The organism is Leifsonia sp. C5G2, assembly GCF_013359685.1.
Taxonomy (GTDB): Bacteria; Actinomycetota; Actinomycetes; order Actinomycetales; family Microbacteriaceae; genus Leifsonia.
In genome coordinates, this window is record NZ_JABFMV010000014.1 from 1 (window position 1) to 105,249 (window position 105,249).

107 protein-coding genes and 1 tRNA gene are annotated in these 105,249 nt (G+C 70.8%); 68 read left to right on the forward strand and 40 right to left on the reverse strand.

Annotated features, from left to right (window positions below; translation table 11 throughout):
• Window positions 1-366 precede the first annotated feature (366 nt).
• From HNO83_RS16335 to HNO83_RS16375, 9 genes are all read left to right on the forward strand, one after another.
• Entirely contained in the window at window positions 367-1,401 is a 1,035-nt protein-coding gene (locus HNO83_RS16335; protein WP_175338593.1) for a LacI family DNA-binding transcriptional regulator, read from the forward strand.
• Window positions 1,402-1,666: 265 nt separating this feature from the next.
• Window positions 1,667-2,695, forward strand: a complete 1,029-nt coding sequence (locus HNO83_RS16340; RefSeq protein WP_175338594.1) for a BadF/BadG/BcrA/BcrD ATPase family protein — start codon at window positions 1,667-1,669, stop codon at window positions 2,693-2,695.
• 26 nt (window positions 2,696-2,721) lie between these two features.
• Window positions 2,722-3,993 (forward strand): 6-phospho-beta-glucosidase, encoded by a 1,272-nt coding sequence (locus HNO83_RS16345; RefSeq protein ID WP_175338595.1) that lies wholly within the window; start codon window positions 2,722-2,724, stop codon window positions 3,991-3,993.
• Window positions 3,990-5,612, forward strand: coding sequence for an FAD-dependent oxidoreductase (locus HNO83_RS16350; protein WP_175338596.1), 1,623 nt, complete (start codon window positions 3,990-3,992; stop codon window positions 5,610-5,612). The genes HNO83_RS16345 and HNO83_RS16350 overlap by 4 nt, the downstream gene beginning before the upstream one ends.
• A gap of 4 nt (window positions 5,613-5,616) precedes the next feature.
• Window positions 5,617-5,931, forward strand: coding sequence for a DUF7882 family protein (locus HNO83_RS16355; RefSeq protein WP_175338597.1), 315 nt, complete (start codon window positions 5,617-5,619; stop codon window positions 5,929-5,931).
• A gap of 85 nt (window positions 5,932-6,016) precedes the next feature.
• Window positions 6,017-6,508 (forward strand): hypothetical protein, encoded by a 492-nt coding sequence (locus HNO83_RS16360; RefSeq protein WP_249776802.1) that lies wholly within the window; start codon window positions 6,017-6,019, stop codon window positions 6,506-6,508.
• Window positions 6,489-6,938 carry a DUF6098 family protein gene (locus HNO83_RS16365; protein WP_175338598.1) on the forward strand — a complete coding sequence of 150 codons (450 nt, stop codon included), beginning with the start codon at window positions 6,489-6,491 and terminating at the stop codon, window positions 6,936-6,938. Before HNO83_RS16360 ends, HNO83_RS16365 begins: the two co-directional genes overlap by 20 nt.
• Window positions 6,931-7,587, forward strand: a complete 657-nt coding sequence (locus tag HNO83_RS16370) for a hypothetical protein (RefSeq protein ID WP_175338599.1) — start codon at window positions 6,931-6,933, stop codon at window positions 7,585-7,587. Before HNO83_RS16365 ends, HNO83_RS16370 begins: the two co-directional genes overlap by 8 nt.
• Window positions 7,584-8,549, forward strand: coding sequence for a glycosyltransferase (locus HNO83_RS16375; protein ID WP_175338600.1), 966 nt, complete (start codon window positions 7,584-7,586; stop codon window positions 8,547-8,549). Before HNO83_RS16370 ends, HNO83_RS16375 begins: the two co-directional genes overlap by 4 nt.
• A gap of 78 nt (window positions 8,550-8,627) precedes the next feature.
• Here the strand turns inward: HNO83_RS16375 and HNO83_RS16380 are convergent, their stop codons facing one another.
• From HNO83_RS16380 to HNO83_RS16405, 6 genes are all read right to left on the reverse strand, one after another.
• The gene (locus HNO83_RS16380; RefSeq protein ID WP_175338601.1) at window positions 8,628-9,488 is read right to left on the reverse strand and encodes a hypothetical protein; all 861 of its coding nucleotides are present in this window, start codon (window positions 9,486-9,488) and stop codon (window positions 8,628-8,630) included.
• Between the two features lie 31 nt (window positions 9,489-9,519).
• Window positions 9,520-9,783, reverse strand: a complete 264-nt coding sequence (locus tag HNO83_RS16385) for a DUF7218 family protein (RefSeq protein WP_175338602.1) — start codon at window positions 9,781-9,783, stop codon at window positions 9,520-9,522.
• A gap of 63 nt (window positions 9,784-9,846) precedes the next feature.
• Window positions 9,847-10,512 carry a hypothetical protein gene (locus HNO83_RS20470; RefSeq protein WP_249776803.1) on the reverse strand — a complete coding sequence of 222 codons (666 nt, stop codon included), beginning with the start codon at window positions 10,510-10,512 and terminating at the stop codon, window positions 9,847-9,849.
• Window positions 10,513-10,545: 33 nt separating this feature from the next.
• Window positions 10,546-12,081 carry an FAD-dependent oxidoreductase gene (locus HNO83_RS16395; RefSeq protein ID WP_175338603.1) on the reverse strand — a complete coding sequence of 512 codons (1,536 nt, stop codon included), beginning with the start codon at window positions 12,079-12,081 and terminating at the stop codon, window positions 10,546-10,548.
• A 55-nt stretch (window positions 12,082-12,136) separates the two neighbouring features.
• Window positions 12,137-12,418 (reverse strand): hypothetical protein, encoded by a 282-nt coding sequence (locus tag HNO83_RS16400; RefSeq protein ID WP_175338604.1) that lies wholly within the window; start codon window positions 12,416-12,418, stop codon window positions 12,137-12,139.
• Window positions 12,419-12,503: 85 nt separating this feature from the next.
• Window positions 12,504-12,842, reverse strand: a complete 339-nt coding sequence (locus tag HNO83_RS16405; protein WP_175338605.1) for a hypothetical protein — start codon at window positions 12,840-12,842, stop codon at window positions 12,504-12,506.
• 89 nt (window positions 12,843-12,931) lie between these two features.
• Between HNO83_RS16405 and HNO83_RS16410 the strand changes: the two genes are divergently transcribed.
• The 3 genes from HNO83_RS16410 to HNO83_RS16420 all read left to right on the forward strand — a co-directional run bounded on the left by HNO83_RS16410 (window position 12,932) and on the right by HNO83_RS16420 (window position 15,292).
• Window positions 12,932-13,543 (forward strand): flavodoxin family protein, encoded by a 612-nt coding sequence (locus HNO83_RS16410; protein ID WP_175338606.1) that lies wholly within the window; start codon window positions 12,932-12,934, stop codon window positions 13,541-13,543.
• Window positions 13,544-13,576: 33 nt separating this feature from the next.
• A complete protein-coding gene (locus HNO83_RS16415; RefSeq protein WP_175338607.1) occupies window positions 13,577-14,365 on the forward strand; it encodes a putative protein N(5)-glutamine methyltransferase in 789 nt (262 codons plus the stop codon).
• A gap of 138 nt (window positions 14,366-14,503) precedes the next feature.
• Window positions 14,504-15,292, forward strand: a complete 789-nt coding sequence (locus tag HNO83_RS16420) for a TspO/MBR family protein (protein WP_175338691.1) — start codon at window positions 14,504-14,506, stop codon at window positions 15,290-15,292.
• Here the strand turns inward: HNO83_RS16420 and HNO83_RS16425 are convergent.
• A complete protein-coding gene (locus HNO83_RS16425; RefSeq protein ID WP_175338608.1) occupies window positions 15,289-15,804 on the reverse strand; it encodes a tetratricopeptide repeat protein in 516 nt (171 codons plus the stop codon). The genes HNO83_RS16420 and HNO83_RS16425 overlap by 4 nt on opposite strands.
• A gap of 83 nt (window positions 15,805-15,887) precedes the next feature.
• On the opposite strand from HNO83_RS16425, the gene HNO83_RS16430 reads away from it, so the two are divergent.
• Complete coding sequence (locus tag HNO83_RS16430; RefSeq protein ID WP_175338609.1) at window positions 15,888-16,184, forward strand: hypothetical protein; 297 nt, start codon at window positions 15,888-15,890, stop codon at window positions 16,182-16,184.
• A 1-nt stretch (window position 16,185) separates the two neighbouring features.
• On the opposite strand, the gene HNO83_RS16435 is transcribed toward HNO83_RS16430, so the two are convergent.
• Window positions 16,186-16,719: a hypothetical protein gene (locus HNO83_RS16435; RefSeq protein ID WP_175338610.1), complete on the reverse strand. Its 534-nt coding sequence runs from the start codon at window positions 16,717-16,719 to the stop codon at window positions 16,186-16,188.
• A 9-nt stretch (window positions 16,720-16,728) separates the two neighbouring features.
• Window positions 16,729-17,007: a TetR family transcriptional regulator gene (locus HNO83_RS16440; protein WP_175338611.1), complete on the reverse strand. Its 279-nt coding sequence runs from the start codon at window positions 17,005-17,007 to the stop codon at window positions 16,729-16,731.
• 84 nt (window positions 17,008-17,091) lie between these two features.
• Here HNO83_RS16440 and HNO83_RS16445 point away from each other — a divergent pair, with 84 nt between their 5' ends.
• Window positions 17,092-18,021 carry an aldo/keto reductase gene (locus tag HNO83_RS16445; protein WP_175338612.1) on the forward strand — a complete coding sequence of 310 codons (930 nt, stop codon included), beginning with the start codon at window positions 17,092-17,094 and terminating at the stop codon, window positions 18,019-18,021.
• Between the two features lie 19 nt (window positions 18,022-18,040).
• Here HNO83_RS16445 and HNO83_RS16450 read toward each other — a convergent pair whose 3' ends face one another.
• Window positions 18,041-18,274, reverse strand: coding sequence for a tautomerase family protein (locus HNO83_RS16450; RefSeq protein ID WP_175338613.1), 234 nt, complete (start codon window positions 18,272-18,274; stop codon window positions 18,041-18,043).
• Window positions 18,275-18,585: 311 nt separating this feature from the next.
• Between HNO83_RS16450 and HNO83_RS16455 the strand changes: the two genes are divergently transcribed.
• Window positions 18,586-19,791 (forward strand): GDSL-type esterase/lipase family protein, encoded by a 1,206-nt coding sequence (locus HNO83_RS16455; RefSeq protein WP_175338614.1) that lies wholly within the window; start codon window positions 18,586-18,588, stop codon window positions 19,789-19,791.
• A gap of 4 nt (window positions 19,792-19,795) precedes the next feature.
• On the opposite strand, the gene HNO83_RS16460 is transcribed toward HNO83_RS16455, so the two are convergent.
• Window positions 19,796-20,704, reverse strand: coding sequence for a 5'-3' exonuclease (locus HNO83_RS16460; RefSeq protein WP_175338692.1), 909 nt, complete (start codon window positions 20,702-20,704; stop codon window positions 19,796-19,798).
• A 91-nt stretch (window positions 20,705-20,795) separates the two neighbouring features.
• Between HNO83_RS16460 and HNO83_RS16465 the strand changes: the two genes are divergently transcribed.
• The 5 genes from HNO83_RS16465 (at window position 20,796) to HNO83_RS16485 (ending at window position 24,553) form a co-directional block, all read left to right on the forward strand.
• Window positions 20,796-21,245 (forward strand): SRPBCC family protein, encoded by a 450-nt coding sequence (locus HNO83_RS16465; protein ID WP_175338615.1) that lies wholly within the window; start codon window positions 20,796-20,798, stop codon window positions 21,243-21,245.
• A 16-nt stretch (window positions 21,246-21,261) separates the two neighbouring features.
• Complete coding sequence (locus tag HNO83_RS16470; protein ID WP_175338616.1) at window positions 21,262-21,666, forward strand: NUDIX hydrolase; 405 nt, start codon at window positions 21,262-21,264, stop codon at window positions 21,664-21,666.
• 75 nt (window positions 21,667-21,741) lie between these two features.
• Window positions 21,742-22,962: an alpha/beta hydrolase family protein gene (locus HNO83_RS16475; RefSeq protein WP_175338617.1), complete on the forward strand. Its 1,221-nt coding sequence runs from the start codon at window positions 21,742-21,744 to the stop codon at window positions 22,960-22,962.
• A 153-nt stretch (window positions 22,963-23,115) separates the two neighbouring features.
• Window positions 23,116-23,967, forward strand: coding sequence for an SDR family oxidoreductase (locus tag HNO83_RS16480; protein ID WP_175338618.1), 852 nt, complete (start codon window positions 23,116-23,118; stop codon window positions 23,965-23,967).
• A 112-nt stretch (window positions 23,968-24,079) separates the two neighbouring features.
• Window positions 24,080-24,553 carry a hypothetical protein gene (locus tag HNO83_RS16485; protein ID WP_175338619.1) on the forward strand — a complete coding sequence of 158 codons (474 nt, stop codon included), beginning with the start codon at window positions 24,080-24,082 and terminating at the stop codon, window positions 24,551-24,553.
• Window positions 24,554-24,616: 63 nt separating this feature from the next.
• Here the strand turns inward: HNO83_RS16485 and HNO83_RS16490 are convergent, their stop codons facing one another.
• The 3 genes from HNO83_RS16490 to HNO83_RS16500 are packed head-to-tail and all read right to left on the reverse strand — an operon-like array spanning window position 24,617 to window position 28,769.
• Window positions 24,617-26,305 carry a phospholipase C gene (locus HNO83_RS16490; RefSeq protein ID WP_175338620.1) on the reverse strand — a complete coding sequence of 563 codons (1,689 nt, stop codon included), beginning with the start codon at window positions 26,303-26,305 and terminating at the stop codon, window positions 24,617-24,619.
• 59 nt (window positions 26,306-26,364) lie between these two features.
• Window positions 26,365-27,588 (reverse strand): iron uptake transporter deferrochelatase/peroxidase subunit, encoded by a 1,224-nt coding sequence (efeB, locus tag HNO83_RS16495; protein ID WP_175338621.1) that lies wholly within the window; start codon window positions 27,586-27,588, stop codon window positions 26,365-26,367.
• The gene (locus HNO83_RS16500) at window positions 27,585-28,769 is read right to left on the reverse strand and encodes an EfeM/EfeO family lipoprotein (protein ID WP_175338622.1); all 1,185 of its coding nucleotides are present in this window, start codon (window positions 28,767-28,769) and stop codon (window positions 27,585-27,587) included. Before HNO83_RS16500 ends, efeB begins: the two co-directional genes overlap by 4 nt.
• A 231-nt stretch (window positions 28,770-29,000) precedes the next feature.
• Here HNO83_RS16500 and HNO83_RS16505 point away from each other — a divergent pair, with 231 nt between their 5' ends.
• Window positions 29,001-29,225, forward strand: coding sequence for a hypothetical protein (locus HNO83_RS16505; RefSeq protein WP_175338592.1), 225 nt, complete (start codon window positions 29,001-29,003; stop codon window positions 29,223-29,225).
• 119 nt (window positions 29,226-29,344) lie between these two features.
• On the opposite strand, the gene HNO83_RS16510 is transcribed toward HNO83_RS16505, so the two are convergent.
• Window positions 29,345-29,992: a response regulator gene (locus HNO83_RS16510; RefSeq protein WP_175338623.1), complete on the reverse strand. Its 648-nt coding sequence runs from the start codon at window positions 29,990-29,992 to the stop codon at window positions 29,345-29,347.
• Between the two features lie 237 nt (window positions 29,993-30,229).
• On the opposite strand from HNO83_RS16510, the gene HNO83_RS16515 reads away from it, so the two are divergent.
• From HNO83_RS16515 to HNO83_RS16565, 11 genes are all read left to right on the forward strand, one after another.
• Window positions 30,230-33,208 carry a hybrid sensor histidine kinase/response regulator gene (locus HNO83_RS16515; RefSeq protein ID WP_175338624.1) on the forward strand — a complete coding sequence of 993 codons (2,979 nt, stop codon included), beginning with the start codon at window positions 30,230-30,232 and terminating at the stop codon, window positions 33,206-33,208.
• Between the two features lie 158 nt (window positions 33,209-33,366).
• Window positions 33,367-33,672, forward strand: a complete 306-nt coding sequence (locus HNO83_RS16520; protein ID WP_175338625.1) for a hypothetical protein — start codon at window positions 33,367-33,369, stop codon at window positions 33,670-33,672.
• Window positions 33,673-33,732: 60 nt separating this feature from the next.
• Window positions 33,733-34,182 carry a hypothetical protein gene (locus HNO83_RS16525; protein ID WP_217499158.1) on the forward strand — a complete coding sequence of 150 codons (450 nt, stop codon included), beginning with the start codon at window positions 33,733-33,735 and terminating at the stop codon, window positions 34,180-34,182.
• Complete coding sequence (locus HNO83_RS16530) at window positions 34,179-35,411, forward strand: NRAMP family divalent metal transporter (protein ID WP_175338626.1); 1,233 nt, start codon at window positions 34,179-34,181, stop codon at window positions 35,409-35,411. Before HNO83_RS16525 ends, HNO83_RS16530 begins: the two co-directional genes overlap by 4 nt.
• Window positions 35,408-35,812 carry a hypothetical protein gene (locus HNO83_RS16535; protein WP_175338627.1) on the forward strand — a complete coding sequence of 135 codons (405 nt, stop codon included), beginning with the start codon at window positions 35,408-35,410 and terminating at the stop codon, window positions 35,810-35,812. The genes HNO83_RS16530 and HNO83_RS16535 overlap by 4 nt, the downstream gene beginning before the upstream one ends.
• Window positions 35,799-36,140, forward strand: coding sequence for a PRC-barrel domain-containing protein (locus HNO83_RS16540; protein ID WP_175338628.1), 342 nt, complete (start codon window positions 35,799-35,801; stop codon window positions 36,138-36,140). The genes HNO83_RS16535 and HNO83_RS16540 overlap by 14 nt, the downstream gene beginning before the upstream one ends.
• Complete coding sequence (locus HNO83_RS16545; RefSeq protein ID WP_175338629.1) at window positions 36,137-37,090, forward strand: glycosyltransferase family 2 protein; 954 nt, start codon at window positions 36,137-36,139, stop codon at window positions 37,088-37,090. Before HNO83_RS16540 ends, HNO83_RS16545 begins: the two co-directional genes overlap by 4 nt.
• A 109-nt stretch (window positions 37,091-37,199) precedes the next feature.
• Entirely contained in the window at window positions 37,200-38,237 is a 1,038-nt protein-coding gene (locus tag HNO83_RS16550) for an iron-containing redox enzyme family protein (protein ID WP_217499159.1), read from the forward strand.
• Window positions 38,234-38,440 carry a CDGSH iron-sulfur domain-containing protein gene (locus HNO83_RS16555; RefSeq protein ID WP_175338630.1) on the forward strand — a complete coding sequence of 69 codons (207 nt, stop codon included), beginning with the start codon at window positions 38,234-38,236 and terminating at the stop codon, window positions 38,438-38,440. The genes HNO83_RS16550 and HNO83_RS16555 overlap by 4 nt, the downstream gene beginning before the upstream one ends.
• A gap of 164 nt (window positions 38,441-38,604) precedes the next feature.
• Complete coding sequence (locus tag HNO83_RS16560) at window positions 38,605-39,084, forward strand: CinA family protein (RefSeq protein WP_175338631.1); 480 nt, start codon at window positions 38,605-38,607, stop codon at window positions 39,082-39,084.
• Complete coding sequence (locus tag HNO83_RS16565; RefSeq protein WP_175338632.1) at window positions 39,081-39,587, forward strand: DUF6328 family protein; 507 nt, start codon at window positions 39,081-39,083, stop codon at window positions 39,585-39,587. Before HNO83_RS16560 ends, HNO83_RS16565 begins: the two co-directional genes overlap by 4 nt.
• A gap of 100 nt (window positions 39,588-39,687) precedes the next feature.
• Here HNO83_RS16565 and HNO83_RS16570 read toward each other — a convergent pair whose 3' ends face one another.
• Window positions 39,688-40,584, reverse strand: a complete 897-nt coding sequence (locus HNO83_RS16570; protein ID WP_175338633.1) for an SDR family oxidoreductase — start codon at window positions 40,582-40,584, stop codon at window positions 39,688-39,690.
• Between the two features lie 272 nt (window positions 40,585-40,856).
• On the opposite strand from HNO83_RS16570, the gene HNO83_RS16575 reads away from it, so the two are divergent.
• From HNO83_RS16575 to HNO83_RS16605, 7 genes are all read left to right on the forward strand, one after another.
• The gene (locus tag HNO83_RS16575; RefSeq protein ID WP_175338634.1) at window positions 40,857-41,858 is read left to right on the forward strand and encodes an SIS domain-containing protein; all 1,002 of its coding nucleotides are present in this window, start codon (window positions 40,857-40,859) and stop codon (window positions 41,856-41,858) included.
• Window positions 41,859-41,865: 7 nt separating this feature from the next.
• Window positions 41,866-42,786, forward strand: coding sequence for a PfkB family carbohydrate kinase (locus tag HNO83_RS16580; protein ID WP_217499160.1), 921 nt, complete (start codon window positions 41,866-41,868; stop codon window positions 42,784-42,786).
• A gap of 34 nt (window positions 42,787-42,820) precedes the next feature.
• Window positions 42,821-43,921, forward strand: a complete 1,101-nt coding sequence (locus HNO83_RS16585; protein ID WP_175338635.1) for a LacI family DNA-binding transcriptional regulator — start codon at window positions 42,821-42,823, stop codon at window positions 43,919-43,921.
• Between the two features lie 216 nt (window positions 43,922-44,137).
• Window positions 44,138-45,460: an ABC transporter substrate-binding protein gene (locus HNO83_RS16590; RefSeq protein ID WP_175338636.1), complete on the forward strand. Its 1,323-nt coding sequence runs from the start codon at window positions 44,138-44,140 to the stop codon at window positions 45,458-45,460.
• Entirely contained in the window at window positions 45,457-46,452 is a 996-nt protein-coding gene (locus HNO83_RS16595; RefSeq protein ID WP_175338637.1) for a carbohydrate ABC transporter permease, read from the forward strand. Before HNO83_RS16590 ends, HNO83_RS16595 begins: the two co-directional genes overlap by 4 nt.
• Window positions 46,446-47,282: a carbohydrate ABC transporter permease gene (locus tag HNO83_RS16600; RefSeq protein ID WP_175338638.1), complete on the forward strand. Its 837-nt coding sequence runs from the start codon at window positions 46,446-46,448 to the stop codon at window positions 47,280-47,282. Before HNO83_RS16595 ends, HNO83_RS16600 begins: the two co-directional genes overlap by 7 nt.
• A 2-nt stretch (window positions 47,283-47,284) precedes the next feature.
• The gene (locus tag HNO83_RS16605; RefSeq protein ID WP_175338639.1) at window positions 47,285-48,439 is read left to right on the forward strand and encodes an MFS transporter; all 1,155 of its coding nucleotides are present in this window, start codon (window positions 47,285-47,287) and stop codon (window positions 48,437-48,439) included.
• Between the two features lie 127 nt (window positions 48,440-48,566).
• Here the strand turns inward: HNO83_RS16605 and HNO83_RS16610 are convergent, their stop codons facing one another.
• The 4 genes from HNO83_RS16610 to HNO83_RS16625 all read right to left on the reverse strand — a co-directional run bounded on the left by HNO83_RS16610 (window position 48,567) and on the right by HNO83_RS16625 (window position 51,178).
• Window positions 48,567-49,520 carry a hypothetical protein gene (locus HNO83_RS16610; RefSeq protein WP_349627264.1) on the reverse strand — a complete coding sequence of 318 codons (954 nt, stop codon included), beginning with the start codon at window positions 49,518-49,520 and terminating at the stop codon, window positions 48,567-48,569.
• Between the two features lie 98 nt (window positions 49,521-49,618).
• Window positions 49,619-50,557: a helix-turn-helix transcriptional regulator gene (locus HNO83_RS16615; protein ID WP_175338640.1), complete on the reverse strand. Its 939-nt coding sequence runs from the start codon at window positions 50,555-50,557 to the stop codon at window positions 49,619-49,621.
• Window positions 50,558-50,600: 43 nt separating this feature from the next.
• A complete protein-coding gene (locus HNO83_RS16620) occupies window positions 50,601-50,774 on the reverse strand; it encodes a hypothetical protein (RefSeq protein WP_175338641.1) in 174 nt (57 codons plus the stop codon).
• A 2-nt stretch (window positions 50,775-50,776) separates the two neighbouring features.
• Window positions 50,777-51,178, reverse strand: a complete 402-nt coding sequence (locus HNO83_RS16625; protein ID WP_175338642.1) for a ChaB family protein — start codon at window positions 51,176-51,178, stop codon at window positions 50,777-50,779.
• Window positions 51,179-51,376: 198 nt separating this feature from the next.
• Between HNO83_RS16625 and HNO83_RS16630 the strand changes: the two genes are divergently transcribed.
• From HNO83_RS16630 to gadC, 5 genes are all read left to right on the forward strand, one after another.
• Window positions 51,377-52,132: an alpha/beta fold hydrolase gene (locus HNO83_RS16630; protein WP_175338643.1), complete on the forward strand. Its 756-nt coding sequence runs from the start codon at window positions 51,377-51,379 to the stop codon at window positions 52,130-52,132.
• Window positions 52,129-52,815 (forward strand): esterase/lipase family protein, encoded by a 687-nt coding sequence (locus HNO83_RS16635; RefSeq protein WP_175338644.1) that lies wholly within the window; start codon window positions 52,129-52,131, stop codon window positions 52,813-52,815. Before HNO83_RS16630 ends, HNO83_RS16635 begins: the two co-directional genes overlap by 4 nt.
• 59 nt (window positions 52,816-52,874) lie before the next feature.
• Window positions 52,875-53,249, forward strand: a complete 375-nt coding sequence (locus HNO83_RS16640; RefSeq protein ID WP_175338645.1) for an META domain-containing protein — start codon at window positions 52,875-52,877, stop codon at window positions 53,247-53,249.
• A 169-nt stretch (window positions 53,250-53,418) separates the two neighbouring features.
• Complete coding sequence (gene gad / locus HNO83_RS16645; protein WP_175338646.1) at window positions 53,419-54,849, forward strand: glutamate decarboxylase; 1,431 nt, start codon at window positions 53,419-53,421, stop codon at window positions 54,847-54,849.
• Window positions 54,850-54,913: 64 nt separating this feature from the next.
• Complete coding sequence (gadC, locus tag HNO83_RS16650; RefSeq protein WP_175338647.1) at window positions 54,914-56,491, forward strand: glutamate/gamma-aminobutyrate antiporter GadC; 1,578 nt, start codon at window positions 54,914-54,916, stop codon at window positions 56,489-56,491.
• Window positions 56,492-56,583: 92 nt separating this feature from the next.
• Here gadC and HNO83_RS16655 read toward each other — a convergent pair whose 3' ends face one another.
• Window positions 56,584-57,489, reverse strand: a complete 906-nt coding sequence (locus HNO83_RS16655; protein WP_175338648.1) for an SDR family oxidoreductase — start codon at window positions 57,487-57,489, stop codon at window positions 56,584-56,586.
• Window positions 57,490-57,583: 94 nt separating this feature from the next.
• Between HNO83_RS16655 and HNO83_RS16660 the strand changes: the two genes are divergently transcribed.
• The 3 genes from HNO83_RS16660 to HNO83_RS16670 all read left to right on the forward strand — a co-directional run bounded on the left by HNO83_RS16660 (window position 57,584) and on the right by HNO83_RS16670 (window position 66,929).
• Window positions 57,584-58,147, forward strand: coding sequence for a TetR/AcrR family transcriptional regulator (locus tag HNO83_RS16660; RefSeq protein WP_175338649.1), 564 nt, complete (start codon window positions 57,584-57,586; stop codon window positions 58,145-58,147).
• 202 nt (window positions 58,148-58,349) lie between these two features.
• Window positions 58,350-65,891 carry a DUF5979 domain-containing protein gene (locus HNO83_RS16665; protein WP_217499161.1) on the forward strand — a complete coding sequence of 2,514 codons (7,542 nt, stop codon included), beginning with the start codon at window positions 58,350-58,352 and terminating at the stop codon, window positions 65,889-65,891.
• A 99-nt stretch (window positions 65,892-65,990) separates the two neighbouring features.
• The gene (locus HNO83_RS16670) at window positions 65,991-66,929 is read left to right on the forward strand and encodes a PrsW family intramembrane metalloprotease (RefSeq protein ID WP_175338650.1); all 939 of its coding nucleotides are present in this window, start codon (window positions 65,991-65,993) and stop codon (window positions 66,927-66,929) included.
• On the opposite strand, the gene HNO83_RS16675 is transcribed toward HNO83_RS16670, so the two are convergent.
• The gene (locus tag HNO83_RS16675) at window positions 66,926-67,909 is read right to left on the reverse strand and encodes an NAD(P)/FAD-dependent oxidoreductase (protein ID WP_175338651.1); all 984 of its coding nucleotides are present in this window, start codon (window positions 67,907-67,909) and stop codon (window positions 66,926-66,928) included. The two genes, HNO83_RS16670 and HNO83_RS16675, sit on opposite strands and share 4 nt — an antisense overlap.
• A 67-nt stretch (window positions 67,910-67,976) precedes the next feature.
• Here HNO83_RS16675 and HNO83_RS16680 point away from each other — a divergent pair, with 67 nt between their 5' ends.
• Window positions 67,977-68,555, forward strand: a complete 579-nt coding sequence (locus HNO83_RS16680; protein ID WP_175338652.1) for an XRE family transcriptional regulator — start codon at window positions 67,977-67,979, stop codon at window positions 68,553-68,555.
• 23 nt (window positions 68,556-68,578) lie between these two features.
• Here the strand turns inward: HNO83_RS16680 and rimK are convergent, their stop codons facing one another.
• Window positions 68,579-69,778, reverse strand: a complete 1,200-nt coding sequence (rimK, locus tag HNO83_RS16685; RefSeq protein ID WP_175338653.1) for a 30S ribosomal protein S6--L-glutamate ligase — start codon at window positions 69,776-69,778, stop codon at window positions 68,579-68,581.
• Between the two features lie 25 nt (window positions 69,779-69,803).
• Between rimK and HNO83_RS16690 the strand changes: the two genes are divergently transcribed.
• Window positions 69,804-70,280, forward strand: a complete 477-nt coding sequence (locus HNO83_RS16690) for an ATP-dependent zinc protease family protein (protein WP_175338654.1) — start codon at window positions 69,804-69,806, stop codon at window positions 70,278-70,280.
• An 87-nt stretch (window positions 70,281-70,367) separates the two neighbouring features.
• Here the strand turns inward: HNO83_RS16690 and HNO83_RS16695 are convergent, their stop codons facing one another.
• Genes HNO83_RS16695 through HNO83_RS16705 form a run of 3 tightly spaced genes read right to left on the reverse strand, consistent with a single transcriptional unit; the run spans window position 70,368 to window position 71,841 of the window.
• Entirely contained in the window at window positions 70,368-70,634 is a 267-nt protein-coding gene (locus HNO83_RS16695) for a type II toxin-antitoxin system RelE family toxin (RefSeq protein ID WP_175338655.1), read from the reverse strand.
• Entirely contained in the window at window positions 70,631-70,900 is a 270-nt protein-coding gene (locus tag HNO83_RS16700; protein ID WP_175338656.1) for a type II toxin-antitoxin system Phd/YefM family antitoxin, read from the reverse strand. The genes HNO83_RS16695 and HNO83_RS16700 overlap by 4 nt, the downstream gene beginning before the upstream one ends.
• 59 nt (window positions 70,901-70,959) lie before the next feature.
• Window positions 70,960-71,841, reverse strand: coding sequence for a hypothetical protein (locus tag HNO83_RS16705; RefSeq protein WP_175338657.1), 882 nt, complete (start codon window positions 71,839-71,841; stop codon window positions 70,960-70,962).
• A 31-nt stretch (window positions 71,842-71,872) separates the two neighbouring features.
• Between HNO83_RS16705 and HNO83_RS16710 the strand changes: the two genes are divergently transcribed.
• Entirely contained in the window at window positions 71,873-72,760 is an 888-nt protein-coding gene (locus HNO83_RS16710) for a DNA-methyltransferase (protein ID WP_175338658.1), read from the forward strand.
• Between the two features lie 12 nt (window positions 72,761-72,772).
• On the opposite strand, the gene HNO83_RS16715 is transcribed toward HNO83_RS16710, so the two are convergent.
• On the reverse strand, window positions 72,773-73,198 hold the full coding sequence (locus HNO83_RS16715) for an SRPBCC family protein (protein WP_175338659.1): 426 nt from the start codon (window positions 73,196-73,198) through the stop codon (window positions 72,773-72,775).
• A 106-nt stretch (window positions 73,199-73,304) separates the two neighbouring features.
• Between HNO83_RS16715 and HNO83_RS16720 the strand changes: the two genes are divergently transcribed.
• Window positions 73,305-74,129, forward strand: coding sequence for a phosphatase PAP2 family protein (locus tag HNO83_RS16720; RefSeq protein ID WP_175338660.1), 825 nt, complete (start codon window positions 73,305-73,307; stop codon window positions 74,127-74,129).
• Window positions 74,130-74,154: 25 nt separating this feature from the next.
• Here HNO83_RS16720 and HNO83_RS16725 read toward each other — a convergent pair whose 3' ends face one another.
• The 7 genes from HNO83_RS16725 to HNO83_RS16755 form a co-directional block, all read right to left on the reverse strand.
• Complete coding sequence (locus tag HNO83_RS16725) at window positions 74,155-74,547, reverse strand: SRPBCC family protein (protein WP_175338661.1); 393 nt, start codon at window positions 74,545-74,547, stop codon at window positions 74,155-74,157.
• Between the two features lie 116 nt (window positions 74,548-74,663).
• Complete coding sequence (locus HNO83_RS16730) at window positions 74,664-75,686, reverse strand: LacI family DNA-binding transcriptional regulator (RefSeq protein ID WP_175338662.1); 1,023 nt, start codon at window positions 75,684-75,686, stop codon at window positions 74,664-74,666.
• 27 nt (window positions 75,687-75,713) lie between these two features.
• Complete coding sequence (locus HNO83_RS16735) at window positions 75,714-77,165, reverse strand: GH1 family beta-glucosidase (protein ID WP_175338663.1); 1,452 nt, start codon at window positions 77,163-77,165, stop codon at window positions 75,714-75,716.
• A gap of 2 nt (window positions 77,166-77,167) precedes the next feature.
• Window positions 77,168-78,055 (reverse strand): carbohydrate ABC transporter permease, encoded by an 888-nt coding sequence (locus HNO83_RS16740; RefSeq protein WP_175338664.1) that lies wholly within the window; start codon window positions 78,053-78,055, stop codon window positions 77,168-77,170.
• The gene (locus HNO83_RS16745; protein WP_175338665.1) at window positions 78,052-79,116 is read right to left on the reverse strand and encodes a carbohydrate ABC transporter permease; all 1,065 of its coding nucleotides are present in this window, start codon (window positions 79,114-79,116) and stop codon (window positions 78,052-78,054) included. Before HNO83_RS16745 ends, HNO83_RS16740 begins: the two co-directional genes overlap by 4 nt.
• Before the next feature lie 70 nt (window positions 79,117-79,186).
• Entirely contained in the window at window positions 79,187-80,509 is a 1,323-nt protein-coding gene (locus tag HNO83_RS16750) for an ABC transporter substrate-binding protein (protein WP_175338666.1), read from the reverse strand.
• A gap of 313 nt (window positions 80,510-80,822) precedes the next feature.
• Window positions 80,823-82,991 (reverse strand): MDR family MFS transporter, encoded by a 2,169-nt coding sequence (locus HNO83_RS16755; protein WP_175338667.1) that lies wholly within the window; start codon window positions 82,989-82,991, stop codon window positions 80,823-80,825.
• A gap of 305 nt (window positions 82,992-83,296) precedes the next feature.
• Here HNO83_RS16755 and HNO83_RS16760 point away from each other — a divergent pair, with 305 nt between their 5' ends.
• Window positions 83,297-84,208, forward strand: coding sequence for an amidase domain-containing protein (locus HNO83_RS16760; RefSeq protein WP_175338668.1), 912 nt, complete (start codon window positions 83,297-83,299; stop codon window positions 84,206-84,208).
• Window positions 84,209-84,227: 19 nt separating this feature from the next.
• Entirely contained in the window at window positions 84,228-85,055 is an 828-nt protein-coding gene (locus HNO83_RS16765) for a M15 family metallopeptidase (protein WP_349627265.1), read from the forward strand.
• A 7-nt stretch (window positions 85,056-85,062) separates the two neighbouring features.
• Here HNO83_RS16765 and pgm read toward each other — a convergent pair whose 3' ends face one another.
• The 3 genes from pgm to HNO83_RS16780 are packed head-to-tail and all read right to left on the reverse strand — an operon-like array spanning window position 85,063 to window position 87,361.
• Complete coding sequence (gene pgm, locus HNO83_RS16770; RefSeq protein WP_175338669.1) at window positions 85,063-86,682, reverse strand: phosphoglucomutase (alpha-D-glucose-1,6-bisphosphate-dependent); 1,620 nt, start codon at window positions 86,680-86,682, stop codon at window positions 85,063-85,065.
• A gap of 51 nt (window positions 86,683-86,733) precedes the next feature.
• On the reverse strand, window positions 86,734-87,090 hold the full coding sequence (locus HNO83_RS16775; RefSeq protein WP_175338670.1) for a ribbon-helix-helix domain-containing protein: 357 nt from the start codon (window positions 87,088-87,090) through the stop codon (window positions 86,734-86,736).
• The gene (locus HNO83_RS16780) at window positions 87,083-87,361 is read right to left on the reverse strand and encodes a hypothetical protein (protein ID WP_175338671.1); all 279 of its coding nucleotides are present in this window, start codon (window positions 87,359-87,361) and stop codon (window positions 87,083-87,085) included. Before HNO83_RS16780 ends, HNO83_RS16775 begins: the two co-directional genes overlap by 8 nt.
• Before the next feature lie 199 nt (window positions 87,362-87,560).
• Between HNO83_RS16780 and pheA the strand changes: the two genes are divergently transcribed.
• Together pheA and HNO83_RS16790 are read left to right on the forward strand one after the other, a co-directional pair.
• Window positions 87,561-88,538, forward strand: coding sequence for a prephenate dehydratase (gene pheA, locus HNO83_RS16785; RefSeq protein ID WP_175338672.1), 978 nt, complete (start codon window positions 87,561-87,563; stop codon window positions 88,536-88,538).
• A 30-nt stretch (window positions 88,539-88,568) separates the two neighbouring features.
• Window positions 88,569-89,153, forward strand: coding sequence for a hypothetical protein (locus HNO83_RS16790; RefSeq protein ID WP_175338673.1), 585 nt, complete (start codon window positions 88,569-88,571; stop codon window positions 89,151-89,153).
• On the opposite strand, the gene HNO83_RS16795 is transcribed toward HNO83_RS16790, so the two are convergent.
• Window positions 89,150-90,166, reverse strand: coding sequence for a diacylglycerol/lipid kinase family protein (locus tag HNO83_RS16795; RefSeq protein WP_175338674.1), 1,017 nt, complete (start codon window positions 90,164-90,166; stop codon window positions 89,150-89,152). The genes HNO83_RS16790 and HNO83_RS16795 overlap by 4 nt on opposite strands.
• A 44-nt stretch (window positions 90,167-90,210) precedes the next feature.
• Here HNO83_RS16795 and serS point away from each other — a divergent pair, with 44 nt between their 5' ends.
• The 4 genes from serS (at window position 90,211) to HNO83_RS16815 (ending at window position 93,936) form a co-directional block, all read left to right on the forward strand.
• Window positions 90,211-91,476, forward strand: a complete 1,266-nt coding sequence (serS, locus tag HNO83_RS16800) for a serine--tRNA ligase (RefSeq protein WP_175338675.1) — start codon at window positions 90,211-90,213, stop codon at window positions 91,474-91,476.
• On the forward strand, window positions 91,473-92,276 hold the full coding sequence (locus tag HNO83_RS16805) for an HAD family hydrolase (RefSeq protein ID WP_175338676.1): 804 nt from the start codon (window positions 91,473-91,475) through the stop codon (window positions 92,274-92,276). Before serS ends, HNO83_RS16805 begins: the two co-directional genes overlap by 4 nt.
• A gap of 110 nt (window positions 92,277-92,386) precedes the next feature.
• Complete coding sequence (locus HNO83_RS16810; RefSeq protein ID WP_175338677.1) at window positions 92,387-93,676, forward strand: LCP family protein; 1,290 nt, start codon at window positions 92,387-92,389, stop codon at window positions 93,674-93,676.
• A gap of 172 nt (window positions 93,677-93,848) precedes the next feature.
• Window positions 93,849-93,936: transfer RNA gene (locus HNO83_RS16815), tRNA-Ser, on the forward strand.
• A gap of 344 nt (window positions 93,937-94,280) precedes the next feature.
• On the opposite strand, the gene HNO83_RS16820 is transcribed toward HNO83_RS16815, so the two are convergent.
• Together HNO83_RS16820 and HNO83_RS16825 are read right to left on the reverse strand one after the other, a co-directional pair.
• Window positions 94,281-95,429 carry a site-specific integrase gene (locus tag HNO83_RS16820; RefSeq protein ID WP_175338678.1) on the reverse strand — a complete coding sequence of 383 codons (1,149 nt, stop codon included), beginning with the start codon at window positions 95,427-95,429 and terminating at the stop codon, window positions 94,281-94,283.
• Between the two features lie 13 nt (window positions 95,430-95,442).
• On the reverse strand, window positions 95,443-96,024 hold the full coding sequence (locus tag HNO83_RS16825) for a helix-turn-helix domain-containing protein (RefSeq protein WP_175338679.1): 582 nt from the start codon (window positions 96,022-96,024) through the stop codon (window positions 95,443-95,445).
• 778 nt (window positions 96,025-96,802) lie between these two features.
• Between HNO83_RS16825 and HNO83_RS16830 the strand changes: the two genes are divergently transcribed.
• The 9 genes from HNO83_RS16830 to HNO83_RS16870 all read left to right on the forward strand — a co-directional run.
• Complete coding sequence (locus HNO83_RS16830) at window positions 96,803-97,552, forward strand: sigma factor (protein ID WP_175338680.1); 750 nt, start codon at window positions 96,803-96,805, stop codon at window positions 97,550-97,552.
• Window positions 97,549-98,649 carry a hypothetical protein gene (locus tag HNO83_RS16835; protein WP_175338681.1) on the forward strand — a complete coding sequence of 367 codons (1,101 nt, stop codon included), beginning with the start codon at window positions 97,549-97,551 and terminating at the stop codon, window positions 98,647-98,649. The genes HNO83_RS16830 and HNO83_RS16835 overlap by 4 nt, the downstream gene beginning before the upstream one ends.
• A gap of 88 nt (window positions 98,650-98,737) precedes the next feature.
• Entirely contained in the window at window positions 98,738-99,391 is a 654-nt protein-coding gene (locus HNO83_RS16840) for a hypothetical protein (RefSeq protein WP_175338682.1), read from the forward strand.
• Window positions 99,392-99,396: 5 nt separating this feature from the next.
• Complete coding sequence (locus HNO83_RS16845; RefSeq protein WP_175338683.1) at window positions 99,397-99,552, forward strand: hypothetical protein; 156 nt, start codon at window positions 99,397-99,399, stop codon at window positions 99,550-99,552.
• Entirely contained in the window at window positions 99,549-99,872 is a 324-nt protein-coding gene (locus HNO83_RS16850) for a hypothetical protein (protein WP_175338684.1), read from the forward strand. The genes HNO83_RS16845 and HNO83_RS16850 overlap by 4 nt, the downstream gene beginning before the upstream one ends.
• A gap of 5 nt (window positions 99,873-99,877) precedes the next feature.
• Entirely contained in the window at window positions 99,878-100,918 is a 1,041-nt protein-coding gene (locus HNO83_RS16855; protein WP_175338685.1) for a hypothetical protein, read from the forward strand.
• A gap of 3 nt (window positions 100,919-100,921) precedes the next feature.
• Window positions 100,922-102,454 carry an SCO6880 family protein gene (locus HNO83_RS16860; protein ID WP_175338686.1) on the forward strand — a complete coding sequence of 511 codons (1,533 nt, stop codon included), beginning with the start codon at window positions 100,922-100,924 and terminating at the stop codon, window positions 102,452-102,454.
• A complete protein-coding gene (locus HNO83_RS16865; protein ID WP_175338687.1) occupies window positions 102,451-103,908 on the forward strand; it encodes a putative type IV secretion/conjugal transfer ATPase in 1,458 nt (485 codons plus the stop codon). The genes HNO83_RS16860 and HNO83_RS16865 overlap by 4 nt, the downstream gene beginning before the upstream one ends.
• The coding region (locus HNO83_RS16870; RefSeq protein WP_175338688.1) for a type IV secretory system conjugative DNA transfer family protein at window positions 103,905-105,249 on the forward strand (1,345 nt) is incomplete at its 3' end. The genes HNO83_RS16865 and HNO83_RS16870, both read left to right, overlap by 4 nt.

Sequence of the window (105,249 nt, forward strand, 5' to 3'; positions counted from 1 at the left end):
GGCCCCGCCTCCACCGTCGCCTCCGTTTCCGCCTCCGCCGCCCCGCCCCCGTCTCCATCTCCGCCTCCGCCTCCGCCTCCGTCGGAGATTCGAACGTGGGCGGTCCGAATCTCCGACTGGAGTCGGCTACGCAGGAGAATCGAACGTTCGATCGCTCACTTCGGAGGCGGCCCGGCGCCGCGCTCGCAGCGGCGAGTCGCGCCTTGTCGTGGCCATTCGGCCCGGGCAGCCGCCACGACGCGCAACTCGGCGGCCGCGAGCGGGAGCGGGACGCGCCCCGGATGGGGAGGGCAGCGGGGCGCCGCGACGCGCACTAGTGTGGATTCGCCGGGCGTCCGGCGCTCCGGCGCCCGTGGGAAGGGTGCCATGATCGAGAACGAGGCGGACGGGGTTCCGCGGCGCGCGACGCTGAAGGATGTCGCACTCGCCGCGGGGGTGTCGCAATCGACCACATCCCGTGCGCTGAGCGGCGAGGGATATGTCGCCGCCGGGGTCCGCGAGCGGGTGCTCGCCGCCGCCGAGTCGCTCGGGTACGTCCCGCACGCGATGGCCCGCAGTCTCCGCAAGCAGGACAGCCGCACGATCGGCGTGCTCGTCTCCGACCTCCGGAATGCCTTCTACGCCGATCTCGCCGCCGGCATCGCCGCCCGCGCCCGCCGCGAGGGCTACACCATGATGCTCGTCGACGACCAAGGGTCCACCGAGGCGGAGATGGATGCGGCGAAGGCTTTCGTCGCGACTCGCGTCGCGGGCGTGGTCGTCACCCCGCTGTCCGGCGACGTCACCGACTACCTCATGCGCCAGCACATCCCTGTGATCGAGGCCGACCGGCAGTTCTCGGCGGGCAAGTGCGACGCGGTCATCATCGACAACGCGGGCGTGGCGCGTCGGATGACGGATCACCTCATCGACCTCGGTCACCGCCGCATCGCGCTGTTCATCGACGAGACGACCTGGACCACCGGCGGCGAGCGCGCCGCCGGCTACCGCAGCTCCCTGGAGGGCTCCGGCATCGCAGCGGACCCCTCCCTCGTCATCGCGGCGGGCTGGGATGCGGACGGTGCCCGCAAGTCCGCGATCGACATCCTGGCCCGACGCGACCACCCGACCGCGATCTTCGCCGCCAACAACCTGCTGGCGGAGGGCGTCTGGCGGGCGACGAACGACCTGGGGCTGCGCATCCCCGAGGATGTCAGCGTCGTCTCGTTCGACGACTCCGAGTGGATGAGCATGGTCAGCCCCGGAATCACCGCCGTCGCCCAGGACGCCGTGTCGCTGGGTGAGACAGCCCTCGACCGCCTGTTGCGCCGGCTGAAGGATCCCGCGGCGGCGCCTGAGACGATCGTGCTGGAGGCGCAGGTGCTGCCCCGCGGGTCGACCGCGGCGCCGCGCGCGCTCTAGCCGACGGGGCTGCCGCGGCGCCGGGCGCGCTTTAGCGGACGGATCGTCCGCGGCGCCGCGCGCCCTTCAGCCCACGGGTCGATCGCGGCGCCGCGCGCTCTAGCCGAGGGGTCGACCGCGGCGCCGCGCGCGCCTCAGCCGACGGTTCGACCGCGGCCGGGCGCGCTCTCGCCGACGCGCCAGGCCGTCGGCTGGGTCGGTGCTATCGCCGCCCGGACGGCCAGCCGACCACCCAGGGTGGAAACGATCCCATATTTGCGGCAGGATGTCAGCGGCGAAAGGACCGACGCTGACCACCCCAACGCACGAACCCCGCGAATCCGGCCTGGCGGTCGCCATCGACGGCGGCAACTCCAAGACCGAGGTCGTCGTCCTGGGCCGTCGGCTCGGTGGCGGCCTGCAGGAGCTGGCGCGAGCGATCGGGCCGGGCAGCGGAGCCGGACCTCACGCCGTCGTCGCCGCGGTCACGACGGTCTTCAAGGAGCAGAGCATCCTTCCCAGCCGCGTCGTCCGCGTATCCTCCGCGGTCGCCGGCCTCGACCTCCCCGGCGACGAGGTCGGCCACCGGGATGCGCTCGCCCGGCTCTTCCCGAACGCGCGCATCGACGTCGCGGGCGACGCGGTGGCCGTACTGGACGCCGGGGCCGGCCTCGGCCACGCCCTCACGATCGTGAGCGGCGCCGGCCTGAACGCGGTCGCCCGCGGCCCGAACGGTCTCGCCACGGTCCCCGCGCTCGGCTGGGTGAGCGGCGACTGGGGCGGAGGCGACGAGCTCGGCCGGGAGGCCGTCCGCGCCGCCGCACGCGCCGAGGACGGCCGCGGGCCCGCGACCCGGCTTCGAGACCTCGTCCTCGCCGCAACGGACGCCCCCGACACGGTCGACCTCGCCCGCCGCATCCGAGACGGTGCCGTCTCCTCTCGCGAGGTCGGCACCCTCGCCGCGGTCGTCGCCCGGGCGGCGGCCGACGGCGACGCGGTCGCCCGCGATCTGGTCGCCCGAGCCGCGAGCGAGGCCGTCGGCATCGCGGGCGTCGTCGTCCGCGCAGCGTGGGGAGCAGGCGCCATGCCGCCCGCAAGTGCGACGGGCGTCGAGTGGGCCGCACCCGACGCGTCGGCAGCCTCCCCGATCCCACCCGGAACCCCCGCCGTCCTCGCCGGCGGCATGTTCGCCGACGATACCTTCCGCGCCCTGGTCTCCGACGCCCTGCGCTCCCACGGCTTCGACCCCCGTCCGCTCGCGTTCCGCCCCGTCGACGGACTGGTTCGCGCGCTGCGCGAGGAGTCCGCATCCTGATCCACCCGTGAACGAAAGGTCCTGCCATGAAGATCACCGTCATCGGCGCCGGCTCCACCTACACGCCCGAGCTCATCTCCGGCCTGTGGAACGAGCGCGAACGCCTCACCGTCGACGAGCTGTGGCTGATGGACTTGGACGGCCCGCGCCTGGAGATCGTCGGCGGCATGGTGCGCAGGATGCTGGCACGCCAGGGCGCCGATGTCCCGGTCACCCTCACCACCGACCGCACGGCGGCGATCGAGGGGTCGGACGCGGTCCTCATCCAGCTGCGCGTCGGCGGCCAGAAGGCACGGCTTCAGGACGAACTGTTCCCGCTGGCCTGCGGCTGCGTCGGCCAGGAGACCACCGGGGCGGGCGGTCTCGCGAAGGGGCTGCGCACCGTCCCCGTGGTGCTGGACATCGCCCGGGAGGCGCGAGAGCGCGCCAACCCGGGGGCCTGGATCGTCGACTTCACCAACCCGGTCGGCATCAACACGCGGGCGCTGCTCGACGACGGGCACAAGGCGATCGGCCTGTGCAACTTCGCGATCGGCGTCCAGCGCTGGATCGCCCGGGAGCGCGGGGTGGAGCCGCACCGCGTCGAGGTGGACCCGGTCGGGCTCAACCACCTCTCCTGGGTGCGCCACATCCGCGTCGACGGCGTGGATGTGCTGCCCGGGATGATCGAGGAACGCGCCGACGACCTGGGCCGGCGGGGTGGCGTTCCGGCCGAGCTGATCCGCGACCTGGGCGTGCTGCCCTCCTACTACCTGAAGTACTACTACGCGCACGATGCGACGGTGGCGGAGCTGCGCGCCTCGACCCCGCGCGCGACCGTCGTCGCCGATGTGGAGCGTGAGCTGCTCGCCCTCTACGCCGACCCGTCCGTCGACACGAAGCCGCCGCAGTTGGGGGCGCGCGGCGGCGCGTTCTACAGCGAGGCGGCGACCGCGTTGCTGGCGTCGCTCGTGGCGGGCACCGGCGACCACCACGTCGTCAATGTGCGCAACCGCGGGCTGATCCCCGGCCTCGCCGACGATGACGTGGTGGAGACCCTGTGCCGGGTGGATGCCTCCGGCGCCACCCCGCTGCCGCAGGAGCCCGTCGCGCCCGAACTGCTCGGGCTCATCCAGCACGTCAGCTCGTACGAGCGGCTGGCGGCGCGGGCCGCGGTGACCGGTGACCGGCGCCTGGTGCGGATGGCGCTGCTCGCGCATCCACTGGTCGGGCAGTGGGACCGCGTGACCGCCCTGGAGGAGGGCCTGTTCGCGACCGGCGGCGACCTGCTTCCGCAGTTCGCCGCGTCGACTCGATGACGCGCTCGGCCGAGGTCGTCGTCTACGGAGCGACGTCCGCAGGCGTGGCGGCGGCCGTCGCGGCGGCGCAGGCGGGCGCGTCGGCTCTGCTGGTGGAGCCGGGCAGGCACCTGGGCGGGATGACCTCGGGCGGCCTCGGCTACACCGACGTCGGCGACGTGCGCGCGCTGGGCGGTGCCGCCGCCCGCCTGCGTACCGACATCGCCGACCATTACGGGGTCGCGCCCGGGCGGTACGCGGGACCCGAGCCGCACGTCGCGGAGGCGATCTTCCGCCGCTGGCTGGAGCAGGCGGGCGTCGAGGTGCTCTTCGAGGCGCCGCTGCTCGGCGTCGAGACGGCCGAGGGTCGCGACGGCCGCGAGCTCCGGGTCATGACGGTCGGCGCAGGCGAACGCATCGAGGGCGCCGTGTTCGTCGACGCGGGGTACGAAGGCGATCTGATGGCGGCCGCGGGGGTGCCGTACCGGGTCGGCCGCGAGGACCGCTCCCTGCACGGCGAGCGCTTCGCCGGGCGGCAGGAGCTGCTGCCCGGGATGCACAACATGCCGCCCTGGGTCTCGCCCTTCGCCGGCGACCCGACCGGGCGCACGGAAGGATCGATCCTCGCCCAGCTGCACGACCGTCCACTCGCCGCGCTCGGGGAGGGCGACGGCGGCGTGATGTCGTACGGCTTCCGGGTGTGCCTGACGACCGCGGCGGACCGCATCCCGTTCGACCGGCCGGACGACTACGACGAGGCGTACTGGGAGCTGGCGCGACGGTTGTTCGCGCGCGACCGGCGTGAGGGCGTCGAGCGGACCGCCGGGCGGATGCTCGGCCTCGAGCCGAACCTGCCGGGCGGGATGGCCGACGGCAACTCCCTCGGACCCGTCTCGCTCAGCGTGCTCGACGGCTCGGCGTGGGAGTATCCGGACGCCGCGCCCGAGCGGCGCGAGCAGCTCCGTTGGCACCACATCGCTCACACCCGCGGCTTCCTGTACTTCCTCTCGCACGACCCGGCCGTGCCGGCGTCGATCCGCCGCGAGCTCTCCCGCTGGGGCCTGCCGCGCGGCGAGTTCGCCGACACCGGGCACCTGCCGCACCAGCTGTACGTGCGGGAGGCGCGGCGGATGGTGGGCGAACGTGTGCTGACCGAGCGCGACCTGCTCGCCGGCGCCCTTCCCGCGGATACGGTCGCGCTCGGGTCGTACCACATCGACATCCGCGAGGTGCAGCGGGTCTGGCGCTGGGTGTACGAGCACCCGGAGCCGATCGGCTCGGTGTTCACCGAGGGGTACCTGTCGGTCCCGGTGCCGGTCTACGGCATCCCGTACGCGTCGCTGCTGCCGAAGCGTGCGGCCGCGGCGAACCTGCTGGTGCCGGTGTGCCTGTCCGCCTCCGCGGTCGCGTTCGCCTCGGTGCGCATGGAACCGCAGTACATGATGCTCGGTCAGGCGGCGGGGACGGCTGCAGCGATGGCGGCGTCCGCCGGAGCGGCCGCGCATGACGTGCCGATCGACCGCCTGACGGACGCGCTCCGGGCGGCAGGTCAGGTTCTGACGCCCGCACAACCACGGTCTGATACCGGTGTCAATCCCCCTGACACGAGAGGATTTCTGTGCAGCGATCAGGCACTATGAGGGGATGGGAAAACTCGTCTACGGGGCCGGTCAGGAGTACGACCTGGACGACCGCGTGCTCAGTCACGTCAAGCTGGCGATCGTCGCCAAGCTGCGACGGCATGAGAGTTTCCTGCTGAACTGGGATGTGCCGGTGGAGCAGGGCTCCGGCCGGGTGTCGCTCTGGATCAGCCGTGAGGTGCCGCTGTCGTTCCAGTTCAGCGGGAGCCGCCCGCCCGCGATCAACCCGCAGTGGCTCGAGGCGCTGATGCACACGTCGCAGCGAACCGGCGGCATGGTGATCATGCAGGAGGACGAGGTCGCGCGCCACCTGCCCTGACGGGCGGACCGCGCTGTTCGTCCGCACCTCTCCCACCGCTCGTCAAGCCCCTGCCTTCGGGGAGAAGCGGCTCTAGCTTGCTTCTATGGGCGAGATGACAGCGACAGCAGTCCTGATGATGCTGCCGAGGCGTGCGCGCACACCCGTCGCCGTGCTGACCGATGGGCCGGTCCCGTCGTCGCTCCGGCTCGACGTCTTCGGCGGCCGCGAAGTGTTCGTGCGGATGCGCCGCGGACCGGGCGCGCACGGCGTCGCCGAACCGTACCGGGAGCAGCCGCGCGACGACTTCCCCGTGGAGTCCGACCCCGCCGTCGTGGTGGATCCCGCACGCTTCGAGCAGGCGCGGTTCGCCTGCTCGGCCTCGGTCTTCGGTGCGACCGACGTCGTCGTGTTCGTGCCGCTCGATGCGGGCGGCGCGCCGCCTGCCCGCGTGCGCGTGCCCATCCCCTCGCTCGACCGGCCCTCGTGGCACGAGTTCGAGCTCGTGTCGCGCACCCGCATGGAGTGCCGCTACCGCGTCGTGCAGCAGCACGACGCCGTCCCGACCGGAGGTTCCCGTGCTCTATCAGCTCTCTGAGGTCGAGCGGCTGCTCGACGACGGAACCGGGCTGTACGTCCGGTTCTCGGCCGGCTACTCCGCCGACGTGGAGGCCGGCTCGGTCGATGCCGAGAGCGGCCTGCCGCTGCCGGGGCTGGTGGCGCATCCGCTCGACCCGGAACCCTGGTGGACGCTTCCCCGCGCCGAGTGGATCGCCCGCCAGCTGACGCGCCTCCCCGCGCCGCGGCACGCGCCGGTGGACGGCGCACGACAGGAGCGGTTCGCGTGGCTCCTGCGCGGACGACGGGCAGGAACGGGCCCGGAGGGCGAGGCGCTGGTCGCCGACATCGAGGTGGTCGGTCGGCTCGCCGAGTGCCTCATCGAGCAGGCGGACCGGGTCTGGGGTGCGCGTTTCGACGCGGAGCTCGGCCGGCGGGAGGCGGAGCAGGTCGCGGTGGCGCATGCCTGAGCGGGTCGGCGTGGAGGGCGCGGCCCCGATCACCCGGGTGGACGCGACGGCCGTGCTGCAGCTCATCTCCGACGGGCCTTCGGGCGGGACCGCCATCGTGCTCCGCCGGCCGGAGGCGCCGCCGTTCGTCGTGATGGGCGACGACTCCGAGGAGGGCTTCTCGCGGCTGCGCCGCGGCGCGATCGCCTACGGGGTGCCGGAGCTGTATCAGGCGCTCCCCCGCGACATGATCCGCGAGGGCCACATCCTGCACGTCCGCGAGGATCACACGCCCGCCCGGGTGGACAAGGCCGGGTCGGTGTTCGGCCCGATGCCGGAGAAGCTGTGGGTGCCGCTGAACGACGAGGGGCGTCCGTTCGAGCGGATGCGCATCCCGATCCCGTCGCTCGAACGCCCGGCGTTCGTCGAGTTCGTGCTGGCGGGCGACGGCGACCTGCTCGACTACCGGCTGGACTGCGAGGCCCGGATGGGCGACGGCTACATCTGCCCGTACTGCGGCAAGCTGTGCCCGCAGAAGGAGCCGCACACCGCCGCGCACGGGGTCGCGGGCCACACGCACGCCGGGGTCGCCGCCGGGCAGGACCAGGAGCCGCCGCCGCTGACCGGCCCGCTGGAGCTCGGCCACCCGGGCTCCGGGTCGCACCTGTGAGTCGCGCCCTGCGGCTGCTGGTGTGGCAGGTCCACGGCGGCTGGATGGACGCGTTCGTGCGCGGGCGGCACACCTCCCTGCTGCCCGTCGACGCGAATGGCGACGGCGGGGTCGGTGCGCGCGACTGGCCCGCGAACGTGGTCGACGTGCCGGAGGGGCAGCTGGCGGAGACGCCGTTCGACGCGGTCGTGCTGCAGCGGCTGGAGGAGTTCGAGCTGGTCGAGCGGCTCACCGGCCGCCGCCCGGGCGTGGATGTGCCGGTGGTGTTCGTCGAGCACAACACGCCGCAGGAGGGGGTGCCTCAGTCGCGTCATCCGCTCGCGGACCGGTCCGACGTGCTGATCGCGCACGTCACGCACTTCAACGCGCTGTTCTGGGACACCGGGTCGACGCGCACGCGCGTGATCGAGCACGGTGTCATGGACTACGGCAACCGTTTCACGGGCGAGCTGCCGCGGGCGGCTGCGGTCATCAACGAGCCGGTCCGTCGTTGGCGGGTGACGGGATCGGACCTGCTCGGCGGGTTCGCCGCCGTCGCCCCGGTCGACGTGTTCGGGATGCAGGCGGACGGTCTCGCCCAGGCCCTCGGGGTCGGCCCGGACCGTGTCGCCGCCGCGGGCGACCTCGAGGCGCCGCGGCTGTTCACGGAGGTCGGCCGCCGCCGCGTGTACGTGCACCCCAACCGCTGGACGTCGCTCGGGCTGTCGCTGCTGGAGTCGATGACCGCGGGCATCCCGGTGGTGGCGCTGGACACGACGGACGCGCGGCGGGCCGTGGTGCCGGGCGTCGGGGCGATCTCGACGGACCTCGCCGAGCTCCACGACGCCGTGCGCGCCTTCGTGGACGATCCGTCCCGCGGCGCGGAGGCGGGAGCTCGCGGCCGGGAGTGGGCCCTCGAGCGCTTCGGCCTGGCACGGTTCCAGTCCGACTGGGACGATCTCCTCGCCCACTGGGTCGCGTGACCGCGCCGCCATTCGTCACGAATGGGCGCTCTTCGTGACGAATGGGCGCGATTCGTGACGAGTGGCGGCGGGACGCGGTCAGTCGCGGGCGTCGCGGAGCGCGCGCTCGGCCTCGCGGACCGCGCGCTGCGCGTCGGTGAGGCGTGCCCGCAGCGACCGCTCCGCGGCCCGGGTCTCGGTGAGGTCGTCCACCACGCGCTGGAGCTTCCGCTGCAGGCGGTCGCGCTCGGCCTCGAGGTCGCCGCGGCGGTCGACGGTCTCGTCCAGTTCATCCTCCGTCGCCTCGGCGTCGGACCTTGCGCGCTCGAGATCCTTCTCGGCGGCGCGGAGGCGGCGCTGACGTTCCCGGCGCTCGCCCGGCGTCTCGGCCGGCTCCTCCGCCTCGGACCGCTCCTCCGCCTCAGACGCCTCCGCCCGCTCCGCCGTCGCTGCCTTCCTCCGTCGCGGGTTCGGCGCCGGGAAGTCCTCGACCTCGACCGGCAGCGCCACCGCGTCCGACACGTCCACCTGCTCCAGGCCGGTGGACTCGAGGGCGCGCACCAGCATCCCGCTCCGCACCGCGGCCGCGGCGGCCGGATCGATCACCGCCGCCTGCAGCGTCTCCTCCACCTCGCGCTGGACGGCCGGGCTGAGGTCGAGCCCGTCCGTGGCGCGCTGCAGCAGCCGCTGCCGCTCCTGGGTGAGCGCGCGGATCTCGGCGCGGTCCCGCGAGGCGAACGCGTCGCGCATCCGGGAGCCGATGTCGAGCACGTCGCCCACGAGGTCGGGATGCTCGCGCACCAGAGCGTTGATCGCCGCGGCGGACGCGGACGGCTTCCGGAGCGTCTTGATCTGCTTCGCCGTCGACCGGTCGGCCTCGGCGGCCGCAGCGTTGCGCTTCGCGATGAAGTCGGCGGGCGCCGCGGCGTACAGCTCGCCTGCGACGTCCCGGAGGTCCATGCGGCGAGTGTACGCGCGGCGCGGCGTCCGCTCAGTGGTTGCGGAGCTCCTTCACGAGCTCGCCCTTGTTCTTCTTGGAGTAGCCGGTGAGGCCCAGCTCCTTGGCGCGCTTCTTCAGCTCCGGCACGGTCCAGTCCTCGTACGAGCCCGAGTCGCCGCCCTTGCGGCCCACGGACGAGCGCCCGCGGGCCGCGGCGGCGTTGGAGATGCGAGCCGCCTTCTGCTTCGAGTCCCCCTCGTCGCGCAGCTTCTCGTAGAGCTCCCGGTCTTTCAGCTGCGGCTGTTTGCCTGGCATGTTCCGCTCCTTCCGTTGCTGGCAGGAACGGTACGCCGGAGGCTGCCCCGTGTCAGGCGGGTGTCAGGCCCGCGGCGCCTTCGACGCCCGGACCGCCGCGAAGTACTCGTTGGACGGGCGCAGCCAGATCAGCACGAGGGCCACCACCGTCGCGGCGAACTGCAGGAAGCCGACGCCGTATCCGGCGAGGACGTTGAGCAGCGACAGGGCGGTGAGCACCGTCAGGACGATGCGGGCCCAGTTGGCGCCGCGGCGCATGAAGAAGGCGAACAGCACGAACACCACGGCCCAGAAGATCAGCGTGACCACCGTGAACCCCACGGCGAAGGCGATCGCGGCGTCGGCGAGCGACTGGATGTTCTGGCCGTTCGCCTGCGGGGAGTTGCGGATCTGCTCGAGGGCGGCGTCGCGCGTCGATCCGATCGTGGCGATCGTGATGATGCCGCTCACGACGCTCAGCGCGGCGCCGACCACGTACAGCCAGAACGCGATGTTCACGGTACGGGGCGGCTCGCCGACGGCCACGGGAGTCGCGGGGACGCCGGTCCCGGCAGCCGGGTAGTCGGGCGGCGGAGGAGCGGAGGGGAGCCCCTGGCCTGCGGCCGGGGCGGTCGGCTCCGGGGCGGCCGGCTCCGGTGCGATCGGCTCCGGTGCGGGCGGCGGGGTCGGCTCGCCTGCCCCCGCAGGTCCGGCGGGGCGCGGCGTGCTCTCGTCGTCTGGAGTCGTCATGCGGCGACCCTACTCCCGCCGGGAAGCCCCTGACTAGGGTGCTGCGCCGTCGCGGGTGGACTCCTCCACGCGTGTGGAGGGCGCGGGCGCGAGGGGTTGCGTGGCCGGTCCTTCCAGCACGGACCCGTCCGCCGCGAAGCGCGAGCCGTGCAGCGGGCAGTCCCACGACAGCTCCGCATCGTTCCAGCGGACGACGCCTCCGAGGTGGGTGCAGACCGCGGTCAGCGCGCAGGTCGTGCCATCGACCGTGGAGACGCCGACGGGCGTCCTCCCCCGGCGACCCACCGTCCCCGTCCCCTCCGGGACCGGCTCGTCGCCGAGCTCCTTCGCGGTCTGCGCCGAGGCCCACTCGCTGATCGCGGCCTTGCCGACGCCGGCGTTCATGGCCACCCCGGAGGCGATGTCCACCGGGCGCGTCACGCGGTGGTGCAGGACGCGCGACCACTCCAGCGTCTCACCGGTCAGGTCTGCCGTCAGGCTCAGGGCGGACGCGATCGCGTTCGTCATCCCCCACTTGTCGTAGCCGGTGGCGAGGTAGACGCGGCCGCGGCCCCGCGGCAGCCAGCCGACGAAGGGCACGCGGTTCGCCGATCGGTAGTCCTGCGCGGCCCACCAGTGCGTCCGCTCGGCTCCGGGGAACATGCGCTCGGCCCAGGCCGTCAGATCCGCGAGCTGCTCCGCGGGCGAGTCGGCCCGGCCGACGGGATGCCCGTTCCCGCCGACCAGCAGCAGCTCGCTCCCGTCGGACGCCGTCGCGGTGCGCAGCGATCGGGCAGGCGAGTCGGCGGACAGGTACATCGCGCGCGGGATGCCGCCGGGCACCCGGAAGGCCGTCACGTACGACCGTGTCGGCTCGACCTTCGCGAAGTAGAGGCCGCGGTCGAGGATGGGTGTCCCGGTTGCCAGGACGACCTGCTCGGCACGCGACGTGCCGGAGGTGCTCGTGACGACGGCAGGTTTCGACGCCGACACGTCGGTCACGCGTTCGCCCTCCACGATCCGGCCGCCGAGCCGGCGGAGCTCCGCGGCGAGCGCGGCCAGGACACGCAGCGGATGCACCTGCGCCTGGCCCGCCAGGGTGAGCGCGCCCTCGACCTCGAAGGGAGGCTCGGCGGTGCGTTCCTGGGTCACGTCGAGGCCGGCCACGCGGGCGGCCGCGAGTTCCGCATCCAGCTTGTCGAGGCCGTCGAGGGTGGTCGCGTAGGTGACGGCTTCGCGCACGTCGAACGGCACGCGCTGCTCCTCCAGGAAATCGAGCAGCCAGCCCTGACCGGCGGCGTTGCCGTCGACGTAGGCGCACAGCACCGACTCGGAGGCGTGCCGGCGGATCGACGAGAGCGTCGTGCCCTGCAGCAGGCTCACCTTGCCCGTGGTGTTGCCCGTGGTGACGGCGCCGACCGTCCGCGCCTCCAGCACCAGCACGCGCATTCCCGAGCGCGCGAGCATGAGAGCGGTGGCGAGCCCGGTCAGGCCGGCGCCGACCACGATCGTGTCGTACTGCCCGTCCCACTCGAAGGTGTCGGTGGCGATGGGCGGGGAGGTCTCGAGCCAGAGGGACGTCGTCGGCATGGGATGAGCATCCACCCGCCGGGCCGCCGTGGGAAGCGGTTGACTTCAGGCCGGTTCAGGCCAGGGAGTCGAAGTCGAACCAGAAGGCGTCGTCGTCGTCCTCGCCGCTCGCCGCCCCCGAGGAGACCGGATCCCTCGGGATGGTGGCGGTCTCGATGCGGACACGGGTCTGGCTGGTGACGAAGATCTCGCTCGGCGGCCTGCTGGACTGCGAGATGGCGACGAAGTCGCCGTCGCTCCGGCTCGCCTCCACCACTGCGGCCTTGAGCTCCTCGACGGGCGCGCGATCGACGAAGGTGAATCTCAGGTCGTCGATGTAGACGTGGAACACCTGCATTACCTCTCCCCGGTCGTCGCTTATCTTGGCTGATAGTACGCGGACTGACGGGTTGTTCCAGTGCAGCCGTGTATCCGGGCCGATTTCAGAGCAGGTCGATGTCGAGGTCGGCGACGTCCTCCGTCCCGTTCTCGACGTAGGTCGCGCGGTGCGGCCCGAGGGCGGCGATGCGCTGCTCGAACTCCGCGACGAACGGTTCGTCGCGCAGTTCGTCGCCTCCGAACGCCTCGTCCTCGGCCAGCATCTGACTGGCGGGACCGAGGAGCAAGAGGACCTCGCCCCTCGCTCCGCTGTCGACGACGGCGGGCGCGCGGACTTCGGCCGCAGCGTTGTTGTGCGCCAGCGCGGCGGCGAAGCGCACGAGGACGTCGGCGATCTCGTCTCCGGTCAGGAGGGAGCCGCTCGCATAGTGGATGCGCTTCATACACAACCCATACGGGCACCTGGGCGTCTCGTCAAGGAGGGGAGCCCCTCCCTTGCAGATCGCGGCGGCCGCGCGTTCACTTGCGCAGCATGACCGATGACACCCGCCCACTCTCCGCACTCGCCCTCGTCTGCACGCTGAAGCCGTCGCCCGGCGAGTCCAGCAGCCAGCTGCTCGCCCGCCAGGTGCTCGACGAGCTCGCCACCCACGACGTCACCGGGACCGCCGTGCGGCTGGCCGACTACGACATCAAGCCCGGCGTCGAGCTCGACGAGGGCGACGGCGACCAGTGGCCGCACATCCGGGAGCAGATCATCGCGTCCGACATCCTGCTGATCGTCACCCCGACCTGGATGGGGCACCTCTCCTCCATCGCGCAGCGTGCGCTCGAACGCCTCGACGCCGAGTTGTCCGAGACGGATGAGAACGGCCGGCCGGTCGTCGAGGGCAAGGTCGGGATCGTCGGGGTGGTCGGCAACGAGGACGGCGCGCACGCGATCATCGCCGACGTGTTCCAGGGCCTCAACGATGTCGGGTTCTCCATCCCTTCGCAGGGCGCCACCTACTGGAACGGCGAGGCGATGGGTTCCGTCGACTACAAGGACCTGGACGAGACGCCGGAGGCGACCGCGGGCACGACGGCCGTCGTGGCGAAGAACGCGGCCCATCTCGCCCGGCTGCTCCGCGAGCGGCCGTACTGAGCCTCGCGGTCGCCCGCGGCTAGCATTGGCCGGGTGCCGACACCCGAGCCAGAGATCGTCGCGCGCCTGCGCGCGGCGGGATGCGTCTTCGCCGAGGACGAGGCGCGGCTGCTGACCGAGGCGGCGGCCTCGCCGGAGGAGCTGGAGGCGCTCGTCTCACGGCGCATCGCGGGGGAGCCGTTGGAGCCGCTGATCGGCTGGGTGGAGTTCTGCGGGATGCGCATCCACGTCGATCCCGGCGTCTTCGTCCCGCGCCGTCGCACCGAGCTGCTGGCCCTGCGTGCAGCGGCGCTCGCCGCGGACGCCGTGGTACGCGAGGGCGCCGCGACCGTCGTCGACCTGTGCTGCGGCGCCGGTGCGATCGGGGCGGTCGTCGCCGCGCGCGTCCCGGCGGCCGAGCTGTTCGCGGCGGACATCGACGCCGCCTCCGTGCGCTGCGCCCGGCGCAACCTGGAGCCCGCGCACGTCTTCGAGGGCGACCTGTTCTCTGCGCTGCCCCCGACGCTGCGCGGCCGGGTGGATGTGCTCGCCGTGAACGCACCGTACGTCCCGACCGACGAGATCGCGCTCATGCCCCCGGAGGCGCGTGACCACGAGCCGGCCGTCGCGCTCGACGGCGGCGCCGACGGCCTCGAGTTGCACCGGCGGATCGCCGCGGAGGCGGCGGACTGGCTCTCCCCGCACGGCGCGCTCCTCATCGAGGCGAGTGCACGGCAGGCCCCCGCCTCCGCCGCCCTCTTCGCCGCCGCGGGCCTCATCGCGCGCGTCCACTCCACCCCCTCCCGGGCCTCCACCCTCGTGCTGGCCCGCCTCCCGCGCTGACCCTCCACCGTCGAGTCCGCGAAGACTGCACGGCCACGCGGCGTGTCGCGTGCACTCTTCGCGGACTCGACGGCGGGCGGAGGGAGGGCTACGGTGCGGAGTGTGAGCAGGGTCGGTGCGGTTGCGGGCTCGCGGGTGATGGCGCTCGACCGGGTGCGGCAGTCGCTTGTCATCGCGGGAGCGGTGGTCGCGCTGATCGGCGCGGTGGTGGGCTCCGGATTCGCGGGCGGGACGCCCATCCCGAAGGTGGCGGGCGGCGCCCTGAGCGCGGACGCGACACTTCTCGCGCCTGCCGGTCCGGCCTTCGCGATCTGGTCGGTGATCTACGCAGGCCTCGTCGCCTACGCGATCTGGCAGGCGCTGCCGTCGCAGGCCGCGCGGGAGCGGCAGCGTCGCGCGGGCTTCTGGGTGCTGGCGTCGCTGCTGCTGAACGCCGCGTGGATCCTCTCGGTGCAGGCGGGAGCGCTCGCCCTGTCGGTGATCGCGATCGTCGCACTCCTCGCCGTGCTGATCGTGGCGTTCGTCGTGCTCCGCCGGCACCCCGGCGACTCGGCCGCCGACGCTGTGCTGTTCGACGGCGTTGTCGGACTGTACCTCGGCTGGGTGATGATCGCCACGGTCGCGAACGTCACGTCGTGGCTGATGACACTCGGCTTCGACGGTCTCGGGCTCAGTCCGCATGCGTGGGCGATCGCGCTGCTCGGCGTCTTCGCGGCGATCGGATGCGCGCTCGCGATCTGGGACGGCGGCCGCTTCGCCCCTGCCGTCGCGTCGGCGTGGGGACTGTCGTGGATCGGCGTCTCCCGGCTGACCGGCTCGCTCACGTCCGCGCCGGTGGCGGTCACCGCATTCGCCGCGGCGGCGCTGATCCTGCTGGTCGCGCTCGCCGTGCGCGTCTCCCGGCCCGGAGCCGGTCGACGACGCTAGCGGGCCGCGTCGAGCGACCGCAGGTACTCGGCGTTGCCGCGGACCGCGGCCTGGTAGCGCTGCAGATCGGGCGTCCGGATGCCGTCGACCGCGACCTCCATCAGCTCCGCCACCGCCGCATCGCTGCGGCCGGCGGCGTGCAGGGACAGCGCGTGCCAGACGCGCACCGACTCCGACTCCGGGAACTGCTCCAGCGCCCGGTCGAGCGCGGCGAGCGACTCGTCGAAGCGGCCGAGGTTGCGCAGGGTGCTGCCGTACTGCAGCAGGCAGCGGCGGAGGGTGTCGCCGCTGAGCCCCGCGTCGAGGGCCCGCTCGTAGAACCCGGCGGCCGTGTCCTCCTCACCCGCGGTGTCGTACGCGCCGCCGACCTCGTAGAGCACGTCCGGGTCGTCCGGGTGCTCCGCGAGCACCTCGCGGAGGGCGTCGATCGTCGGCTGCATGTCGTCGCGGTCCCGCGCCTCGAAGAGCTCGCGCAGGCGCTGCAGCAGGGCGGGGTCGGTGGTAAGCGGCATCCGATCACCCTACTTGCCGCCGAAGCTCCGACGTTCCTGGCCGCCCCTGTCGCGTCCGGCGCCTCGCGCGTACGGTGCACGCCATGAAGATCATCATCTTTGCCGCAGGGGTCGCCGTCGGTTTCGTCATCGGTTCGCGTGCAGGGCGTGGCGCGTACGAGGATCTGCGCACCAAGTGGCGCGGGTTCGCGGACTCCGACACCGTGCAGCACGTGAAGGGCGACGTGAAGGACTTCGCCGGACACGCCGCGTCCGACGTGGGCGACAAGGTCAGCGAGACCGTCAGCAAGGTGACCGAGAAGGCGTCGGCCAAGATCGACGAGGTCACCGGCAAGGGCGGGAGCGGGTCCGGCTCCTCCGCTCCGGCGTCGGCGTCCTGAGTCAGGCCCCCTCGGGCGGGTGGGCCAGGAGGTCCACCCGCTCGCCGAGGTACGCGCCGAACTCGCGCGCCGCGTCGTCGCCCGCCGCCGCGCTCCAGCGCACGAGCGCTCGCCCGTCGCGCACGAACAGCGGGCCGGCCGACGAGCGCAGCGCCTCGGCCTCCAGCTCGATCGGCCGCGCGGCGAAGTTCACCGTCTCGCCGTCGCGGAAGCCGCCGCGCTGGGCCGCGGCCCGCAGCGCGCGCCGCTCCTCCACCGACCGCGCCAGGCCTTGAGGGCGTCCGGGAGGCGTCGCCCGCACCAGCGAGCCGGTCGCCCGCAGCACGCCATCCTGGTCCAGCAGGAAGACGCCGAGCCGCCAGACACTGCCGATCCTCCGCAGCGCCGGCTCCCGCCGGATGAACATGACGCGGCGGGCCGGGACGAGCTCGGCCAAGGCCTCCTGCCGCGCCCCTGCAGCGGCCAGCGTGTCGACCGCATCCCTCACGACGGCGTGGATGTGCGCGATCGCGTCCTCGTCCGTCCCGTCGTCCACGGGACGAGCCTACGAGGCGGTCGCGGTGCGGATGGAGAACGAGTTGTCGTCGGTGACCAGCAGCAGCTCGACGCCGTCCCGGTGGCGGAGGACCACCAGCGCGGAGCCGTCGGTCGAGGCGACACGCTCCACCTGGTTGAGGAAGATGCGGGCCATCTCGTCGCTGACCCGGAAGTCCCGGCCGAGGGCGTGCACGATGTACCCCGATACGATCGGCGGCGGGCGGCGGAGTCCCGTCTCGCGCGCGAAGTCCTCGACGGGGGTCTGAAAATCGGGCGTCATGGTCATCGCGGGGCTCCTTCTCTAGCATCACGCACGTTAGTCGCGGAAATCCGCGCCGCCAGGGGGTTGACGGGGGGTTAGATGGAAGGCATGAAGACCTTCACCTTCCCCCGCACCGACATCGAGGCGTCGAACATCGTCCTCGGCCTCATGCGCATCTCCGACCTCGGCGACGAGGAGATCCGTACCCTGGTCCGCACCGCACGCGACTCCGGGATCACCATGTTCGACCACGCCGACATCTACGGCGCCGAGCGTCACGGCTGCGAGCGCCGCTTCGGCGACGCGGGCGCCGTGCCCGCGGCCGAGCGGGACCAGGTCGTCATCCAGTCGAAGGTGGGCATCCGCGAGGGCTACTTCGACTTCTCCCGCGAGCACATCCTGCACTCGGTCGACGAGTCGTTGCAGGCCCTCCGGACCGACTACCTCGACATCCTGCTGCTGCACCGCCCGGACACCCTGGTCGAGCCCGACGAGGTCGCCCTCGCCTTCGACGAGCTGCAGAGCGCGGGCAAGGTGCGCGCCTTCGGCGTCTCCAACCAGACCCCCGGTCAGATCGAGCTGCTGCAGCGGTCGCTGTCGCAGCCGCTCATCGCCAACCAGGTGCAGCTGAGCATCACGCACGCGCCGGTCATCGCCCAGGGAGTCGCCGCCAACATGGCCGGCCTCGACCAGTCGATCGACCGCGACAACGGCATCCTCGACTACGCGCGCCTGCACGACATCGTGCTCCAGGCCTGGTCGCCGTTCCAGAAGGGCTTCTTCGACGGCGTCTTCCTCGGCGACCGCGAGAACTTCGCAGAGCTCAATGACGCGATCGACGAGCTGGCCGAGAAGTACGACGTCACCCCGACGGCCATCGCCGTCGCGTGGATCACCCGCCACCCCGCCGGGATGCAGGTGGTGCTGGGCACCACGAACGCCCAGCGGGTGCGCGACTCGGCGGCCGGCTCGGACATCCCGCTGACCCGGCAGGAGTGGTACCGCCTCTTCACGACGGCGGGCCACACGCTTCCGTAAGGGCCGCGGGGGCGCGCGCTCAGCCGGCGTTCTGCTGGAGCCGGCCGATCTCGGCTCGAGCGGCCTGGACCAGCTCCTCGTTGGTGTGCGCGTGCCCCCACAGTCCCCAGCCGCCCGGTGCGGCCTCCGTCAGCAGCACCCAGGTGCGGTCGCCGAGCGACGCGTCCCCTGCGGCCTCGGCGACCAGCGCGGTGAGCCGCTCGACGACCGCGAGCTGCTTCTCCCGATCGAGACCGCCGGCGTTGGTGAGCACCCGTCCGCTCGACCTGGTGGGCGAGTCGCTGCTGCAGCGGGCCCGGGAGCTCGACGGGGCGGGCACGCCGTCTTAGTGCCTTTAGGAGTCTTTACTTCGTTCACATAAAGCTGCCTAAAGCAACCGATCACGCCCGACCACGGGTATGCGGCCTTCACCGTCCCCGACTTCGACAAGTTCATGTTGCGGGCCGTCCCAGAGCTCGTCGTCCCTGAGGTGCAGCGAAGAAGACGCAAGAGCTGACGAGTAGAGCGAACACCGGCGCGGCGGGCGACTGGATGCGGCGGACCGGCTGGGTTACGGTCGGAGGCGTGGACGACGAACGGGTGTCGCTGCTCAGCCGTTCGGCGATGCGGCTCTGGCTCGTCCACGTCGCCACGGTCCGCTCCCGGCTGGTGCGGCCCCTCGACGGGCGGCAGGCCTACGTCGCCGGGCGGAGACCGCTCCGCGTGCTGCTGGTGGGCTCCGGTCCCGTCATGGGCTGGGGCGTCGGCAGCTACGACCTTGCCCTTCCCGGCGCGATGGCGCGGGCGCTCGCCGCATCGACGGGGCGCGGAGCCGTGGTGGATGTCGTGCCGCATCCCTCGGCCGGTGTCCGGCGGCTGCGGCGCCTGGTCCACGCGGCCGAGCCGGGACGCTACGACGCGGTCGTGCTCAGCGGCGCGGTCGCCGATGCGGTGCGCATGGCGGAGCCGAAGGGCTGGCGGACCCGGCTGCACGCGTTGCTCGCGCAGACGGTCTCGGCGGGAACACGCACCGTGGTGTGGCTCGGCGCGCAGCCGATCCGCTCCATCCCCTCGTTCGACTCGAGGCCTGGGCAGGCCGCTCAGGATCATGCGGAGCGGCTGAACGGCATCGCACGGGAGGTCTGCGGCGAGGCGGGCGCGGTGTTCGTCCCGCTGTCCGGTCCGCCGCCCGGTGCAGCCGGCCGCCACCGCACGCCGAGCGACTACCTGCACTGGGCGCGGGAGATCGTGGATGCGCTCATCCCCGCCCTGCAGGAGCGGGTCGCGCCGAACCCGGCCGCGAGCGAAGGGTCCGACCGTGCCCAGGCGATCGCCCGCCTCAAGCTCGGCAGCCGGGGCGGCGACGCGCGACTCGACGGCATCGTCGGCACGGCGAAGCGCACCCTCGGGACCGAGATCGCGATGTTCACCGTGCTCGACGATGTGAAGGCGTGGCCGCTCGCCTCGGCGGGTGCGGTGCTCGATGAGATCCCGATCGAGCAGTCGGCGTGCATCCACACCATCCGGACGCCCGACGGGATGGTCGTGCCGAACGCCATCGAGGATCCGCGCTTCGCCGGCAGCGCGCTGGTCGCCGGCCCGGCCGGCCTCCGCTACTACGCGGGCTACCCGGTGGAGGCGCCGGACGGCACCCGGATCGGCGCCATCTGCGTCTTCGGCCGCACTCCACGCGAGCGCGCCGACGGCGAGGCCGACCTCGACGTGCTGCGCGAGCTCGCGCTGCTCGCCCAGCGGGAGCTGTGGCGGTTCGCACCCGCCGCGGACGACTGACGCGTCAGCTCCCCAGCGCGGTGAGCAGGCGGCCGAGCGAGCCGCCGAGACCCCAGCGCTCGGACAGGGCTTCGAGCGCGGCGCGCTGCTCGCCGGTCGGCACGGGGAGGGCCGCGTCGACCTCGGGAAGCGGGAGGTCGCGGACCACCTCGACGACGCGCGGAGCGACTGCCAGGTAGTCGGTCGCCGCCGCGAACCGAGCGCGCGCCGCCGGCTTCATGCCGCTCCCGGAATCCTCCGCCGCGGCGACGATCCCCGCGAGGTCGCCGTATTCGGCCAGCAGCGCCGCTGCCGTCTTCTCGCCGATGCCCGCCACGCCAGGCAGCCCGTCGGACGTGTCGCCCCGCATCGCCGCGAAATCGGCGTACTGGTCGGCTCGGACGCCGTACTTGCGCTCCAGGGACTCGCTCGTCACCACCTCGAGGTTGCTCATGCCGCGGGCGGTATACACGATACGAACGTCGCGCTCGTCGTCCGCCAGCTGGAACAGATCCCGGTCTCCGGTGACGACGTCGACCGCGTGCGGGGTGACGGTGGCGAGGGTCCCGATCACGTCGTCGGCCTCGTGCTCGGCGGCTCCGACGACGGCGATTCCAACCGCGTCGAGCACCTCGCGGATGATCGGCACCTGGGCGACCAGCGCCTCCGGAGTCTCCTCCACGTCCACCCCGCCCGGCACGAGCGTCGCGACGCGGTGCGCCTTGTAGCTCGGGATGAGCTCGACCCGCCAGGCCGGGCGCCAGTCGTCGTCCCAGCAGGCGACGAGCCGCTCGGGCCGATAGTCGGTGACCAGCTTGGCGATGATGTCGAGGAACCCGCGGACCGCGTTCACCGGGGTCCCGTCCGGCGCCTTCACCGTGTCGGGCACGCCGTAGAACGCGCGGAAGTAGAGGGAGGCGCTGTCGAGCAGCATCGTTCTGCCGGTCACGCACCCGATCCTGCCACGTCAGGGGGGAGGCCGGAATGCTTCCTGCCGGGGACCGCAGGGCGCTAGGGTCTGCTGCATGGCCGGAACCGTCGTCGTCGAGCGCACCGCCCGCATCCGGGCCACCCCGGAGCAGCTGGTGCCCCTCATCTCGCGCCTGCCCGAGTGGACGCAGTGGTCGCCGTGGGAGGACCTCGACCCCGACCTGCGCCGTGAGTACAGCGGCGAACCGGGCGAGGTCGGCTCCGCCTACACCTGGTCGGGAAACCGCAAGGCCGGCGCGGGCGAGATGCGGATCACCGCGGTCGACCCGGACGGCGTCGGCATCCACCTCGACTTCACCAGGCCTTTCCGCTCGTCGAACGAGCTGCGGTTCGTGCTCGAGCCGGAGGGGGACTCGACCCGTGTCACCTGGAGGATGGAGACCCCTCAGAAGCTGTACACGCGGTTCGTCAACCTGGACAAGCTGATCGGCGGCGACTTCGAGAAGGGCCTGCGCAAGCTGACCCAGGTCGTCGAGGCGCCGTGACCGCTAGCGTGGACGGGTGACAGCCGCCCCCATCGTCGTCTCCGCCGTCGCCGTGGTGCGCGACCGCACGGTGCTCATGGTCACCGCGCGCGACCGCGACGTCTACTACATGCCGGGCGGCAAGGTGGATGCGGGCGAGACCGCCGCGCAGGCAGCCGCGCGCGAGGCGTTCGAGGAGGTCTCGCTGCAGCTCGACCCGGACGGCCTGGAGGAGCTCTTCGAGGTGCGGACGCAGGCGCACGGCGAGCCGGAGGGGCGTCAGGTGCACATGCGCGTGTTCCGGGCGCGGACCGCAGACGACCCGGTGCCGTCGGCGGAGGTCGGCGCGGTGCACTGGACGACGAGCGCCGACGCGGACCGCTGCCCGCCCGCTGGCACGGAGGTGCTCCGCAGGCTGGTCGACCTCGGCCTGATCGACTGACCGACCAGGCCGCCGGGCGCCGCGCCTCCCGCATGAGGGCTGGCGCGCGTGGCCCAGCGGGACCAGTGTGGTGTCATGGCGCACACCCATGAGTTCCGCTTCTCGGGAAACGACGACTTCGACTTCGAGATCCGCACGACGATAGGCCAGGCGTTCAGCGGCGCGGCCGACATCGGCGAGGTGCTCGCCGCCGTCCAGGGCGTCGGCGACAACGACTACGACGGCTGGTTCCGCGCCTGGCTGGGCCTCGGCGATCGCATCGCGGCGCAGGCGGACGCCTCGGCGAGGGCCGGGCACTCTGTCAGCGCGGCGAGCGCGTACCTGCGGGCGGCCTCCTACTACGCGACCGCGGTGAACGCCGTGGCCTCGCTGGCGAGCGAGGACGAGCTGCTGCCGACCTTCCGCAAGCACCGGGCTGCGTGGGACGCCTGGGTGGACGCGGTCGACCTCGACATCGCCAGCGTCGCCATCCCGTACCAGGACACCATGTTGCCCGGTTACCTCTTCCGTTCGCCGGGAGTCGCAGCGGAGGCCGCGTCCCGGCCGCTGCTCGTCGTCGTGAACGGCAGCGACGGCGCGCTCACCAGCCTGTGGTCCTCCGCCGTCTCCGGCGCCCTCCGGCGCGGTTACGACGCCCTGGTCTTCGACGGGCCCGGGCAGCAGTCGATGCTGTTCGAGCGCGGCGTCCCCTTCCGGCCCGACTGGGAGGCCGTGCTCACGCCGGTGCTCGACTTCGCGCTCGCGCAGCCGAGGGTGGACGCGGACCGCGTCGCGCTCTACGGCATCAGCCAGGCGGGCTACTGGGTGCCACGGGCTCTCGCCTTCGAGCACCGCTTCGCCGCCGCGGTCGCCGACCCGGGCGTCGTCGACGTCTCCACCTCCTGGACGGACCACCTGCCCGGCAACATGCGGAAGCTGCTCGACGAGGGCGACGACGCGAAGTTCGACCGCGACATGGAGCTGGGCATGAAGTTCTCGCACGAGCTCGCGAACACCTGGCGGTTCCGGGCGAGGCCGTACGGCACGACCGGCTACGCCGAGACCCTCAGGGCCGTGCTGCAGTACTCGGTCGAGCAGGTGGCCGGACGGATAACGACGCCACTGCTGATCACCGACCCGGAGCACGAGCAGTTCTGGCCGGGCCAGTCGGAGCGGCTCGCCGCACTCACGCCGTCCGTCTCCACGCTCGTCCGCTTCACCGAGGCCGAGGGCGCCGACTTCCACGTCCAGCCGCTCGCCCGCGCGCTGACCGAGCAGCGGATGTTCGACTGGCTGGACGAGCGCCTCGGCCGCTGACCCGCGGAGGGCCGTTGCCGATGTCGGCGGCCTGCGGTTGGATGCTGCCATGCGGATCCGACGCGAGATGGTCGTCTTCGACACCGCCGACATCGAGGGCGAGGTCCACGCGGACCCGTCCGGGCATCCGTTCTGTCTCTGCTGGGAGTCCGCATGATCGATACGCCCACGCTCGCCGTCACCGGGGTCACCGGCGCGGTCGGCCGGCTGACGGCCGACCTGCTCGCCGACGCGGGCGTCCCATTCCGGATGCTGGCGCGGTCGCCGGAGCGCGCCCCGCGCTACCCCGGCACCTCCGTCGCGGCGGCCACGTACAGCGACCGGGAGGCGGTGCTGACCGCGCTGGACGGCGTCGAGACCCTGTTCATGGTCTCCGCCGCGGAGAACGCCGAGCGGCTGGGGGAGCACCTCGCGTTCGTCGACGCGGCCGCTGACGCGGGGGTCGGCCACATCGTCTACACGTCCTTCTTCGGGGCGGCGCCGGATGCGACCTTCACGCTCGCACGCGACCACTACGCGACCGAGCAGCGCATCCTGGCCTCGGGGATGCGGCACACCTTCCTGCGCGACAACCTCTACCTCGACTTCGCCGAGCACCTCGTGGGCGACGACGGCGTCATCCGCGGCCCGGCCGGCAGCGGGCGCGCCGCGATGGTCGCCCGCGCGGACGTGGCCCGCGTCGCCGCTGCCGTGCTGCAGCATCCGGAGGGACACGTCGACGTGACCTACGACCTCACCGGTCCGGAGGAGCTCACGCTGGCCGAGGTCGCGGAGAAGCTCTCGCGCCATTCCGGCAGGCCGGTCTCCTTCCACGACGAGACGATCCCCGAGGCGTACGCCTCGCGTGCCAAGTGGCACGCGCCCGACTGGCAGAACGACGCCTGGGTCTCGACCTACACCGCGATCGCCGCGGGCGAGCTGTCGGGCGTGACGGACGACGTGCAGCGCGTGACCGGCCGCCGGCCCCTCTCGCTCGACGAACTCCTCACCGACGCTTTGCTCTGACCCGCGGCGCCGTCAGGGGCACCTGCCCTCGCGTCATGAACCCAGCTCGTCGACGTCTTCCTAGGTATGCGATGTCCTATCGCGGCTTCGATACCAGAGGGGAAGAACTCCGATGCCCGCAGCAACCGCTCCGTTCCGTGTCCGGCGCATCGGCTGGCCGGTCGCGGTCGCGGTCATCGCCTGTGGCCTGGTCGGGAGCAGCGCAGGAGCCACTCCGCAACCATCGCCCACGGCGCTCCCCGCGCCCGTCGTGTGCCAGCACTTGAAGTCGTCCCTGACGAACATCCACGCCATGCAGTCGATGCTCTCGGCGGAGACCTACTCATCGGTCGTCAGCTGGGCCGGCGGCCCCAAGCGCACCGGCGCGCTGCTCCACTCGCTGTCGCGCGACGGGCACCTGGACAGCGTTGGAGCGAGGGAGACTCTGGGAAAGGTGGCGGAACCGCTGCTGGCGGCGTATGCGAACCGTGCGGAGACACCATCCGACACCGACGTCGCGTCTCTGAGCGATGCGCTCGGTAGGGCCGAATCCCAGATCGAGGCGGGTCTCGCCGAGCACTGCTCTGCCATCGATCGCGGGGAGTGACCCGCGGCGCGCTGAGGGGCGGCCCGCATGGCGGACCGCCCCTCGCGTTTCGTGCTCAGCCGTTCAGGGCTGGGCGTCCCAGCCGCCGCGCGGCGGCGCCGGCCAGTGGGGGCGCGTCGGGACGACCGACGTCACGGCGCCGCTCGCCGGGTCGAGCAGCACCTGGCGCTGCTGCGGGTGCCACCAGTCGAACAGCCCGCCGAGCGAGCCGGAGCGCGTGTCGAACGAGGCGTCGCCGATCCGGCCGGTGCGCCAGTTGCCCTCGATGAAGCGGAGGATGCTGGCCTGGTCGGTCGGGGTGTGGTCCACGCGGTTCTGCGCGGCCCACGGCGAGACCACGAGCAGCGGGAGGCGCTGGCTCGGGCCGCAGCGGTCGGCATAGCCGCCCGCTACGCGCTTCACGCTGGTGCACACGGTGGAGTCGACGGCCGCGTCGTTCGAGCCGTTGGTGACCTTCGGCGCGACGTGGTCGTACCAGCCGTCCGAGTCGTCGTAGGCCACGACCACGGCGGTGCTCGACCAGCTGTCCGACTTCTGGATGGCGTTGATCTCGTTGACGACGAACTTCTGCTCGTCGATCGGGTCGGAGTAGCCGGCGTGGCCGTCCTGAGCCTCCGGTGCCTTCAGGAACGACACTGCGGGGAGGTCGTTCCCCTTCAGCGCCGCGTCGAAGGAGGTCAGGTCGTACTGGTGGTTGGCCTGGTCCGTGTGGCCGATCGCCTTCACCGACGTCGGGGGCAGGTGGTGCGGGTTCGACGTCGACTTGTAGTACTGGAACGGCGAGTGGTGCGGCGAGTAGTCCTTCGGCGTGGCGCCCGCGATGTTGGCGGTGGTGGCGTCGCACTTGGCGTACGAGCCGGCCTGGCCGTTCCACGCCGTGGTCGGCGTGAAGCCGCCCTGGAACCAGCCCCAGGTGACGCCGCGGGCGTTGAGCAGGTCGCCGACGTTGCGGCCCGACATCCCGACCACGGGCGAGGAGGCCGTGTGGTCGTTGTCGGAGCAGTCGTCGTAGGCCGGGTCGGGGTCGCCGATCACCGTGCCGACGCCCTTCGCGTCCGCCGACTGGACGGCCGTGGAGGTGGTCAGCACCGCTCCTGTCTTCGGGTCGTAGGCGGTGCCGCCGTGCGTCTGCCCGGAGATCAGGTTGAGGGCGCCGGGCGTCGACGGGCCGAAGGTGGTGTCCCAGCTGTTGTCGCTCATGGCGTAGTTCTGGGCGTAGTTCCAGAGCCCGGTGACCGTGTTGCCGTCGTAGTAGTCCATGACGAGGCCCGGAGCCGCGTAGGCGCCGGTGCAGGTGTCGCTCTCGGTCTTCTGGACGAAGAGGTCCATCTTGCCGGCGTCGACCGCGGCCTGCTCTGCGGCGTAGCTGTGGTTCTGGTCGCACGTCACGGCCTGCGCGGGGGTGAGCCGCTTCGGCGCGTACAGGTTGGGGTTCTTGGTGAGGGTGCCGGAGGTCGTCAGCGTGTCGGCCCGCGGTGTGCCCTTGGCCGCGGTGAACGGCGTGCCGTCGGTGTTCGCCGCGTTCGGGTAGGTGCCGAAGTAGTGGTCGAACGAGACGTTCTCGCCGAAGATGACGACGAGGTGCTTGATCGGGGTGGCGGTCTGGTCGGAGTGGTCGGCGTGCGAGCCGCCGGCGGTGGCCGACGCGGGCGCGCCGGCGAGGATCCCGGCGCCGGCGAGGGCGGCCGCGCCGGCGAGCGCGACCCCCGCGAGGGCGATCGGGGAGCGGCGCAGACGGGAGGGTCTGAACACGATTCCTTCTTCCTTTTTCATCGAGCCCGGCACGGTCATGACGGGCGGCCTCGGGCTGGTCAGGCGAGCATCGTGCGCCCGAGCCAGTCGGAGGAGTCGCGAGCTCCGGGGAGCGCGAAGTAGTACCCGCCGCCGAACGGCTGGAGGTAGTCGGTCAGGGGTTCGCCGGCCAGCCGCTTCTGCACCGTGGCGAACTGGCGGTCGAGGTCCTGGTTGAACGCCACGAACACCAGGCCCATGTCGAGGTTGCCGTTCGCGTCGAGGCCGCCGTCGTAGTTGTAGCCCCGGCGAAGCATCCGCTGGTCGTCGGTGTCGCGGGTGCGCGGGTTCGCGAGCCGCATGTGCGCGTCCAGCTGGATCACGTCTCCGGTCGGATCGTTCTCGTAGTGCGGGTCGTCGTGCTCGGCCGAGGCGGTGAGTGGCGCGCCGGTGTCGCGGCGGCGGCCGATCATGCTCTCCTGCTCGTGCAGGTTCACCCGGTCCCAGAACTCCACCAGCATCCGGATGACGCGCACGACGTGGTAGCTGCCGCCGGCCACCCAGGCCGGCTCCTGTCCTCCGCCCTTCACCCACACCAGGCGCGACATCAGGGAGGCGTCGGCGGTGTCGGGGTTGCCCGTGCCGTCCTTGAACCCCATCAGGTTGCGCGGGGTGCCGCTCGGCCGCGGCGGCGAGACGAAGCCGTCCTGCCGCCAGCGCACCTGCATCGCGCCGCGCGTCGCCCGCGCGATCTCGCGCACGGCGTGGGTGACCGTGTCGCGGTGGGCCGCGCACACCTGCAGCAGAAGGTCGCCGTCGCAGACCTCGCGGCGGAGGGAGTCGTCCGGGAACTCGTCCATCGTGCGCAGCCGCGCGGGCTTGCGCGGCGTGAGCCCGAACCGGTCGTCGAAGAGGGAGGCGCCGACCGAGAGGGTCACCGTGAGGTCGTCCGGGACGACGTCGGGCCCGAGCACGCCGGAGTCGCGCGGCGGCGCGGTGAGGCCCGGGTCGGGCGGGGTGCCGCCCGTGGTGAGGAAGCGGGCGCGCTCGGTCACCGTCTTCAGCAGGTCGGCGAGCTCGGCACGGGATGCCGCGGTGACGTCCAGTCCGAGGAAGGACGCGGCGGGCTGCTGCGGCGTGAGGATGCCCTGCTGGTGCGCGCCGTGGAAGGGCGACGCGGCGGATGCCGGCACGGCGGCGGTGGAGCGGCCGGTGGTGGCGGATGCGGCGACGCCCGCGAGACCGGCGCTCGCCGCGGTCGCGGCCGACGCGGACAGGAACCCCCGGCGGTCGATGGTGGTCATGACTCCCTCCTCGGGTCGCAGATCGCGGCGACCGGCGCCAGCAGCTCTGCGGCGCGGTCGAGCGCCGCGTCGATCCGCTCCCGGCCGGGGCGGCCGACGGCGTCGAGCGGTGTCCAGGTGCCGTCCGCGCCGCGCTGCGCCTCCACGACCCGGTGCGCGTCGGCGAGGGCCTGCCGCGTCTCTGCCAGCCGGTCGTACCGCGAGGCCAGGATGTCGTGGAGCGGCGCGAGGGCGGCCTCCGCGCCGCTCAGCTCCGCATCCGCCGTGGCGAGCGAGGTGTGCGACCCGGCGTCGTCCGCTCCGGTGAGGGTGCGCTGGATGGCGTCCTCCACGATCTCGTGCGCGCGCAGGGCGACCTCGCCGGGGTCGAGCTGCGCCCCCGCGAACTGCGTCTGCAGCCGGTCGACGAGTGCGACGAGCGTCTGGGCGGAGGCGGCGACGGCGCTCGCGGGCGCTCCCTGCCAGAGCTGCGCCTCCACCAGGTGGAAGCCGGTCGGGTCACCGCGCGGCAGGCCGTCGAGCTGCTCGCCGACCTCGCCGAAGGCGTCGTAGGCGCCGCCGAGCGTCTGGTACGTGGAGTGGGCGGTCAGCCAGTCGCGTCTCGCGGCCGGTAAGTCGCCCTCCTCTGCGTCGGCTGCGACGGCCGCGACCTGGGCGCGCAGCACCGGGATCCGGGAGCCGACCCAGTCGCTGTAGGCCTTCGTCACCGGTATCAGGTCGTTGCGCGTGACCGGCACGACGCCCGGGGTCAGCTGCGATCCCGGCGGAGCCTTGCCGACCGTCACGGCCGGACCGTGCACCGGGTCCATGTCGGCCGGCAGGCACACGACGCGGTAGCGTCCCGCCGCCAGGGCGACCCGGACCGTGGCGTGCGCGCCGGCGCCGAGGTTCTCCAGGTCGAGGTAGACGCGCTTGCTGTCGACGGCCTGCAGGTAGACCTCGATCCCGGCGACGGTCGTGTTGGTGACGGTCAGCGTCTGCTCGCCGCCCGGGACCTTCCCGGCGTGCCCGTCGCCACCCCACCCGCGGCCGCAGTCGTCCATCCCGGCCGTCACCTGGAACGCGGTCGGCGCCGCCGAGCCGGTCGCGGCCGGCCGCAGGGCGATCGCGAGCGCCGTCGCGACCACGACGAGCGCGCCGACCACCGCGAGGATCGCGGTCAGCCGGGCGCGGGCGGACATCGGCGGAAGGCCTCCAGGGGGATGGGGTGGGCCGGTCGTCCCGGCGTCAGCGATCCTAGGAGCGGCCGGAGCGCCAGGATCCGGCCTTCATTCGGAGTTCACCGGACCGTCACCCTCCCGCCCCCGTGCGGGGGACAAGGCCTCGGCGTGCCGTTCGTGCCGCGAACAAGGCCGTCGCGACTCCCAGCGAGAAGGGCGCATGATGTTCAGAACGGCTGGGGGAAGGTGCGCATGCGTGAGGCGAGCTGTCCGCAGTGCCGAGGTGCGGCGCGTCTGGTCAGCAACCCCTACTACGGTGCCGGGCTCGCGGTGCACCGCGACCTGCTCGTCTGCCAGGAGTGCGGCTACTCCGGCTTCGCGGAGAACGACACGGAACCCGCGGAGGACGACGCCGTGACCGTGCCCGAGAGCGTGCTGCGGCGGATGCTGCGGGCCCTGCGTGGGGGCGGGCTTTAGCTACATCAGCGCTCGAACGTTCGTATCTCCGTCTGGGCGGCCCAACGTCGGAGATTCGAACGAATCGTGGCCGAATCTCCGACCGAATCGGCAGGGGGAGGACCACGCGGCGGCGGGCTCTAGCGGATCCGCACCCGGCCCTGCAGCCACATCCTGGCGGCCGTGACGCGAGGGTTCGCCTGCTCGTCCGCGTCCACGCCGAGGGCGGTGTACAGGCGCGCCAGCATCGTCTCGACCGCACGGACGCTCGTGCCGCGCTCCGCCGCGATCCTGCGGGTGGAGGCGCCGGAGGCGACCAGCCGGAGCACCTCGGCCTGCGCCCGTGTCACCGTGCGCACGTCGCCCTCCGGCTCGTCGGTGTGGTGCTCGCCGCCCACGATGGCGGCGTCGACCGCCGCGACGAGGACGTCCACATCCTTCACCTGCGACTTCACCAGGTAGACGACGTTGGGCGGGAGCGCGTCGTCGCCGACCGCGAGCTCGGGCGAGAGATGCGAGGTGAGCACGACCAGTCCGACCCACGGCAGCTCCCGGTGGACGCGCCAGAGCAGCTCGGCGCCGGAGCCGCCCCCGCCGAAGTCCAGGTCCGTCACGACTGCGTTGGGCTCGACCTCGGCGATCGTGTCCCACGCGTCCTCGGCGCTGGTGGCCTGGGCCGCCTCGATGCCGGTGGAGCGCAGGGCGGACGCCACCATGGACGCGGTGAACACGTCGTCGTCGGCGACCACGGTGCGAAGGGTCCGCGTTCGCGCGGAAGTGTCGGTCATCGTGCTCCTGCCCTATTCATGACGCGATCGCAGGGGCGTCGCGGGCTCCGGTCGGGGAGCCGCTCGTCATTCCAGTATCCGTGGCCGCCTCTCGCCGGACCGGCCGCGACGGCACGGCGCGCGTTCGCTGCGCGAACATCCCGACGGGGTCGACCCTGACCATGCGGCACAGTGTAAACCTCCCGGTGCGCCTACAATCCCCCTCATGCCCCAGCCGACCCGCCTGCCCGACCGGCCATGACGACGCCGTCCGAGGCGCTGCGCCTGAACGGGCTCGACGCGCTGTTCCACGGTCACCCCGACGGCGTGTGCGTCGTCGATCCCTCCGGTCGCTTCCTCGAATCCAACCGGGCGATGGTCGCGCTCATCGGCTACTCGGCCGAGCAGCTCACGGGGATGGAGTTCAGCCGCCTGCTGCATCCCGACTCGGTCGACTACACCATGGCGCAGTTCCGCGAGGCGCTCGCCGGTCGCAACCGCCGCTACGTGACCAGGATCGTCACACCGGATGACGTCGTGCGGCTGCTCGACGTGACGATCATCCCGTTGCGCGGCGAGGACGGCGAGGTGGCTGCGGTGCTGGCGATCGCGCGCGACATCGGGGACGTGGAGCGCGCCGCCACCGCGGCCGCGGGCAACGAGGCGCTGGTGCGCATGGCCGCCAGGATGGCCGGCTTCGCAGGCTGGGTCGTCGACATCCCGACCGGGCGGATCGAGTGGAGCGAGGACCTGTACCGGCTGCTCGGGATGGAGCCGGGCCGCGTGCCGAGCGACGCCGAGTCGCTCGCCCTGTTCGAGCCGGACGACAGGAAGGCCGTGCGGGAGGCGTTCCAGCGCAGCGTGCTCGACGGCGTCCCCCTCGACGTGCGGGCGACCATGGTCGACGCCGCGGGGCGCCGCATCCACGCGCACCTGGTCGGCGAGACCGAGCGGGACGAGAACGGCGACGTGGTGCGCCTGCACGGCGCGTTCCACGACGTGACCGCGCTGGTGCAGCACCGGGAGGAGCAGCGCGCGATGGCGCGCCTGCTACGGAGCTCGCTCGACCAGGTGCACGACGCGATCGGCTTCGTCGACCGCAGCTGGCGCTTCACCTTCGCGAACTCCTGGGCTCTCCGGCTGGCGGGCCTCGACGAGTCGAGGCTGCGCGAGAAGACGATCTGGGAGCACTTCCCCACCGCGCTCGGCAGCCCGTTCGAACGCCTCTACCGCGACGCCATGGAGCGCGGCCGCAACGGAAGCGCCCGCGCCTTCTCGCCGGAATGGGGCCGCTGGTTCGAGGTCGACGTGCACCCGACGGAGGAGGGCATCGCGATCATGGTGCGCGACGTGACCGAGGACCAGGAGGCCCGCACGAAGCTCGACCAGTACACCCGGCGGGTGGAGGCGCAGGCCGCCCTTCTCGACGCCGCGCGCGACGCCATCCTGGTGCGCGATCTCGACGGGGTCATCCGCTACTGGAACCGCGGAGCGGAGGCGACCTACGGCTTCGCCGCCGCCGAGGCGGTCGGCCGGTCCGTCCGAGACCTGCTCTACGACGAGCCGGAGCAGTTCGACCGGGCGATGGAGGCCCTGCTGCGGGACGGGTTCTGGGTCGGCGAGCTGCGGCAGCGGCGGGCGGACGGGTCCGTCCTGATCGCCGACTGCCGCTGGCAGCTGACCCGCGGCGAGGACGGCCAGGTGAGCGTCTTCGCCGTCAACTCCGACATCACCGAGCACCGCAGGCAGGAGGAGCAGCGCATCCGGGCGCAGCGGATGGAGAGCCTCGGCACGCTCGCCGGGGGCATCGCGCACGACCTCAACAACGTGCTCACGCCCATCCTGATGGCGGTGCAGCACCTGCGCGACGACGAACCGGACCCGCGCAGGCGCGCGACGCTGGACGCTGTCGAGTCGGCGGCGGAGCGCGGGGCGGGCATGATCCGTCAGGTGCTGTCGTTCGCGCGCGGAGCGGAGGTGCGGCACTCCGCCGTCGACCTCGCCGGCCTGCTGCGCGAGGTGGGCCGGTTCTGCGGCGAGACGCTCCCGCGGTCGATCGAGTTGGTCGTGGACACGCCGACCTGCCTCCCCGCGGTGTCGGGCGACGAGACGGAGCTCTTCCAGGTGCTGGTGAACCTGGCGACCAACGCACGCGACGCGATGCCGGACGGAGGGAGGCTGCTGATCGCGGCCGCCGCCGGCGAGGGGACGGTGCGCGTCGAGGTGCGCGACACCGGGGCCGGGATGGACGCTGCGACGGCCGGCCGCATCCTGGAGCCGTTCTTCACCACCAAGGAGACCGGTACGGGGCTCGGGCTCGCGACCTCCGCCGCGATCGTGAAGGCGCACGGCGGGGAGCTGAGGGTCGACACCGCGCCCGGCGGGGGGACGGCCGTCTCGTTCGTGCTGCCGGCGATCGAGGAGGTCGCGCCGCCTGCAGCGCCGGCGCCGGGCCCGACGACGGGTCCGTCCGGCATCGTGCCGCGGCCCGGGGCCGGCCGGCGCGTGCTCGTGGTGGACGACGAGCCCGCGATCGGCGAGCTGGTGCGGCAGACCCTCGACAGGAACGGCTTCGTCACCGAGGTCGCCCAGGGCAGGGATGCGCTCGACCTGATCGCGAGCGGGCGCCGCTTCGACGCCGTGCTCACGGACGTGATGATGCCGGGGGTGTCCGGGGATGCGATCGCGCGCGTGCTGGCGGCGGAGCATCCGGAGACCGCCGTCGTGCTGATGAGCGGGATGCTGCCGGGCCCGGGGACGCGCGAGGCGGTCGCGCGCGACGGCGCCCTGTTCCTGGCGAAGCCGTTCACGCCGGCGGCGCTGCTGGCGACCCTGGAGGCCGCGTTCGCCGGTCGCGGGACGGACGGGTCCGTCTCCGCGGCGGACGCGACCGCGGACCCGGAACCGCTGCTCGAGGAGGTGATCGCCCCGGCCCTGCGGGAGGCGGCGGCTTCCCTGTCGGCCCATCCTCCGGCACCCGCGGAGACCGCACGGCTGGCCGAGATGCTGTCCGCCGCGGCGGAGCGCGCCCAGCGCGCGCTGGGCGACCGGGCGGCCGACCCGCGCGCCCACCGGATCGTCGGTGCGGCGGCCTCCGGGGCGATGGCTCTGACGCTCGGCGCGGGGACGGTACCGGTCGCGGACATCGTCCAGCGGCTGGAGGAGGGCCTCGGGCTCATGGCGGCGGGGTCCTGGCCACCCGAAGACCAGGACCCCGCCGATGAGGTGCCGCGCTGACGCTGCCGTGGACCGGGGGGACGGGGCGGCGTCTGACGCGCGACCGTCCGATCATCCAAGGAGCGGCTATGCGACTGCAATGGGCCGCGCGTGCCCGTGTGCGTTCCGCGAACAAATTGGGTCATGACGAGAGCGCTCTCTTGTGTGAGGATTCGGACATGAAGGAATCTCACACTGTCGAGCTGACGGAGCCGGCCTCCGTTCATGGTCCGGGCCGTGCCCCGGCTGGGATGCCCCTCACGATCCGTCTCGGGGAGCGCGAGTACGCGGCCCTGGTACGCATCGCCCGCGCGCGGGAGACGACCGCCGCCGCGCTGATCGAGCAGCTGGTCCTGCATGCGCTCGCCAAGACGGAGGTGCCGCCGCCGGCGGACTCGCACCCGGCGCGCCGGCACACCACCTACGAAGAGGCGACCGCCGGCTTCCGTCGGGACACCGCCGTGCGGACGGCGCCGGACATGTAGCTCCGATCGTTGCGCGCTCGCCAGTGTCACCATTCTCACAGCGGGCGTACAGTCCAGGGCGTGATCTACCGAAGACTCACGGCGGCGGCGGTGGGCGCGCTCCTCGTCGGCGTCCTCGCGGGATGCTCCGCCGACGACTCGGCACGGAGTGCGCTCTCGCAATCGGCGGGCACGGCGGCCTCCTCCGCTCGGGCGGCGGGGCTGGTGCTCGGTCTCGACGAGGCCGACCGGGCGCTGCCGACCGTCATGGATACCGGCCTCACCGACGCCGCCGATCGCCTGGCGACCGAGGCGAAGGCCGTCGCCACGATGACCGCGATCGGGGGCATCGGCGCGAGCCGCGACCGCATCCTCGCCGACATCCGCTCCGCCCAGGACCAGGTCGCGTCCGCCCAGCGCGCCTCCGCCGCCGGACACGACTCCGGGGACGCCCTCGACCGGGAGCGCCGTGCGCTCGACCGCCTGGCCCAGCAGCTGGACGCCGCCTCCAAGCGTCTGGAGCGCGGATGAAGGGCCTGTTCGCCGTCGCCCTCGGCGTGCTCACCGCCATCGGCGGCTTCGTCGACATTGGAGACCTCGTCACCAGCAGCGTGGTGGGTTCGCGATTCGGGCTGACGCTGGCCTGGGTGCTCGTGCTCGGGACCGTCGGCATCTGCCTCTTCGCGCAGATGTCCGGCCGGGTGGCCGCGGTGAGCGGGCGCGCGACGTTCGAGATCATCCGCGAGCGGCTCGGCGCACGGCTGGCGGTCGCGAACCTGTCGGCGTCGTTCCTCATCAACCTGCTGACCCTCACCGCGGAGATCGGCGGCATCGCACTGGCGATGCAGCTGGCCTCGAGCATCGAACCGGCGCTCTGGTTCCCGGTCGCCGCCTTCGCCGTGTGGATCGTCGTCTGGCGGGTGAAGTTCTCGATCATGGAGAACGTCACCGGCCTCCTCGGGCTCGCCCTGGTCGTGTTCGCCGTCGCGGTGTTCTTCCTGCATCCCGACTGGTCGGCACTGGGCTCGCAACTGCTGCAGCAGCCCTCCCCGCACACCGACGAGTCGCCCGCGACCTACTGGTACTACGCCGTCGCCCTGTTCGGTGCAGCGATGACCCCGTACGAGGTGTTCTTCTTCTCCTCCGGCGCGATCGAGGAGAAATGGAAGGCGAAGGATCTCGCCGAGTCGCGCGTCAACGTCCTGGTGGGGTTCCCGCTCGGCGCGGTGCTGTCGCTCTCGATCGCGGCGTGCGCCGCCATCGTGCTGCTGCCGAAGGGCATTGCGGTGACCTCGCTGTTCGAGACCGCGCTGCCGATCGCCCAGGCGTTCGGCAAGATCGGCTTGATCATCGCGATCCTCGGCTTCGTCGCCGCGACCTTCGGCGCCTCGCTGGAGGTGACCCTCTCGAGCGGCTACACCCTCGCGCAGTTCTTCGGCTGGCCGTGGGGCAAGTTCCGGCGCCCGGCGAGCGCATCCCGGTTCCACGCCGCGATGATCCTGTCGCTCGTCGTGGCGCTCGGGATCCTCTTCACCGGGGTCGACCCTGTGCAGGTGACGGAGATCTCGGTGGTCTTCTCGGCCATCGCCCTGCCGCTGACGTACCTGCCCATCCTGATCGTGGCGAACGACCCGAAGTACATGGGGGACCGGGTCAACGGCAGGGTCACCAACGCCTTCGGGCTGCTGTTCCTCGCCATCATCCTGGTGGCCTCGATCGCCGCCATCCCCCTCATGATCGTGACGGGAGCCGGAGCATGAACGACCGGGCACGCCTGCCCATGCCGCCCGCCGTCGCAGGGCGCGTCCTCGACGCGGGGCTCGAGCTCCTCGACCGGCAGATCCTCGACCCCGGTGGCGTCCCCGTCAGCACGGTCGACGACCTCGAGCTGACAACGCCCGGCGACCTCGTGCACCTCGACCCGGAGAACCCGCCGGTGGTGCAGGCGCTGCTGACCGGTCCCATCCTGATGACCAGGATCTTCGGCGGCCGGCTGCCGGACTCGCGGTTCCTGCGCATCCCGTGGAAGGTCGTCGCCGACGTCGAGACCGTGGTGAAGGTGGGCGTCGCCGCCGACACGCTCGACGCCAGCTGGACGGAGCGATGGGTGCGCGACCACGTCATCGCCCGCATCCCGGGAGGCCGCCATGATCCTGAGTGACCTGCTCGGCAGCCCCGTGCTGACCTCCGACGGCGAGAGCCTCGGGGTAGTCGTGGACGCGCGCCTGGCGCTGGACGGGCCCCCCGACGGGATGCTCTCCGCGGCGCGCCTGTTCGGCCTGGTGGTCAGCCCGCACTCGCACAGCTCCTTCGCCGGGTACGAGCGGACGGACGTGGATGCGCCCGCGCTGATCGCGCGCTTCCTGCGCTGGCGGGAGCGCGGCTCCGTGCTCGTGCTCTGGGCCGATCTCGCCTCGCTCACCGGAGACGTCGTGCGGCTGCGGCCCGGCGCAACGCTCTACTCCCCGCGTTTGCAGGAGCAGCGGTGACGGTCGACGCCGAGTACGTCCTGCCGCTGCGCTGGGCCGAGGACTCCGGGCTGGACGAGCTCGTCGCCTACCTGACCGGCCTGCGCGAGCTGGTCGACGTGACGGTGGTCGACGGCTCCGGCCCGGAGCGGTTCGCGGCGCACGCGAGCGCCTTCCCGGCCGGCGTCCGGCACCTGCCGGTCGAGCCGTGGCCCGGGCGGAATGGGAAGGTGGCGGGCGTCATGACCGGCCTGCGCACGGCGCGGCACGACCGCGTCGTGCTGGCCGACGACGACGTGCGCTACGACGAGGGCGCGCTGCGGGCGGTCGTCGGGATGCTCGACTCGGCCGACCTCGTGCGCCCGCAGAACCTGTTCGTCCCGGCGCCGTGGCACGCGCGCTGGGACACCGGCCGCAGCCTCCTGAACCGCGCGCTCGGGCACGACTATCCCGGGACGCTCGCCGTGCGGCGCCGCATCGTGATCGCCGCGGGCGGCTACGACGGCGACGTGCTCTTCGAGAACCTGGAGCTCATCCGCACGGTGCGGGCGGCGGGCGGCCGGGTGGTCGCGGCGGAGCGCATGGGCGTCGCCCGGCGTCCGCCCGCGGTGCGGCACTTCCTGCGGCAGCGGGTGCGGCAGGCGTACGACGACCTCGCGCAGCCCATGCGGCTCGTCGCGGAGCTCGCCGTGCTGCCGCTCGCGATCGTCGCGCTGCGGCGTCCGGCGCGGCTGCTGCTCGCGGCGGCGGGCGTCGTGGCGCTCGCCGAGGCGGGCCGCAGGCGCGCGGGAGGCCGGCGGCTGTTCCCCGCCACAGCCGCGCTCTGGGCTCCTTTCTGGCTTGCCGAGCGCGCGGTCTGCGTGTGGCTCGCCCTCGGCGCCCGGGCCCGGGGCGGCGTCCGCTACTCCGACGGCCGCCTCCGCCGCGCCGCCACCCCGCTCCGCACCCTCCGCCGCCGCCTCGCGGGGTGACCATTCGTGCCGAATAAGCGCTCTTCGTGACGAATCGCGGCGATTCGGCACGAATCGCCGCGGCTGGCAACCGCTTGACCAGCGCGGGAGCCGCCGGTTCTGTCGGGGTATGACACCACGCATCACCCCGCGGGGGCCGGTGAGCGAGGCGCTCCTCGACGCGCTGCAGACCGACCCCGCCATCCCGTCGGACGACGTCGTCCGTTTCACCGACCGAACGGCCGAGGCGCTCGCCGCCGCGCCCGACCTCCTCGCCGACGAGGACCTGCAGCTGACCCTGTTCGTCCTGTACGGACTCCACTACGGCGACACCGTCGAGGCCGACGACGAGTGGGAGTGGCATCCCGAGCTGCTGCGCGCCCGCCGGTCCATCGAGCGGGAGTACGAGCGCCAGCTCCGCGAGCGCGTGCCCGTCGGCGACCTGCCCCGGCCAAACGCGGACGCGGTCGCCGCGCACCTGTTCGAGCTCACTGCCGAGGACGCCGGACCCAGCCTCTCCCGCTTCCTCGCCAAGAAGGCGACGGAGGAGCAGGCGGTCGAGTTCGTCATCCACCGCTCCATCTACACGCGCAAGGAGGCGGACCCGCACTCCTGGGCCATCCCGCGGCTGACCGGCCGGGCGAAGGCAGCCCTGGTCGAGGTGCAGGCCGACGAGTACGGCGGCGGCCGGCCCGAGCGCATCCACGCCGAGATCTTCGGGCAGACCATGCGCAACCTCGGTCTCGACGACACCTACGGCGCCTACATCGACCGCGTCCCGGCCAGCACTCTGGCGTCGTTCACGATGATGTCGATGTTCGGCCTCAACCGCAGCCTGCGCGGCGCGATCACCGGGCACCTCGCCGCCTTCGAGATGACCTCGTCCATCCCGAACCGGTTCTACGGCAACGGCTTCCGGAGGCTCGGGCACGACGACTCGGTGACCTGGTATTACGACGAGCACGTGGAGGCGGACGCCGTCCACGAGCAGATCGCCGGCCGCGACCTCGCCGGCGGGCTCGCGGAGCAGCATCCCGAGTTCCTGCCCGACATCGTCTTCGGCGCGGCCGCCTGCCTGTACGTCGACGGCCTGGCCGGGCAGCGCATGTTGGAGGCCTTCGAGGCGGGCCGCAGCTCGCTGCGCGAGCCGGTGGCGGTGGCGGCATGAGCGGCCACGAGGAGGAGCCGGTCATCGTCGCCTGCCCTGACGGCCCACTGCTGGTGCGAGGCCACATCGACCTGACCACTCCCGACGGGACCCCGATCGAGCAGCACCGCCGCACCGTTGCGCTCTGCCGCTGCGGCGTCTCGACCATCAAGCCGTTCTGCGACGGCAGCCACAAGGCCGTGCACTTCCGCACCGACACCTGACCGGAGTCAACCACCGAAGAAAGGAGGGAGCCGGTATGTCCGACCCCCAGAACACCGAGAACGACCGCCATGATGAGAACACGGAGGCGGAGCAGCAGATCGTCGACAAGCCGTCGCAGGCAGAAGGCGACGAGGGCGACAGCGACGCCGGCTGAGGAGACCGAATGACGACGGAGAGCATCACGGAACTCGGCGAGCGCATCGCCGACCTCGCGGCTTCCGCCGGCATGACCGTCGCCGTGGCGGAGTCGCTCACCAGCGGCGCCATCGCCTCGGCCCTCGGCGCGTCCCCGCAGGCGGGCGACTGGTTCGCCGGCGGGGTCGTCGCCTACTCCGAGCACGTCAAGTTCGACGTGCTCGGGGTCACGCCCGGCCCGGTCATCACCGCGCGGTGCGCCGAGCAGATGGCGGCGGGCGCCGGGAGGCTGCTCAGCGCGGACGTGGTCGCCGCGGTCACCGGCGCGGGCGGCCCGGGCGATCAGGAGGGCAGGCCCGAGGGCACGGTCTTCCTCGCGCACGGCCGACCGGGTGCGCTGACCGTGGACGAGCACCACTTCGACGGCGACCCGGGGGAGGTCGTGCACGCGACGGTGGATGCCGCCCTCGCGGCCCTCGCCCGCGACCTGGAGGAGGCGAGGCGGTGACGGAAGGGGTCGACGCGGCCCCGGGCGACGGCCGCAACGAGACGGCCGAGCAGCGTGCGGACCGCAACTGGAACGAGCTGCTCCAGGAGTTCCGCGTCTTCCAGACCGGGACGCAGATCCTCGCCGCGTTCCTGCTGACGCTGCCGTTCCAGCAGCGCTTCACCAAGCTGCCACCCTTCGACGTCGGCGTCTACCTCGTGCTCGTCTTCCTCGCGGTCGTGATCACCCTGCTGGCGCTCGCGCCGGTCAGCCTCCACCGGCTCCTGTTCCGGCAGCGGGCGAAGGCCGAGCTCGTGGGACTCGGGAGCAAGCTCCTCATCGTCTGCCTGGCGGCCGCCTCCCTGCTGTTCACCGGCATCGTGCTCTTCATCGTCGACTTCCTGCTCGCACCGCCCGCCGGGATGATCGCCGCGGGCTGCGTCTTCCTGCTGCTCCTGGTGATCTGGGCGGTGCTGCCGCTGGTCGTGCGGGAGCGGGCACGGCGGCGGCACGCACGCCAATAGGCCCGCGTCGGGGATCCGGCCGAATCCCGTCCGAATCTCCGACGGGCGGCAGCCCGGCAGGAGATTCGAACGGATTCGATCCGACGGAAGCGGCCCGACGCTACGGCGTCGGCATGCCTCCGGTGACGGCCAGCGTCTCGCCGAGCACGTAGCTCGACTCCGGCGACGCCAGGAACACGTACGCCGGCGCCAGCTCGGCCGGCTGGCCGGGGCGTCCGAGCGGGGTCTGCTGGCCGAACTCGGGGATCGCCTCCGGCGGCTGTCCCTTGCTCACCTGCAGCGGCGTCCAGATCGGCCCGGGCGCGACCGCGTTCACGCGGATGCCCTTGGGCGCGAGCTGCTGGGCGAGCGCCTTCGTGAAGGCGTTGATGGCCGCCTTCGTCGTGGCGTACTCGACCAGGGTCTCGCTCGGCTGGTACGCCTGGATCGAGGTCGTGTTGATGATGGCCGCGCCCGCCGGGAGGTGCGGGAGCGCCGCCCGGGTCAGCCAGAACATCCCGTAGATGTTCGTCTTCATCGTGTGGTCGAACTGCTCGTCCGGGATGTCGATGAGGCTCACGGTCGCGATCTGCTTACCGGCGTTGTTCACGAGGATGTCGATGCCGCCGAGCTCGTCGAGCGCCCGCTTCACGACCTCGTCGCTGAACGCGCGTTCCTTGAGGTCGCCGGGGATGGTCACGGCGGTGCGTCCGGCGTCGCGGATCAGGCCGGCGATGCGCTGGGCGTCCTCCTCCTCTTCCGGCAGGTAGACGATGGCGACGTCGGCGCCCTCGCGGGCGAAGGCGATCGCAGTGGCTCCACCGATCCCGGAGTCGCCGCCGGTGACGACGGCCTTCCGGCCGGTCAGGCGGCCGGAGCCGACATAGCTGTCCTCACCGAGGTCAGCGCGGGGCTGGAGGTCGCTCTCGAGGCCCGGCTCCGGCACCTGCGTCTCGTCGGGCGAGATGACCGGGTACCGCTCTACAGGGGTGTCGAAGGTGTACTGGTTCTCTGGCATACCCGACACGCAACCACTCCGCGCGCGCCCGTCCAGGGGGCTGCATCCCCACCCATCCCGGGGTAAGCCCCCTTCACCCTCCCCCTTGGCCGCTGAGGTTCTCGCAGATGCGGTCGACACGCCGTGAGCGTGCGCAACTGCGAGAACCTCAGCGGGGAGAGGCCCGGGAGAGGGAGGGGAAGGGTAGGGGGATGTTGCGGAAGGGGCTGCGCTGTGCCAGCATTGAGACGAATTGATACCGGTACCAAAAACGGATCGGTGGAGGGAGACACATGCTGGGCTTCAACGAAGAGGAATTCCTGGAGCAGGTGCGCAGCACCGTCGCGCTGCGGTCGCAGATCGAGGAGCTGGCCGAGCGCGTCAGCGCCGGGCGCTGGAAGAACATCTACTTCATCGGCGCGGGCGGCACCTACGCCGCCGCGCTGCCGTACGAGCGCTTCTTCCAGACGCGCTCCGCCTTCCCGGTGCGCGCCGTCATCGGCAAGGAGTTCGTCCTCGCCCCCGACCCCCAGTTCGGCCCCGACTCGGTGGCGATCTTCGCCTCCGTCTCCGGCACGACCGAGGACATCCTCGACTGCGTCGAGTTCGCACGTGAGAAGGGCGCCCTCACGGTGGGCTTCACCGGCCAGGCCGACAGCCCGATCGCCACCGCCGTCGACGAGGTGCTGCTCTCCGCCCCCAAGGCGTGGCCGTTCGACGTGCAGTTCCTCACCTTCGGCGCCAAGCTCCTGTCCCTGCGCGGCGAGTTCGACGGCTACGACCGCCTGGTCAAGGATCTCGAGGCCATCCCGGACGCGCTGATCGCCGTCACGAAGCAGGCCGACCCGATCGGTCAGGCGTTCGCCGAGAAGCACGCGGACACCGACTACCACTTCCTGACCGGATCCGGCCAGCTGTGGGGCTTCACCTACCTGTACTCGATGTGCATCCTCGAGGAGATGCAGTGGCTCACGACCACGCGCGTCCACGCCGCCGAGTTCTTCCACGGCTCGCTCGAGCTCATCGAGAAGGACACCAGCATCCTGGTGTTCGCCGGCGAGGACGAGACGCGTCCGCTCACCGACCGCGTCATCGCGTTCGCCAAGGAGTACAGCGACGACGTCACCGTCATCGACACCAAGGACTACGAGCTGCCGGGTGTGAGCGACGAGTTCCGCGGCCTCCTGGCGCCGATCGTGGCCGACGCGGTCGTCGACCGCTTCAGCAAACACCTCGCCCAGGTGCGCGACCACTCCCTCGACCTGCGCCGGTACTACCGCGTCGTGGCGTACTGAGGCGCCGATGAGCACGGTGCGCGTCCTCGGTCTCGGGGACAACATCGTCGACCGGTTCGTCGACCGCGGCGTCGAGTATCCGGGGGGGAACGCCGTGAACGTCGCGGTGTTCGCCCGGCAGCTCGGCGCCGAGGCGTCCTACCTGGGGGTCTTCGGCGACGATGAGCAGGGGCGCTTCGTGCGGCAGGCCATCGAGGACTGCGGGGTCGACACCTCGCGGTCCTCGGTGCGCCCGGGACCGAACGGCGTCACCGAGATCGAGACGGTCGACGGGGAGCGACGGTTCCTCGGGTGGAACCAGGGCGGCGTCACGATCAGCGATCCGGTCCGGATCGGCGAGGACGACAAGCGCTACATCGCCGGCTTCTCGCTGGTGCATTCCAGTGCTTACTCGGGCGTCATCCCGGAGCTGCCCAAGCTGGCGGCGACGCGGACGCTCCGGTCGTACGACTTCTCGTCCGAGCCCGAGTTCCGCACGCCTGAGTACCTGGACGCGGTGGGCCCGTGGGTCGACCTCGCCCTGGTCTCGCTCGGGTCGATGTCGCGCACGGACACGTGGGCCGAACTGCGCAGGATCGCGTCGCACGGGCCGTCGCTCGTGCTGGGGACCCAGGGGGACGACGGCGCGGTCCTGTTCGACGGCGACGCGTTCTACTACTCCGACGCGGCGCCGGTGCCGGGTCCTCTGGTCGACACGATGGGCTGCGGCGACGCCTACGTGAGCGCGTTCGTGGTTGAATTGCTGCGGTCCGGCTGGCGCAGGAACGCGCGGCCCGGCGGCGCGGCGCTGCATCGGTCGATGCGCCGGGCGGCGCAGTTCGCCGCGCGGCAGTGCACGGTCGAGGGCGCGTTCGGTCACGGGCGCGTGCTCGACGAGGCCGCGCGGGTGCCCTCGCTCCCGCCGGTCGCGGCGGGCGAAGCGGGCTAGGGCGGCGGCCGCCCCGGACCAGGAAGGGGTGGCGATGTCCACGGAGCGGGACCACCGCACTCCCTCGCCGACGATCTCCGAGGTGGCCGCGGCCGCCGGGGTCGGACGCGCCACCGTCGCCCGCACCCTCGGCGGCTACGGCTCGGTGAGCCCGAAGACGCGGGACCGCATCCTGGCCGTCGCCAAAGAGCTCGGCTACCGGCCGAACACGATCGCGCGCAGCATGACGACGGGGGAGACCCGGACGCTCGGCGTCGTGCTCGCCGACGTCGGGAATCCGTTCTTCGCCGGCGTGCTCCGCGGGATCAGCGACGCGGCGCGCAAGGCCGACTACGACGTCCTCGTGCTGAGCACCGACGAGGACCTGCAGCTGGAGGCCGCGGCCATCGACGTGCTCGTCGACAAGCAGGTCGACGGCATCGCGCTCGCGCCGGCCGCCGGGCGCAGCGCCCAGCTCCCCCACCTCGACATCGTGCACAAGCGCGAGATCCCGCTCGTCCTCCTCGACCGCCTGGTGGACACGGTGGATGCGGACGCCGTCGTCATCAACAACCGCGAAGCCTCCCGCCAGGCCGTCACCTCGCTGATCGAGCAGGGACACCGGAGGATCGCGTTCGTGTGGGGTCCGGTCACGACCGAGCCGGCCGCCGACGCGGACGACCTGCGCCGGATCATCGACCACGCCCTCTGGTCCGACGGCGAGCGCCTGCTCGGGTACCTGGACGCGCTGGAGCTCGCCGGCATCCCGTTCGACACCTCGCTCGTGACCCACGTGCTGAAGAACGAGTCGCAGGCGACGAGGGCGGTGCTCGGGATGCTGTCGCTCTCCGACCCGCCGACCGCGATCTTCGCCACCGAGACGGATGCGCTCACCGGCTCGCTGCGCGCCCTGCGGCAGCGCGGGCTGCGCTGCCCGGAGGACGTGTCCCTCATCGGATTCGACGACAGCTCCTGGGCGAGCGTGATGACGCCCCCGATGTCGGTGGTCGCCCAGCCGATGCACCAGCTGGGCGAGCTGACCGCGGAGTGCCTGTTGGCCCGGGTCGCGGGCAGCGACGCGCCCGTCGCCACCCACGTGCTGGAGGCCGACTTCGTCGAGCGCGCCTCCGTCGCACCGCCGCCCGCGCGCGCCTGACCCCTGCGCCACTCCCGCATTCGCCACGAACGGCCGCGGTTCGTGACGAATGGATGACGGGCTCGGCAGATAGGCACGCGATGACTTCGTTTGGGCGCAGTTGATACCGGTATCAATATCCCGTATAGTCATCGCAATCGGTCGCGCAGCGCGACCGTGAGGCGATCCAAGGACGGGTCAGCGGACACCCCGACCGCACGACCCGCATGACGGGAGATGAGCGTGAAGAAGACCAGAACCATCACGGTGGCGGCGGCGGGCGTCCTGGCGCTCGCGCTCAGCGCGTGCTCGGGAGGCGGCAGCGGCGCCGCCGACATCACGGCCAAGCCGGACTACTCCGGAAGCATCAGCATCCTCACCGCCGCAGCGGGCGACCCCCTCGGCTCGTACTTCGAGGACCTGGTGAAGGACTACAAGAAGCTCCACCCGGATGTGAAGATCACCCTCGCGCAGGAGACCGACGACAACGCGATCAAGGACAAGGAGAAGGTCCTGATCGGCTCCCAGTCGCTGCCCGACATCTACTTCAGCTACGCGGGCAACTGGGGCGAGAACTTCGCCGCGAACGGCCTGGCCGTCGACCTCAGCTCGGTCATCGCCCCCGGCACGAAGTGGGGCGACACCTTCGGCGAGGGATCGCTGAACGCCTTCAAGTACGACGGCAAGTACTACGGGATCCCGCAGTACGTCGACGGCAAGTTCATGGGCTACAACAAGAAGGTCTTCGCAGACCTCGGCCTCGACGTCCCGGCCTCGTTCGACGAGCTCATCTCCGACTGCTCGACGATCAAGGCCGCCGGCTACGTCCCCATCGCCTTCGGCAACAAGGACGGCTGGCCCGGCCTGCACTATCTCGGCCAGCTCTTCGCCTACGACGTGCCGCAGAAGGTCCGGGATGCGGACCTGCTGCCGAAGACCGCGAAGTACACCGACCCGGGCTACCTGGAGGGCATGAAGCAGTTCCAGCAGCTCGTCACCGAGTGCACCGGCGACGGCGGGAACTCGAACGGCGTCACCTACACCACCGCCCAGCAGCAGCAGGCGGCGGGCAAGGCGGCCATGTACTACCAGGAGCTGATCGAGTTCGACTCGGTCAACACCAAGGACAGCCAGCTCGCCAAGGACGGCTTCGGCATCTTCCCGCTCCCCGCCCCGGCGGACGCGAAGGGCGACCCGTCTGCGCTCGAGGCCGCGCCCGAGGGCTACATGATCAACAAGAAGAGCAAGAACGCCGCGCTCGCCCTCGACTTCATGAAGTTCGTCATGAACGAGAAGAACGCGACGACCCTCTCCTCCCCGCCCTACGGCCAGCCGAGCGCCGTGAAGGATGTGGTCACCGACCAGATCGCCACGCCCGCCGTCGCGGAGGGCACGAAGCTCGTGAACGACGCGAAGTCGACCGTGGTCTGGCTGGACATGGCGAACGTGCCGTCCGTCGGCGACGCGTGGGTCTCGGTCTCCGAGGGCCTCGTCTCCGGCAGCCTCACGCCCGAGGCCGCCCTGAAGGCCGTGCGACAGGCGTCCGAGAAGGCGAAATGACGACCACCCAGGCGCCTCAGGCCCCCGTGGGGCCGCGCCCCGTCCCCGTCTCGGGACCGGGTCGCGGCCGCACGGCCCCGGCGCCCGGCGCCGGGGCCGCCAAGGCCGGCAGGGGACCGGCCGGCTGGCGCGGGCTGATCTGGCTCATCCCGGCGCTGGCCGTGCTGGCGGTCTTCGTCTACTGGCCGCTGCTGCAGAACGTCGTCTTCAGCTTCCTGAAGTGGAACATCTACAGCGGCGAGCAGACCTTCGTCGGCGTGGACAACTACGCCGACCTCGCGCAGGACCCGGTGTTCTGGCGGGCGCTCGGCAACAACACCTGGTACGCGGCGCTGTCCATCGTCTTCCAGGTGTTCGGCGCTCTCGTTCTGGCGGCGATCGTGGAGAGCGTGCGCAGCGACCGCTGGCGCAAGGCGTTTCGGGCGATCTACTTCATCCCGTCGGCGATCTCGCTGACCGTGGCCGGCCTCCTGTTCTACTTCATCTACCAGCCGCAGACCGGCCTGCTGAACGTCTTCCTCGACAACCTCGGCCTCGGCCAGTTCTCGCAGGCGTGGCTCGGCCACGAGGGCACCGCGATCTTCGCCATCATCGCGATGAGCCAGTGGCAGGGGTTCGGCTACAGCGTCCTGCTGTTCTCGGTGGCGCTGCAGCGCATCCCGCGGGAGCTGTACGAGGCGGCCGACCTCGACGGCGTCGGACCGGTCCGCCGGTTCTTCCAGGTCTCGCTGCCGCTGGTGCGCGAGATGACCGGGCTGATGATGATCGTCACGATCTCGGGCGCGTTCCAGGTCTTCAATGAGGTCATGGTCATGACCAGCGGTGGCCCGAACAACTCCAGCCAGGTGCTCGGTACGTGGCTGTACCACGCCGGATTCGTCACCAACGACTTCGGCTCCGCCGCCGCGATCGGCGTCGCCATCTTCGTCGTCACCCTGCTGCTGGCCGCAGCCCAGCTGGCCTACTCGCGCAAGAGGAGAGTGGAATGGTAGCCCTCGCCCGTCTCGGCCGCGGCGTCCGCGTCGTCCTGGTGTGGGCGCTGCTCGTCGCCCTGGCCGTCGTGGTCCTGTACCCGCTGCTGTGGATGGTGACCAACGCCCTGAAGACGAACGCCGAGCTGTTCGGCAACCCGTTCGCCCTCCCGGCGCAGTGGCTCTGGCAGAACTTCGCCAAGGCGTGGACGCAGGGCGTCGGCGACTTCGTCTTCACGAGCGTCTCGCTGACCGTGCTCGCGACACTCATCACCGAGCTGATCAGCGCCTGGGCGGCCTACGGGCTGACGCGGGTGAACATCCCGCTGAACCGCACCTTCACCGTGATCGTGCTCGCCGGGCTGATGCTGGCGCCGACCGTCGCGCTCATCCCGCTGGTGAAGCTGTTCCAGGCGTGGGGGCTCTACGACACGTTCTTCGGGCTGCTGATCCTGTACACGGCGTTCCGCATCCCGTTCACCGTTTTCCTGATGCGCGCGTACATGCTCGACCTGCCGCGGGAGGTGGATGAGGCCGCCTCGATCGACGGTGCGTCGCGTGCGGCCACGTTCTGGCGCATCATCCTGCCGATGAGCATGCCGATCGTCGCGACGACGATCGTGCTCAACGTGCTGCAGAACTGGAACGAGTACCTGTTCGCGATGATCTTCACCAGCGGGACCGGGGTCGAGACGCTGCCGGTCGGGCTCGCCGACATGATGTCGAAGAACGGGACGCAGTACCCGGTGGTATTCGCGGGGATGGTGATGGCCGCCCTCCCGATGGTGATCCTGTTCTTCGTCTGCCAGCGCTACTTCGTGCGCGGTCTCGCCGGCGGCGTGGGCAAGTAGGGGTGCGGACGTACCTGGAGCTCGTCCGCGTCCCCGGCGTCCTGCGGGTCACGGTCTCGCAGCTGGTGGCGCGCTTCCCGCTCGGGATGCTGTCGCTGGCCGTGCTGCTGCACGTCCGGCAGGCGACCGGGTCGTATGCGCTCGCCGGTCTCGTCGTGGCGTGCGTGAGCGTCGGCGAGGCGGTCGCGATACCGTTGGTGAGCCGGTCGGTCGGGGTGTTCGGCATCCGTCCCCCCGTGCTGGCCGCGGCGGCACTGAACGCGGCCGGGATGCTGCTGCTCGCCTTCGGGCCGCCGCATCCCGTGCTCGTGGTGCTGCTCGGGGCGGTGATCGGTGCGTCGGTCCCTCCGCTCATGCCCGTCGTGCGCGCGCTGTATCCGCGGCTCGTGCCGCGCCGGGCCGTGCCCGCGCTGTTCGCGCTGGACACGTCGGCGCAGGAGCTTATCTGGATCACCGGGCCGGTCGCCGCCACGCTGCTGAGCGGTGCGGTGTCGACGCGTGCACCCTTGGTGCTGGCGGCGGCGGTGACGCTCGGCGGCACCCTATGGTTCCTGCTGACGCCGCACATCGCCGGGGTGCGGCTGCCGCGCAGCGAGTCGCGGCCCGGGACGGTGCTCCTCGCGCGGGCCGTGCGGCTGGCGGCGGCCGCGAGCTTCGCGCTGATCGCCTCGTTCGGCGCCCTGGAGCTGGCACTGATCGCGCGCTTCGACGGAGACAGCGTGCTGGCCGGCGTCGCGATCGCGGTGTCGAGCCTCGGGTCGCTCATCGGCGGCGTCGCGTTCGGGCATCGCCGGATCGGGCCGCGCGGGCTCGCCGCGATCCTCGGCGGCGTCGCCGTCGCGACGGCGGCGGCGGGCGTCGTGCCGGGAATCCCGCTGCTCTACGTCTTGCTCTTCCTCTCGGGCCTCGGCTTCGCCCCGTCGCTCGCCGCCCTGTACGCGATGGTGTCGGAGGCCCTGCCCGAGTCGGCGACGCCGGAGGCGTTCGGCTGGCTCAACACCGCCGGCCTGATCGGAGCGGCGACCGGCACCGCGGTGGCCGGCCTGCTCGGCGACGCGGTCGGCACCGCCGGCCCGTTCGTCGCGGCCGCGGCCGCCTCCATCCTCGCTGCGGCCCTCCCGCTCGCCCCCGGACTGCGCCCGCCTCCCGCACCCTGACCGCAACGCCATCCATGGCGGCACCTGGTTGACGCAACACGCCGTGGCCGCGCCGCCGGGGACGGCGTGTCGCGTCAACCAGCCGGGGTGATGCGGCGGACGAGGGGCAGCGACGCGCGGCGCAGCGTCACGCCTCGGCGGGCACCTTCGGCTGGCCGCGCGCGATCGCCCAGCGGATGGCCGTGACAGCTGCGGCGATGAGAAACGCGAGGACGGTCGGCGCGACGCCGGGGACGAGAGCTCGCGGGAAGATCTGGACGGCGGCATCCGCCATCTCCCGGAGGTCGCCGTCGAGCACGCGCATGCCCAGCGCATACGAGGAGGCCGTGAACACCGCGGGGGCGACGAACAGCGCAAGCAATCCGGCCACCCAGACGCCGAGCCGCCGCACCGGGACGACGCCGCACCAGCCCAGGGCGGCGCCCACGATCACGGCGGGCAGCCAGCGGTACAGTTCGCCGACGACGAGCGGCGGCCCGGTCGGGCCGCTGACGAAGACGACGGTCACCAGCAGCCACGACGCGAACGGGACGGCGGCGAGGGCCAGGCCGAGAGCCGCCGGCGCGACCGAGCGACGCGAGATCAGCCAGAACAGCGCCTGAGCCAGAGCCACGGACACGATGGTCCCTCCGAGCATCCCCGCGAAGTACAGCAGCGCCCGCGAGTCGGCGTCGCGCGCCACGATGCCCAGCCCGTCGGCGACGACCACGAAGGCCTGGATGGTCGCGACTGCCTGCACCGTCAGGATGCCGACCGCCGTCGCCCAGTCCGTCGTCGGGAACCGGCGCCGCAGCAACCGGGCCACCGACCCGGCGAGGACGCCGCCGATGAGCAGCATCACCAGGATGCGGGTCGAGTAGTACTGGCTGATCGGCAGCAGGGCGACCGGCATGGAGTCGGGAAGGACGTCGCGGCGCCAGAGGTTCTGCAGCGGGAGCCGGGCCCCCGTCATCAGCCAGGGCACGAGCCCGACCAGCGCGGAGGCGGCGCCGAGCGCGAGCCCTCCCCCGATCGTCGAAGCGCGCCCCACTCGGGGCGGCGCAGCACCTTCCGTCGTCGTCCCCTCGATGCGTTCGTCCACAGTTCCCCCTCTGTGCTTCCCGGTCGACCCTATCGCGGTGTCGGGCAGCTGCCGCAGCCCGCGAGCAGACGACCGGCGAGCGGAGAGGGCAGGGCTGGTCAGCGCAGGAGCGCCGAACCGGGGGCCTCGCCGTACTCGCTGCGGTAGCGGCGGGAGAACCGCTCGACGTCCGGGAACCCCCAGCGCGCAGCCAGCTCCACCAGGTCGGTGGCGGGGTCGGAGGCGGCGATCTCGTCGTGGGCCGCCGACAGCCGCACCCGCTGCAGGTAGCCGCGAGCGCTGGTGGATGCGTGGGTGCGGAATGCGGCATCCAGCTGCGCCATCGTCGCCCCGGCGGCCTCTGCGACGTCGAGCACTGTGATCGGCAACGAGGCGTGGTCCTCGATGAACCGCACGCCGCGCCGGAATCGCGACAGCTGACCGGCGGGGGTGACGTTCTTCTCCCGTGGGTCGGTGCTCAGCGGGAAGCACTTCAGGGCCGCGAGCGCCAGAGTGTGGAACAGGCTCGCCCGCACGAGCGGGTGGCGGAAGGTGCCCGCGTCCATGTATTCGGCCGCGACCGTCGCGGCCGTGAGCATGTACTCCGAGTGCGACGGGCCGAGCGTGCTGGCCGAGTCGAAGACGACCTCGAGGTGCTCGTCGCCGAAGGTCGTGCGTGCCACATCCCGGAGCGTCGCGGGCGAGAGGTAGACGTTGACGATGTCGCTCCCCTCCGCCTCGCACATGAAGTCGTGGCCGGGCCGGATGAGGAAGGGCGCGCGCGTGGCGCTGGCGCGAGTCCCGTCGATCTCCCAGCGGTAGGCGCCGTCGGTGACGCTGACGATGCAGAAGTCCTCGAACTCTCCGGAGGTCTCCCACTCGCCGCCGATCGTGTAGCGGGCGACCGAGAACGACGGGTCGACGATCTGGTCGACCTCGAACGAGAACCCCGCGTCGGGCTCGGATGCGAACGCGAAGCGTCCGCCGGACGCGGCGAGGAGCGCGTCCGCCTCGGCCGGGTCGGAGGTCGAGCTCCGCAGCCGGGTCAGCTCGGACATGCGGCACACGGTACGCCCGTCCGCGCGGGAGCGGGAGAGCCGCTCACTCGGTGTGGCCGAGCACCCCCACCGGGATGCCGAACGAGAGCGCGATGCAGACGATCCCGCCGAAGAACACGACGCCCTCCCAGGCGGGGAGGGTCGGGGCCAGACCGAACAGGAACAGCCCGAGCAGGAACAGGATGAAGCATCCGATGAATGCGAGAACGTCGCCCATGGTCAGCCCTTCTTCCGCGATGCGGCGGTCTCCCGCCGGTTGGCCTTCTTGATCTCGTCGACCAACTCGTCCTTCGTCATCCTGGTACGGCCCGGGATGTCGAGCCGCTTGGCGATGTCGAGCAGGTGCGCCTTGGAGGCGTTGGCGTCGACGCCCTCCTCGGTGGGGGCGACCGTGTCGCGGCCGCCCGCCGCCTTGCGGTCGGACGGCCCGTTCTCGGCCTTCCGCTCCCAGTGGTCGCCGACCTTCTCGTACTCGTTCTTGAGCGCGGCGAACGCCGTCCGGTGCGCGCGCTCACCCTCCCCGTACTCCTTCACGGCGGAGTCGTGCGCCTTCGACCAGAGGGCCTGGGCGTGCTTCTCCGAGCGCTCGAGGGTGGAGGGCAGCTCCTCGGATGTCGGCATGATCCTGTCGTACTCCTTCCGCATCGGGTGGGGCTAGTGCTACCCGTCCACAGCTACCCCGGTCGCGCGAGTTTTCAACCGTCGGAGATTCGACGGCGAGACGGCCGGATCTCCGACGTCAGGCTGCCCAGACGGACAAGTGACGGGTCCTCACCGCGGTTGGCCGGTCGTCGCGCGGGCCGCGGGTAGCGTGGAGGGGTGACCGACCGCCGTGAGACCGTGCCCCCGCCGCGAGCAGTCGTCACGGTCGACACTGGCACCGACTCCGCTCCCGACCGCCCGACGTTCGTGCTGGTGCACGGGATCGGGGTCAGCTCGCGGTACTTCGAGCGGCTCGTCCCGGCGCTCGCCGAGGAGGGGCGGGTCGTCGCGGTCGACCTGCCCGGCTTCGGGCGCGCGAAGCCCGAACGGCCGCCGCATCCGCTCGGCATCGACGACTTCGCAGCGTCCGTCGCGGTCGAGCTCGACCGGCTCGGCGTCGCGGACGCCGTCATCGTCGGGCATTCGATGGGCACCCAGGTCGCCGTGTCGCTTGCGCGCAGCCGTCCCGGCCTGGTCCGGGCGCTCGCGCTGCTCGGCCCCGTGATGGCGCCGGAGGACCGCAAACCGCTGCGGGCGGGCACCCTCCTCGGTCTCGACATCTTCCGCGAGGACGCGCGCGGCAACCGCATCGTGATCGGCGACTACCTGCACTGCGGCGTCGCCTGGTACCTCGCTACGCTGCCGGCCATGCTGGAGTACCGCATCGAGGAGGAGGTGGAGCGCATCGACGTGCCCGTCATCGTGCTGCGGGGAGGCCGCGACCCGATCGCCCGCGACGACTGGGTCGCCCGCCTGGCGGAGCGCACCGGCGGCGCCGCCACGCGCATCCCCAGCGTCGCGCACCTCGTCATGCACGGGGCGCCGTGGCGCACGGCCGCACTGATCGCCGACACCGCGCGCGTGCGGCCATGAGGCGCACGCTGCTCCGCCGCGCCGGCGTCGTCCTGCTCGACTACCTGTACGCCGGCCGCCACCAGCTCCGGGCCGCGTTCGACCGGACCACACCGGACGCCCTCATCGCCGGCGACGGAACCCGCGCGCCGGTCGTGCTGCTGCCCGGCATCTTCGAGACCTGGCGGTTCCTGCGTCCACTCGCCGAGCACATCCACGCGGCCGGCCATCCGGTGCACGTCGTGACCGCGCTCGAGGACAACCGCATGTCCGTCGCGCAGGCCGCCGACCTCGTCCGTGCGCACCTCGAGCAGCACGACCTCACCGACGTCGTCGTCGTCGCCCACAGCAAGGGCGGCCTGGTCGCCAAGTACGTGATGGGGATGCCGGACTCCGGCGCGCGCATCAGCAGCGCCGTCACCGTCGCAACGCCGTACGCGGGGTCCGCCCTCGCCGCACTCATCCCCGTCCCGAGCGTGCGCGCCCTCCTCCCGAGCTCACCGGGCATCCTCCGGCTCGCCGTCAGCCGGGCCGTCAACGCGCGGATCGTCTCCGTCTGGGGCTGGTTCGACCCGCACGTGCCCGGCGGCAGCCGTCTGGACGGCGCGCGGAACATCGAGCTGGATGTGGGCGGCCACTTCCGCATCCTGGCCCGCCCCGAGCTCCTCGCGATCGTGGACGAGGTGCTCGCCCCCGCCGGCTGACCCCTGTCGCGCACCCGCGCGGCGGCGCTACCCTTCCCCCAGGACCGGGGGAGGCATCCATGCAGCAGCATCGCCGAATCGGCCGCGCGGTCGCGGCGCTCGCCGTCGTCCTGCTGCTCGCCGGCTGCGCGGGCACCCCGAGCGGCGCGAAGGTCGTCGGGATGTGGGGCTCCACGGCGTCGGGCCAGCCGAACCTGAACATCGAGAACGACGGAACGTTCTCCGGCAGCGACGGCTGCAATCGCCTCAGCGGGAAGGGCCAGATCGACGGCGACGAGATCACCTTCGGGCCCATCGCCTCCACGATGATGGCGTGCGAGGGCGTCGACGAGTGGCTGGGCAAGGCCGCGACCGGCAACGTGTCGGGCGACACGATGACCGTGCTCGACGACAGCGGCAAGACCATCGGCACGCTCCCGCGCTCGGGCTCCTGACCTCGTCCGCGGCTGCCGGGGTGCCGGCGCCGCCAGGAAGTGTCTAGCCACGCCCGCCGCCACCGGCCTACCGTGAGCCTGCCCCGGCCCGCCAGGGATGGCCCGCCGTCGGGCGAGAAGCGAACATCCACTGCGCGAGCGCGCTCGCGCCGTACGAGGAGCGAACCGTATGACCATTGCAGAGGAGCGCGCGGCCGCCGCCGCCCACGGGCCGACCACCGCCTACACCGGCATCAACGACCGGACCCAGCTGAACCCCATCTTCGCCCGCCCGGGGGAGAGCACCGACCTGCCGGTGGACCGCATCCCCGACAACGAGTCGCTGCCCGAGACCGCCTACCAGATCGTGCACGACGAGTCGATGCTCGACGGCAACGCGCGCCTCAACCTGGCCACCTTCGTCGGCACCTGGATGGACGACCACGCTGCCCGGCTCTACGCCGAGTCCGCCGACAAGAACATGATCGACAAGGACGAGTACCCGCAGACCGCCGCGATCGAGACGCGCTGCTGGAAGATCGTCGCCGGTCTCTGGAACGCACCCGACCCCGAGAAGGCCATCGGCACCTCGACCGTCGGGTCGTCGGAGGCGTGCATGCTCGGCGGCCTCGCCCTCAAACGCCGCTGGCAGCTCGCCCGCAAGGCAGCGGGCAAGCCGACCGACAAGCCGAACCTCGTGCTCTCCAGCGCCGTGCAGGTGTGCTGGGAGAAGTTCTGCAACTACTGGGACGTCGAGCCGCGCTACGTGCCGATCACGGACGAGCACAAGGTGCTCGACGGCTACGAGCTGGATAAGTACGTCGACGAGAACACGATCGGGGTCGTCGCCATCATGGGCGTCACCTACACCGGGATGTACGAGCCGGTCGCCGAGATCTCGAAGGCGCTCGACCGCATCCAGGAGCAGACCGGACTCGACGTCAAGATCCACGTCGACGGCGCCTCCGGCGGCATGATCGCGCCGTTCCTGCAGCCCGACCTGGTCTGGGACTTCCGCGTGCCGCGCGTCGTCTCGATCAGCACCTCCGCCCACAAGTACGGCCTGGTCTACCCGGGCCTCGGCTGGGTGGTCTGGCGCACCGCCTCCGACCTGCCGGCCGACCTCGTGTTCGACGTCACCTACCTCGGCGGCCACATGCCCACCTTCGCCCTCAATTTCTCGCGGCCGGGCGCCCAGGTGCTGCTGCAGTACTACCTGTTCCTGCGGCTCGGCTTCGACGGCTACTACCGGGTGCAGAAGGCGTCGCAGGATGTGGCCCTCTACCTCTCGGGGGAGATCGCCAAGATGCCGGCCTTCGAGCTGTGGAACGACGGCTCCGACATCCCGGTGTTCGCGTGGCAGCTGAAGAAGGGCCACACCGACAAGTGGAACCTGTACCACCTGTCGGAGCGGCTGCGGCTGAAGGGGTGGCTCATCCCGGCCTACCCCATGCCCGACAACCTGACCGACCTCACCGTGCAGCGCATCGTCGTGCGCAACGGGCTCAGCCACAACCTGGCCGAGTCGCTCGTCCTCGACATCCAGGAGGCCGTCGAATATCTGGACGCCCTTGAGAGCCCCATGCCGACCGAGGGCCAGGTGCATTCGTTCACCCACTGATCGCGCACACCGACCCGGCGCCCGAGCCCGAGTACGACCGACCGAGTACCCAGCGGAGGACACCATGACCGCAACACGCGAGCCCGGCAAGACCGCGGCCCAGCACACCAGAGCCGACGGAACGCCGGCCCCGTCTCCCGACCACGTCAAGCCGCACCCGTTCGCATCGGTGCCGCACAAGCCGGCCATCGGCGCGCCGGGGACGACCGCGACGAAATTCATGTCGCTCACCCAGCTGGCGATGCTGACCGTCGTCGCTGTGGCATCGCTCCGCAGCCTCCCGGCCATGGCCGGCTACGGGCTCGGCTCGATCACACTGTTCATCATCCCCGCGATCTTCTTCTTGATCCCGGTGGCCCTGGTTGCCGCCGAGCTCGCGACGGGCTGGAAGGGCGGCGTGTTCACCTGGGTCAGGATGGCGTTCGGCGAGCGCTGGGGGTTCCAGGCGATCTGGCTGCAGTGGGTGCAGAACGTGGTCTGGTACCCGACGCAGATCGCGTTCATCGCCGCGTCGCTGGCGTTCGTGTTCCTCGACCCGAACCTGGCGAACTCCGGCTTCTACACCGCGATCGTGATCCTGGTCATCTACTGGTTCTCGACGTTCATCACGCTGCGCGGCGGCAACCTGTTCGCCAAGGTCGGGTCGTGGTCGGGGCTCGCCGGCACGATCTTCCCCGGCGTGCTGCTGATCCTGTTCGGGGCCATCTGGCTCGGCACAGGGCATACCAGCGAGACGCCGCTGACGGCGTCGGCGGTCATCCCGCCGTTCACCGGGATCGCGTCGATCGTGCTCATCGTGTCGAACGTGCTCGCCTACGCGGGCATGGAGGTGAACGCGGTCCACGCGAACGACCTGAAGAACCCCGGCAAGGGCTACCCGAAGACGGTGCTCATCTCGTCGATCCTCATCCTCGGCATCTTCATCTTCCCGACCATCGCGATCGCGGTGGCGGTGCCGTCGTCGGAGCTCGGCCTGACCACCGGCATCAACCTGGCGTTCAAGACGTTCTTCGACGCGTGGGGGATGGACTGGGCGACCCCGGTGATCTCGCTGCTGATCGCGCTCGGCGCCTTCGCCTCCGTCGTGACGTGGATCGCGGGGCCGTCCCGGGGTCTGCTCGCGGCGGCGCGCTCGGGCTACCTGCCGGCGTTCCTGCAGCGCAGGAACAAGGCGGGCGTGCAGGTCGGCATCCTGAGCGTGCAGGGGATCGTGGTGACGCTGCTCGCGTCGCTGTTCATCTTCGTGCCCAACATCAACACGGCGTTCATCCTGCTGGTCGACATGGCCGCGGCGCTGTACCTGATCATGTACATGATGATGTTCGCGGCGGCGATCCGCCTGCGCCGCACGCACCCGCAGGTGAAGCGCACCTACCGCACGCCGGCGATGGGCCTGATCGCGACGATCGGCTTCGTCGCCTGCCTCGCGGCCTTCCTGCTCGGCTTCGTGCCGCCGGCGGGCTTCGCGCAGGGGGCTCCGGGATGGGCGTACCCGGCCCTGGTGGGGGTGGTCGTGATCCTGCTGGGCGTCCCGCCGCTCATCTTCTACGCGGCGAGACGCCCCGGCTGGGACCAGCGGACGCCTGAGGAGAAGGCGACCTTCGACGACGTCCTCGTGAACCCCCCGGACAAGCCCGAGTAGACAACCGTCAGCTCCTGAGTTGTTCGTCCTTTCGCGCGGCGTGTCGCTCGAAGAACTCAGGAGCTGACGGCTTGGGAGCGCGGAGTCCCCGGTCAGGCGGCGGCGCGGGCGAAGTAGTGTCCGGCGGCCAGGTCCTCGAGGAGGGTCGGGCCGGTGGGCCGCCAGTCGTACCGCGCCTGGGTGAGGGTGCTGGAGGCGGGGATGTCGAGCGAGAAGAACCGGCCGATCCAGCCGAAGTGCGCCTCGACGTCCTCCGGTGCGATGGATGCGACGGGCACGCCCGCGCCCCGGCCGATGGCTCCGGCGATGTCGCGGGCCGCGATACCTTCCTCGCCCACGGCGTGAACGACGTTCGCGACGCCCGGGTTCTCGAGGGCCTGCGCCACCAGGCGCCCGGCGTCGGAGCGGTGGACGGCCGCCCACCGGTTGGCGCCGTCGCCCACGTACCCGGCGACGCCGGTGCGCCGTGCCGCCTCGACCAGCACGGCCGTGAAGCCGTGGTCGCCGTCCCCGTGCACCGTCGGGGCGAACCGCAGGGCGACCGGCTGGATGCCGCGCTCGGCGAACCCGAGCGCCAGCGCCTCGGCGCCGCCGCGGGGAGCGTCGGGGCCGGTGAAGGGCGAGGCGTCCTCCTCCGTCGCCGGGCGATCCGGCGCGACCATCGCGATGCCGGAGGCGAACAGCAGCGCCTTGCCCGTGCCGGCGAGCGCGTCGCCGAAGGTCTCCATGACGGCACGCTCGGTGCGTCCGGAGGCGGCGTAGTCGCTGAAGTCGTGCTTGAAGCCGAGGTGGATGACGGCGTCCGCGGACTCCGCGGCGGTCCTCAGCGTGCCGAGGTCGTCGAGGCTGCCGGGGATGGCGGCGACTCCTGCGGCGCGCAAGCGTGCGGCGGAGTCCTCCGAGCGGGCGATTCCGCTCACCTCGTGCCCGGCCGCGAGCAGTTCGGGTACGACGGCCGAGCCGATCCATCCCGAAGCCCCCGTCATGAAGACGCGCATGGCGTTCTCCTTTCCGTGTCGACATCCGGATGATGTCAGAAACTGTCGTCAGCCTAGCACTCATGTCAGTTGCTGTCATCACTATGATTCTCGTATGGGACGTTGGGAGCCGGACGCGCGCGGGCGCATGGCGCAGGCCGCGCTCGAGCTGTATCTCGACCCCGGCTACGAGCAGACGACCGTCGCCGACATCGCCGAGCGCGCCGGTGTGACCGAGCGCACGTTTTTCCGTCACTTCGCCGACAAGCGCGAGGTGCTGTTCTCGGGCTCCGAGCAGTTCCAGCAGGTCGTGCTGGCGGCGATCGCCGCCGCACCGGAGAGCACCTCGCCGCTCGACGCCGCCGCTGCGGGCCTGGATGCGGCGGCCACGGCGCTGCAGAACCAGCCCGACCCGACGTTCCCGCGCCGCCGCGCCGCCGTGATCGCGGCGAACCCCAGCCTCCAGGAGCGCGAGCTGCTCAAGATGGCCACGCTCGCGACCGCCTCCGCGCAGGCGCTGGTCGCCCGCGGCGTGGAGCCCGGCGAGGCCGCGATCGCCGCTGAGGCCGCCGGCGCCGCCTTCCGGCTGGCCTTCGAGCGCTGGACCGGCTCCGACGAGCCGCTCGATCTACGCGCCCTGCTGGCGGACGGGATCGCCCGCTTCCGCGCCCTCGCCTGACCCGCCGTACGCATCTGGGTCGTTCGTCCCACTGTGCCCACAACTGGGGCGCGGCTTCCTGTATGCAAATACATCGACCTGCCGCTAGAAAGGACAGAACGACCGTTTCACCTGCCCGATACAGGTGAGCCGCTTTCCGAGAGCGACAGGCCGTTACCACCCGAATTGTGCCCTTGGGGGACACGTGCTTACCCGACGCCTCTTGGCGCGCGCCCGAACGCGCCTCGCTGCCCGAAAGTCCACCACTCTCCGTGCCTCCGCGGCCGTCGCCACCGGCGTCGTGCTCGCGCTGGTCGGCTCCCTCGCCATCGGCGTGCCGGCCGCCAGCGCGGACGACCTCGGCTCCGGTGTGCTCAACCTGTCGAAGACGTCCGACGTCAGCGACATCGCGCCGGGGCAGCAGTTCCTCTACACGATCAACTACGGGTGCTCCTCCACCACCACCGGGTGCGTGAACGCCGCCATCACCGACCCGGTCCCCGCGCCGCTCGTCGTCGTGGGCCAACCCAACGTCGTCGGCGCGGGCAGCGTCACCGCGACGGTGACGGGCAACACCGTGAAGGTGGCGTTCCAGGATTCCGTCCCCAACACCACCCCCGCGAGCACGGGCCTCGCCGCCGGGACGACCGGAAGCGTCCAGGTGCAGGTGAAGCTGCCGGACACCGTCGCCAAGTCGTTCGACGGTCAGACGCTGACCAACACGGCGACCTTCGCGGCGACCAACGCGACGACGGTCACCGCCTCGCACGGGGTCGTCGTCCATGTCCCAGATGTGATCTCCGCCACCGTCGGCAAGACCTGGACCCCGTCGGCGACGCAGTTCAAGCCGGGCGAGAGCTCGACGGCGACGCTGCAGGTGAGCAACACGTCCAACATCCCCGCCTCCACGCTCACGATCGCCGAGCCGGCCGACCCGGCGGCGGCGGGCGCGACCTTCCGCTTCTACGACCTCACCGGCTTCGGCGCGGTCACCTTCCCTGCCGGCGCGGACACCGTCCAGGTCTCGGCGCTGACCTCCGCCGGATGGTCCGACGGCCCCGCCGGCTCCGTCCCCGTGCTCCCCTCGAATGTGGTCGCCGGTGACGTGACGGGTCTCCGTTTCGCCTTCAGCTCCAGCACGGGTACGACGATCGCCGCGGGAGGCGCGGCCGGATCCGTCGCGATCTCGCTGGCCCAGCGCGCGACCGACCGCATCGACGGCTCCAGCATCGCCGCGGGCGGGACCCGCACCAACGTGGCCGGGGGCTCCGTGACCACCGCGGGTGGCACCGCCCAGGCGACGCCCGCCACCGCGCAGCAGACCATCGCGCCGCTGACGGTCACGGTCTCGGCCGACAAGTCGTTCAGCGTCCCGCAGCTGCCCGCCGGCCAGACGACGCGCGCATCCCTCACGGCGAGGAACACCTCCACCGGAGCGCTCGACACCCTGACGGTGCGGGAGCCGGGCTCCGGCTCGTTCTTCTCGGACAAGATCCTCTTCGGCGGGTTCGCCGGCTCCTCCGCGTGGCCGCAGGGCGCCACCGCGGGCCAGGTCACCTGGTTCGTCGACTCCGGCGCCGCGCCCGCCGACTCCGCGTTCGACACCGCGTCCGGCCTCCCGTCGGTGCCGACGCTCGCCTCCGGGCAGCACATCACCGGGTTCCAGGTCACCTACACCGGATCGATCGCCACCGGTGCGTCGGCCGTCATCCCGTTCGATGTGAAGACCACGCTCGACGCCGGCCCAACAGCCTCCGGTTTCACCACCTACTCGAACACCGTCGCCGTGACCGGCACCAACGCCGCGGGCACCGCCTCCGACACCGCCGGTGCCGACCTCGAGGTCTACTTCCCCGAGGTGATCGTCGGGCTGAAGAAGACCGTCTCGCCCGCCGCGCCTGCCGTGATCCTGCCCGGAGGCTCCAGCCTCGTGCAGCTGTCGGCGCAGACCCCGGCGGGCACCAGCTCCGTGCGTCCCGACTCCATCGTGATCACCGAGCCGCAGGATGCGTCGTCCGCCTACTGGAACGCGTTCGACGCGACCGCGATCGCGCCCACCTCTGTTCCCGAGGGCTCGACGTTGACCGTCGAGTACACGACGGACGGCACCACCTGGTCCACCCTCGAGACCGTCGACGCCACCGCCAAGGCCGTGATCTACTCGCGCGTGCTCGACACCAAGCTGCCCGCGGGGACCACCCACACCGACGTCCGGGGGCTCCGCTTCACGTTCGCCGACGCCGGCGGGTTCGGTCAGGCGACCAACGTGAAGCCCGCGATCACCTTCGTCGCCCGCGGCACGCTGCGCGATCAGTCCGGTCCGACCAACCCGGGAACCTACCCGGCGGCCACCGCCTACCAGAACTGCGCGGTCACGACCGCAGAGGGCACGGTCAACGGCGGCCAGGTCATCACGAGCGCGCCGGCGACCGACTGCGGCACCGTCAGCATCCAGGCCACCACCGGCGGCCCCGGCGACGGCGGCGTCGCCGCGAGCAAGAAGTGGGACCAGGCAGGCGCGGTGCTGCAGGCGCAGTCCCGCACGACGACCGGCGCCACGCTCGGCTGGGGCACCCAGGTCACGGGCATGCGGACGATGACCGTGCAGGATGCGGCGACGCCGTCGCCCGTCTCCGGCAGCGTTTTCCAGGCCTTCGACCTGGTGCGCATCGACGCCATCACGCCGACGCAGACCAGCGGGGCCACCTACGACCCCCTCATCCGGTGGGATGCGGTGACCCGCGTCGAGCTGTTCGACGGGGCCTCGTGGAACGACATCACCACGAAGGCGTGCTCCACGACAGGATCCTGTGACGGCCGCTTCGCCGGCTACACGCTCAGCACGGCCGAGAAGGCGTCGACGCAGGGCGTGCGGCTGACCTTCGCCGAGAGCCCGAACCGTCAGGCGGCCATCGACGCCTCCGCCGACCCCACCGCCCCGGCGGTCGGCTCCGGCGTCGCGAGCGCCTCCCTCGGCGCCTTCCCGGGCGCCGACCAGAACGCGCGGACGATCCACCTCGACCTCCAGCTGCGCAACAGCGTGCGCGGGAGCACCACGAACGACTGGGTGACCGGGACGCGCACCTACAACATGGGCACGCCGGGAGCGGTCGACAACCAGGTTGCCGTCACCGGCAACCCTGCGGCCGGCGGCAGCTTCACCCGGTTGGCGGACGACCACACGCTCATCGTCGACCCGACGCTGACGACGAAGGTCACCAAGACCGCCTCGCCGACGACGATGGTGATCCCGCAGCCCGACGTGCCGGACGCCAGCTACCCGACCACGGTCTACACCGAGACGATCAAGAACACCTCGGCCACCAACACCTGGCAGCTGCGGCTCAACGACCCGATCGCCTGCTCCAACGCCAACACCGCGGACCCGTGCGACTTCGGCGCCTACGACCCGGCGTCGAACCCGTTCGAGCGGCTGAACCTGACCTCGATCGCCATCAACACGACCCAGGCGTCCGGTGTCCGGGCCGCCGAGAGCTCGGTCTCCCTCCTGCACCGCGCCGCGGACGGCACGCTCACCGTTCAGACCGTCACGCTCGCGCAGGCCGCAGGGATGACCCCGGCGTCGCTCGCCGACGTCGTCGGCGTCAGCGCGATGTTCCGCGGCTCCGACGCGCAGGGCAGCGTGGGCACCGGCGGCACCATCGCCCCCGGGCAGCAGGTCACCGTCACAATGAACGCGCAGCTGCGGTCGACCGGCCGCACCAGCGGCGCGGCGCCGGTCCCCGGCACCGTCACGAACACGGCGACCGGAACCCTCCACGACAACGTCTACCCGACGGCCGTGGCCGAGGACACCACCAGCGCGTCCGTCACGCTGGCCAACGGCAACCTGCAGGTGACCACCGCGAAGACGTTCAACCCGACGAGCACCCTGCAGGCGGCGCCGAAGGACCCGATCCAGGTCGCACTGCAGGCCCGCTCCGCCGGCACGCTCGCCCCGAAGGTCCTGGTGATCGAGGACTCGGCCACCACCTTCTGGAACGCGTTCACGCTGAAGTCTTTCACCCAGCCGACGCCCCCGACGGGCGCCGACCGCGTCCAGGTCGACGCGCGCACCGGCCTCGGCGCCCTGGCGGCGTGGACGACGGGCACGCCGACGACCATGACCGCGGCCGCACTGCCGACCGGGATCGCGGCGGCCGACGTCACCGGCCTGCGCTTCACCTTCACCAAGGCAGACGGCACGGCGTTCGCCGCCAGCGCCAGCGGCAACAACGTCACGCTCAACGTGTCGCTGCGGCCGACCCTGCGCGACGGCTCCGGCCCGGTGACCTCGACGATCGTCGCCTCGCCCATGCCGGGGGAGACGGCGGCCGGCACCATCACGGACGCCGTGACCGCCGACGCGTCGTACAACACCGTCAAGGCGACGCAGGCCCGCGCCACCGCCGCCTTCACCGTCCTGCCGGGAACGGCGACGCTGGCGGTCGAGAAGACCAGCCCGGGTCAGGCCGCGTCCGGTCGTGAGGTGAACTGGACGCTCCGCTTCAAGAACACCGGCACCGGCATCCTCCCGAACCCGGTCGTCACCGACACCCTCCCGTCGAACGGCTCGCTGCTGTTCGTGCCGACCAACGTGCCCTCGTACAGCACGTCGACCGGCGGGACGCTGCCCGTCGACCCGGCGGCGGTGACGCGCAGCTTCGACGCGGCCTCCGGCACGATCCGCTTCACCTGGCCGGCGGGCTCCGCGCTCGCACCGGGCGAGACCTACAGCATCACCCTGGCGCTGCAGATCAAGCCGGGACTCGCGCCCTCGACCACGGCGGTCAACACGTTCGGCGTGAAGACCGACCGCACCCTCGACTCCGGAGGCTGCACCGCGCTCAACCCCGGCAACGGCCGCGCCGTCTCCCTGACGGCGGGCGTCTGCTCCACCAGCAACGTGGTGACCACCCTCTCGCAGGGCTCGTTCACGGCCTCCAAGGGCGTGCGGTCGGACACCGGCGAGGCGCAGAACGTCGCCAACGCCTCCGTGCCCTGCACGGCGGACGCCGACGGCTACTACCGCTACCCGTGCGCGGCCGCCAGCGGCATCGGCCACACGGACACCTGGAAGCTCGAGATGATCAACGGCGGCAACGTCGCCGCGACGGCGCTCACCGCCGTGGACGTCTTCCCGCGCAACGGCGACGTCGGCGTGGTCGACCCGTCGTCCCGCGGGTCGGTGTACGCGCCGCGGTTCAACGGCGACATCGCCTACCTCCCGTCCGCCGAGGTCGCGGGATCGGCGCTCGCCTGGTTCGTCACGACCTCCGCCACGCCGTGCGTGAAGGAGATCACCCCGGGCGGCACCTGCCCCGGCGGCTCGTGGAGCCCGGCGTCGGCGGTCGGATCGACCATCGCCGCGGCCGACGTTACCGCGGTGAAGCTGGTCTTCGACTTCAGCAAGGCACCGGGCGGCGTCCTCCCGGCGGGCGCCTCCGTCAAGGTGACCTACAGCACCACGAACATCCCGACCACGACGACGGGCGACGGCCGGGCGCCGGTCAGCGCACCCGTCACCGGGGTGCGCGCCTGGAACTCGTTCGGCTTCTACCCGACCTACGCATCCGGGTCGCAGCCGGCAGGTCCGCAGGAGCCGATCAAGGCGGGAGTGATCCTCACCGGCGGTCCGCTGCAGGTCACCAAGACCGTGACCGGGCCGGCGCAGCAGTTCGCCCCGTCGAGCTTCGTCGCCGACGTCTCGTGCACCATCGACGGCGTCGCGGTCGACCTCGGCAACCAGAAGTCCGTGACCCTGTCGGCCGCGGGTGGCTACACCGCCCGGATCGACGGCATCCCGACGGGCGCGGTCTGCGAGACGACCGAGCACGGCGCCACGGGCTCCTACGGCGAGTCGTCGCGGACGGTCACCCCGTCGTCGGTCACCATCGCCGCCGGCGACCCGGCGCAGCCGGTCCCGTCGGCGCAGCAGGTGGCGATCGTCAACGACTACCAGGTGACCTCCCTGACTGTCACCAAGCACGTGGACACCGCGGCGACGACCGGCACGTTCGGTCCGTTCGGCTTCACGGTCGTCTGCGAGTCGTCCCTCGGCTCGGCCGTTCCGCTCGCGGCGGGCGACAGCGCGTTCACCCTGGCCGACGGCGCGAGCCGCACGATCACGGATCTGCCCGTCGGCGCCGCGTGCACCGTGACCGAGACCGACGCGGACGGCGCGGCCGCAGCGCCCAACCACGTCGGCATCGCCGTCGACGGCGCCGCGGAGGTCACCGGCCCGCAGGCCGTCGTCCGGCTCGCGGGCGATGACACGGCCGTCGTCACGAACCACTTCGCCTCCGGCACGCTGGCGGTCACCAAGACCGTCGACGGCGACGCCGCAGGCGACTACGGCGACGGCCCCTTCACCCTCCACGTGCAGTGCGTCTACGCCGGTTCGCAGACCCTGTTCGACGGCGACCTGAGCATCGTGGGCGGCCAGACCGTCGCCGTGCCGGGGGTCTTCCCGGCGGGGACCGAGTGCTCCGTCGCCGAGACGGCGAACGGCGGGGCCACCGGCACCACCGTCGACACCCCGACCGTGCTGATCCCGGGCAACGCCGACGGCACGGTGGCGGCCGTAAAGGTGGATGTGACCAACACGTTCTCGGCCGGGTCGGTCACGATCTCCAAGGTGCGCACCGGCGCCGGCGCCGCACGCTACGGCGACGGCCCGTTCACCGCGCAGCTCGTCTGCACCTGGCAGAAGGACGGCCAGACGCTGACGATCCCGCTGCCGGACGGCGGTGCGGTCGTGCTCGACGCCGCCAACAACTACGAGGCGACCGTGACCGGACTGATCCAGGGCGCGCACTGCGACGTCACGGAGACGGCGAGCGGCGGGGCGACGTCCGTCGCGATCGCTCCGGCCGGCGGTGTCACCGTCCCCGCAGGGACGCCGGCAACGGTGACCATCACCAACACCTTCGACACCGGCTCGGTGACGATCGACAAGAAGAGGGTCGGCCCCGGCGTGGCTCTCTTCGGCGACGGCCCGTTCACGGTGCAGCTCACCTGCACCGCGGTGATCGACGGCGTCGTCACCCCGATCGACCTGGGCGGGGACGCGACCCTGACGCTCTCGAAGGCGAACGGCTACACCGCGACGGTCGACGGCATCCTCGCCGGCGCGTCCTGCGCGGTCGAGGAGACGGACGCGGGACTCGCCACCTCGACGGTGCTCAGCCCCGCCGACGGGACGGTGACCGTGCCCGCGGGCTCCGCTGCGACCGTGACCGTGACGAACACGTTCCTGATCGGCCACCTGAGCATCGCCAAGCAGGCCGACCGCCCGACCGCGAGCGTGGGCGACACGATCGTCTACACCATCCGGGTCACCAACGACGGCGCGATCGACGCGACGGACGTGAAGGTCACCGACCTGCTGCCGGACGGCCTCCAGGTGCTCGGCTCCACCCCGTCGGCGACCACCGGACCGGACGGCCTGCACTGGACCGTCCGCTCGCTGGCCGCGGGCGCCACAGCCACGATGGTGGTGACCACGAAGCTGGTGCGCTCCGTCGACACGGTCAACCGGGCGACGGTGGAGACACCGGCCGGCCCGTGGACGCCGTCCACCGGCACCGCCGGCTGCGGCGACCCGTCGACCGCCTGCGCGACCGTGCTCGACCCGCCTCGCGCCGGGCTGGCCTCCACAGGGTCCGACGTGCTGGGGGCGGCCCTGTGGGCGGCGCTCGCCGCGCTCGGCGGCGTGATCCTCGTGTCGGCCGGCGCGCTGCGGCGGCGCACCCGCCGGGGCTGAGCCGAACCGGGCGGGACGCGGGCTCGTCCCGCGCCCGCCCGGTGGGATGATGTGCCGAAAGGCAGGCGCCGTCAGGCGTCTCGAGCGAGGGGACCGCACATGTCAGCCGAGGCCTGGGTCGACCGTCCGGATGCCGCACCGCATCCCCACCACCACCACGGCTGGTGGTGGAAGACGCTGCTCACGGGGCTCGCCCTGTGGATCCTGACGATCGTCGTGACCGCCGTCACCCGCAACACGAACCTCATCCCGACGCTGATCCTGCTCGGGAGCTTCCTGGTGCCGTTCTGCGTCGTCCTGTTCGCGATCGAGCGCGTGACCGGCAGCATCAGCTCGCTCCAGCTGGTGCTCGCGTTCTTCGTCGGAGGCATCTTCGGCGTGCTCGGTGCCTCCCTACTCGAGGTGAACCTGCACCAGAGCTACTGGCTCTACCTGCTCGTTGGCCTGATCGAGGAGCTGGTGAAGGGCGTGCTGCTGATCATCATCGGCTGGCGGGTGGTGCCGAAGACGGCGACCCAGGGCGCCCTGCTCGGCGCGACGGTCGGCGCCGGGTTCGCCGCGTTCGAATCGGCCGGGTACGCGTTCAACGCCGCCATCACCGCCCAGGGGATCGACCTCGTGTCGCTGCTCCAGACCGAGGTACTGCGGGCGATCCTCGCGCCGGTCGGGCACGTGCTCTGGACGGCCGTGCTCGGCGCCGTGCTGTTCGGCGCGGCCCGCGGACGCGACCGGTTCCGGTTCTCGTTCTGGATCGTGCTCACCTACGCCGGCGTCGCAGTGCTGCACGCGCTGTGGGACTCGGCGGGCGATGTCGCGGCGGTGCTCGCCCTCATCGTGAACGGCCGCGCGGTGGCCGAGCTGACCTCGTTCGGCGGGCTCTCTGCGCAGACGGCGTCCGCGGTGACCGCGCTCGCCGGCATCCTGTACATCGTGGTGCTGATCGTGGTCGCGGCGGGCGGCATCCTCACGCTCTGGCTGGTGCTGCGGCACTACCGCCGGGCCGAACGGCGCAGGGCGGCGGCGCAGCCGATCGTCTAGGCGACGGGGGCGGCCTCCGGTGCGCCGGGCCGCCGTCTCCTCTCGACCGCGCGATCGGCGTCCTCCATCGCGAGGTCCGCGTTCACCTGCGCCGCGGCCAGCGCGCCGGCCGAGGCCGCGGCTCCGACCTGAGCGGTCGCGTTCGACGCGTTGCCGGCCACCCACAGGCCGGGGACCTCGGTGCGGCCGAACGCGTCCGCCTGAATCGTCGTGCCCATCCCGGCCGGCAACTCCTCCAGCGGCAGCTTCAGGAAGGCGAGCCCGGCGACGCGGGCCTCCATGCGCGTCGCGACGGCGAGCACCTCGCGCGGGACGCCGCGGCCGTCCTCGAGCCTCACGCCTGCGATGCGGCCGTCCGCCGACTCGACGCCGGTCACGCGCCCCGCGACCACGGGCACGTCGAGGGCGGCCAGCCGCTCGCGCGACTCGTCACCGAGGGCGTGGCCGTTCTCGAAGTAGACCACGTCGTCGGACAGCTGGCGGAACAGCAGCGCCTGGTGCATCGAGTTCTCGCCGATCGCGAGGATGCCGATGGCCCGATCCCGCACCTCCCACCCGTGGCAGTAGGGGCAGTGCACGACGTCGTGGCCCCAGTGCTCGGCGAGACCCGGGATGTCGGGCAGCACGTCCACGACGCCGGTGGCGATCAGCAGGCGGCGGGCGCGCAGCGTCCGGCCGTCGGCCAGGGCGACGGCAAAGGCGTCCGGCTCGCGCACGGCGTCGGCGGCCTCTCCGCTCAGGATGCGGCCGCCGTAGCGCTGCACCTCCTCGCGTCCGGCGCGCAGCAGCTCCGCGGGCGGCGTGCCGTCGCGGGCCAGGAGTCCGTGCACGGCCTGCGCGGGCGCGTTGCGCGGCTCGCCCGCATCCACCACCACGACGGTCCGTCTCGATCGCGCCAGCATCAGCGCACCGTTCAGGCCGGCCGCGCCTCCGCCGATCACGAGGGCGTCCAGTGTCTCGTCGTTCCGTTCGTCCGTCATACCGGCAGTGTCGCTTCGTCGCCGGGATGGCAGCAAGCCGGTTTGCTGAAGTGGCAAACTGTCGGGCATGGACATCGATGACGCGATCGGAACGGCAGGCGCCCGCCTGCGGGCGCTGCGCCGCGACCGCGGCATGACCCTCGCCCAGGTCGAGGAGGCCACCGGCATCTCCACCAGCACGCTGAGCCGGCTGGAGTCCGGCGGCCGGCGCGCCACTCTCGAACTGCTGCTCCCGCTCGCGCGTGTGTACGGCACCACCCTCGACGAGCTGGTGCGGCCGCCCGGCGTGCCCGACCCCCGCGTCCGCGCCCGCCCCATCCGCCGCGACGGGATGACGATGCTCCCGCTCACCCGGCACGCTTCCGGGCTGCAGGCCTACAAGATGGTGCTGCCACCGGGCCGGCGGACCGTGCCGCAGCCGCGCACGCACGAGGGGTACGAGTGGCTGTACGTGCTCAGTGGACGCCTGCGGCTGGTCCTCGGCGACACCGAGACGGTGCTGGAGCCGGGCGAGGCGGCCGAGTTCGACACCCGGATGCCGCACTGGTTCGGCACGCAGGACGGCGGATCGGTGGAAATGCTCTCGCTCTTCGGCGCGCAGGGCGAGCGGGCCCACGTTCGGGCGAGCACGGTGCGTCGCGACTGACCCCCGGCCTCACTCCCTGGCCGTCACTCCTCGGTGAGCGCCTCCTGGGCGGCCTTCGGCAGCTTCCGCACCTTGGTGCGCCGCTTGCGGCGGTCCGGGATCATCGAGCGCATCTCCTCCAGGCGGCCGAAGCAGAGCAGCCGGTCGCCCGGCTCCAGCACAACTCCGCTGCGCGGGTTCGGGATGACGGACGTGCCGCGGTGCAGCGTCAGCGCCGTGATATCGCGCTCCCACAGACCGGAGTCGCGCAGGGTCTTGCCGACGATGTCCGCGTTGGTGTGCACCAGCAGCTCGGCCACGCCGTAGCCGGTGGAGACGCTCAGCCGCTGGCGCACGTCGATCTCCGGGAACGCCACCTGGTTGTCGATGAAGTCGACGATCGCGCCCGCCACATCCAGCCCGGTCGCCCGCTCGATGCCTTCGAGGCCCGGCGAGGAGTTCACCTCCATCACGAGCGGTCCGTCCTTGCCCTCCAGCATGTCGACGCCGGCGACGCGCAGACCCATGATCTGAGCCGAGCGGACGGCCGCCTCCTCGAACTCGGGCGACAGCGCCACCTTCTCGACCGTGCCGCCGCGGTGCACGTTGGAGCGGAACTCGTCGCCGCTCGCCACGCGCCGCATCGCCGCCACCACCCGGTCGCCGACGACGAGCGCGCGGATGTCGCGGCCGCGGCTCTCCGAGATGAAGCTCTGGATGAGCACGTTCTGCTTGGTCGAGTGCAGCGTCTCGATGATCGACTCGGCGATCTTCGCCTCCGGCGCCAGGATGACGCCGATGCCCTGCGTGCCCTCCAGCAGCTTGATGACGACGGGGGCCCCGCCGACCCGCTCGATGGCCATGCGCACGTCGGCGCGGCTGTTCACGAACGCCGTGCGCGGCATCCCGATGCCGTGCCGGGAGAGGATCTGCGTCGCCCGCAGCTTGTCGCGCGAGTTGGTGATGCCGTTCGCGGTGTTCGGCGTGTAGACGTCCATCTGCTCGAACTGCCGCACGACGGCGGTGCCGTAGTACGTGATCGAGTTGCCGATGCGCGGCAGGATGGCGTCGTAGTCGGACAGCAGCCGCCCTCGGTACTGCAGGTCGGGCTCGTCGCCGGAGAGGTCGATGGCGAACCGCAGGGTGTTCAGCACCTTCACCGTGTGGCCGCGCTGCTCGGCGGTGGAGCGCAGCCGCTGCGTCGAGTACGCGTGCGGGGCGCGCGAGAGGATGGCGAGTTTCACGGGGTGCTCCTGCGAAGATGGGGGAATGGCCGACACCCATCTAAACACCGACACGGTCGGCTGGCGCGAGTGGGTGAGCCTTCCCGGTCTCCGGGTGCCGTGGATCAAGGTGAAGGTCGACACGGGGGCCCGCAGTTCGTCGCTCCACGCCTTCGACATCGAGGAGCTCCCGGGCGACCGGGTGCGCTTCCGGGTGCAGCCGTGGCAGGACTCCGACCGGGATGCGGTGACGGCCGAGTGCGCCGTGCACGACCGCCGGGTGGTGCGCAGCTCGTCCGGTCATACGGAGGAGCGCATCGTCGTTCTGCTCGACCTCGTCATCCACGGGCGGACGGTGAGCGCCGAGACGACGCTGACCAACCGCGACCAGATGGGCTTCCGGATGCTGGTCGGGCGCGAGGCCCTCCGCCAGGGCTTCGTGGTCGACCCGGCGCGCTCGTTCCTCGGCGGCCGCGCGCCGCGCGAGGTCCGCCGCCGCAACCGCGGCCGCGACGACGCCTGACCCTTCGCCTCGGCGGCGACTCGTCACGAATCGCGCCCGTTCGTCACGAATCGCGCCCGTTCGTGACGAAACGTCACAGCGGGGAGGCTAATTGAGCGAGCGATAGACCTCGCGACGGTGGCGCGCCTGGAGCACGAGGATCAGCAGTCGATCGTCGTGGATGTCGTAGAGGACCCGGTAGTCGCCGGTCCGGACACGCCAGGTGCCTGCGGCGTCGACGAGCTTCTTCGCGGCGGGCGGCCGCGGTGTCTCGGCAAGCAGCTCGATCACCGCCTGGATGCGGCGCCGCGCCTGCGGTTCGAGCTTCCGGAGATCACGTGCGGCGGCTGGGGCGAGCTCGATCCGGTAGGTCACGCGAGCCCGAGTTCGGCCTTGACCTCATCCCAGGGGACGGGCAGGGCGCCGGTCTCGGCCATCTCGCGGCGGGCCGCCTCCGCGGCCTCCGCGTCATCGAGGTCCTCGAGCCGCTCGAGCAGTCGGTCGAAGTCGTCCGCGCCGACCAGCACGGCGACCCTGCGCCCGCGCCGGGTGAGGGAGACGGCCTCGTGCTGGAAGTGCGCGCGGTCGACAAGTGCGCCGAGCTGCTGCTTGGCCTCCGATACCGAAAGAACGTCCGTCATGCACCAATCGTACCAAATGGTCCATTCGGGCCGATTGGGCGATTCGGTCACAGAAGCGGTTAGTCGCCGAGGCCGAGCTCCCGCCGCCAGTGGGCCAGGAACTCCGCGCCCGCGTCATCGTGGATGGCGTCCCCGATCGTGATGACCTGGTACGGCCGCTCGAGCACGCCGTCGGAGGGGCGGACGTCCACGTGCGCCACCTCGTACCCGGCGTCGTGCACGTAGTCCGCCATCTTGTAGTCGCTACGGGAGTCGCCGATCGAGCGCCAGCGGCGGGGCAGCGGGCCGCGGGCGGCGAAATAGTCGAAGGCGCGCTGGGCGCCGCGGTCCTTGTCGAGCAGCACCGACTCGATGTCGGTGGAGATGATGGTCGGGTCGATCCGGTACGGCACCTCCCCCGACGCGTCGGGCGAGTCCCGGGAGCCGTAGCGGAGTCCGACGCCGAGGCCGGTGAGCGCCTCGAACGCCGCGTCCTGGAAGCGGGACTGCGCCTCGGCGTAGGTCTCCGCGTCCACGTCGGTGCGCTGCTCGACGGAGATCATCGCGCGCTTCGTCTCGTCGAAGAACATCGTGTCGGCGAAGCGGTCGCGCACGAGCGAGCGCACCGCGTCCACCGCCTCGGGCGTGAACGCGACGGTCTCGTCGACCGTGACATCGCCCATCCCGTCGCCCGTGATCGGGGCCCACGCGCCGCCCTTCTCGAACACGCCGAACATCCGCGCGCCGTGCTGCTCCAGCGCCTCGCCGAGGCCGGCGTCGCAGAGCGGGGCGACCACCTGGTGGCGGATGAAGTCGCCCGAACGGCCCGTGATGAACGCGATCGGGACGCCCGCCGCCGCCATCGCGACCAGGTCGGTGACGATGCTGCGGATGGCGATGGTACGGGTCACCGGACTCGCGATGGGTCCGTCCACGTCGAAGAGCAGGCCGAGATTGTGCACAGTCCATTCTCTCCGCTGCGAGAATGGTCGCATGTCGCAGCCCGCCCCCGCAGCCTCCCCGCTGTGGCATCCGGAGGCGCCGAGCACCGTCGCGCACGGCGACAACCTCGAGGTGCTCGCCGGGCTGCCGGACGCGTCCTTCCGTCTGATCTACCTCGACCCGCCCTTCAACACCGGCCGTCCGCAGGCCCGCCAGACCATCACCTCGGTGCGCTCGGAGGGCGGCGCGGGCAGTGTGATCGGGTTCAAGGGCCGCAGCTATGAGCGGATCAAGGGCGACCTTCTGCAGTACGACGACCGGTTCGAGGACTACTGGGGCTTCATGGAGCCGCGGCTCATCGAGGCCTGGCGGGTGCTGGCCGACGACGGGACGCTGTACCTCCACCTCGACTACCGCGAGTCCCACTACGCGAAGGTGCTGCTGGATGCGCTGTTCGGCCGCGAGTCGTTCCTCAACGAGATCATCTGGGCGTACGACTACGGCGCGAAGCCGAAGAACCGGTGGCCGGCCAAGCACGACACGATCCTCGTCTACGTGAAGGACCCGTCGGCGTACCACTTCGACTCGGCGGCGGTCGAGCGCGAGCCGTACATGGCGCCGGGGCTGGTCACGCCCGAGAAGGCGCAGCTCGGCAAGCTCCCGACCGACGTCTGGTGGCACACCATCGTGTCGCCGACCGGGCGCGAGAAGACCGGCTACCCGACCCAGAAGCCGGAGGGCGTGCTCCGCCGCATCGTGCAGGCGTCGAGCGCCGAGGGCGACTGGGTGCTCGACTTCTTCGCCGGCAGCGGCACCACCGGAGCGGTGGCGGCCGCGCTCGGCCGGCGCTTCCTGCTGGTCGACAGCAACCCGGCGGCCATCGCGGTCATGCGCGACCGGCTCGCGTCGGCGGAGCCTGCGGTCCGGTTCGTCGGCTGAGCGGTCCCCGGCTCAGGCGGGACGCTCCGCGTGCGCCTTGAGCGCGCGCATCGTCCGCCTGCTCTCGGCCGCCGCCATCCGCACGAGCACGGGCTGCATCGCCCGGAACACGCCGCGCGTGGTCAGCTCGCCGACGCGCACCACCCGGGTGCGCCCGTCCACCGCGGCCAGGTCGTACCGGATGGACGCGTCGACGCCCCCGGACGGCTTCGCCTGGTGGAAGCGCAGCGAGCGGTCTGGATCCTCCCCGGTCAGCGCGCCGCGCATCCTGCCGACCGTCGTCGAGTCGACGTAGGCGCCGGACCCGTCCGCGGCGCGAGTGCCGAGGTACACGATGGAGTGGCGCAGCCAGCCGGGATAGCCGTCGAGTGTCCGCAATGCGACATACACCTCGTGCGGGGGAGCTGAGATGTCGATGGTGTCCGTGATGGTTCTCATGGCTCAGGAGTAGCCCTCCGCGGCCCCTTCGGGCGAGGGGAATTCCACCCCTGTCCGGCGTTCATCCGGAATTCTCGAAGCGGGGTGTGGAAGGGTTGTCTGCACTATGCGATCGAGCGTCCGTGCCCTGCCCTTCCTCTGGGGCGCGCTGGTGTCGGCGGCGTTGTTCGTCGGCGTGTACGTGGTCTTCGTGCGGAGCTACATCGGGCAGGTGATCGACGAGCGCGCCTTCGCGGGCGCCGACGCCTGGAAGGGCGACCTGATCGAGTTCGCCCACGGCTTCCTCGATGCCCTGCCCGTCGCCTCCGTCGTGATCGGGGCGGTGATCGCCCTCGTCATCGTGCTGGTGCGCCGGAACTGGCTGGTGTTCGCGGTCGCGGTCGGTGCCGCGGCCGGCGCGAACGTGAGCACGCAGGTGCTCAAGTACACCGTCCTCTCGCGGCCGGAGAAGGGGGTGGATGTCGGCCTCGCCAACTCCCTCCCCTCCGGGCACACCGCGGTCGCCGCGTCGGCGGCGCTCGTGGTGTTCCTGCTGGCGGCGCCGCGCTTCCGGCCGCTCGCCGCGGTGGTCGGGTCCCTGTTCACGATCGCCGCGGGCGCGTCCACGCTGGTGGAGCAGTGGCACCGGCCGAGCGATGTGGTGGCGGGGATGCTGGTGGTCGCGTTCTGGGGCTGCCTGGCCGGGATCGTGCTCGCCTGGCTGCGGCTCCCTGGCGCCGAACCGCCGGTGCGCAGCAAGCTCTGGCCGCTGGTCTGGGTCGGCGGCGTGTGCGCGGCCGGGTCCGTCGTGGCGCTGCTGATCACGTACTTCTCGGCGCAGTCGGGCACGGAGCACCTCTTCGTCGCCTACGCGGGCGGCGTCGCCGCGATCGTCGCCACCGGCTTCGTCGTCGCGGCCGTCGGCAACCGCCTCTACCGCCGTCTGGCGTGACCCGCGGCCGTCCGTCCGGCTGAGGTCAGGCCTTCGCGCGCAGGTTCTCCGCGATCTTGGCGAGCGACGCGTCGAGCGCCTGCTGCATCCCGTCGAACTCCTGCGTCGTGTGGATGCTGAGTTCCACGCCGTCGTCGGTGAGCCGCAGCGAGCCGTGGTAGTCGTGCGGTCCCGGTGCCGACCAGCGCACCTCGCGGGCGGCGCGGTCGACGTCGAAGGCGGCCTCCGAGGTGACGGTCTCGTCCTCGCCGTCGCGGTCGGCGTCGACGTGGGCGGTGGTCTCCACCTTGCCGTCGGGGAGCTCGTGCGCCTCGGTCACGCGCGGGAAGTAGGCGGGCAGGTTCTCGGGGTCGGAGATGTAGTCGAGGTACTCGTCGGCGTCGCCCTCGAGGCTTCTGGTCGCAGTGTAGGTTGCCATGCCCGCGACCGTACGCCGTCTCCTGCCCCCTGCCCACCGTCGAGTCCGCGAAGACTTCACGCGACACGCCGCTCAGCCGGGCAGTCTTCGCGGACTCGACGGTGGGCGGAGCGGGGTCAGGTGCTCTGGCGGATGACGAGCTCGGTGGGGAGGAGGGTGACGCGGTCGACGGGTTCGCCGGCCAGGCGGCGGACGAGGACGCGGGCCATCGTCTCGCCGAGGCCGATCGACGGCTGGTGCACCGTGGTGAGCGGCGGCGTCGACATCAGGCCGAAGCTGTCGTCGTCGTAGCCGACCACGGCCACGTCTCCCGGGATGCCGAGCCCGGCCTCGTGGATCGCCGAGTACGCGCCCGCCGCCATCTGGTCGTTGGCGGCGAAGAGTCCGTCGATCGGGCGGCCCGCGGCGAGCAGCCGGCGCATCGCCTCCAGGCCCGACGCGGGTGAGAAGTCGCCGTACGCGACCTGCGACGCGTCGAGTCCCGCTGCATCCATCGCCTGCTTCCACCCCGTGAAGCGGTCGAGGCCGGCGGGCATGTCCTGCGGGCCGGTGATCAGCGCGATGTTCCTGCGCCCGCGCTCGATGAGGTGCTCGGTGGCGACACGCGCGCCGGCGACGTTGTCCACATCCACGTAGTAGGAGGCGTGCTGGCTCTCGCTCACCGGCCGGCCGCCGAAGACCAGCGGCAGGGAGGTGCCCAGCTGCGCGTACGAGTGGTCGCCGGAGTGGTGCGAGACGACCAGGGCGCCGTCGACGTTGCCGCCCATCAGGTACCGGCGGGTCTTGTCGGGGTTGGTCTCCGACGAGATCACCATGTTGAGCGTGTACTCGGTGTCGGCGAGGCTCAGCGCGACGCCCTGCACGATGGAGGCGAAGAACGGGTCGGCGAACACCTTCGCCGTCGACTCCGGCACCACGAGCGCGATCACCTGCGTGCGCCGCGACGCCAGCGAGCGCGCCGCGCGGTTCGGTACGTAGTTGAGGTCGGCGATCGCGCGCTCCACGGCGGCGACTACCTCGGCGGTGACCTTGGGGGAGCCGTTCACGACGCGGGAGACCGTCGCGCGTGAGACGCCGGCGCGCGCGGCGACAGCCTCCAGCGTGGGCACCACTCGGCCCGCCACCTGCTCTGTCGTCATGGGGTCTCCTCGTCGTCCGCGTCCATGCTAGACGCGGGACGCCGTCGCCTCGCCCACCGCCTCCCCGGCCCGTGCTTCGGCGATCACCCGGGCGAAGGCGCGTCCCGAGTCCTTGACGGTGCGCACCTGCGTCCCGTAGTCGACCCGGACGATGCCGAACCGCTTCGCGTACCCCCACGCCCACTCGAAGTTGTCGAGCAGCGACCAGACGAAGTATCCGCGCACGTCGGCGCCCTCGTCGATCGCCCGGCCGACCGCGTCGATGTGCGCGAGGACGTACGCCTCCCGGTCGAGGTCGTGCACCGCGCCGTCCTCGGCGACCACGTCGTCGTAGGAGGCGCCGTTCTCGGTGATGTACAGCGGCGGGAGGGTCGGGTACTCGCCGGTGAGCCGCACCAGCAGGGCGCGCAGCCCGTCCGGGTTCACCTCCCAGCCCATGGCGGTGGTGGGCAGGTGACGGGACGGGAAGGTCACGTACTCGCTGCCGACGAACGGCGACGACGTCGGTCGCGGTGTCGGGGTGACGGCCGCCGGCTCGTCGGACCCGAGCGGATGCCCGCTGACGTTGTCGTCGTGGTAGTGGTTCACGCCGAGGAAGTCGAGCGGCTGCGCGATCGTCGCGAGGTCGCCGTCGTGCACGAGCTCCTCGAACCGGTGCTCGCGCACATCCTCCAGCACGTCGGCGGGGTAGGCGCCGAGCAGCAGCGGCTCGAGGAACATGCGGTTCCACAGCCCGTCGATGCGGCGCGCGGCCTCCCGGTCGACCGGATCCGCGGGGTCGTTCGGCACGGCGGTGGTCAGGTTGAGCGTGATGCCGAGCCGCAGCGACTCCGTCCGGCCCTCCGCCTCCGCGAGCGAGCGCAGCTCGGCGGCGGCGAGCCCGTGCGCCAGGTGCTGGTGGTGGAGAGCGGCGAGCGCCGCCCGCGGCTCCTGCCGGCCGGGTGCGTGCTCCCCGCCGGCGTAGGCGATGAGCGACGAGCAGAGCGGCTCGTTGAACGTCGTCCAGTGGTCGACCCGGTCGCCGAGCGCGTGGTAGACCGCCACCGCGTAGTCGCGGAAGCGGTACGCGGTGTCCCGGTTCGCCCATCCGCCCTTCTCCTCGAGCGCCTGCGGCAGGTCCCAGTGGTACAGGGTCAGCCAGGGCAGGATGCCCGCGCCGAGCAGCTCGTCGACCAGCCGGTCGTAGAAGGCGAGGCCGGCCGCGTTGACCGTGCGGTCGCCGGGCTTCACCCGGGCCCAGGAGGTCGAGAACCGGTACGACTGCAGGCCGAGCGACGCCATCAGCGCGACGTCCTCCGGCATGAGGTGGTAGTGGTCGACCGCGACCTCGGGGGTGTCCCCTCCGGCGATCGCGCCGGGGACGCGCGCGAACGCGTCCCAGATCGAGTCCTCCTTGCCGTCCTCGTGGGCGGCGCCCTCGATCTGCGCGGCGGCGGTGGCCGACCCCCAGAGGAAGCCGGCGGGCCAGGTGCGGTTCATTCTCAGCCTTTCACCGCGCCGGCCATGATGCCGGAGACCAGCTGCCGGCCGGCGAGCACGAAGAGGATCAACAGGGGGATGGTGGCGAGCACGGCGCCCGCGAGCACGATCGAGTAGTCGACGTACTTCGCCGACTGCAGCTGGCTGAGCGCCACCTGCAGCGTCGGGTTCTGCGGCGCGACGAGGAGCGGCCAGAGGTAGTCCGTCCACGCGGTCATGAAGGTGAAGAGACCGAGGATCGCCATGGCCGGCCGCGCGGCGGGGACGCCGACGTGCCAGAACGTGCGGATCATGTTGGCGCCGTCCACGCGGGCCGCCTCGATCAGCTCCTCGGGGATGACATCGACGAGGTACTGGCGCATGAAGAAGACGCCGAACGCCGTGACGAGGGTCGGCACGATGACCGCTCCGAGCGTCCCGGTCCAGCCGAACTGCTTCATCACCATGAACAGCGGGATGATGCCGAGCTGCGTCGGGACGGCGAGCGTCGCCACCACGAAGACCATCAGGCCCTCGCGGCCTCGGAAGCGCAGCTTCGCGAACGCGTAGCCCGCGAGCGTCGAGAACGCGACGACCGAGACGGTGATGACCGACGCGACGATGATCGAGTTGCCGAGCGCCAGCCAGAACGGGACGGTGTCGAGCACCTGGCCGACGTTCGTCCAGAACTGCCCGCCCGGCAGCAGGGGCGGCCAGGTGGAGGTGAGCACGGTACTGTTCGAGGAGCCGGCGACGAACGACCACCACAGCGGGTACGCGCCGCCGATGAACAGGGCGAGCAGGATCCCGTAGGTGAGGAAGCCGGGGCGGCGGTCGATGCCGAGCGCCTTGCGCTTCGGCGCCCGCGCAGTCTGCTCGGTGCGAGCGGGACGGGTGGTGGTGGCGGTCATACGTTCTTCTCCTCGCTCGCGGCGGCCAGGATGCGCGACGCCTGCAGGCGTTTCGCGGTCCTCCTGCGATGCAGGCGGGTCTCGGTGGAGGCGATGCGGCGCGAGATCAGGAAGTTGAGCACGCCGAACACCACGATCAGCAGGAACAGCAGCCACGCGATCGCGGAGGCCTTGCCGAAGTTCTGCCGGTTGAAGGCCATGTCCCACAGGTAGAGCACGGTCGTCTGGTACTGCCGCTGCGGCCCGCCGGGCACGGCGCTCGACGGGTTGAACAGCTTCGGCTCCGTGAAGATCTGCAGGCCGCCGATGGTCGCCGTGATGATGACGAAGATCATGGTCGGGCGGATGCTCGGCAGCGTGATCGAGAAGAACCGGCGGAACGACCCGGCGCCGTCGAGGGCGGCCGACTCGTGGATGTCGCGCGGCACCGCCTGCATGGCGGCCAGCAGGATGAGGGCGTTGTAGCCGGTCCAGCGCCAGTTGACCATGGAGGCGATGGCGACGTGCGACGGGAACGTCTGCGTCTTCCACATCACAGGGTCGAGGCCGATGGCCTGCAGGATGTTGTTGATCAGCCCGTACTTCTCGTCGAATGCGCTCGAGAAGATCAGCGTGACGGCGACCGGGGTGACGACGTAGGGGAGCAGCACGCTCATCCGCCAGAAGGTCTTGGCGCGGATGTTCTGATCGAGGATGGCCGCGATGAAGACGGCGGCGATCAGCTGCGGGATGGCGGAGAGCAGGAAGATGCTGATCGTGTTGAACAGCGAGTTCCAGAAGAACGGGTCGCTCAGCTCCGCCGCGTAGTTCTTGAAGCCGACCCACTCGCCGGGGCCCGTGAGCAGGTTCCAGTTGTTCAGCGAGACGACGAACGTGTAGATGAGCGGGAACAGGCCGACGAGCCCGAACAGGATGAAGAAGGGTGCGACGTAGAAGTACGGCGACGCCTTCACGTCGAAGCGGCTGAGCCGCTGCTTGAAGCTGAGGTCGCCGCGGCCGGAGCGCCCGCGCGACGTGGTGGGCGCGGCGGGTGCGGCGTCGCGGGTGGCGGTGGTGGTCATTGCGGATCTCCCGTGGTTCGGGCCCCCGCCGCGCGCGGAGCGCAACGGGGGCCCGGGTGTTCGGTTCGGGTTACTTGTTGACCACGAGCTGGTCGAGCAGCTTCATGGCGTTGTCCCACGCCTGGTCGCCGTTCGCCTTCTTGGAGTCGAGCTCCTGGACGGACGGGCCGAAGACCTGCGACTGGATGACCGAGTCGTCCGGTCCCTTGTACTGGGCGACGACGCCCTTCGCGCGCTCCCCGAGGATCTGGCCGATGGGCGCGTTGTTGAAGAACTTCGTCAGGTCGCTCTCACCGGTGACGCCCGAGTCCGTCTGGGCCTCGGTCACCGACGGGAAGGTGCCGGCCGCCTGGAAGGTCTGAACCTGCGACTTCGCGGTGGTCAGCCACGCGGCGAGGGCCGCGGCCTCCTTCGGGTGCTTCGACTGCTTCGGGACCGTCAGGAACGATCCGCCCCAGTTGGCCGCGCCGCCCGGGAACACGTTGGCGAAGTCCCAGCCGGTGGCCGCGTTCCCGCCGCCCGCCTCGACCTGGCCCTTGACCACGCCGAGCATCCAGCCCGGGCAGACGAACGTGGCGAACGAGCCGTCGGTGAACGCCTTGCCCTTGCCCCAGTCCCACTGGGTCTGGTTGGAGGACAGGCCCGCCGCGGCGCCGCCGGCCAGCTTCGACCACAGCGCCTTGAGGTCGCTGTTGTCCTTGATGTTGAGCTTGCCGTCCTTGGTGTAGTAGCCCTCCGGCTGCTGGTTCACCATGGCGTTCCAGATGAAGCCGGACTGGTCGTACCAGGCCTTGCCGGTGGCGGCGTGGTACTGCTCGCCGACCTTGAAGAAGTCGTCCCAGGTGGCGTTGGTGCCGCCGAACAGCTTCGCGACCGAGTCGCGGTCGCTCGGCAGGCCGGCCGCGGCGAACAGCTTGCCGTTGTAGCAGAGGCCCTCCGGTCCGATGTCGGTGCCGTAGCCGATGATGCGGCCGTTCTTGTCGGTGGCCTGCTTCAGCTTCCAGTCGACCCAGCGGCTCTTGATGTCGTTCGCGCCGTAGTCCTTGAGGTCGTTGAACTGGTCGGAGACCTGCATGACCTTCGAGAGCCAGCCCTCTTCGACGGCCTGGACGTCGGGGAGGCCGCTGCCGGCCGCCTGCTTGGTCTGCCAGTCGGTGAGCGCGTTGTCACCGGTGTCGATGTTGGTGGCCTTGATCTTGATGTTCGGGTGCTCCTTCTCGTACTGCGAGTAGAGCTTGTCGAAGCCCATCGTGCCGAACGTGGTGACGGTCAGCGTGATCGGGTCCGAGCTGGAACCGCTGCCGCCGCTCGATGAGCAGCCTGCTGCGATCAGGGCGAAGGATGCTGCGCCGGCGACGGCCGCAGCGATCCTCGTGCGTCGTGAGAGTTTCACGGGTTCACTCCTTTGTGCGTGGGTCTGTGCGCCTGGTGCGCGCTGAGAGCGCTCTCATGCGATGGGCGTGAGAGCGCTCTCACGCGTTGCAGGAGAATCTAGAACGCCCTCCCGGGTCGTGTCAAGTCCCAGTGTGGTCGCGCTCTCATCCGCGCCGTTCCGGTGTTTTGTCCGAAACGGGCCCGCCCGTAGACTCCGTCAGGCGCGACACGCCGTCACGCCGGGGGATGACGGCGTGTCGCGTCCCCTCGTCGTACGGGGAACGGCCGCCACCCCGAGGGGCGACGGCCGTTCAGTGCGGAGCGGGATGCGGTCAGTCGGTCGCCGGCCGCGGGCGCTGGGCCCGCGTGGAGGCGGTGTCGACACCCGGCTCGACGAGCGCGCCGAACTCGTTCGCCGCTCGGGTCGCGAGGATTCCGGTGTCGTACTCCTCGTCGTCGTCCTCCGACAGCGATGCGTACGCACCGACCGGCTCGCGCTCGGCGTTCTTGGCCTCCTCGGCCGCGGCCGCGTCGTCCGCCGCCTCCTGCAGCGCCGACTTGGCCCGCAGCGGAGGGGTCCGGAAGAACAGCGAGAGCACGAACGCGATCAGGACCACGATCATCGCGACCCAGTAGACCTGCACCGCCGACGCGTTGAACGCCACCAGGAACGGCTTCGACAGCCGCGGGTCGGCGGAGTTCAGGAACGACGTGTCGTTGATGTCGGAGGTGCTGGACGCGGAGTCGGACTTCTTCAGCTGCGTCTGCAGCGTCGGGACCAGCGTGTCCACGAACGCCGTGCGGGCGGCCGGATCGCTGAAGTCCAGCGTGACCGTGCCGTCGGCGGCGACCTTGGCGTACGGGGCGCTGGTGGCCAGCGCCTTCTGTGCGCCCGCGATCGCCTGCTGCTTCGCGGCGGCCTCTGCGGCGGGCTGGGCGGCCGCCGGGATGGCGCCGGAGGCGACACCCTGCGCAACCGCCTGCGTGGCCTTGTCGAGCCCGGCCGTCACCTGCGCCTGGATCTTCTGCTGCGCGCCGTCCGTGGCCTTGGTCACGATCGGGTCGTAGATCTTGTCCATGATCTGCTTGTTCTCGGAGGCGTTCGCCACCTCCGGCGTCAGCGCCGCATCCATGGCCGCCGTCAGCGTCGGGGTGTCCGTCAGCGACGACTTGATGTTCGTCGGGAACACCGTGAACAGCAGAGAGAGCAGCACGGCCGTGCCGAGCGTTCCACCGATCTGGCGGAAGAACGTGGACGCACTGGTCGCCACACCCATGTCGCGCAGGCCCACCGAGTTCTGGCTGGCGATCGTGAGCGTCTGCATGAGCTGACCGAGGCCGAGACCGATGAGCAGCATCGCACCCGCGATGAACCAGTACGAGTCGCCGTACTTCAGGAACGTCAGGTAGAAGAACCCGCCGGCGAGCATCGCGGTGCCGATGATCGGGAACTGCCGGTAACGGCCGGTGCGCGCGATGATCTGGCCAGACACGATGGAGGACACCATCAGGCCGAGGATCATCGGCAGCAGCTGGAGGCCGGACACCGTCGGAGACGACCCGAGCACGATCTGCAGGTAGAGCGGGAGGGTCAGCATGGCGCCGAACATCCCGAAGCCGACCAGCACGCCGATGACCGTGGCCATCGAGAAGGTGCTGGAGCGGAACAGCTTGATCGGGATGAGCGCGTCGTCCTTCATCGCGATCTCGATGAGGATGAACGCGATGATGCCGATGCCGCCTATCACGTAGCAGGCGATCGCGGCCGGGCTGTCCCAGCCCCAGTCGCGGCCCTGCTCGGCCACCAGGAGCAGCGGAACGAGCGCGACGATGACACCCGCGGCGCCCCACCAGTCGATGCGGGCGGATCCGCGCGAACGCTTCGGCAGGTGCAGGAAGCGGAGCACCATCCCGAGCGCGATGATGCCGATCGGGACGTTGATCAGGAACACCCAACGCCAGCCGGCGATCCACAGGATCTGGTCGGCGCCGGCGAACAGGCCGCCCACCAGCGGGCCGATCAGGCTGGAGATGCCGAAGACGGCGAGGAAGTATCCCTGGTACTTGGCGCGCTCGCGCGGGGCGAGCATGTCGCCCATGATCGCCAGCGGCATCGACATCAGACCGCCGGCGCCGAGGCCCTGGATGGCCCGGAACGCCGCCAGCTCGAGCATCGAGGTCGAGAAGGAGGCGAGGATCGAGCCGACGATGAAGATGACGATCGCGATGATGAACAGCGGTCGCCGGCCGAAGATGTCGGAGAGCTTGCCGTAGATCGGCGTCGAGATCGTCGACAGGATCAGGTAGCCCGTGGTGACCCAGGCCTGCTGGCTGAGGCCGTGCAGGTCGTCGCCGATGGTGCGGATGGCGGTTCCGACCACGGTCTGGTCGAGGGCGGAGAGGAACATGCCGGCCATGAGGCCGAAGATCACGAAGAGGATCTCGCGATGCGACATGATCGGTTTGGGAGCGGCGGTCGCCGCGCTGGTCTGACTGGACATCTGTCTCCGGGTCGAGAGTCGGGTGAAGGGACGCCCGGCACGCGGAGCGTCACACCGGTGTGGGGCAAAAGAATTTTGCGGAGAGTGCAAAGTTACACCCACTGCCTGCACGCCCACAACGCGCGCGCCCGGGGGAGCGGGGCCGCGTTCGCCAGGGGCGAACGCCTCGCCGCCTCCCGCGGGCTGCTGCCTGTCGATGGGGTGCAAAACGAACGAGACTGGCCCCCATCCAGGTCACGCATATGTTGTGAGCGTAGGTTGGAAGAACTCCGACCGACCGCCTCCGAATCCGCTCCGAAGGTTGTATGAGTTCTCTCAGCCCCTCACGTCGCACGCGCCGCATCCTGGCGCTCACCGCCGTCGCCGCGACCGCCGCCCTCGCGTTCACCGCCTGCGCGGGCGAGCCGTCGCCCGTCACCAAGGCCGTCGCCCAGGCGGCGGCCCCCTCGCCGACCGCCACGTCGTCGGTCGTCTCCTCGATCCAGCCTGCTGCCGGGAGCGTCTCCGGCGGCACCGTCACCCTGACCGGCACCAACCTCGGCAAGGTCGGGGCGGTCCAGATCGGCGGCCAGCCCGCCACCGTGACCCAGGCGACGAACGACAAGGTCGTCGTCAGCGTGCCCGCGGCCGCCAACTTCCAGGCCGGAAGCGTGCCCGTGACCGTGACCGACAAGAACGGCAAGCCGGTCGGCACGGCCGGCTCGACCACGTACGACTACCAGGTGCAGACGCCGGTGGACAAGCAGCTCGCCTACGCGCTGACCTACTGGAAGAACTACAACACCGCCCAGTACGGCGACCTCAACCCGGTCGGCGGCGACTGCGCCAACTTCGTCAGTCAGACCCTGATCGCCCGCGGCTGGCAGATGAACGGCGACTGGTACAACCACGACGCAGCCGAGGACTGGAGCCCGGCGTGGGGCTACGTCCCGTCGATGGACCAGTACTTCCGTGAGAACGCGGCGAAGCTCGGCCTCACCGAGTACTCCTTCGACCAGCGCGACAAGATCAAGGTCGGCGACATCGTCATGTTCGACTGGAACGACAACGACTCTCTCGACCACGTCCAGATCGTCTCCGCGGTGCAGAACGTCAACGGGCAGATCAAGATCAAGATGGTCGGCCACAACGAGGACAGCGACTACCGCGACCTCGACGAAGCCATCACCGTCGACCACCCGGGCGCCATAGGACACTTCTGGAGCCTGTCGAAGTAACTTCGGTTATGCTCATGCCGTGAGTCTGGGGGGTGCCCGCGCACGGCGCGTTCTGGTGACGCGGGCTGCCCTGGCGAGCGCGGCGCTGGTGGTTGCATTGGCGCTGTCCGCGTGCGCCACCGGGGTGGCGAGCGCGGGTCCGACGAGCCACCGGAGCACCCCGCAGCGCATGACGCCGACTCCCCGCCCTCCGCGGCCGACGCCGTCCACCGTCCCGACCCCGACGGTGCTCGGCTTCGACAAGACCGCGCAGTCGATCGACGACCCGGCGAGTCCCTGGGTCGTCGTCAACAAGAGCCGCGGGCTGAACCCGCTCTCGTACGTCCCGGCCGATCTCACCTACCCCGACGTGCCCAACCTCAACGACCAGCCGATGCGGTCGGCGACGGCGGCGGCGGTCGTCGACATGTTCCACGCGGGCAAGGCGGAGGCCGGGCTCGACTTCTCTGTGCAGAGCGCCTACCGCTCGTACGAGTCGCAGACGCGCGTCTACGACGACGATGTCGCGCACAACGGCCAGGCGTACGCCGACACGGACACCGCCCGGCCCGGCCACAGCGAGCACCAGACCGGGTACGCGGTCGATATCAGCGCCGTCCCGGCGAACTGCTCGCTCGCGGCGTGCTTCGCCGACACCGCGCAGGGCCGGTGGCTTGCCGCGAACGCCTGGCGGTTCGGGTTCCTGCTCCGCTACCCCGCCGACAAGGTGGCCGTGACCGGCTTCGCTTTCGAGCCGTGGCACTTCCGCTTCGTCGGCGTGCCGCTCGCGACCGAGCTGCACAGGTCGGGCGTGACCACGCTCGAGGAGTTCTTCGGCTGCCCCGGCGGAACGACCTACCCCGGCTGAGCGGCGATCAGCCGCCCAGCGCGTCGCCGACGATCCGCTTGGCCTCCTCCTGCACCTCGCGCAGGTTCTCCTCGCCCTCGAACGACTCCGCGTAGATCTTGTAGACGTTCTCGGTGCCGGAGGGGCGGGCCGCGAACCAGGCCTTGTCGGTCTGCACCTTCACGCCGCCGAGCGGGGCGTCGTTGCCGGGCGCCCGGCTCAGCTTCGCCGTGATCGCCTCGCCGGCCAGCTCCGTCGCCGTGATCGCGTCGCCGTCCAGCTTCGACAGCGCGGCCTTCTGCTCGGGGGTCGCAGGCGCATCCACCCGCTGGTAGACGGGGTCGCCGAAGCGCTCGGTGAGCTCGCGGTACAGCTCGGACGGCGACTTGCCCGTGACGGCCCGGATCTCGCTGGCCAGCAGGGCGAGCAGGATGCCGTCCTTGTCGGTCGTCCACGCCGTCCCGTCGAAGCGCAGGAACGACGCGCCGGCGCTCTCCTCGCCGCCGAACCCGACCGTCCCGTCGATGAGGCCGGGGACGAACCACTTGAAGCCGACCGGGACCTCCCAGAGACGTCGCCCGAGCGACTCGGCGACGCGGTCGATGATCGACGACGACACCAGGGTCTTGCCGACCGCGGCGTCCTTCCGCCACTCGGTGCGCGTGCGGAACAGGTAGTCGATCGCCACGGCCAGGTAGTGGTTGGGGTTCATCAGCCCGCCGTCGGGCGTGACGATGCCGTGCCGGTCGGAGTCCGCGTCGTTGCCGGTGAGGATGTCGAAGTCGGCGCGGCGGGCCACCACCGAGGCCATGGCCGAGGGGCTGGACGGGTCCATGCGGATCTTGCCGTCCCAGTCGAGCGTCATGAAGCTCCAGGTCGGGTCGACCTCGGGGTTCACCACCGTGAGGTCGAGGCCGTAGCGCTCGGCGATGGCCTCCCAGTAGTGGACGCTGGCGCCGCCGAGCGGGTCGGCGCCGATCCTGAGCCGTGCGTCCTTGATCGCCTTCACGTCGATGATGTTCTCGAGGTCGTCGACGTAGTGACCGCGGAAGTCGTAGGTCTCGACGCCCGACGGCTCGGCCATCCGCACCTCCCTCATGCCGTTCGCGATGATCTCGTTGGCGCGCTTCGCGATCCAGCTGGTGGCGTCGGTGTCGGCCGGGCCGCCGTGCGGCGGGTTGTACTTGAAGCCGCCGTCGCGCGGCGGGTTGTGGCTCGGCGTGACGACGATGCCGTCCGCCTGGTCGCCATGACCCTGCCGGTTGTACCGGATGATCGCGTGCGAGACCGCGGGCGTCGGCACCCAGTCGTCGAACTCGTCGACGAGCACCCGCACCTCGTTGCCGACCAGCACCGCGAGCGCGGTGGTGGTGGCGAACTCGCTCAGCAGGTGCGTGTCGGCGCCGATGAACAGCGGGCCGGTGATGCCCTGGCCGTTGCGGTACTCGACGATCGCCTGCGTGGTCGCGGCGATGTGGTCCTCGTTGAACGCGGTGTCCAGCGACGACCCGCGGTGGCCGGACGTGCCGAACACCACGCGCTGCTCCGGGATGCTGACATCCGGCTTCAGCTCGTAGTACGCGCGCCGCAGGGCGTCGACGTCGATCAGGTCGGAAGGCTGGGCGGGGGTTCCGGCTCGTTCGTCCATGTTCCTACTCTTCCACGGCAGGCCGGTCGCCGGGAGGTGCAGGCGGAGGGTTCAGCTCGCCTTCCTGTGCTGTTCCAGGAGCAGGTGCACGGCCTCCCTGACCAGTTCGCTCTCCTTCTTGCCAGTCTCCCTGATTAACTCGTCGAAGGCGGCGCGGTCGGCGACGGGGATCCGACCGCGAACGACTGGCGATGCGCCCTTCGGCTGCTCACCGAGCCGCGGTCGCCCCGCTGCCCGCAGGACGGCGTCCAATGCCTCCTCGGACCCGTACTCGGAGACGAGGAAGGCGTGCCCGGCGGCCGCGGCGGCCTCGCCGGTTAGGACATTGGTCAGCTTGGGCATCGGGGTTGCCGGGTCCGTCAGTCTTGCTGCGAGCCGGTCGAAGGCGGCGTCATCGATGTCAGCCATGTCGCATCTCCTCTCTGCGTCGGCGGAACTTGGGGCCGAGCGGCATTGCATGGAACACCACGGCTTCCCGTCCGTCGTCGTACACATTCACCAACAGTTCGATCTCTCGTTCCGTCTGAGCATGGGGATGTCCGATGTACAGCCAGACGGTCCCGTCGTCCACGGATTCTTCGGGCGCCTCTGCCCGGAAGTTCGGATGCAGCAACGCCCAGACCTGGTCGGCGCGGGGGATTCCGTGCTTGGAGGTCGAATCGGTCCACCGTGGAGACATGCGTTGAAGCTAGCGCCGCCGCGAACCCCGCTATTAATCTGTGTCCGCAATTATTACATGCCCATTGCTCGGGCTCCAGAGAGGTGCGGGCGACTGCGCCCTCTCGGAACGTCTGCGGGTGCGCGAGCGGCCGCAGACGTTCCACAGAGCCGCAGGCGCGCGCGGAGGCCGTGGGAGGCGGATCGCTAAGCTGAGCGGCATGTCCTCCGACCCCGCAGGCGCGCCCGCCGAGCTGCCCGCCTCCCTCGACGACGTGTACAGCTTCCTCGGGCCGTCCGGCACGTTCACGGAGGCCGCGCTCAAGCAGGTGCCGGAGGCGCGCGGCAAGCAGTGGCGGGCCGTCAACAACCTCGGCGAGGCGCTCGCCGACGTGGTGGAGGGGCGCAGCGTCGCCGCCATGATCGCCATCGAGAACTCGATCGAGGGCGGCGTCTCGGTCGCCCAGGACGCGCTCGCCACCATCCCGGGCCTCCGCATCGTCGGCGAGTACCTCGTCCCGGTGAACTTCGTCCTCGTCGCCCGGCCCGGCACCACGCTGGCCGACGTGCGCACTGTGAACGCGCATCCCGTCGCCTACGCCCAGTGCCACCAGTGGCTCGACCGCAACCTGCCGGAGCACGGCCACCTGCCCGCCTCCAGCAACGTCGCAGCGGCCGCGTCGCTGTTCGAGGGCAGCGCGGCGGATGCGGCGGTCGCCCCTCCCGGCATCGTCGACCACCACGACGTGGTCGTGCTCGCCGAGAACATCGGGGACAACCCGAACGCCGTCACCCGGTTCGTGCTCGTCAGCACCACGCGCAGCGTCCCCGAGCCGACCGGGGCCGACAAGACCAGCCTGATCGCGGAGCTCCCGGACGACCGCCCCGGCAGCCTGCTCGACCTCCTCGAGCAGTTCTCCACCCGGGGGATCAACCTGAGCCTGATCGAGTCGCGGCCGGTCGGCGACGCCCTCGGCCGGTACCGGTTCGTCATCGACGCCGACGGCCACATCCATGACGAGCGGGTGGCCGACGCGCTGCTCGGCCTCCGTCGGTTCAGCCCCTCGGTGATGTTCCTCGGGTCCTACCCGCGCGCGGACGGCATGCGGGTCGAGTTCGACCAGCGCTACCGCGACGAGGTGTTCACCGAGGCGCGGGAATGGCTGGCGTCCCTGACCGACGACGCCGCCTCGGCGTAGGCTCTGGGGAAGGACAGTCGGGAGGTCACCATGGTCGCCGAGGAGCATGACGGCGAGGATCGCACCGGCGGTTTCGACCCGCGGTTCGACCCCGCGTTCCAGCGCGGATACCAGCCGCGGCCCGGGGAGCGCTCGCAGACGCGGGTGCGGTCCGACGCGCCCGACTCCGCCTACCGGAGGCCCTCGTCGGTGCTGCCCGCGGCGTCCGGCGAGGTCGCGGAACCCGAGTCGGTGCCGGCCCCGGAGCGGGTCGCCGCGCCCGTCGCCGACCTCGACCTCCCGCCCCAGCCCGCGCCGCTCGTGACCGGGCCCGGCCTGCTCGACAGGTTGGAGCCGAACCCGCGCCGCAACCCCGTCATGCTGGCTCTGTGGCTGGTGGGCGCGGGCTTCGTCGTGCTGGGCATCGTCCTGTACTGCGTGTCGGTGACCTCCTCGTACAACGGCCCGACGCCGAGCACCGATGTCACCGCGCTCGTGTTCGCGCAGCTCGGCTGGATGCTCGCCGGTCCGCTCATCACGGTCGGGCTGCTGACGATCGTCGGGCTGCTGTTCCTCACGGCGCTGGTCGGCCGCCGCTCTCCGCAGGCGCCGCGCGCCCGCGACGACTTCGACTAGCGCTCGGGAAGGGCGGGCACCCGCACCAGCAGGGCGCGCTCGTCCACGCGGAGGTCGATCGCGACGATGTCTCCGAAGGCGTCGCCGTCGAGCTCGAACGGCTCCGGCGCATCGACCTCCAGCTGCACCGTCGCCCCGCGCAGGTAGCTGAGCCGGGTCCGCACCGCGCGGTCGGTGAAGCGGATGATGCGGCGGCCGAGCGCCGACTTGCGCAGCACCCGGTTCTCCCAGGTCACCTTGCGCCAGATCGCCAGCCAGCCGAAGACCGTCGCCGGCTGCAGGATCGCGACGTCGAGCACACCGTCGTCGATCGCGGCGTCGGGGATGAGCTCCATGTTGCCCGGCAGCGCGCCGCAGTTGGCGATCAGGATGGTGCTCACGTGCGCCGACCGCTCGTGCCCGCCGTCGAGCCGGAACCGGATGCGCACCTTGCTCGTCGTGGGCAGGGCGCGGAACGCCGCATCCACGTAGGCGAGCCAGCCGAAGCGGCGCTTCAGCTCCGGCCGGGCGCCCGCGATCATGGCCGCGTCGATCCCGACCCCGGCCATGACGAGGAAAACGTGCTCCGTCGAACCGCCGTCCGGCCGATGTGCGGTCGCGATCCCGAGGTCGATGGGTCGTGTCTCACCGGCGAAGGCGACCGCGCAGGCGCTCTCGACGCTCGAGAACGGGACGCCGAGGTTGCGTGCGAGCAGGTTGCCCGTCCCCGCCGGGATGAGGGCGAGGGCCGCATCGCTGTCGCGCAGCGCCTCCGCCACCGCCCGGACGGTCCCGTCTCCGCCCGCCGCGAGCACGAGCGAGGCGCCGCGGTCGAGGGCCGCGCGCACCTGAGCCTGGCCGCCGTCCTCCGGCGTCGTCTCGAGCCACAGCAGCTCGATCCCCTCGGGATGCCGCTCCGCCTCGGCCGCCGCAGCTGCGGCCTCCACGGCGGCCCTGACCCGCAGCACATCCACCCGGACCGGGTTGTAGACGACCGCGACGACCGTGCGCTCGCCCCCGCCCCGTCCGTTCACCCTGCTCACGCTACCTGTTGAGCATCGGTCGATAAGCTGGTCGGGTGATCGATCCCGTGCTCCTCCGCGAGAACCCCGATGTCGTCCGGCGCTCCCAGGAGGCGCGCGGCGACTCCGTCCAGCTCGTCGACGAGGCCATCCAGGCCGACATCGAGCGGCGGGCGGCCATCACGGCGTTCGAGGAGCTGCGCGCCGAGCAGAACGCCTTCGGCAAGCAGGTCGCCAAGGCGCCGAAGGAGCAGAAGAAGGAGCTCGTCGCGCAGGCGCAGCAGCTCGCCGGCCGGGTGAAGGAGGCGCAGCAGGCGGCGAACGACGCCGACGCGCGCTTCGAGCGCCTGATCCGCAGCATCGGCAACCCGATCGTCGACGGCGTCCCGGCCGGTGGGGAGGACGACTTCGTCGTGCTCAAGACCGTCGGCGACATCCCCGAGTTCGACTTCGAGGCGCGCGACCACCTGGAGCTGGGCGAGCTGCTCGGCGCCATCGACATGGCCCGCGGGGCCAAGGTCGCGGGTGCGCGATTCTCCTACCTGCGCGGGATCGGCGCGCGGCTCGAGCTCGCCCTGATGAACATGGCGCTCGACAAAGCTGTGCGGAACGACTTCATCCCGATGATCACGCCGACGCTGGTGAAGCCGGAGATCATGCAGGGCACGGGCTTCCTCGGCGCCCACGCCGACGAGGTCTACCACCTCGAGAACGACGACCTCTACCTGACCGGAACGAGCGAGGTCGCGCTCGCCGGCTACCACGCGGACGAGATCATCGACATCGAACAGCCGCTGCGCTACGCCGGATGGTCGACCTGCTACCGCCGCGAGGCCGGCTCCGCGGGCAAGGACACCCGCGGCATCATCCGCGTGCACCAGTTCGACAAGCTGGAGATGTTCGTCTACACCCGGCCGGAGGAGGCCGAGGCGGAGCACGAGCGGCTGCTCGGCTGGCAGGAGGAGATGATGCAGGAGCTGGGGCTCAGCTACCGCGTCATCGACACCGCCGCGGGCGACCTCGGCTCCAGCGCCGCCCGCAAGTACGACGTGGAGGCGTGGATCCCGACCCAGGGCCGCTACCGCGAGCTCACCTCGACCTCGAACTGCACGACGTTCCAGGCGCGCCGGCTCGACATCCGGTACCGCACCGAGAGCGGCAAGACCGCACCCGTCGCGACCCTCAACGGGACGCTGGCGACCACGCGCTGGCTGGTCGCGATCCTCGAGACGCACCAGCAGGAGGACGGCTCCGTGCGCGTGCCCGAGGCGCTGCGCCCCTACCTCGGCGGCCTGGAGCTGCTGGAGCCGACGCGTTCGTGAGCGACGACTCCCGCCTGCTGATCGCGCTCGACGTCGACGGAACGCTCATCCATGAGGACGAGACCGTCGGCGCCGCCGTCCGTGCCGCCGTCGCCCGCGTGCGCGACGCCGGCCACGAGGTCATGCTGGCGACCGGCCGCAGCTGGGAGACGGCGCGGCCCATCCACGAGACGTTCGGGCTGACCAGCGAGTTCGTCGTGTGCGCGAACGGCGCGCTCACCATGCGCCGCGACGACACCGTCGAGGGCGGCTACCGGCGCGAGTTCATCGAGGTGTTCGACCCGACCGAGGTGCTGGAGACGATCCGCCCGCACCTCCCGAGCGGCAGCTTCATGGTCGAAGGGCCGACCGGTTTCCGCCGGTACACCGAGGGCATGACCGACTGGGAGCTGGTGAACGCCGAGCAGGTGCCGTTCGAGGAGCTGCTGCAGCATCCCGCGACCCGCGTCGTCGTGGTCTCGCCCGAGCACGACACCGAGGAGTTCCTCTCGATCGTCGACCGGATGGGCCTGCAGCGGGTCAGCTACGCGATCGGCTGGACGGCGTGGCTCGACATCTCGCCCGACGGCGTCAGCAAGGCCACCGCGATGGAGCGGGTGCGGCACGCGCTCGACATCCCGCGGTCGAACGTGGTCGCCGTCGGCGACGGCCGCAACGACATCGACCTGCTGACCTGGGCGGCGGCGGAGGGTCTCGGTGTCGCGATGGGCCAGGCGCCGGACGAGGTCAAGTCCGCTGCGAACCGGACGACCGGGCACGTGGTCGAGGACGGCGTCGCACAGGTGCTCGACGCGCTCTGACGCGCGCCTTCCAGAGCATTGCCAGCCTGCCGTGCCAGACTTTTCGCTGGCGTGTGCCCTCTCCGGTACGCGCTTCCGTGTGTGAAGGCGGCTGATCCGGAAGGAAGTGAATGAGCGAGATGCACACCCGCGCGCAAGCGCGAGCGCAGGAGAAGGCGGCAGGACCAGCGGTCCGGCACGGCCGACAGAAGCAGCAGCATCCGCTCACGTTCCTCCTCAAGATCTTCGTCGCCGTGATCGCCGTGTTCGGGGTGACCGGCGTCTCGCTCGCCGCCTACGCTGCGGTGGATGTGGTCAGCAGCGTCTCCAACAAGCGCGGGGTCAAGCTCGTCGACGCGAAGGGCAACGAGTCGACCCCCGGCGTCGGGGCGATGGATGGTTCCTTCAATGTCTTGCTCGCCGGAAGCGACTCGGGCGGTGGCAACGCTGCGTATGGCGACCGAGGTGAGAATCTCAACGACGTCACGATGCTTCTGCACGTCTCCGCGGACCACAAGAACGCCACGGTCGTCAGCTTCCCGCGCGACATGTTCGTCGCCATCCCGTCGTGCCCCGACCCCAAGGGCGGCAGCTTCGACGCGATGAGTCGCCAGAAGATCAACTCGTCGCTCAGCTACGGCGGCTTGGCCTGCACCGTGCTGACAGTGGAGAAGCTGACGGGGCTCGACATCCCGTACGCGGCAGTCATCCAATTCGACGGCGTTATCGAGATGTCGAATGCAATCGGCGGTGTGCCCGTCTGCGTCGCCGGCGACATCAAGGACCCGTACACGGGTCTCGACGTGAAGGCCGGGCAGAACGTGCTGCAGGGTTCGCAGGCGCTCGCCTTCCTCCGGACGCGTCACGGCGTGGGCGACGGATCGGACCTCGGCCGCATCAGCAACCAGCAGGTGTTCCTCTCCTCGCTCGTCCGGACGATCAAGAGTTCGGACGTTCTGAGCAATCCGGTGAAGCTCTACACCCTCGCGAAGGCCGCGATCAAGAACATCGACCCGTCGGAGAGCCTGAACAATCCGACCACCATCGTCTCGATGGCGATGGCGCTGAAGAACATCGACATCAGCAAGGTCGTCTTCGTGCAGTATCCCAATCACTATGTGGATGGCGGTGTCGCACCGACAGTGGACGCGGCAGAGCAACTCATGGGTGCACTGAAGAACGACCAGCCCGTCGCGCTGACGGGCGACACCGGAGTCGGGTCGGAGGCCGCGCCGGGTAGTGGCGGCACCTCGACGACGCCACCCGCGCAGGCGGGAGATGCCACGCCCCCTGCCGACTCCCCCGCCGGTGCACCGTCCGCCCAGCCGACGACGGGCACCGACTCGTCCGCGACTCTGCCGTCGGATGTTCACGGTCAGACCGCCGCGCAGGAGACGTGCTCGAAGCCGTTCAGCGAATAGAGTCTGAGCCGGAGAAGGCGTAGTGGGCCGCGGCCGATTGCGCGGATCATGGCGCGCTCGCGGCCGGACACCACCTCGGGTTCGGGCCCGGCTCCACCTCCGGAGCCTCGTTCGAGGGCTGACCCAACCCCGGTTCGCTAGAATCGGTCGACGCCGGCTCGCGCCGGCGCCAGGAGGGCTGTCCGAGCGGCCGATGGAGCCAGTCTTGAAAACTGGTGGGCAGAAATGTCTCGTGGGTTCGAATCCCACGCCCTCCGCCAAGGAACGGGCGCCTCGATCCCAGTAAATCACTGGGATCGAGTCTTTGCTGCCAGACCTGCGGCGCTCGATTTGACAACAAACTGACAACAAACGCCGCCGCGAGTTGGTGATCCGGGGCCTCTTTCTGCGATCGCGGCCGTCGCAAATGCCGATTGTCAGCGGCTACCGCTTCAATGTGGACATGATCGATGTCGGTTGGCTTCTCGATACGTGGCGCGCTGCCCGGTGGGAAGCGATCGTCATGATCTGGAACGCGATCGTGGCAGACGTAATCGCCTACCCGTGGTTCGTTTTCGTGCTCGCTGTCCTTGTCCTAGGGGCCGGCGTCAAAGGATTGGGCAAGCTAGCCAAGTACGTTGGCGGCGCTTACTGGTCTGCTCACCACTGAGGACTGACGCTCAGCGAGATGCGGTCGTGCCACAGAACGTCTGGCTGCGCCGTCCAGAGCTTCAGCTACCGCGTCCAGGTCGTCGTCGAAGAGGTCCGCGTAAACGTCCAGCGTCATCGCGGCTGAGGCGTGGCCGAGCATCCTTTGGACCGCCTTTACGTTGGCTCCCGCGCTCACGGCGAGGCTGGCGGCGGTGTGCCGCAGGTCATGGACGGTCATCGGGTCAAGGCCGGCCCTGTCGAGTGCGCTCTTGAACCATGTCCGTTGACCCCGTGTGGCTCGCTTCATGTGCTCACCGAACCGGCCGGAAAACAGCAGGTCGTTCGGCTCCTTGCCTGCGGCTGCGCTGGCCAGCGCGTCGATGAGGAATGCCGGGAACGGTACCGACCTGCGCTTGTGGCTCTTCGGGGTTCCGACGATGGTGGCGGGACCGACCTCTACCGCGTTTTCCGAGACGGCGAGTCGGCGACGAGTGAAGTCGACGTCGCGCACGCGGAGGGCGATGACTTCGCCCCAGCGAAGGCCGGTGTAGGCAAGTAGGAGGACGAGAGCTTCGTGTTTGCCGCTGGCATAGGCGAGGTCGTGAACCTGTTGATGGGTGAGGTACCGGTGAGCGCGAGGAACCTTGCGGGGTAATCGCGATCCGCGGGCTACGTTGACAGGCACGCGCCGGTCCTTCACGGCGATGTCCAGGATTCCGGCAAGCACACCGAACGCGCGCAAGACGGTCGTAGCGGACCTTTCTGCGCTCAAAGACGTAACCCAGGCCTGGACATCCGAGTGTCGTACATCACCGACAGGGACGCGTCCCCAACGCGGCTCGACCTGGAGTCGCCACGCGATCTCGAGCGGTCGGAGCGAGGACGGTTTGAGGTGAGTCTGGTTGGCTAGCCACTCATCGCCGAGGGATGCGATCGTCACCCTCGCCGCACTTGCATCGATGTACTCGCCGCGTGCCTTGTTCGTCTCGACCGTGGCTAAGTAGAGCTCGGCTTCTCGCTTCGTCTTGAATCCGCGCTTCGTGGTCTGACGGTGATCAGGGGTGCGGTACATGACGCGATAGCGTCGACCACCGGCAGATTCATACGACAGAACGCTGCCCATCTCGCCCTCCTCTTTAGGGTGCTGCCACCTCTTCGATGCCCGCCGAGGTGAGAAGCGCTGCGACGCGCTCCAGCTCGTGCTCGACCAGCTCCAGGCGCGCCTCGACGCTTGAGTCGAAGGTGAGATCAGAGACTCCGGACGCCGCTCCGACGTCGCGAACGATCCGGAGGCGGTCGAACTCACGTCGAAGGGTCCCGAGTTCGCGAAGCGAGTTCAGGACGGAGATGTCCACGCGTTCGGCGGCCAATCGGGGCCGATACGAACTCGAGGGGGTCGCTGAAAGCCAGCAATCGAATTCGGCCACGGTCATTCCGTCGAAGTCTTCGCCGAGATTTTGCAGGTCGAGTTTGTCGTTGGGCCGCCCGATTGGCGAGAGCAGCATACTGATCGGCACATCGAGGCCCCGTGCGATATTCAAGAGCTGGCTGACGCTGATGTCGGCCTTCCGGCCGGATTCGATGTTCTCCAGGATCGCGGGGGTGATGTTCCCACCGGGAATCGCCGCTGCCAGGTCGCTGGTCGTTCGAAATCCACGTTCACGTCGCGCCAGTCTGATGCGCGCGCCGATGCTGGTCTCCGATCGAAAGTCTGCCATTTCGACAGCCTATCGCCACTTCTGTTGTCAAGTCACGGATTTCTTGCTATGGTCGTTTCAACAATTGCAGCACTCCTGAGTTGTCGAAACGGAGGAGATGAGATGACAGGAGAGTTCATTCAGCCCGCTGAGGTGGTTGAGATCACCGGGCTGTCGATCGCAGCGCTCGCCCAACTCCGGTATCACGGTAAGGGCCCGCGCTTCTATAAGCCGACCCCACGCACCGTGCTTTACAAGCGGGCGGAGGTGTTGGCATGGCTGGAAGCGAGCGCGCAGACGAGGACCGGAGCGTACGCGTAGCCGAACCCCCGACAGAGCCTCCCGGCGTCATTCAGGACTTCGTGGACGGATATCTCGTCCCGGTGGATCCGATGGATGATCTGCGGTGCGAGAGCTGTCAGTAGAACAGCTGGTTCACCTCGGCGTGCCGCCCAAGCGCGACCCCTGTTCGGGGGTAGCGTGCGGCACCAAATGGAGCGGCTGATTCTTACCCTCTTCACCGTAACGCTGGCCTCGCTAAGCGAGTCAGGGCGGCGGTGAGGCATCGTGGCTGAGATTCCCCAACTTCAGAGTCGAAGCCGCCACTCCACCCTCGAATCCGGGCGCGCCGCCCCGGAGCCCATATCCCCGGCGCAGCTCGGAACATCCAACCTTCCTAATCCAAGGAGGGCTCCTGCGCGCCCATGCGCGCTGACATAGCCCTGTTCTGACGAGCCGTCGCCGGCTCGAACCCGGTCCTTCGCAGTAGCCACTTCCATGCAAGGAAGGTTGTGATCTCGTGGCTGGAGGAACCCAAGTCCGCTCGCGGGCGGATGCTTTTCTCACGGAGTTGCTCCGTGAAGTCGACACGTTGCGGCCGTACGTTCGCTTTCAACTGCGCGGCTGGCCGAATGAGGTCGACGCCGTTCTGCAGATCGCCCGGGAGACGGTCTGGCACCGATCCTCCACGTATGACCCGGAGCGTGGATCGCCGCACGCGTTCGTGTTCGGGATCACCCGTCACGTCGTGCTCCGGCAGATCGAGCGGAAGTACGGCCCGACGGACGATGTCACTGTCGACGCGGACGTGGAGTCCGAGTCGGACATCGACCCGCTCGAGGCGATGATTCGCCGCTTTGACGCGCACCGGTGGATGGTGCTGGTTGCCGATTACGTCGGCGCATCCGACTGGCACGTGATGAGCGACCTGAGCCTGGCCGACGGCGACGCCGAGCGGGTGGCAGAAGCCCACCAGCTGTCCAAGCGCGGTGTCCGCACGATCCGTGAGCGAGTCTGCCAGACCGCACGAACCGTGCTCGCCGCCCTTGCAGCGGCGGACGCGGGACTGCCAATGACCGGTTCGGTGATCGTGTCCTGCGTGCCCGAGACCGGCGGTTTTCGGGAAGTCGCCGAGATGATCGGCGACGACGCAGACACCATCGCAGCCACTCTCCACATCCATCCCGGATCGGCGCGAGCCCGAATCGCGACCGCCAAGCGATTGCTGATGATCGCTCGGGACGTCCTCGAGCTGGAGGTGGCGGCATGATCAGTGCGGGCGCGGCGGCCGCTCATGCCGTGACGCATCCGAAAACGACGCGGAACCTGCTGATCGTCGCGGCCATCATCGTCTTGGTCGTCCCCGTCACGCTTGTCGCCGTGCCGGTCAGCTTGGTTCTCGCGATGGGAACCAACGGATTCGGCGGCGGGGGAGTGTGTGGTGGATCCTCGCCCTCGGTCGAGGCGGGTCAGAATGTGGACGGGTACGGGCCGCAGCAGTTGAAGATCGCCGCGACGATCATCACCGTCGGCCAGCAGATGATCGTGCCCCCGCACGGGCAGACACTCGCGCTGATGGTCGCGATCGGTGAGTCCGGCCTCCGCAACCTGGACCATGGCGACGCGGTGGACAACACCACGATCGGCGTCTTCCAACAGGGCGCCGGTTACGGCACCCCAGCGGAGCGGATGAACCCGGCGACCGCTGCCGCCGCCTTTTACACCCGCATGCTTCACGTCCCGGATTGGCAGACCCTCGCGCCAACCCTGGTCGCCCACGCGGTCCAAATCAACGCCGACCCGAACCACTACGCCCCGTTCTGGACTCCCGCCGAGCAGGTCCTCGCCGCCCTGACGGGAGCAAGCGCCGGAGCGTGTCAGGTACCGGCGGACGCTCGCGCGGCCGCCGCGGTCCTGGTCGGCGCGATCCAGGCGAAGAAGCTGAACTTCCTCGAGCCCCGCTACCAGCAGCAGGTCGTCAACATGGCTGACGGTACTGCGACGCCGGACTGCACGATCGACCCGCACATCCTCCAGCTGATCGTCGTGGCCGTCCAGTCCTTCCAGCAGGTCGGGGTCAGCGATCTAAACCGGCGCTGCACCGGCATGACCCCAGGGGCGGGAACCGCGTCCGCGCACTGGAAGGGCAAGGCCGTCGACTTCTACGCGATCAACGGCCAATCACTGACCGGCGCGGACACTCTCTCGGTTCAGCTAATCCATGCCCTGGACCCGTACGCCCCGCACGGGTCATCGATCGGTCAAAGCGACTGCCGGTCCCGCGCCCGCGTGACGCTCGGTGTCCTTACGAACCTCACCAGCGATTTCCCTGATACCTGCAACCACCAGCACATTCAGGTGCCCTGACCAAACGAGTCTCCAAGATGCGCGCCACAAATCGCTCCGAGCCGGAAGTTCTAAGTGAAGGGCGCATACGAAACCGAGGTGAACTGAGATGAACAAGAAGCTGATCGCACTCGCTGCCCTCCTCCCGTCCCTGGCACTTGCCGGCTGCGCCGCCGCAGCCCCCGCCAGAAACCCGTCGTTCACTACCGTCGCGCCGACCAAGCCGACACCGACCGCGTCGAACGTTGCGACCCCCGCCGCCGACGGGATCGTCGACACCGTCTACGTCCAGGTCTTCCCCGGCCGCACCTTCAAGTCGGCGCACGGCTGCCGGTGCACCCTCCCGAACTCCCCGCAGGAACTCTTCACGGTCGGAACACCGGTCGTGTTCATGAAGATCACGATGATCGGCGAGTGGAAGCCCTCCCAGGGTGGCCAGACCTACCAGGACGTCACCGGCACCACGCTGAAGGGCACCCAGTTCGACGGCCGTCCCGAGCCGGCGGTCCTAGACACGGCCGATGGGCCGGCGGCAGCGAAGGCGGCTGGTTTGCCTTGGCTCCCATCCGGCCTGTTCGGGAAGAAGTCCGATTGGACGATCCCGAACGATAAGCAGCGTTCCTTCGGCGCCGCTTGGTACCTCCCCGCTGGGGTCGACCGACTGATTCTCACTGTCGACGTGCCCTCCGAAGGACAGCCGCTGCAGTTGGTCGTCCCGCTGCCGACCTCGGCAACGAGCGCTTCGGACGCGAGCGGGGAGTGACCGTCATGGACCTCATCCTCAATCTGCTTCGTCTCCTGCTCATCGTCGGCATCGCGCTGCTCGGGATCCTCGGATCCGGGCTGCTGGCGGCCCGGCGGATGAGCGAGACCACAGAGCCCGAACCATCGACCGACCTCACGGAAAGGAACCAAGAATCATGAACACCCTCAACGAATCCCTCGTGACCGTCCACGCACGCACCATCACCGTGGCGGCCATCCCCAACCCGAGCCCGGACTTCTCTGGTCCCGGCGTCGGAGCGTTGCAGGCGATCGCCAACGTTGTGTTCGCGATCGTGCTGATCTTGGCCATCATCGGTGGGCTGATCGCCGCCGGGTTCATCGTCGTCGGCCACGTCTCCAGCAACGGGCGCGTGCAGAAGGCTGGCATCATCGGCCTGCTCAGCTGCGTCGCCGGCGTCGCCGTGGCCGGCAGTATCGCGGGGCTGATCAACTGGGGCCAGTCGCTCCACGTGGCGTGATCCTCATGATCGACATCGCCGCCGCCCCGCCTGACCCGTTTGCACCGAACTACGGATGCTTCCTCTCCGATTTCGGTTGCCAAGCCTCCCAGACGATCGCGCAGTTCATGGGGTCCACGATCAAGAACCTCGGCGACTTCATCGCCACGATGATCGCCGGGTCCTTCAACACGAACATTGACCAAGGCAGTTGGAACATCGCGCACTCGCAGTTCCTGTTCTGGATCGCCGTCACCGCGCCGGTCATCCTGATCGTCGCGCTCGTCCAGATCGGGATCGCGATGATCTTGCAGGACTGGTCCCGGATCGGCCGCACTGCCGCCGGCGCCGCCCTCGCCATCCCGTTTAGCGCGATTTGCGTGTGGGGGATGCAGAAGGCTTCCGGGATCACCGACGACATCACCAGCAGCCTCACCACCGTCGCCCAAGGCGGCGACCTCGGCAAAGGCCTCCTCCGGGTGGTCGGCCTGCTCGACGTTCCCGGGCAGGCGGCCAACGCGGTCATGCACAGCGCGAAGTTCACCGAGGGCGGCGTCATCTTCACGATGGCGGCCCAAGGCGCGCACGGCCCGGCCGCCGTCGGCGATTACGTCATCGCACTCCTGGTCGTGGGGTTGATGATGATCGCCTCCCTGTTCTTGTTCATCGCTATGTCGATCCGGGAGTTCGGGCTCCTCGCCCTGGCCGCGATGGCCCCGGTCGGGTTGATGATGATTGGCCAACCCAAGCTCACCGCGTGGGCACAACGCTGGATGAACCTCTCCGTCGGCCTGCTGATTGCCAAACCGCTCGCGGCAGGCGTCGTGCTCCTAGCGGTGGAGCTGACGAAGACGTCCGTGAGCATCGGGGTCATTCTCGTCGCGGCCGGCGCGGTGATCGCTGCCTCGTTCAGCCCGTTGTGGGCGACGAAACTCGTCTCCTTCGCGGGAGCCGAGGTCGGCACCGCCCTCCACCATCGCTTCTCCGTCCGGGACCAGTTCTCGCGCGCGAGCACCGCTTCCGCACCCGTCCGCACCGCGGCACGGGTCATCAAGGTTGGGAGATAACTGATGACCACCCTCACCGCCGACCAGATCATCACCGAAGAAGGCGCACCCCGGGTGCGCTTTGCCGCCCGGGAACGCCGCGGGATCTTCCTGGGACTGACCTTCCTGCAGCTGGTTGTGATCGGCGCCGCTGTCGCGATCCTGCTCTCCACCCTCTTCATCGACAGCAACGCCATCTGGGTGATGCTGCCGATCGTCGCCGTCGTCGTGTTCTTTGCCCTCGCCACCTACCGCCGCGAACCGGTCATCGTGATCGTCGCCCAAGCCGTCCGCTACCTGTTGCGGAGTATGGCCGGGCAGACCGTGTTCCGCCGCGACGTCTGGTTCCGGGTCACCGTCGCCTCCCTCAACGTCGGCCACGCCCAGGTCGCTGCGGCGACCCCGGTCGTGACCTCCAAGTTTCTGCTTCCGGGTGCGCTGGGGGATGTGCAGATCGTGCAGATCCCCGGTGCTGGCGGGTTCATCTACAACGCCCGCGGCCGGCTCGCCTCAGTCACCGTCAAGGTGGGGTCGAAGGCGTGGGCGCTGCGCGACAAGGGCACTCAGGAGGCCGCGTACGACGGGTTCGTGGAATGGCTCAGCTCCCTGGAGAATTTGCCCGGCGTCCGGGAAACCACCATCCGGATCCGCGTCGACCGGGCCTCCTCGAACGAGCTCCGCGACTATCTGGTCGTTCGCGAGAACGAGCACGACCCGCAAGTCACCGCAGAGTTGCGCGGCGAGTATTGGGCGTTGACGCAGGCGGCGTCGAAGCGGTCGATGGGGTTTACCAATTACATCACCCTCACCTTCGACACCGCCGCCCTCAACGGCGCCATCCGCGACGCCGGCAAGGGCCTGACCGGGCTCGCCGCTGTGCTCAAGGAGCGGGTGGCGGGGATCGAGACCTCGATGGAGCACGCCCGACTCACGCCCGCAGGCTGGCTGACCTCGGATGAGCTTGACCAGCTGAACGCTCTGTCCGCCGACCCTGTGGCCGCGGCCACACGGCGTGAGCAGGACTCGAGCGTTGTGTCCGCGCCGTCGCCGGTGATGGGGATCGACGAGGGCTGGGATGCGCTGCGGGTGGATGAGTCCTGGCATCAGACGTTCTGGGTTGCCGAATGGCCCCGCACCGACGTCCGTACCGGGTTCCTCGAGCCGCTCCTCTATGCCGGGGACGCGACCCGGGTGATCACCCTGCAGGTGCGGCCGGTGGCGACGCACAAGGCGCTGGCCCAGCTGAATCGGGCCCAGTCCGACATGGAAACCGCCGCGACCATCCGGATGAAACTGTCCTCCCGGATCCCGCTCACGCACCTCCGCGAGGAGGAAGATCTCGCGGTGCGCGAGCACGACCTCGTCGACGGCTTCGGTGACGTTCAGTACCGCGGGTTCGTCACCATCTCCGCCGAGTCCAAGGACGCCCTCGCCAAGGCCCGCACCGACATCGAGCAAGCGTCGCACCCGGCCCGGCTGGTGTTGGCGTCGATGTCGGGTCAGCAGGCGGCGGGGTTCGTGACCGCGGCGTTGCCGGTGCCGTTGGAAGGGGGGTGAGCGCGATGAAGCCGAACACGGTCATCGGCCGCATCCCGGCCAATGAGAAGCCGGGGGCAAACGGCCGCCACCGCCAGGCTGGCGCCGCCGACAAGAACTCGTCCTGGAAGCTGCAGAGTGCGGAGTTGCCGGCGTCGAAGATGCCGGCGTGGGGGTGGAAGCAGCCGCACAATCTGCGTGGCCCGCTGCGCGCCACCCCTCCCGCGCACCGCTGCTCGTCCAAGGTCCTCGGCGGGGCCTATCCGTTCCTGGCTGAGACCGGGGACATCCTCACCGGGGCGTATATCGGCGAGAACCTGCTCTCCCGGGCGCCGTTCTGCTTCGACCCCTGGGACGCCTATTCTGCCGAGGCCGTCCGCTCGCACTCCGTCGCCATCCTCGGGGTGAAGGGGACGGGCAAGTCGATGCTCGCGAAGTCCTGGTCGTCCCGGCTCGCCCGGCTGGGCCGGAAGGTCGCGGTCCCGCACGACCCGAACGGGGAGTGGGTGCGCGTCGCCGCGTACGTCGGCGGTACCTCCATCTCCGTCGGTCCCGGTAAGGCCGCCCGGATCAACCTGCTCGATGAGGGGCCACGCGACCTGTCGTTTTCGGATGAGGACTGGAACCAGAACGTCCTCCAGTACCGGCGGGCGACGGTGAAGACGATCATCCGCCGCCTCCGCGAAGGCGGGAACCTGGAACCGGTCGAGCACACCGCCCTCGACGTCGCCCTCGACGCACTGCGCGGTCAGTCGACCGTCACCATCACGCACGTCTACAGCCGTCTGGTGGACCCCGATGAGGCGCTGCCGGTTGAGGTTGCGGACGCCGGCCATCGGCTCGCGCACTCGTTGCGCCGGATGGTGTCCGGTGACCTGACCGGGTTCTTCGACGGACCGTCCACCGTCCGCTTTGACGCTGACGCCCCGATGATGGTCGTCGACACCTCCGCACTGAAAGGCGCATCACCGGAAGCGCAGGCACTGGCCCGGCTCGCGACCGCGAACTGGATCCGCCGCTCCAGCCTGGGTGCGAACCGGCAAGCCCGAGTCATCATCCACGAAGAGGCGGCGGTCGAGCTCCTCAACGATGTCTCCGGTGGTGATGGTCTCGCCGACAGGGTCGAGGACGAGAAGGTCGCACGCCACCTTGGCACCTCCAACTGGTACCTGCTGCACCGGGTCGCGGACCTCGATGCATTGGGTGATCGCAACAGCGCTCTGCACTCGCGTGCGCTCGGACTTCTCGCGGACTGCGAGACCCGCATCTCCTACGCGCAGCACTCGGGCGAGATCGCCCGGTCGCGGGAGATCCTGGGCTGGAACGACACCCAAGCCGACCTCGTCCGCAAGCTGCACAAGGGCGAAGGGCTGTGGCAGATCGGGCAGGACCGGGTCGCGAAGGTGCGCAACATCTGCACCGATTATGAACTCGGCATCTTCCGCACCGACGCCATGGGCGGTGAACGAGCATGAGAACTCACGGCTCTTCGTGGACTCAGCTCGCGCTCTACTGTCTCTTCGCCATCGTCGCCGCCGGCGCCCTCACCACCGGCATCGCCAGCGCTACCATCACCGCCACCTGCGGCGCCGGCGGCCAGCCCGGAAGCGTCTTTGCCGGCCTCCAACTGGCCATTGGCGGCGACCCCAGCGGATTCGCACTCGCTGCCGGATGCATGGCACCCGTGACCCTGATCCGAGTCCTCGACATCCTCGCGGTCTTAATTCTTCTGAGCCTCGTGGCGGCGGTTATGGTCTGGTGGCTTCGGTACCGCCAGTCGGATCGGCATTTCATCCACGAACTCCGCGGCCGCGACGGCGTTGCCAAACCTGGCGAGGTCCGCAAACACACCTCCGCCCGCACCGCCCTCCTCCGCGCCAAGAACCTGCGCCCATCGTTGGTGAACCCGGAGCCATCTGCCGCCGGGTGGAAGGTGGGCAGTGCGCACGGGCAGGACGTCTACGTGTCGATCGAGGACTCAATCGTCGTCGAAGGCGCACCCCGCTCCGGCAAGGGCTACCGGTTCATCATCAACGCCATCCTCGACTGGGACGGCCCCCTCATCACTACCTCCACCCGCAACGACAACCTCTCCGCCACCATGCGCGAGCGCGCCCGCGTCGGCGAGATCACCGTGTTTGATCCCCAGGAGCTCACCGGTGTCCGCTCGGCGCTGCGGATCTCCCCGGTCGCCGGGTGCGAGGACCCCCTCGTAGCGGACCAGCGCGGGCAGGCGATCGTCGCCGGCACCGCACTCGGCGTGTCCAAGACCAACCAGGAATGGGCGCAAGTGTCCTCCTCCGTGCTCTCCCGGCTGCTCCACGCGGCCGCCGTCTCCGGCCGAGGCATCGACGCGCTCGCCCGCTGGGGTTCCAACCCGCGGCTCGCTCTGGAAGCGGTGGGGGTGCTCGCCAACCAGGGCACGCCGGGCTGGTCCGAGGACCTGGATGCGATCATCAACGGCGACGAGAAGCTCCTCGCCAACTCTTGGTTCGGCGTCTTCGGTGCCCTCCGCCCCCTGTCCATCCCGGCCATACGAAAGGCGATGACCCCAGGCCCGGGAGAGCAGTTCGACCTCGACACGTTCCTCGCCGGTCCCAACAGCCTCTACCTCGTCGGCACCGGGGCCGGAGCCGGCTCCGTCGGCGGGTTCCTCGGCGCGATCCTCGACGACATCGTCGAGACCGCCCGCCGCAAAGCCCTCGCCTCACCCGGATCCCGACTCGACCTACCGCTCGCGCTGATCCTCGACGAGATCGCCAACATGTTCTCCTGGCCCGCACTGCCGCGGATCATGGCCGACGGCGGCGGCATCG

Coding starts and splice junctions, on each gene's coding strand:
- HNO83_RS16600 (WP_175338638.1), top strand. CDS start 46,446: ATGGTAGCCCTCGCCCGTCTCGGCCGCGGCGTCCGCGTCGTCCTGGTG.
- HNO83_RS16595 (WP_175338637.1), top strand. CDS start 45,457: ATGACGACCACCCAGGCGCCTCAGGCCCCCGTGGGGCCGCGCCCCGTC.
- HNO83_RS16780 (WP_175338671.1), bottom strand. CDS start 87,361: ATGTCTCCACGGTGGACCGATTCGACCTCCAAGCACGGAATCCCCCGC.
- HNO83_RS16345 (WP_175338595.1), top strand. CDS start 2,722: ATGAAGATCACCGTCATCGGCGCCGGCTCCACCTACACGCCCGAGCTC.
- HNO83_RS16500 (WP_175338622.1), bottom strand. CDS start 28,769: ATGTCCGCCCGCGCCCGGCTGACCGCGATCCTCGCGGTGGTCGGCGCG.
- HNO83_RS16585 (WP_175338635.1), top strand. CDS start 42,821: ATGTCCACGGAGCGGGACCACCGCACTCCCTCGCCGACGATCTCCGAG.
- HNO83_RS16405 (WP_175338605.1), bottom strand. CDS start 12,842: ATGAAGCGCATCCACTATGCGAGCGGCTCCCTCCTGACCGGAGACGAG.
- HNO83_RS16555 (WP_175338630.1), top strand. CDS start 38,234: ATGAGCGGCCACGAGGAGGAGCCGGTCATCGTCGCCTGCCCTGACGGC.
- HNO83_RS16625 (WP_175338642.1), bottom strand. CDS start 51,178: ATGCCGACATCCGAGGAGCTGCCCTCCACCCTCGAGCGCTCGGAGAAG.
- HNO83_RS16385 (WP_175338602.1), bottom strand. CDS start 9,783: ATGCCAGGCAAACAGCCGCAGCTGAAAGACCGGGAGCTCTACGAGAAG.
- HNO83_RS16460 (WP_175338692.1), bottom strand. CDS start 20,704: ATGCTGCTCGACAGCGCCTCCCTCTACTTCCGCGCGTTCTACGGCGTG.
- HNO83_RS16590 (WP_175338636.1), top strand. CDS start 44,138: ATGAGCGTGAAGAAGACCAGAACCATCACGGTGGCGGCGGCGGGCGTC.
- HNO83_RS16755 (WP_175338667.1), bottom strand. CDS start 82,991: ATGTCCAGTCAGACCAGCGCGGCGACCGCCGCTCCCAAACCGATCATG.
- HNO83_RS16560 (WP_175338631.1), top strand. CDS start 38,605: ATGACGACGGAGAGCATCACGGAACTCGGCGAGCGCATCGCCGACCTC.
- HNO83_RS16670 (WP_175338650.1), top strand. CDS start 65,991: ATGTCAGCCGAGGCCTGGGTCGACCGTCCGGATGCCGCACCGCATCCC.
- HNO83_RS16445 (WP_175338612.1), top strand. CDS start 17,092: ATGAAGACCTTCACCTTCCCCCGCACCGACATCGAGGCGTCGAACATC.
- HNO83_RS16530 (WP_175338626.1), top strand. CDS start 34,179: ATGAAGGGCCTGTTCGCCGTCGCCCTCGGCGTGCTCACCGCCATCGGC.
- HNO83_RS16635 (WP_175338644.1), top strand. CDS start 52,129: ATGAGGCGCACGCTGCTCCGCCGCGCCGGCGTCGTCCTGCTCGACTAC.
- HNO83_RS16740 (WP_175338664.1), bottom strand. CDS start 78,055: ATGACCGCCACCACCACCCGTCCCGCTCGCACCGAGCAGACTGCGCGG.
- HNO83_RS16510 (WP_175338623.1), bottom strand. CDS start 29,992: ATGACCGACACTTCCGCGCGAACGCGGACCCTTCGCACCGTGGTCGCC.
- HNO83_RS16575 (WP_175338634.1), top strand. CDS start 40,857: ATGCTGGGCTTCAACGAAGAGGAATTCCTGGAGCAGGTGCGCAGCACC.
- HNO83_RS16475 (WP_175338617.1), top strand. CDS start 21,742: ATGGCGCACACCCATGAGTTCCGCTTCTCGGGAAACGACGACTTCGAC.
- HNO83_RS16700 (WP_175338656.1), bottom strand. CDS start 70,900: ATGACGGACGTTCTTTCGGTATCGGAGGCCAAGCAGCAGCTCGGCGCA.
- HNO83_RS16775 (WP_175338670.1), bottom strand. CDS start 87,090: ATGGCTGACATCGATGACGCCGCCTTCGACCGGCTCGCAGCAAGACTG.
- HNO83_RS16715 (WP_175338659.1), bottom strand. CDS start 73,198: ATGAGAACCATCACGGACACCATCGACATCTCAGCTCCCCCGCACGAG.
- HNO83_RS16420 (WP_175338691.1), top strand. CDS start 14,504: ATGGCGCTCGACCGGGTGCGGCAGTCGCTTGTCATCGCGGGAGCGGTG.
- HNO83_RS16380 (WP_175338601.1), bottom strand. CDS start 9,488: ATGGACCTCCGGGACGTCGCAGGCGAGCTGTACGCCGCGGCGCCCGCC.
- HNO83_RS16790 (WP_175338673.1), top strand. CDS start 88,569: ATGGTCGCCGAGGAGCATGACGGCGAGGATCGCACCGGCGGTTTCGAC.
- HNO83_RS16720 (WP_175338660.1), top strand. CDS start 73,305: ATGCGATCGAGCGTCCGTGCCCTGCCCTTCCTCTGGGGCGCGCTGGTG.
- HNO83_RS16395 (WP_175338603.1), bottom strand. CDS start 12,081: ATGCCGACGACGTCCCTCTGGCTCGAGACCTCCCCGCCCATCGCCACC.
- HNO83_RS16615 (WP_175338640.1), bottom strand. CDS start 50,557: ATGTCCGAGCTGACCCGGCTGCGGAGCTCGACCTCCGACCCGGCCGAG.
- HNO83_RS16745 (WP_175338665.1), bottom strand. CDS start 79,116: ATGACCACCACCGCCACCCGCGACGCCGCACCCGCCGCGCCCACCACG.
- HNO83_RS16550 (WP_217499159.1), top strand. CDS start 37,200: ATGACACCACGCATCACCCCGCGGGGGCCGGTGAGCGAGGCGCTCCTC.
- HNO83_RS16425 (WP_175338608.1), bottom strand. CDS start 15,804: ATGCCGCTTACCACCGACCCCGCCCTGCTGCAGCGCCTGCGCGAGCTC.
- HNO83_RS16440 (WP_175338611.1), bottom strand. CDS start 17,007: ATGACCATGACGCCCGATTTTCAGACCCCCGTCGAGGACTTCGCGCGC.
- HNO83_RS16505 (WP_175338592.1), top strand. CDS start 29,001: ATGCGTGAGGCGAGCTGTCCGCAGTGCCGAGGTGCGGCGCGTCTGGTC.
- gadC (WP_175338647.1), top strand. CDS start 54,914: ATGACCGCAACACGCGAGCCCGGCAAGACCGCGGCCCAGCACACCAGA.
- HNO83_RS16360 (WP_249776802.1), top strand. CDS start 6,017: ATGGGCGAGATGACAGCGACAGCAGTCCTGATGATGCTGCCGAGGCGT.
- HNO83_RS16640 (WP_175338645.1), top strand. CDS start 52,875: ATGCAGCAGCATCGCCGAATCGGCCGCGCGGTCGCGGCGCTCGCCGTC.
- HNO83_RS16485 (WP_175338619.1), top strand. CDS start 24,080: ATGCCCGCAGCAACCGCTCCGTTCCGTGTCCGGCGCATCGGCTGGCCG.
- HNO83_RS16825 (WP_175338679.1), bottom strand. CDS start 96,024: ATGGCAGACTTTCGATCGGAGACCAGCATCGGCGCGCGCATCAGACTG.
- HNO83_RS16355 (WP_175338597.1), top strand. CDS start 5,617: ATGGGAAAACTCGTCTACGGGGCCGGTCAGGAGTACGACCTGGACGAC.
- HNO83_RS16515 (WP_175338624.1), top strand. CDS start 30,230: ATGACGACGCCGTCCGAGGCGCTGCGCCTGAACGGGCTCGACGCGCTG.
- HNO83_RS16840 (WP_175338682.1), top strand. CDS start 98,738: ATGAACAAGAAGCTGATCGCACTCGCTGCCCTCCTCCCGTCCCTGGCA.
- HNO83_RS16690 (WP_175338654.1), top strand. CDS start 69,804: ATGGCCGACACCCATCTAAACACCGACACGGTCGGCTGGCGCGAGTGG.
- HNO83_RS16735 (WP_175338663.1), bottom strand. CDS start 77,165: ATGAACCGCACCTGGCCCGCCGGCTTCCTCTGGGGGTCGGCCACCGCC.
- HNO83_RS16370 (WP_175338599.1), top strand. CDS start 6,931: ATGCCTGAGCGGGTCGGCGTGGAGGGCGCGGCCCCGATCACCCGGGTG.
- HNO83_RS16835 (WP_175338681.1), top strand. CDS start 97,549: ATGATCAGTGCGGGCGCGGCGGCCGCTCATGCCGTGACGCATCCGAAA.
- HNO83_RS16660 (WP_175338649.1), top strand. CDS start 57,584: ATGGGACGTTGGGAGCCGGACGCGCGCGGGCGCATGGCGCAGGCCGCG.
- HNO83_RS16410 (WP_175338606.1), top strand. CDS start 12,932: ATGACCGATGACACCCGCCCACTCTCCGCACTCGCCCTCGTCTGCACG.
- HNO83_RS16730 (WP_175338662.1), bottom strand. CDS start 75,686: ATGACGACAGAGCAGGTGGCGGGCCGAGTGGTGCCCACGCTGGAGGCT.
- HNO83_RS16710 (WP_175338658.1), top strand. CDS start 71,873: ATGTCGCAGCCCGCCCCCGCAGCCTCCCCGCTGTGGCATCCGGAGGCG.
- HNO83_RS16860 (WP_175338686.1), top strand. CDS start 100,922: ATGACCACCCTCACCGCCGACCAGATCATCACCGAAGAAGGCGCACCC.
- HNO83_RS16480 (WP_175338618.1), top strand. CDS start 23,116: ATGATCGATACGCCCACGCTCGCCGTCACCGGGGTCACCGGCGCGGTC.
- HNO83_RS16760 (WP_175338668.1), top strand. CDS start 83,297: ATGAGTTCTCTCAGCCCCTCACGTCGCACGCGCCGCATCCTGGCGCTC.
- HNO83_RS16820 (WP_175338678.1), bottom strand. CDS start 95,429: ATGGGCAGCGTTCTGTCGTATGAATCTGCCGGTGGTCGACGCTATCGC.
- HNO83_RS16725 (WP_175338661.1), bottom strand. CDS start 74,547: ATGGCAACCTACACTGCGACCAGAAGCCTCGAGGGCGACGCCGACGAG.
- HNO83_RS16400 (WP_175338604.1), bottom strand. CDS start 12,418: ATGCAGGTGTTCCACGTCTACATCGACGACCTGAGATTCACCTTCGTC.
- HNO83_RS20470 (WP_249776803.1), bottom strand. CDS start 10,512: ATGACGACTCCAGACGACGAGAGCACGCCGCGCCCCGCCGGACCTGCG.
- efeB (WP_175338621.1), bottom strand. CDS start 27,588: ATGACCACCATCGACCGCCGGGGGTTCCTGTCCGCGTCGGCCGCGACC.
- HNO83_RS16540 (WP_175338628.1), top strand. CDS start 35,799: ATGATCCTGAGTGACCTGCTCGGCAGCCCCGTGCTGACCTCCGACGGC.
- HNO83_RS16340 (WP_175338594.1), top strand. CDS start 1,667: ATGTCAGCGGCGAAAGGACCGACGCTGACCACCCCAACGCACGAACCC.
- HNO83_RS16520 (WP_175338625.1), top strand. CDS start 33,367: ATGAAGGAATCTCACACTGTCGAGCTGACGGAGCCGGCCTCCGTTCAT.
- HNO83_RS16350 (WP_175338596.1), top strand. CDS start 3,990: ATGACGCGCTCGGCCGAGGTCGTCGTCTACGGAGCGACGTCCGCAGGC.
- HNO83_RS16465 (WP_175338615.1), top strand. CDS start 20,796: ATGGCCGGAACCGTCGTCGTCGAGCGCACCGCCCGCATCCGGGCCACC.
- HNO83_RS16580 (WP_217499160.1), top strand. CDS start 41,866: ATGAGCACGGTGCGCGTCCTCGGTCTCGGGGACAACATCGTCGACCGG.
- pgm (WP_175338669.1), bottom strand. CDS start 86,682: ATGGACGAACGAGCCGGAACCCCCGCCCAGCCTTCCGACCTGATCGAC.
- HNO83_RS16620 (WP_175338641.1), bottom strand. CDS start 50,774: ATGGGCGACGTTCTCGCATTCATCGGATGCTTCATCCTGTTCCTGCTC.
- HNO83_RS16430 (WP_175338609.1), top strand. CDS start 15,888: ATGAAGATCATCATCTTTGCCGCAGGGGTCGCCGTCGGTTTCGTCATC.
- gad (WP_175338646.1), top strand. CDS start 53,419: ATGACCATTGCAGAGGAGCGCGCGGCCGCCGCCGCCCACGGGCCGACC.
- HNO83_RS16570 (WP_175338633.1), bottom strand. CDS start 40,584: ATGCCAGAGAACCAGTACACCTTCGACACCCCTGTAGAGCGGTACCCG.
- HNO83_RS16675 (WP_175338651.1), bottom strand. CDS start 67,909: ATGACGGACGAACGGAACGACGAGACACTGGACGCCCTCGTGATCGGC.
- pheA (WP_175338672.1), top strand. CDS start 87,561: ATGTCCTCCGACCCCGCAGGCGCGCCCGCCGAGCTGCCCGCCTCCCTC.
- HNO83_RS16680 (WP_175338652.1), top strand. CDS start 67,977: ATGGACATCGATGACGCGATCGGAACGGCAGGCGCCCGCCTGCGGGCG.
- HNO83_RS16810 (WP_175338677.1), top strand. CDS start 92,387: ATGAGCGAGATGCACACCCGCGCGCAAGCGCGAGCGCAGGAGAAGGCG.
- HNO83_RS16850 (WP_175338684.1), top strand. CDS start 99,549: ATGAACACCCTCAACGAATCCCTCGTGACCGTCCACGCACGCACCATC.
- HNO83_RS16855 (WP_175338685.1), top strand. CDS start 99,878: ATGATCGACATCGCCGCCGCCCCGCCTGACCCGTTTGCACCGAACTAC.
- HNO83_RS16335 (WP_175338593.1), top strand. CDS start 367: ATGATCGAGAACGAGGCGGACGGGGTTCCGCGGCGCGCGACGCTGAAG.
- HNO83_RS16655 (WP_175338648.1), bottom strand. CDS start 57,489: ATGCGCGTCTTCATGACGGGGGCTTCGGGATGGATCGGCTCGGCCGTC.
- HNO83_RS16845 (WP_175338683.1), top strand. CDS start 99,397: ATGGACCTCATCCTCAATCTGCTTCGTCTCCTGCTCATCGTCGGCATC.
- HNO83_RS16535 (WP_175338627.1), top strand. CDS start 35,408: ATGAACGACCGGGCACGCCTGCCCATGCCGCCCGCCGTCGCAGGGCGC.